We start from the raw sequence: 115,343 nt of genomic DNA, 5'->3' as shown, positions 1-115,343 counted from the left end.
CTACGAGCTGACGACGATCATGTCCCGGCAGATCGCGGCCGGCCGGGAGTCCGCGTAGCGGTAGGCCCGCACGACTGTCTCCGCGTTCACCGGCCGTCCGCGCGGTGACCACGGGGGCCGCCGAGGCAGGCTTCGCAGGGCTCGGCGGGCGGCTGCGGCATCAGTGCGCGGGAGAGGACGACGCCGGTGACGGCGACACCGGCGGTGAAGGCCAGCAGGCCGAGGAACACGGTGCCCATCACGTCGTCCGGCCGGTGCGTGTGCCGCGCAGTTCGAACCACACGCTCTTGCCGGAGGGTTGCAGCCCGCCGTGCCACACCGTGCCCCAGGCGGCGGCGAGTTCCCGGACCAGGAGGAGGCCGCGGCCGTGCTCGGCCTCGGGCGGTACGCCGGCTCCGGGGGACGAGGGAGCGCCCGTGGTGTCGTCGTCCTGGACGGACACCCTGATCCGGTCTCTTCCGACCGTCGCCTCCAGGGTGAGCAGCGGCACCTTCGTGTGGAGGTGGACGTTCGAGACGACTTCGGAGACCAGTAGCCGGGCCGTCTCCGCCAGTGCCGAGTGGCCGGTGGCGTCGAGCAGTCCGGCCACCATGTCACGCGCGACCTTCACGGTCTCCGGGATGTTCGGGGCACGCAGCTCGTAAGTGCGGGCCCGCTGAAGTGCGTTGACGAGCACGGTGGCGGGTGTCGGGTCGGTCATGTTGCCCCCTGTGAACGGATACGGTCGCCGCTCGCGCTCGCCACCGTGGCTCTGTCGTCCCCCGAGCACGCCCGTGGACAGGCGCGTACGGACGACCGCACTGCGGATTTACCGGCATGCGTAGCGGTACGGGTACGGACAGTAGGGGGAATGTATTCTCCGGGGCAAGTATGTCGCTTAAGGCTCACTCTTGTGAGTGGAGCGTGCTATACGTACGCGACGGGTCCACGGACACCTGGAGAGAGGATCTGCTGACTCATGCCACCGAGGGAGAACCCCACGGCTCGACAGGTGCGCCTGGGCGCCGAGTTGAGGAAGCTCCGGGAGCGAGCAGGGAAGCCGGCTCGTGAGGCGGGCGGGCTCCTGGGTGTCGACCAGGCCAAGATCAGCAACATCGAGTCAGGTCGCATCGGCGTCAGCGAAGAACGGATTCGCAGACTCGCGGTGTTCTACTCCTGTGCCGACGCTGCGCTGATCGATGCGCTGTGCGCGATGGCTCGTGAGCGCCGCGGTCAGTTCTGGTGGGACGAGTACCGAGGCGTCCTCCCTCCGCCGTTCCTGGACATCGCCGAGTTGGAGCACCACTCCGTCGCCATGCGCTCCATGCAGACGCTCTCCGTCCCGGGCCTTCTCCAGACCGAGGACTATGCGCGCACGCTGTTCAACGGCGCGGTCCCGAGGCTTCCGGACGAAGAGGTCGAGGCGCGAGTCGAGCACCGGATGAGGCGGCGCGCTGTCCTCGAGCGCGAGGACTCCCCGGTGTACGAAGCGATCATCCATGAGGCGGTGCTTCACATGCGCTTCGGCGGCCGGAAGGTGGTCCGGGCGCAACTGGAGCACTTGGCGGAGGTGTCCGCCTGGCCTGGAGTGACAGTCCGCATCGTCCCCTTCACCTGCGAGGACTTCATCGAGATCACCCAACCGCTGCTCTACGCGGCCGGGGTCGTGCCGCAGTTGGACACCGTGCAGATGGACAGCCCGCTCGGTAGCAAGTACCTGGACGCGGAGGCCGAACTCCAGAAATACCAGGCGCTGTTGGGCATCGCAGAAAGGGCTTCGCTCGATGAAGATGAGTCGAGGCGACTCATCCGCCGCATCGCGCGAGAACTGTGAGGAGCACAGCATGGAACCCCCTGTTCACGTTCACTGGCAGAAGTCGTCCTTCTCGGGAGCTGAGGGCCCCAACTGCGTGGAGGTCGCGCGGCGGGGCGACGACGTGCTCATACGGGAGAGTGACGAGCCGGGGCTCGTCCTCGCCGCGAGTCGGGCGGGCCTGGCCGCGTTCATCGCGGGGATCAAGGCCGGGGAGTTCGACCACTTCGCGCGCTGATCCCCTCGCGTCGAGGGGTGCCGCCCGCCGGTGCCCCTCGGTGCGGCGGTTCCGCGGCGGCCGAGGCCCGTACCGGGCGTGCCCGCCGCCGGGCGGGCGGGTCAGCGGGGCCTGAGGCCGTGCAGCAGGTGGTGGATCAGGTCGTCGGTCATGCCGAGGGCCTCGGCCGGCTCCAGCATGCCGCCCGCCGTGAAGCCGGCGATGCCGTGGAGGGCGGCGCCGGTGAAGAGGGTGAGGCGTTCCGGGTCGGCCTCGACGATCTCGCCGCGCCGCTGGGCGTCCGCGATCACCCGCTCGAAGAAGCCCACCGTCCGGTCGACCCCGGCGGCCATCTGCTCGGCGGCCCCGGGCTCGTGCTTGCGGGCGTACATGAGGGCCAGGAGTTCGGCGTTCTCGGCAGCGAAGGCCAGGTAGGCGCGGGCGAGGGCGGTCAGGCGGGGCTGGAGGGGGAGCGCGGGGTCGTCGGTGCTCTCGAGGGCCCGGGCCAGTCGTTCGTAGCCGGTCAGGGCCAGGGCGTCGAGCAGGGCCTGCTTGTCCTTGAAGTGGCGGCCGGGCGCGGCGTGGCTGACGCCGGTCTCGCGGGCGAGTTCGCGCAGGGACAGGGATGCGGCCCCCTTATCCCGCAGGGTGCGCTCGGCGCTCTCCAGCAGGGCGGCGCGCAGGTCGCCGTGGTGATAGGGGCGGCTCCGGGACATGTGGGTCATCGTATCCCAATGTTGACGCCGACACCTTTGTAGTCATTGCCATCATTGTTGTCATCGTCTACTTTGAGGTCATGGCAACCGACCAGAGCAAGCGATGGAACATCGGCCTCCTTCCCGACCTCGCCGGCCGCACGGCCGTCGTCACGGGCGCCAACAGCGGCATCGGGCTCACCGCGGCCGACGCGCTGGCCCGCGCGGGCGCGCATGTGGTGTTCGCCGTGCGGGACGTGGAGCGGGGCCGCGCGGCGGCGGCGGGGGTGGACGGCAGCACGGAGGTGCGCCGTCTGGACCTGGCGGACCTGGCCTCCGTGCGTGATTTCGCACAGGGGTGGCAGGGCCGCCCCCTGGACCTGCTGATCAACAACGCCGGCGTGATGATGATCCCGCAGCGGCGCACGCGGGACGGCTTCGAGATGCAGTTCGGCACCAACCACCTCGGCCACTTCGCGCTGACGAACCTGCTCCTGCCCCACGTCACCGACCGCGTCGTCACGCTCGCCTCCGCCGCACACCGATGGGGCGGCGCGAGGATCCGCTTCGACGATCCGAACCTGGAGACGGGCTACTCCCCGCGCGGCGCCTACGCCCAGTCCAAGCTGGCGAACCTCCTGTTCACCCTGGAGCTCCAGCGCCGCCTGGCGGAGTCGGGCTCCCCGGTCCGCGCCCTGGCCGCGCACCCCGGATACGCGGCCACCAATCTCCAGAGCCATGCGGGCAGCCCCGTCGCCCGTGCCGTCATGCGGTTCGGCAACAGGTTCCTCGCCCAGGACGACCGGGCCGGCGCCCTGCCGACCCTGTACGCGGCGACGGCGGACCTGCCCGGCGCGAGCTACGTCGGCCCGGACGGGGTGGCGGAGATGCGGGGCGGGCCGACGCTGGTGGGGCGCAGCGCGGCGGCGAGCGATCCGGCGGCGGCGCGGCGGCTGTGGGAGATGTCGGAGGAGATGACGGGGGTCGGCTTCCCGGTGGTGTCGGCGGGGCGCTGAGGGGCGTGCCCGGCCGGGCGGGTGCGGTCGCGGTGGTTATTGCGGCTGCAATTGCTTCCGGAGGTGGGGTCGCGGTGCGCCGCCGCGCGCTTTCCACCGACCCGAACCCTCTGCTTTTCGGTCACGTTTGGAACGTTGCGTATCCGGACGTATGCACAGCGTTTCGAGCCCCGCGAAGGCGATCGATCACAACGTCGCTGGTGATCGGCGCACCACCCCTGTACCCCCGGGGGTTACTACAGGCTACTCATTTAATACGCAACGTTACTCGAAATGATCGTCGAAGGTGCATCCGGCGCCACTTCCCGACAGACTCACGTTCGCTATCCGTTACACCCCGACGGAAGGACGCGTCATGCGGAACGCGGTGAAGTGCGCCCTGGTGAGCGGCCTGCTGGCCGCGGGCACGCTCGCCCCGCTGTGCGGCGCGGCGCTCGCGGCGCCGGCGCCCCACGCGCCCTCGGCGCTGGTGCTCGCCGCCGCGCCGGAGCGCACGGGGGAGGCGGGCGGCGCGGAAGCGCCGGTCTGCGTCCCCGAGGGGTCCGGAAGCTCCGGAAGCCCGGGGAACTCCGGGACCCGTTCCGCACCGGAGATCCTCTGCGCGTGGCCGGACGGCGCGGAGGGAGACGGCGCGGAGGTGTTCGCCATCTGACGGAACCTTCCGGCGGAAACCGGGGTCCGCACCACCTGGGACCCCACTGAAACGGCCGGTCGCCGTGCACGCCCCGGACAGGCGGCGCGAGCGGGCCGGCGGGCCTCGCGGTCACCTCCTCACCGCGGGGCGGGCCGATCGAGCGGACGGGCGGAGAGCCGGTCCTGTGGGGGGTGCTGGCACGCACCGCCCGTCCACGCCGCGGCCCACCGAGGGCGCGGTCCGGAGAGAATGCCTGGCTCCCCGGGCCGCGCCCCCTTTTCGTTCACCGCTCCTCGCCGACGGGGGGCCGACGCGGCCCTCACCACCGGGGAACCGGTCCGTCTTCCCTCCAGCGGGATGAAATACGGTCGCACGCGCGTTGGTCCACTGGTGCAGTGGACACACAGGGCGACACACGGTCGCACACGGCGACGCAGGGCCAGCGGGAGGTAACCGGAAGTGGCGGGTACGCAGGCGGGGGAGACCGGGAAAGCCGGAGACGCGGGGGAGGCCGACGACGCGCGGCGGCCGGGCTGGGCACGGCGGCTGACCGCGTACTGCTGGCGCTACCGCCGCAACGTGCTGCTGTCGCTGGGCGCCTCGCTCGCCGGTATGGCCGTGATGGCGCTCGTCCCCCTGGTCACCAAGGTGGTCATCGACGACATCGTCATCGGCGGCGGGGGCGGGCTCGGCCTGTGGATCGGGCTGCTGGTCGCCGCCGCGGTCGCGGTGTACGGGCTGACGTACGTGCGCCGCTACTACGGCGGCAGACTCGCGCTCGACGTCCAGCACGACCTGCGCACCGAGATGTACGACTCCATCGCCCGCCTCGACGGGCGGCGGCAGGACGAGCTGTCCACCGGTCAGGTGGTCGGGCGCGGCACCAGCGACCTCCAGCTCATCCAGGGCCTGCTGTTCATGACGCCGATGATGATCGGCAACATCCTGCTCTTCGTCATCTCGCTGGTCGTGATGGTGGCCCTCTCCCCGCTGCTGACGCTGGTGGCGCTGGCCGTCGCGCCCGCCCTGACGTTCATCGCCCGGCGCAGCCGCGACCGGCTCTTCCCCGCCAGCTGGTACGCCCAGGCCCAGGCCGGCGCCGTGGCGGGCGTGGTGGACGGGGCCGTCGGCGGTGTGCGCGTGGTCAAGGGCTTCGGCCAGGAGGAGCAGGAGACCGGCAAGCTGCGCTCTGCCGGGCGCGAGCTGTTCGCCGCCCGGCTGCGCACGGTGAAGCTGAACGCGCGCTACACCCCCGCGCTGCAGGCCGTGCCCGCCCTCGGCCAGGTCGCGATGCTCGCCTTCGGCGGCTGGATGGCCACCCGCGGCCAGATCACCCTGGGCACCTTCGTCGCCTTCTCCACCTACCTCGCCCAGCTCGTCGGGCCGGTGCGGATGCTGACCATGATGCTGACGGTCGGCCAGCAGGCGCGGGCGGGCGTCGAGCGCGTCCTGGAGCTGATCGACACCGAGCCGGCCATCCGCGAGAGCGAGGACGCCCGCGAGCTGCCCGCCGACGCCCCGGCCACCGTCGAGTTCGACCGCGTCGGCTTCTCCTACGACACCGGCCCCGACGCGCGGCCGGTGCTGGAGGACTTCTCGCTGAGCATCTCGCCCGGCGAGACCGTCGCCGTCGTCGGCACCTCCGGCAGCGGCAAGTCCACCGTCTCGCTGCTGCTGCCGCGCTTCTACGACGTGACCTCCGGCGCGGTGCGGGTGGGCGGCCACGACGTGCGCGAGCTGACCTCCGCCTCGCTGCGCGCGGCCATCGGCCTGGTGCCCGAGCACAGCTTCCTGTTCTCCGACACCGTCCGCGCCAACATCGCCTACGGCCACCCCGACGCCACCGACGAGCAGGTACGGGCCGCCGCGCGCGCCGCCCAGGCCGACGGCTTCATCTCCGACCTGCCCGAGGGCTACGACACCGCCGTCGGCGAGCAGGGCCTGACCCTCTCCGGCGGCCAGCGCCAGCGCATCGCCCTGGCCCGCGCCATCCTGTCCGACCCCAGGCTGCTGGTACTGGACGACGCGACCTCCGCCGTGGACGCCCGGGTGGAGCACGAGATCCACGAGGCGCTGCGCGGGGTGATGGCCGGCCGTACCACCCTGCTGATCGCCCACCGCCGCTCCACCCTCTCCCTGGCCGACCGCATCGCCGTGCTCGACGGCGGGCGGCTGGTGGACACCGGCACCGACGCCGAGCTCCAGGAGCGCTGCGAGCTGTACCGCAGGCTGCTCAGCGACCCCGACGAGCTGGGCGGCGTCGAGCGCGACCCGGCCGGGCAGGTTGCCGCGGCCCGGGACGTCTCCGGGGCGGACTCCGGGGGCGCGGCGCAGGACGGCGGGTCCGACGGCCGGGTCGACGGCGTCACCCCCGATCTGTGGATCCGGGAGGGGGATCCGGAGGACACCGCCGGCACCACCCCCGGCGCGCCCACCCCGGCCACCGGCGGAGGGCCGGGCTTCGCGGGAGCCCTGGCCGGGGTCCCGGCCACCCCCGAGATGCTCGACAAGGTCGCCGCCCTGCCCCCGGCCGACGACACCCCCGGCATCGACGAGGAGCGCGCCACCGCCGCCGAGTCCGCCTACGGACTGCGGCACCTGCTGCGCGGCTTCCGCGGACCGCTGCTGCTGAGCCTGCTGCTGGTCGTGATCGACGCGGTCGCCGGACTGCTGCTGCCGGTCCTGGTGCGGCACGGCATCGACGAGGGCGTCCAGCAGGCGGCGCTCGGGGCGGTCTGGGCCGCCTCCGCGCTGGCGCTGGTCGTCGTCCTGGTCCAGTGGGCCGCGCAGACCGGTGAGACCCGGGCCATCGGCCGCACCGGCGAGCGGATCCTCTACACCCTCCGCGTCAAGATCTTCGCCCAGCTCCAGCGCCTCGGACTCGACTACTACGAGCGCGAGCTGACCGGCAGGATCATGACCCGGATGACCACCGACGTGGACGCCCTGACGACCTTCCTCCAGACCGGGCTGGTCCAGGCGATCGTCGCGGTGCTGACCTTCTTCGGCATCATGGTCGCCCTCGTCGTCATCGACGCGGGACTGGCGCTGGTGGTCCTGGCGACCCTGCCGCCGCTGGTGATCGGCACGGTCTTCTTCCGCCGCCAGAGCATCAAGGCCTACGAGCTGGCGCGCGAGCGCGTCAGCGGCGTCAACGCCGCTCTGCAGGAGGGCGTGGCCGGTCTGCGGATCGTGCAGGCGTTCCGCCGCGAGGAGCGCGACGCGCGCCGCTTCGCCGAGCTCAGCGACGGCTACCGCCAGGCGCGTGTGCGCGGCCAGTGGCTGATCTCGGTGTACTTCCCCTTCATCCAGTTCCTCGCCTCCCTGGCGACCGCCGCCGTGCTGATCGTCGGGGCGAACCGGGTGGGCGGCGGCACGCTGACGGCGGGCGCGCTGGTGGCCTACCTGCTCTACATCGAGCTGTTCTTCGCCCCCGTGCAGCAGCTCTCGCAGGTCTTCGACGGCTACCAGCAGGCGGTCGTCTCCCTGGGCCGCGTCCAGGAGCTGCTGCGCGAGCGGACGACGACGCCGCTGCCGAAGGAGCCGCGTGAGGTGGGCCGGCTGCGCGGCGAGATCGTCTTCGAGGACGTCGCCTTCCGGTACAACGCCGACGCCGACGGGGACAGTGGCGGGGATGGGACCGGGACCGGGGAGGGCGGCGAGAACGCGCTGTCCGGCATCGACCTGAAGATCCCCGCCGGGCAGACGGTCGCCTTCGTCGGCGAGACGGGCGCCGGCAAGTCCACGCTGGTCAAGCTGGTCGCCCGGTTCTACGACCCGACCTCGGGCACCGTCCGGGTGGACGGAGTCGACCTGCGCGAGCTGGACCTGGCCGGCTACCGCCACCGGCTCGGGGTGGTGCCGCAGGAGTCGTACCTCTTCCCCGGCACGGTGCGCGACGCCATCGCCTACGGCCGTCCCGACGCCACCGACGCCGAGGTGGAGGCCGCCGCGCGGGCGGTCGGCGCGCACGACATGATCGCCACGCTCTCCGGCGGCTATCTGCACCCGGTCGCCGAGAAGGGGCGCAACCTCTCCGCCGGGCAGCGGCAGCTGATCGCCCTGGCCCGCGCGGAGCTGGTGGGCCCCGACATCCTGCTGCTGGACGAGGCCACCGCGGCCCTGGACCTGGCCACCGAGGCGCTGGTCAACCAGGCCACCGACCGCCTGGCGGGCCGCCGCACCACCCTGGTCGTCGCCCACCGCCTCACCACGGCCGCCCGCGCGGACCGGGTGGTGGTCCTGGACCACGGCCGGGTGGTGGAGGACGGCACCCACGCGCAGCTGCTGGAACGCGGCGGGCGGTACGCGCAGCTGTGGCGCACCTACGCGGGCGTGCCCGCGGGCGCGGGGGTGTGAGCGCGGGGGTGTGAGGACGCCGCCGGGTGCTTTACCGCCGCTGAGCGCGCCCCTGCCGGAGTCTTCGGCGAGGGCGCGCTCAGCGGCGGTTGCGCGGGTGGTCGCGGGCCGTGCGCTCGTTGCCGCGCCGGTAGTTCCCCGTCCAGCGGGCCATCACCAGCTGCGGATCGTCCGATTCCGCCTCCGCCAGGAAGCGCCGGGCGCGCTCACCGCGCAGGGTGGTGACCGGGCGGCCGTGGTGGGCGACGGTCACCGTGCCGTCGCCGTACACGTCGTAGGAGAAACCTCTGGGTGCGGGCATGGGGCCGACCGTACGGGTCAGGGGCGGCAGAGCGCAGCCAGATATTCGTGCGCCGTCCGCACCACCCCGCCCTCCAGCGGCTCGCAGCCCTCCCTCCAGTGGACGGCGGCGATCTCCTCGCAGGGGGTGAACGGCGCAGGCGCGTCCACCTCGGCGGTGAACAGGGCGCCGTACATCATCCGGCGCTCGGGGCCGACCACGGTGCGGGCGAAGCCGGCGAACCGCAGCCGCTCCGGGGCCACCTCCTGGCCGCTCTCCTCGCGCAGTTCGCGCACCGCCGCCCGCCGGGGCGTCTCGCCGGGATCGATCTTGCCGCCCGGCAGCTCCCAGCAGTCGCGCCCGCGCACCCGCACCATCAGCAGCCGCCCCCGATGCCACAGTGCCACCAGGACGTAGCCCACGCGCGCGTCGTCGAAGACCGCGTCCTCCGGCTCCCGGTGGAAGCCCAGCAGCTCCATCCCCGTCGACCCGCGGACCGGCGGGGCTTGCCCGTCCGCCGTGGAGTCCGTCGCGGTGCTCGCCCCGGCGTCCGTCGCGGTGTTCGCCCCGGCGTCCGTCGCGGTGTTCGGCGTGGCGTTCGTCATGGCGGCGAGCGTACGTTCGCGGGCGGCGGCCGCGGTACCGCGCGAAGGGCGGGAGCGGAAACGGCCGACGGCCCGCCGGATCCCCTCCGGCGGGCCGTCGGCGCAGGTGGCGCGGACGATGTGGGTGGCGTCAGCCGGCCGGAACCGGACCGAGCCTGGTCCACGGGTTGTTCGGGTCGCTCGCGTCGGGCGTGTCGCCCATGGTCCAGTACTTGGCCTTCCAGTAGTAGCCGCCGTGGGAGACGACGGTGCGGGTGATGCCGCCGGGATCACCGGCGACGGCGTGGGTCCCTGCGGTGTTGCCGCTGTTGAGCGGCTCGGCGACGAAGTCGGACGACGAGCCGGTGGTGTCGTTGTGGGTGATCAGCGTGTAGGAGGTGCCGTGCCGCGGGGTGTCGGCGGGGTCGCCGTCGGCGTCCAGCAGCCGCCACCGCTGGCCGCCGGAGCTGCCGCAGTCGCGGACGGTCAGCGACGCCAGCTTCCTTGGGGCCCCCAGACACTGCTCCTCGCCGCTGCTGTCGTTGGTGATGCGGAACACCCCGTCACCGCCGTCCGGTTCGATGTTCCACAGCTGGTGGACGTTGTCCCGGGAGGGGTAGAGGTGGGCCCGGTCCCAGCCGGCCGGGTGGTCCAGGAGGTTGCCGCTGTTGACGTCCTCGATCTTCCACTGGTCGCCGGTCTGCCACAGGGTGAACGGCGCCCAGGCCGGGTTGTAGGTGCGCGAGGCGTCCCACGCCTCGGCCCTGCACGCGGCGCCGCCGCCGGAGGCGTCGGGTTCCACGGTGGTGGTGCCCTTGCGGTGGTCCTGGACCAGTCCGTACTCCTCTCCGCCGATCCCGATCTTGAAGTTGGCGGGCCCGGTGATCGGCAGGTAGTACTTCAGCGCGATGTCGCGTGAGGCACCCGGGGCGATGTCCTCGCAGTAGCCGAGTTCGATCGTCACCCGGTGGAAGTCCCCGTCGAGGCCGCCGGCGCTGGGCCCGGTGTGGCCCGGTTCGACGGCGTCCTCCATCTCCTGCCACGCCTCGTCCTTCAGCAGGGGCGGGGCGGAGGTGGGGATGTCGAAGGAGAGTTCGGTGCCCTCCGGCAGGGTGGTGTCGGTGTTGTTGGTGATGCGCAGCTTGGGCTGCTGGGGCCACATCTGCGCGGTGTCGGTCGGGTAGTCGGTCAGCTCGGCGGTCACGTCGACCACCTCGGTGGGCAGTTCGGTCCCGCCGTTGCGGGTCGCGTCGTAGTCCCCGGCATCGCGCAGGGCGCTGTCCAGGGCCTTGGTCAGGGTGTAGCCGGGCACGCACTCCCGGTCCCGGGGGCAGTTGTAGTCGCCGGCCAGCTCCCACACCATCGCGCCGCCCGCGCCCTTGGCCGCGATGTACTCGGCCTTGGCCGCGACGTCCTGCTCGTCCTGGGTGGACAGGAACACCTTCTTGTCCTCGTTCCACAGCCAGGACGCCTTGAGGGTGTCGTCCCAGTGGCGGGTGTAGCCGTCGGTCCGGTTGGCCGGGTCGGCCGGGTTCAGGCCGAACTGCTCGCGGTAGGAGGGCGGGATGCCCTTCTGAAGGTTCTTGGCGTGCCACATCGGGTTCGATCCGGCCGCGACCTCCCTGCCCCGGTCGGTGTCGTGCCAGAGGTTGTCGATTCCGGTGGCTCCGGCGCCGCAGGGCGTGGTGCCGCCGTTGGGCCCGGTGCCGTTGGAGCACTGGCTCTGGTCGGGCAGTTCCGCCCGGCCCCACAGCCCGTCCTCGCCGCCGGTGACCCCCTTCCAGCCGCGTGTGTAGTACGGGACGCCGATGTTGATGCGCCCGGACTGCAGCGCGCCGCGCAGGTAGTGGTAGGACCAGTCGGTGTTGAAGTAACCCAGCTTCCCGTACTCGGGGTTGGCCTCCTCGTCGTAGATGCCGGCCGCGGCCAGCTCGGCGTCCTTCCCGTCGTCGTACAGCGGGGACTGCGGGCCGACGTAGGGGTTCCACGAGCCGTGGAAGTCGTAGGTCATGGTGTTGACGAAGTCCAGGTACTGCAGCGCGCGGAAGTCCTCCTGGCCGCGCAGCAGGTATCCGGACGCCGAGGCGGCGGCGGTGAGCTGGTAGTAGTGGCCGTCGGCGGCCGAGGCCCGGTCCAGCTTCTGGCGCAGCGTCCTCATCAGCGCCGTGTAGCCGGCGTTGAGGCCCTTGCGGCGCGGGTTGGCGACGTGCCAGTCCTCCGGGTTGCCGGCGTCCATCAGGGCGGTTGGGTACTCGTAGTCGATGTCCACCCCGTCGAAGCCGTACTCCCTGATGAACTCCACGGCGGAGTCGGCGAACGTGTCGATGGCCGGCTGGTTGACGCTGCCGTCGGCGTTGGTGGCCAGGGTGTAGAAACCGCCGTCGGCGATGCGCTCGCCGCTCGCGTCGAAGTGGCCGCCGGTCTCGGCCCAGCCGCCGACCGAGATCAGCGTCCTCACCCGCGGATGCTGCTTCTTGTACTTGTTCAGCAGGTTGAAGTTGCCCTTGTACGGCAGGTCGGGGTCCATCTCCGCGCCGGGAACGCCCGGCCAGGTCATACCGGTGGCCGGGTTGGCCGGGTCGGAGGTGTCGCCGACCGAGAGCCGGTTGTCCTCGATGTGGGCGAAGGCGTAGTTGACGTGGGTGACCTGGCCCCAGGGGATGCTTCCGGGCAGGTACATCGGCTCGCCGTTCCTCCCGGTGCGCCAGCCGGTGAAGTACCCGACCAGGCGACGCGGATGCCGCTCGCCCATCCGCTCCCGGCCCTTGTCGTCGTAGAGCAGGCAGTACGGGGCGTTGACCCCCTTGGTGGGCGTCATGCCGTCGGGGCGGCACTTGGGCTGGTCGGCGGCCGCGGTGGACCACGGCCCCGGTCCCTCGGGCTCGGGGTCCTCCGGCGGCTCGGGGCCGGCCAGCAGGGCCTGCTGGATGCCGCCGAGCCCCGGGGCTTCCTCGGAGAAGTCCGAGCCCCGCAGACCGGGCCACATGTCGCCCAGGGCCATGGGGCCCTTCACGATGGTGCTGGCGGCCAGGTCGAACTTGTCCAGCGACACCATCACCGCCCGGTCGCCCGAGACGAGGACGATCAGGTCCATCCGGCCCAGCGGGTGGAGTTGCAAGGCCGCGTCGACCCGGTCGTCGAAGCCGGTGTCCGCCAGGACCGGCATCGCGGTGGCGATGCGGGCGGGGGGAGCGAGCCACTCGTCGCCGTTGGCGTCGATGGTGACCTTCAGCAGCCCCACCTGGTCGCCTCGGAAGAGCAGCGCGCTGTTCTCGTTGTCGCCGACGGCGGCGTCGACGCCGTACTGGAAGGGGGTGTTCCGCAGGACGTGGAAGAAGTCCCCGATCGCGCCGGGGCCCTTGGTCCGTACGTCGTCCGGACTGTCGATCGGTATCTCGACCCGGCTGTACTGACCGCCGCGGAACAGCATCAACTGCCGCTTGTCGTTCTTCTCCAGCTCGAACGCGGCGTCGACGCCGCTCTCGAACGCGGTGCCGCGCAGGCTGGACAGCTCCTCGGCGATGCTCCCCGAACCACCGAGCCGGCCCTCGGAGCCGCTGAAACCGCCGCGGCTTCCGTCCTTGTTCGCGGTGGGGTCGAAACGGGTGTAGGACGGCCCGTGGAACAGGTACTGGTCGCCGTACCGGTAGCCCTGCTGGTATCCGTAGTCACCGGTCCACACCGCGGCGTCGACGGGGGAGTTGGAGATCTCCACGTCGCCCGGGGGCCGCGAGGGCGAGCCGGAGCACTTGAAGGTCCGGGTGGAGGAGCCCGCGAGCATGCCGGCCATCCGGGCCAGGCACGCGCCCACGGCCCGCTGGCCGTGCGCGTTGGGGTGGACCGCCTCCTGCTGGTCGCCCTGCGCCTCCCAGGGGACGTCCTTCATGTCGTCCTTGAGGTACGGGACCCAGCGGACCCACTCGGCGTCGGCGGCGGACAGGGGCTTGCCGGGGGAGTTGGCGGCGGTCGCCTGCCGGGCGCTGCCGGCGCACAGCTCGTGTCCGGCGAAGGCCTCCTGGAGGTCCAGGAACGCCACTCCGCTGGACTCGGCGGCGCGGGCGATCGCCGCGCTGATCCGGGGGACCACCGAGTCGTGCGCCCAGTCCGCGTCGACGTCCCGGAAGGGGCAGCCCCCCTCGCGGTAGCGGCTGTAGTCGACCAGGTCCTGCGGGAAGGCGAAGTCCTCACCGCGCGGGATCGGATTGGGGTAGGACTGCAGCACGATGTCGTAGCTGCCGTCGGCCTGGCCCGCGTCCCGCATCGTCTCGCGGATCTCCCGGACGGTGTCGGAGATCCTCCCGTCCAGCTCGGCGACGGCGGCGGAGAACGCCGCCTCCTCGGTGTCCCTGCACGGGGCGCGCAGGGGGATCAGGTACGACTCCGCGCACTTGGCGATCAGTTCGGAGAACCTCAGGTCGTTGCCGCCGATGGACAGGGCGATCAGGGTGACGTGGTGCTCGCCGGCGATGTCCGCGAGCTGGTCGATCTGCGGCGCCTCGCCCTTGAACTCGTCGTCGGTGATGTGCCGGGTCTCCGCGCCCGAGCAGGCGATGTTGAACCTGCGCTCCTCGGGGACGCCGAGTTCGGCCGACATGATCGGCGCGGTGTCCGAGCGGTCGCACCGGTTGCCGCCCTCCGCGTAGGAGGTGTCGCCGTAGACCCGGGTGAGGTCGTGGTCGCAGTCGTCGGCCGAGGAGCAGTCCACGGCGGCCCGGTCCGTACCCCACACATGGCCGCTCGCCCAGGTGTTGGCGTTGCCCGCCCAGCGGCCTCCCTCACCGGAGATGAAGCTGTCTCCCATGGAGACGACGGCGGACGGCAGGACGGGGCCGCCCTCGCACGCCGCGCCGTCCTCGGCGGCCACGCCGTCCCCGGCGGCCGGTGACAGGGGAGCCCGCGGCACGGGGACGCGCTGCACGTCCCGCAGGGTGAGGTTCGACGGGAAGTGGACCGTCACGAAGTTCCAGATCCCGCAGATCACCGCGCCCGGGTCGGCGAACAGCACGGGATAGTGGTCCGAGCCGCCGTTCGAGCCCAGCCGCACGGTGTGGTCGGCGAGCCGTTCGTCGGCCACCATGAAGTCCAGCGCGTAGCCCGACTGCTGGGTGGGGGCGGGCTCCCCGTTGCTCTTCCTCGCGTAGTAGACGTGGCCGCCCGCCGTGTCGGCGAACGTGTCGGGCTTGCTGTTGAAGTCGCCCAGGACGCGCCAGTGCTCGCCCGCGGGCACGCTGTCGGCCACGGCGCTCACCAGATCCCTGGCGTGCCCGTTCTGCGCGTCACCGGACCGCCTGGACTCCGTGTGGATGCCGAAGAACCAGGTGTCGCCGAACTTCAGCCCGAGTGCCGGACGCGAGCGCAGGTAGTGCGTGGAGGCGCTGGGGGAGTCGGCCGCCCGGACGATCATCGCGTCGTCCGGGCGGACGGCGCTCCAGATCGCCAGGGACTTGCCGGAGTTGCCGTTCGGATCCACCGGCTCCCCGGCGTCCTGGAGGTTGTAGATCTTCAGGTAGTACAGGTAGCCGGTCGCCGGGTTCGCCCGGGGCTTGCCCCATCTCAGCTCGTGCAGGCTGTACTTGAGGCTGGGCAGACCGGTCGGGGTGGTGTCCAGGTCGCCGAGGTTGTCGTGGATCCGGTTGGCCGCGGTGAGCGCCGTACCGCTGGGCGGCGTCTGCGCCTCCTGGAGCGCCACCAGATCGGCCGCGCCGATCAGGTTCTGCACCGGGGAGGACCATTTGAGGCCGCCGCCCTGCATGTTGAAGGTGATGGCCCTCATGGGCACGGGTGCCACGGCGGCGGCCGGTCTCGCGGGCGACAGGGCCGCCAGCAGTCCGGCCAGCAGGGTCAGGATCAGCAGGGCGGGGAGGGGTAAGGGCCGGGACCGGGCCCGGCGCCGGACGGTGGGGGGTCTGCCCATGGAAGGCGCTCTCTTCTCTTGTCGGGGCCGCGCGGGCGGCGCGGAACGGCACCGGGACGGGCGTCGGGTGCTGTGGAATTTTTGCAAACGCCGGTAACAAACCGGTGAACTCCCCCGGTCGCCGGCCGGAGCGGCCCGCGGAGCGGTGCGCGGCGGGCGCGGTCCCCGCATTCGGGCGCCAACCCGCTCTGGCGGGCCCGGTGTTGCGCCGGATAGGTTCGCCGCGTTCACGGACAAGCCCATGGGAGGGCACACATGCGCAAGGCGCTCAGAGCGCTGCTGACCCTGCTGGTGCTCATCGGCACCGTCAGCGTCGGCAGCGCGTCGGCGGGGGCCGCCACCGCGGCCGGGACCGACATCGAGGACCGCATCCTCGCGATACCGGGGATGCGCCTGATCGAGGAGAAGCCGGTCGACGGCTACCGCTTCTTCGTGCTGGGCTACCGCCAGCCCGTCGACCACCGCAGGCCCTCGAAGGGCAGCTTCGAGCAGCGCCTGACGGTGCTGCACAGGGGCGAGGACCGGCCCACCGTCTTCTACACCTCCGGCTACGGGCTGCGCACCACGCCCTCGCGCAGCGAACCGACGCGGATGACCGACGGCAACCAGGTCTCCATGGAGTACCGCTTCTTCACCCCGTCGCGGCCCCAGCCCGCCGACTGGTCCAAGCTCGACATCTGGCAGGCGGCCAGCGACCAGCACCGCGTCTTCCGCGCGCTGCACCGGATCTACGACGAGGAGTGGATCTCCACCGGCGGCAGCAAGGGCGGCATGACGGCCACCTACTACCGCCGCTTCTACCCGCACGACATGGACGGCACGGTCGCCTACGTCGCGCCCAACGACGTCAACGACAAGGAGGACTCGGCCTACGACGAGTTCTTCGCCACCGTCTCCACCGCCGAGTGCCGCGAGCGGCTGAACACCGTGCAGCGCGAGGTCTTCGTGCGCCGCGACGAGATCGTGGCCCGCTACGAGGCGTGGGCGAAGGAGGAGGGCTACACCTTCGAGGTCGTCGGCAGCGCCGACAAGGCCTTCGAGAACGTCGGCCTGGACCTGGTGTGGGCCTGGTGGCAGTACGGATCGGAGTCCGACTGCGGCCAGGTGCCCGGGGCGGACGCGACCACCGGCGAGCTGTACGACTTCGTCGACCAGGTGGCGGGCTTCTCCTTCTACACCGACCAGGGCCTGGAGTACTACACGCCGTACTACTACCAGGCCGGCACCCAGCTCGGCGCGCCGAGCTTCGCCACCCCGCACCTGGACGGGCTGCTGCGCTACCCCGGCATCTACGACCCGCGCTCCTACGTCCCGCGCGACATCCCGATGAGCTTCGACAAGAAGGCGATGCGCGACATCGACAAGTGGGTGCGCAAGGACGCCGAGCGGATGCTGTTCGTCTACGGCGAGAACGACCCGTGGGGAGCGGAGCCCTTCCGGCCGGGCCGCGGCAGTGAGGACTCCCACGTCCTGACCGCGCCCGGCGCCAACCACGGGGCGAACATCGCCGCTCTGGAGGAGGACGACAGGGCACTGGCCACCGACGCCCTGATGCGGTGGGCCGGTCTGGACGCCGACGCCCCGGCGAAGCGGAAGGCGGCGCCGCTCGCGCCGTACGACGCGAAGCTGGACCGGGCCGACAAGGCCGACCGGCGGATGCTGCGCCCGTGAGGCGCACCCCGCACGCGTAAGCGGTGGGCGCGGCCGGAACCCCGGTCGCGCCCACCGCCGCGTCCGGGCCGGTGCGGGCGGCCCGGACCGTTCTTCCGACGGGGTGTCAGCCGCGCGGGTGGAACACGAACAGCAGCCCGCCGCCGTCCGCCATCGGCGAGAAGGCACCGGCCTTCGGCAGCGACAGGAACGGGATCTCGGTGTCCTGGGGCAGGGCCTCGGGCTCGCCCGTGGCGAGGGAGACGGCGACGGGCGCGCTCCCGGTCGCCTCGTCGCCCCCGGCGAAGCCGTAGGCGGTGCCGTCGTCGCCGACGGACAGCAGCCGTACGCCCTTGCGCTCGTCGGTCTCCTCCAGGCAGTGGGCCCTGCCGCGTTCCAGGTCGAAGGCGAGGCTGCCCGCGACGGCGTAACGGCCGTTCGGGGAGAGGGAGACGGAGCGGTTCTCCTCCCTCCGGCAGGACACGGACGCCTTGAGCGCGCCGGTCTTCAGATCGTGCGCGGCCCACACGGTCGGCCGGGGGTCGTCCCAGTCCTGGGGAGGGTCCCAGGAGGAGAGGACGTGGTCGCCCAAGAACCCTTCCACGGTGCCGTGCCTGGCCGTGTTGGTTCCTCCGGGGTCCGCTCCCGGCGGGACGGCGTCGCGCGAGAGCCAGGCGCCGGAGACTCCGAAACCGCCGTGCCGCACCGACACCACCGGGCCGTCCGGGGCCATCCCCTCGACCTCGCCCCCGTCGCACTCGGTCACGCCCGCGCAGCTGACCGGAAGCTTCTGGTCCGGCCCGTGGATCCCGAACCGGCCGGCGGCGACGTCGATCAGGGCGACCGAGTCCCCGGCCGCCCGGAGCAGAACCCCCTCCCCGGCGTCGTACGCCTTGGCGCCACGGTTCAGGTAACCCAGCGGGACATCGACGACATGGGCCGGAGCGACCGACTTCCCGGAGGAGCCGGCGGGCCAGACGGCGAAGGAGAACACCTCCTTGCCCTTGGAGAGCGCGTCCTCGCCCTTGGTGCCGTGCGCCCACACGACGACGTACTCGCGGCCGCCCTGGGTGGCGGTGAGGATCCGGGGGACGGCCAGGACGCTCGTCCCGCCGGTGTCGTCGCGTTCGGGCGGCCGCCATTCCTCGCCGCGCCACCGCAGGGCCCCGGTGACCGCGTCGCGGGCCTCGACGGCGTAACCCGCGCCCCTGCGCTGGAGGAAGGCGACGAGGCCCGCGCCGGGCACCGCGCTCACCGGAGGATCGACGGCGACGCCCTCGTCGTTCTTCGGCAGCCAGGTGACGGTCTCCTGCCAGCCCTTGGAGGTGTCGAAGCCCTCCGGAGCCTTCACCGGGGTCTCCAGGGGCTTCTCGGCTCCGGTGGGCGGCTTGTCGGACCCGCCCGCGGCGGCCCCGGTCCCGGACCCGCCCGTGCCGCCCGCGCCGCCGCCTGTGCCGCATGCGGCCAGCAGCCCCGCGGCCACCACGGCCGCGAGTGCCTTCCTCACGGTTGTCACCGCGCGCCTCCTCGGGCAGGGGCGGTCTTCCCCGCCGACTCCCCCGTAGCATCGATCAGGTCGCCCGAAGAGTACCGAGCGTCCGCGGCGGCCGGTGCGGGCGGCCCGGGCGGGAGGGCGTCAACCGGCCTGCGTGGAAGGTCAGTTGGAGCGCGGGGCCGCGGTCGAGGCGCGGACCATCAGCTCGGTGCGGACGGTCGCCACGCCCCCGGGGGGAGCCGACTCCCGGCCCAGCGCCAGCCGTCCGGCGCGGGCGCCCGCGTCGTGGAGCGGGATGCGGACGGTGGTCAGGGCGGGGGAGGCGTCCGCGCTGAAGGGCAGGTCGTCGAAGCCGGCCACGGACACGTCCCCGGGGATGCTCAGACCCGCCTCGCGCAGTGCGGCGCACACGCCGAGGGCGACGGTGTCGTTGGCGGCCAGCACGGCCGTCAGGCCCGGCTCGCGGCGCAGCAGCTCCAGGGTGCCGTCGTAGCCGGAGGAGCGGTCGTACGCGCCGTGCACGGTGAGGCGTTCGGCCTCCGCCAGGAGGTCGTGGCCGTGATCGCGGTCGTGGTCGGCCAGCGCCGCCCGGTGGCCCTCCAGCCGGTGCCGGGTGGTGGTGCGCTCGGCGGGGCCCGCGACGTAGCCGATGCGGCGGTGGCCGAGGGCGAGGAGGTGCCCGGTCAGGCGGCGGGCGCCGCCGCGGTTGTCGAAGGCCACGGTGAGCGGCGCCCCGCCGTCCACGGCGCCCTTCTCGCCGTCCCGGCCGCTGTCGCCGTCCGCCTCCGGCAGCGGCGGCCTGCCGCACAGCACCACGCGGGTGCCGGCGGCGGCCAGCCGGCGCAGCCGGGTGGACAGCGCCTCGGCGTGCGCGGGGTCCTCCACCGCGCTGCCGGTGAGGACGACGGCGGCGGCGCGCTGGCGCTGCAGGAGCGTGAGATAGGTCAGTTCGCGCTCGGGGGAGCCGCCGGTGTTGCACACCACCGCCAGTTTCCCGCCGGCCTTCTCCGGCTCCATCTCCGACTGGACGGCGCTTGCCATGATCCCGAAGAACGGGTCAGCGATGTCGTTGACGAGGACGCCGACGAGATCGGAGGTGGCGGCGGCCAGGGAGCTGGCCGGCCCGTTCACGACGTACTCCAGCTCCTCCACCGCGCGCAGCACCCGGCTGCGGGTGGCCCCGGCCACCGGGTAGTTGCCGCTCAGTACGCGCGAGACGGTGGCCGCCGAGACCCCGGCCCGGGCCGCCACGTCCGCCAGCGTCACTGCCATCGATTCCTCCGGTGCGGTTCTTCCGCGGGTGTCGTCTGCGGGTCTTGTCGTGAGTGCTGTGGGCAGGCTAGCTTGCCCTGGGATAGAAAGCGCTTTCTAAAGCGAGAGGGAAGCTCATGACACGCAGGGTCGTACGGATCGCCATGAACGGCGTCACCGGCCGGATGGGGTACCGCCAGCATCTGGTCCGCTCCATCCTCGCCATCCGCGAGCAGGGCGGACTGGAGCTGGGCGACGGCGATGTGCTGTGGCCCGAGCCGGTCCTCGTCGGACGCCGCGAGCACGCCCTGAGGGCGCTCGCCGAGCGCCACGGCCTCGACCCCGGCGCCGTGAGCTGCGACCTGGACGCCGTACTGGCCGACGAGAGCGTCGAGATCTACTTCGACGCCCAGGTCACCTCCGCCCGCGAGGCCGCCATCCGCAAGGCGATCGCCGCCGGCAAGCACGTCTACACCGAGAAGCCCACCGCCACCGGCCTCGACGGCGCGCTGGAACTGGCCCGGCTCGCCCGCACCGCCGGCGTCAAGCACGGCGTGGTGCAGGACAAGCTCTTTCTGCCGGGACTGCTCAAGCTCAAGCGGCTGATCGAGGGCGGCTTCTTCGGCCGCATCCTGTCGGTGCGCGGCGAGTTCGGCTACTGGGTCTTCGAGGGCGACTGGCAGCCCGCCCAGCGCCCCTCGTGGAACTACCGGGCCGAGGACGGCGGCGGCATCGTCGTCGACATGTTCCCGCACTGGGAGTACGTCCTGCACGAGCTGTTCGGCCCGGTGCGCACCGTCCAGGCCGTCACCGCCACCCACGTCCCGCAGCGCTGGGACGAGCTGGGCAAGCCCTACCAGGCCACCGCCGACGACGCCGCCTACGGCATCTTCCAGCTCGACGGCGGGATCGTCGCCCAGATCAACTCCTCCTGGACCGTGCGGGTGAACCGCGACGAACTGGTGGAGTTCCAGGTCGACGGAACCGAGGGGTCGGCCGTCGCCGGACTGCGCACCTGCCGCGTCCAGCACCGCTCCACCACCCCGAAGCCGGTGTGGAACCCGGACCTGCCGGTGACCGAGTCCTTCCGCGACCAGTGGCAGGAGGTGCCGGACAACCACCCCGAGGGCGGGGAGTTCGACAACGGCTTCAAGGCGCAGTGGGAGCTGTTCCTGCGCCATGTGGCGCTGGACGAGCCCTACACCTGGGACCTGCTGGCCGGCGCCCGCGGCGTCCAGCTCGCCGAACTCGGCCTGGCCTCGGCCGCCGAGGGCCGCCGCCTCGACGTACCGGAGCTGAGCCTGTGATCCGCCTGCCCGACGCCTGCGGCGTCCTGCGCGAGTACGCCCCCCGCACCGGGCCCGCGGTGCCCGCCGCCCCCGCCGCCGGGCGCCCGCCGCTGGTCTCCCGCACGGTCTTCTCCGCCGCCCACGTCGTCGCCGACCCCTTCGCGGACGTGGCACCCGACGGCCCGGCCGCCGTGGACTGGGACGCCACGCTCGCCTTCCGCCGCCACCTGTGGTCCCACGGGCTCGGGGTCGCCGAGGCCATGGACACCGCCCAGCGCGGCATGGGCCTGGACTGGGCCGCCGCCGCCGAGCTGATCCGCCGCTCCGCCGCCGAGGCCGCCGCCTGCGGGGGCCGTATCGCCTGCGGGGTGGGCACCGACCAGCTCACCGGCCCCGCCGCCTCCCTGGACGAGGTCCGCGCCGCCTACGAGGAGCAGCTCGCCGTGGTGGAGGGGGCCGGCGCCCAGGCGATCGTGATGGCCTCCCGCGCCATGGCCGCCCTCGCCCGGGGCCCCGAGGACTACCTGGAGCTCTACGGGCATCTGCTGCGCCAGGCGTCCGAGCCGGTGATCCTGCACTGGCTCGGCCCGATGTTCGACCCGGCGCTCACCGGCTACTGGGGCAGTGAGGACCTGGACGCCGCCACCGAGACCTTCCTCGCCGTCATCGCCGAGCACCCCGACAAGGTCGACGGCGTCAAGATCTCCCTGCTGGACGCGGGCCGCGAGGTCGCGCTGCGCCGCAGACTGCCGGGCGGGGTGCGCTGCTACACCGGCGACGACTTCAACTACCCCGAGCTGATCGCGGGTGAGGACCCCGCGGCCGGCGGGCGCTTCAGCCACGCACTGCTGGGCATCTTCGACCCGCTGGCACCGCTGGCGGCCGAGGCCGTGCGGGTGCTGGACACCGGGGACCCGGCGGGCTTCCGCAAGCTGCTGGACCCCACCGTCGAGCTCTCCCGCCACCTGTTCCAGGCCCCGACCCGCTACTACAAGACCGGCGTGGTCCTCCTCGCCTGGCTGGCCGGACACCAGGAGCACTTCGCCATGGTCGGCGGGATGCAGTCCGCGCGCTCGCTGCCGCACCTGGCGCGGGCGTACGAACTGGCCGACTCCCTGGGGCTGTTCCCCGACCCGGCGCTGGCCGAGGCGCGGATGCGGCAGCTGCTGGCGGTGTACGGGGTGGCGGCATGAGCGCGTCCCCCGAAGCCCCCGAAGGCACGGGGACCGGCGGGCCCGCCGGCGCCGACCGCTTCTCCATCAACCAGGAGACCGTCCGGCAGCTCTCCCTGCCCGAGTTGGTCAAGGCGTGCGCCGAGCTGGACGTCGGCGGCGTCGGCCTGTGGCGGGCACCCGTCCAGAAGTACGGGGTGGAGGCCACCGCCCGCCTGGTGCGGGACGCCGGCCTGACCGTCACCAGCCTGTGCCGCGGCGGCTTCCTCACCGCCGCCGATCCCGCCGCGCGCCGTACGGCGCTGGAGGACAACCGGGCGGCGGTCGACGAGGCGGCCGGGATCGGCACCGACACCCTGGTCCTGGTCTGCGGCGGGCTGCCCGGGGGCGACCGCGACCTGCACGGCGCCCGCGAGCGGATCGCCGACGCGCTGGCCGAACTGGCCCCCTACGCGGCCGGGCGCGGGGTACGGCTGGCCATCGAGCCGCTGCACCCGATGTTCGCCTCGGACCGCTGCGTGGTCTCCACCCTCGGACAGGCCCTGGACCTGGCCGAGCGCTTCCCGGCCGAGCAGGTCGGCGTGGTCGTGGACACCTACCACGTCTGGTGGGACGACCAGGCGCCCGCACAGATCGACCGGGCGGGGGAGAGCGGCCGCATCGCCGCCTTCCAGCTCGCCGACTGGTGCACTCCCCTGCCGGCGGGCGTGCTGCTGGGCCGCGGGCAGCTCGGGGACGGCTCGGTCGACTTCCGCTTCTGGCGCGACCGGGTGGTGGCGGCCGGCTACACCGGCTGGACGGAGGTGGAGATCTTCAACGAGGCCCTGTGGGACCGCGACGGCCGCGAGGCGCTCGCGGAGACGGCGGAGCGCTTCCGCGCCCACGTCCTGTAGGGGCGCGGATCCCGCCAGGGCTGTGAAGACGGACGCGGTCCGCCACCGTCGCGCCGCGGACCGCGCCGGGCCGCCGTCGCCTCCCGCACCCGCGGGAGGCGACGGCGGCGTCACCGCGCGCCGCCGCGGTCCTGCTCGGCGCCCTCCGCGCCCTTGCCGCCCTCGGTCTGCGAAGGGGTGGCGGCCGGGCCCTTCCCGCCGGCCCCGGCGGCCTTCCTCGCGGCGGCCTCGGTCTCGTGCCGCTCGTGCAGCCCGCGTGACTGGTCGATGCCCTCCTCGTCGTCCCGCTCGCCCTCGGCCTGTGATGGCGTCCACCCGCTCATACGCCCTCTCCTCACTGTTCGGATGCCGTCACGGTCGCCTCCCGCCGTCCCCGACCGCCGGCCGGACCGGCCCGGCGGGGTCCCCGGGGGGCCAGGACCGAGTACCCGGACCCGCGCCGATTCCACTTCCGGCGCCCGCCGCGGGGAGGTCGCGGGGAACCGGAGGAAAAAATCTTGTTCCGCCGTGCAACCCTTCCGGCCCCCCGCGGGTCATAGCGGTTGTCGGTCGAACCGGGGAGGGATCTCGGGGGAGGGCGAGACCGACGGGGGACACGAGGGGCCCCGGCCGTTCAGGCCGGGCCCCTCGTAACGTTTCCGCGGCTCTCCGCGATGCACCGCCTCCGGCGGGCCCCCGCGCCAGCCCCGTCCCCACGGCCGGGATTCCGGTTGTCGGTCCCCGGCGTTACGGTCTGTGACATGTCGTTCCAACCCGCCGTCCTCGAGGCCGTCCTCGAGCGCATCACCTACGCCAACGAGGAAAACGGCTACACGGTCGCCCGCGTCGACACCGGGCGCGGCGGCGAGCTGCTCACGGTCGTCGGCTCGCTGCTCGGCGCGCAGGTGGGGGAGTCGCTGAGGATGGAGGGCCGCTGGGGCTCGCACCCGCAGTACGGCCGCCAGTTCACCGTGGAGAACTACACGACGGTCCTGCCGGCCACCGTCCAGGGCATCCGGCGCTATCTGGGCTCCGGCCTGATCAAGGGCATCGGCCCGAGGATCGCCGAGCGGATCGTGGACCACTTCGGGCTGGAGACCCTGGAGGTCATCGAGAACGAGCCGGAGCGGCTGATCGAGGTGCCCGGCCTCGGCCCGAAGCGGACGAAGCTGATCGGCGCGGCGTGGGAGGAGCAGAAGGCGATCAAGGAGGTGATGGTCTTCCTCCAGGGCGTGGGGGTGTCCACCTCGATCGCGGTGCGCATCTACAAGAAGTACGGCGACGCCTCGATCTCGGTGGTGCGCAACCAGCCCTACCGGCTGGCCGCCGACGTGTGGGGCATCGGCTTCCTGACCGCCGACCGCATCGCGCAGGCCGTGGGCATCCCGCACGACAGCCCCGACCGGGTGAAGGCCGGGCTGCAGTACGCGCTGTCGCAGTCGGCCGACCAGGGGCACTGCTACCTGCCGGAGGAGCGGCTGATCGCCGACACCGTCAAGCTCCTCCAGGTGGACACCGGCCTGGTCATCGACTGCCTGGGCGAGCTGGCGGGTGAGGAGGAGGGGGTGGTGCGCGAGCAGGTCCCCGACCCGGAACACCCCGGGCAGCGGGTCTCGGCGGTCTATCTGGTGCCCTTCCACCGCGCCGAGCTGTCCCTGTCGGCCCAGCTGCTGCGCCTGCTGCGCACCGAGGAGGACCGCATCCCGGCCTTCCGGGACGTCGACTGGGAGGCGGCCCTGTCCTGGCTGGCGAAGCGCACCGGGGCCGAGCTGGCCCCCGAGCAGCGGGACGCGGTGAGGCTGGCGCTGACACAGAAGGTGGCGGTGCTCACCGGCGGACCCGGCTGCGGCAAGTCCTTCACCGTGCGGTCGGTGGTGGAGCTGGCGCGGGCCAAGCGGGCCAAGGTGGTGCTGGCCGCGCCCACCGGCCGGGCGGCCAAGCGGCTGTCGGAGCTGACGGGGGCGGAGGCGTCCACCGTCCACCGGCTGCTGGAGCTCAAGCCCGGCGGGGACGCCGCCTACGACCGGGAGCGGCCGCTGGACGCCGATCTGGTGGTCGTCGACGAGGCGTCCATGCTGGATCTGCTGCTGGCCAACAAGCTGATCAAGGCGGTGGCGCCGGGAGCCCATCTGCTGCTGGTGGGGGACGTGGACCAGCTGCCGTCGGTGGGGGCGGGCGAGGTGCTGCGCGATCTGCTCGCCGAGGGCAGCCCGATTCCGGCGGTGCGGCTGACGCGGATCTTCCGGCAGGCCCAGCAGTCCGGCGTGGTCACCAACGCCCACCGCATCAACTCCGGGGTCCCGCCCATCACCCAGGGCCTGCCGGACTTCTTCCTCTTCGCGGAGGACGACACCGAGGAGGCGGGCCGGCTCACCGTCGACGTGGCGGCCCGGCGCATCCCGGCGAAGTTCGGCCTCGACCCGCGCCGCGACGTGCAGGTGCTGGCGCCGATGCACCGGGGTCCGGCCGGCGCGGGCACGCTCAACGGACTGCTCCAGCAGGCCATCACCCCCGGCCGGCCCGATCTGCCCGAAAAGCGATTCGGCGGACGGGTTTTCAGGGTGGGCGACAAGGTCACTCAGATTCGCAACAACTACGACAAGGGAGCCAACGGGATCTTCAACGGCACGGTGGGCGTGGTCACCGCCCTGAGCACGGAGGAACAGCGCCTGACGGTGCGCACCGACGAGGACGAGGAGGTGGGCTACGACTTCGACGAGCTGGACGAACTCGCGCACGCCTACGCGGTGACCATCCACCGCTCCCAGGGCAGCGAGTACCCGGCGGTGGTCGTGCCGGTCACCACCGGAGCCTGGATGATGCTCCAGCGCAACCTGCTCTACACGGCCGTGACGAGGGCCAAACGCCTGGTGGTGCTGGTGGGGTCGCGCAGGGCCCTGGGCCAGGCCGTGCGGACGGTCTCCGCGGGACGGCGCTGCACCGCACTGGACCACCGATTGCGCGGCACGGCACACCCCGCGTAACTTTCCGGAGGCACTCCGTGCCACCCGCGGGCCTGCTGACCGACCCCGAGTGCACCGCACAGCACCGAATGGGAGACAGTGGGACGAGGACAGGGCACTCGAAGATGAGGCACTACGTCGGTGAGGGATGACGTGAGCGAACACCGTGAAAGCGATGGCGCAGTAGTACTGCGGTACGGGGACGGCGAGTACAGCTTCCCGCTGGTCGGCAGCACTGTCGGTGACAGTGGTTTCGACATCTCCAAGCTGCGGGCCCAGACCGGTCTGGTGACCCTGGACTCCGGTTACGGCAACACCGCCGCGTACAAGTCGGCGGTCACCTTTCTCGACGGCGAGAAGGGCATCCTCCGATACCGCGGGTATCCGATCGAGCAGCTCGCCGAGCACGGCACGTTCCTCGAGACGGCGTACCTGCTGATCAACGGAGAGCTGCCCACGGTCGACCAGCTGGCCGGCTTCCGCAACGAGATCACCCAGCACACCCTGCTCCACGAGGACGTCAAACGGTTCTACGACGGCTTCCCGCGGGACGCCCACCCGATGGCGATGCTCTCCTCGGTGGTGAGCGCGCTGTCCACCTTCTACCAGGACAGCCACAACCCCTTCGACGAGCAGCAGCGGCACCTGTCCACCATCCGGCTGCTCGCCAAGCTGCCCACCATCGCGGCGTACGCGTACAAGAAGTCGGTGGGCCACCCGGTGGTCTACCCGCGCAACGACCTGGGCTACGTCGAGAACTTCCTGCGCATGACCTTCTCGGTCCCGGCCGAGGAGTACGAGCTCGACCCGGTTGTCAGCAGCGCCCTGGACAAGCTGCTCATCCTGCACGCGGACCACGAGCAGAACTGCTCGACCTCCACCGTGCGCCTGGTCGGCTCCTCCCAGGCGAACATGTTCGCCTCCATCTCCGCCGGGATCAGCGCCCTGTGGGGCCCCCTGCACGGCGGCGCCAACCAGTCGGTGCTGGAGATGCTGGAGCGCATCAAGGCCGAGGGCGGTGACGTCGACTCCTTCATCCGCCGGGTGAAGAACAAGGAGGAGGGCGTCCGGCTGATGGGCTTCGGCCACCGCGTCTACAAGAGCTTCGACCCCCGGGCGAAGATCATCAAGGCGGCGGCGCACGACGTCCTCTCCGCGCTCGGCAAGTCCGACGAACTGCTGGACATCGCGCTGAAGCTGGAGGAGCACGCGCTGGCCGACGACTACTTCGTCGAGCGCAACCTCTACCCGAACGTCGACTTCTACACCGGTCTGATCTACCGGGCCATGGGCTTCCCGACCACCATGTTCACCGTGCTGTTCGCGCTCGGCCGCCTTCCCGGCTGGATCGCCCAGTGGCACGAGATGATCAAGGAGCCGGGTTCCCGCATCGGCCGCCCGCGCCAGATCTACACCGGCGTCGTCGAGCGCGACTACGTCCCGGTGGAGCAGCGCTGAGCGGGCGCACGGCCGCCTAGGACCGCCTGCCGCGGCCCGCGGTGTGTTCCCGGCGTGGCGGGGCGGTGGAGGATCCGTGAAGAAGAGTGACGCAGGTCACATATGAAGGGGGGTAACCATTCGGCGGGCTCGTGTGTCTTATGGGGTGGCGTCGGTACTCCGGCGGAGCCGCCGCCGCCCGCCGTGTTCGTCTGTGGGGGACGAGGACGGTGGTCCGCGCAGGCGGTGTGCCTCGGGGGAGCTTGAGCGGCCCTCTCGCCCGTACACCGCCCGGCAGACACCCGGCCAGGATCCCGTGGGGGGAGTCCATGACCGGGAAAAGGAGGCGCCCCGTCGACGGGCCCGTGGGGGGACTCGTCGCTCGGGGCGCTTCTGCGTGCGGAAGGCCCTTGCCGCGTGTGCCGCGTGTGCCGTGAGGAGCCCGGCCGTCCGTAGGCGCCGCGGCGCCTACGGACGGCCGGGGAAGCCCTCCGGAGCCGGGGCCGGGGAGCGGCCCGCCACGAGCTGTGTGGCGGCGAGCCCGGCGTACAGCGAGTCCGAGCGCAGCAGATCGGCGTGGCTGCCCACCGCGCGCACCCGGCCCTCCTCCATGACCACGATGCGGTCGGCCCGTACCACCGTGGAGAGCCGGTGCGCGATGGCCAGGACGGTGGTCTCGGCGGCGAGCTCCATGACGACCTCGCGCAGCGCCTCCTCGTTGACCGCGTCCAGTTGCGAGGTCACCTCGTCGAGCAGCAGCAGCCGGGGCCTGCGCAGCAGCGCCCGGGCGATGGCGATGCGCTGGCGCTCGCCGCCCGACAGAGTCACCCCCCGGTGGCCGACCTGCGCGTCCAGACCGCCGGGCAGCCGCTGGAGGAGGCCGTCGAGCCGGGTGCGCGACACCGCGCGCCGCACCTCCTCCCCGGCGGCGTCCGGAGCGGCCAGCAGCAGGTTCTCCCGCAGGGTCCCGGCCAGTACGGGCGCGTCCTGCTCGACGTAGGCGATCGCCGACCGCAGCTCGGCCAGCGGCCAGCGGCGGATGTCGCGCCCGCCGACGGAGACGGTGCCCGCGTCGTGCTCGTAGAAGCGCTCCAGCAGCGCGAACACCGTCGACTTCCCGGCGCCGGAGGGGCCCACGAGCGCCGTCAGACCGCCGGCGGGCACCTCGAAGGTCACCCCCCGGTGCACCGGGGCCCGCCCGTCGCCGTAGCCGAAGACCACGTTCTCGAACGCCACGCCGAGCGGCGCCCCCCTCGAAGGCGCCCCCTTCGCGGGCGTCCCTTTCGCGGACGACCCGGCGCACGGGGGCTCACCGTCCGAGGGCTCACCGTCCGGGAACTCACTCGGCAGTTCCTCGATCTCCCGGATGCGCCGCACCGCGGCCAGCCCGCTGTTCAGACCGCTCCAGCCGTCGGTGAGCCGGCCCAGGGGGCCCATCAGGGTGAAGAGGTAGAGCAGGAAGGCGATCAGCGAGGAGATCTCCATCGCTCCGGAGACCGCCCGGGCGCCGCCGACCCCCAGCACGGCGAGGAAGGCGAACTGCATCGCCACGGAGGTCGTGACGTCGGACGCCGAGTTCCACCAGGCCACCGCCACACCGCGGTCGTGGGCCCGCCGTGCCGCCTCGGCGACGGCTGCGGTCTCGCAGTCCTCGGCCCCGCCGGCCTTGACGGTGCGGAACGCCTGCAGCGCGCGGTCCAGCGCCGAGCCCATCGCGCCGACGGCCTCCTGCGCCTGGTGCTGCGCCCGCTGGATCCTCGGCATGAGCAGGGCGAGCAGGCCCAGGCAGACGAGCACGGCGAGGAGGGTGACCCCGAGGAGGACGAGGTCCACGACCGCCATCAGAACGACGGTGCCCAGCAGGACCAGCGCCCCGGTGACCGCGTCGGCGACGTTGCGGGAGAGCACGGTGCGCAGCAGCGAGGTGTCGCCGGTGGCGCGGGAGAGCAGGTCGCCGGGGGTGAGCCGGTCGACGGCCGCGACCCGCAGCCGCAGCATCCGGCCGACGAGCCGCCGCCGGGCCCGCAGGACGGCGGCCTCGCCGGCGCGCGCCATCAGATACCCGCCGGCCGCCGCGAGGAGCGCCCCGAGGAGCACGACGAGGGTGAGGACGAGCAGGGGCCGCAGGGGTGAGCGCCCGTCCGCGAGGGCGTCCACGGCGTGCTTGGCCATCAGCGGCATGGCCAGGTCCGCGCCGGAGCCGAGCAGGGACAGCAGCCCCCCGCCGACCAGTGCCCGCCGGTGCGGCCGGACCTGCTCCAGGAGCAGCCGCAGTGGGGAGGGGCCACCGGCCGGACCCCCTTCCTCAGCCTCCCTCGGAGTCTCCTCCGGCTCCGCCGGGGCCACCGCCGCCGGCCGGTCCGCCACCGGAGGTTCCACGCCCCGGTCCGTCGGCTCCACCGCCGGATCCGCCGGGGCCTTCGCCTGAGTCACCGCCGTCCTCCCCGCCCACCGTCACCGTCATCAGGGGCCGCAGGCCGTCCGGATCCTGCTCCCCGACCGCCCTGCCCCCGGCCCGCACCCAGGCGTGCGCGGAGAAGGGCGGCGCGCTGCGCACCCCCGCGCACCAGTCGGGCCACACCCCCGACATCCGGCAGACCAGGGCGATGGCGATGGAGCGCGGCAGGCAGCCGTACCAGCCGGCGCATCTGCGGCTGGAGGCGACCACCGCCTCGTACACGCGCAGGGTCTCCTCGTACCCGGCGGGGCGGGCGCCGCGGCTGACCCGGGCCAGCACCCGGCGCAGCCGCCCCGGACGCAGCCGGCTCAGCACCAGGGCCGCGCCGACGGCCGTGCGCACCCGGACGCCGCCGGAGCCGGAGCCGCGGCGGGGCATGGTCATCTCGGTCGTCACGGCGCGAGGAGCTCCGCCTCGACCAGCCGGCCGGTCAGCTCCGCGACGTCCGCCTCGGCCTCGGCACGGCCGACGTCGTACTCCTCCAGCAGCCGCTCGACGGCGGCCTCCCGGCCCCGCCCCTGGGCGAGCGCGTCCACCACGATGGCGCCGCACTCGTTCAACTGCCAGTAGGCGCCGCTGCGTTCGTCGAGCAGCACGGCGCCGTACTCGGTGGTGGTCATGGCCACACCCTGTCTGAGCTTCACGAGATCGCCTCGCTCCTGTCGGGATCGCGGTGTTCCTCCCCGGCCGGCCAGGCGTCCTCGGCCGTCCGCAGCCAGGTCTCGCAGGAGACCGTGGCGTCGACCGGGTACCGCTGGAGGACGGGGGAGTACGGGTCGTCGGCCAGCCGCTCCAGCCGGGCGGCGTCCACGAGCCCGCGCCGGGCCAGCAGGGAGCCGTCCCACAGCGCGCGGAACCCGGCGGAGTGCTCGCGCAGCCCGCGCACATGGTCGGCCGACATGTGGTCCTTGGTGGTCCGGGCCAGCAGGCGGGCGGGCACCACCTCGCGCACCGCCTCCACCAGCAGCGGCTTGTACCGCCAGGGGACGACACGGTCCTCGACGCGGACGGCGAGGACGGCCTCGATCACCCGGTCGTCGTAGAACGGCGCCGCCACCGGCAGGCCGGCGGTGACGCCCACGTCCTCCAGCGCCTGGAAGCCGCGGGCACCGACCCGGATGGTGTCGAGGTCCGCGTGCAGTCCGGGGCGGGGGCTCAGCGGTTCGGCGTGCCCGGCCGCCGAGCGGAACTCGTCGAGGATCAGTGCCCCGGCCTCGCCGGTGAGCCAGGGCGGCAGCGACTGCCGGGGCCCCCAGTCCAGCAGCGGGCCGCGGTCGTCGGGCGGCTCGCGGGTGACGGCGCCGGCCAGCCAGGAGGCGTACGAGGGGCGTGCCAGCAGGCCGCGCAGAGTGGGCCACAGGGGCCGGCCGTACTGGTGCCGCAGCGCGCCGATGCGGTTCCACGCCTTCAGCGGGCTGCCCGGGAGCAGGTCCAGGCAGGCCGTGGGCAGGCCGTTGAAGAGTTCGTCGCCGCCGTAGCCGGTGAGGTGGTAGCGGGAGCCGGTGGCGGCGGCCCGGCTGAGCAGCAGGTAGGCCCTCGCCCGGGCGGAGGCGACGGGGAGGGGTTCGTCCAGCAGCTCCCCGGCGTTGCCCCGCAGGTCCGCGTAGAACAGCGGGGCCTCGTCGGCCGGGACGACATGGTGCTCGACCGTCCTCCCGGCGCCGCGGCGGGCGTCCTCGGCTCCCCGGCGGGCCCACGTCTCGTCCTCCGAGTGGCCGTCCCGCGCGGCGACGGTCAGCAGCGCCGTCTCCCGCTCGCCCGGCGCCTGCCGGGCGAGGAAGACGACGGAGGTGGAGTCCAGCCCGCCGGAGAGTTCGCAGCTGATCCGGGTGTGCCCGGCCAGATGGGCGCGGACGGAACCGGCGAGCGCGGCGGCCAGGAGGGGGGCGCCCCGCTCCGCGCGGAGCTCCGGCTCGGGGGGCTGCCACCAGCGCCACACGGTGTGACGGGGGCCGCCGGGGCCGTCGAGCAGGCTGAGCGCGTACGCCGGGTCGACCTCCTCCAGACCGTGCCACAGGGGGCGGTGCCGCAGCGGGTGCGGTACGAAGTCCAGCAGGCGCAGGGCGAGCGCGCCGTCGTCGATCCCCGCCCCGGTGAGGTGGGCCAGGAGGGCGGGCCGGTCGGAGGCTACGCGTCCGCCGCCGCACCGGGCGTGGTGGACGCGCCGGTGCCCGGACGCCGTGCCCCGCACACAGACCTCGTCCCCCATCCGGGAGACGACGTGGTGGATGCCGGGCAGCCGGGCCAGCCGGCGGTGGAGGTCGGCGGTGTCGCGGGCCGGGCCGAGAACGCCGTGGAGATCGGCCTCGGGGACGCGGTTCGGCCCGATCAGCACAAGGGAGTCGTCGCCGCGCGTGACCTGGCTGACCTGCCGGAAGGGGAGGCGGAAGACGATCCAGGGGCGCCCCGAGGGGTGGCGGACGGTCCCCGTGCCCGCCGCCCCCGCCGGGAGGACCGGGCGAAGACGCCCGGCCACGGCCTGTCCTTCGGCCGTGTCCGGGAGGACCGCGAAGAAGTCACGCAGGTGACCGGGCATCTTCTTCACCACGGGACGGTCAGACGAACCGGCGGGAGAAGTACTCCCAGTACTTCCCGACGAAGTAGCCGGCGGTCCTCTCGCGGAAGCCTCCCTGCTCGAAGAGGGCGGGCTTCACATAGGTCTTCCTCTGCTTCATGTCGTGCGCACTCTCCTCTGTCGACAGAACAGCCGTGTACTGGTGCGAACGCTCGCGCACAGTGTGCGGTCTGTTGCTGGAGTGACGGACGGGATCACATTCACAGCGATTCCAGCGGGTCCGCAACGCACTTTTGCGCCATCCTCGGTGTTCGACGGACTCCCGTATTTGCCAAAGAAACTACTTGACGCTCATATGATCAGCCGTCCGCCCATGCCGTCGGCCGCGCTCGGAACCGAGCGCGGCCGACGGCATGGGCGGGGAGGGAGGAGCGACCGGGGCCGGTCAGTGGAAGGCGCGCAGCCGCAGGCTGTTGGTGACGACGAAGACCGAGGAGAAGGCCATCGCCGCTCCCGCGATCATCGGGTTGAGCAGTCCGGCCGCGGCCAGCGGCAGGGCGGCGACGTTGTAGCCGAAGGCCCAGAACAGATTGCCCTTGATGGTGGCCAGGGTCTTGCGGGCCAGGCGGATGGCGTCGGCGGCGGCGCGCAGGTCGCCGCGGACGAGGGTGAGGTCGCCGGCCTCGATGGCGGCGTCGGTGCCGGTGCCCATGGCCAGGCCGAGGTCGGCCTGGGCCAGGGCGGCCGCGTCGTTGACGCCGTCGCCGACCATGGCCACGGAGCGGCCCTGGTCCTGGAGGCGCTTGACGGTGTCGACCTTGTCCTGGGGCATGACCTCGGCGATCACCTCGTCGATGCCGACCTCGCGGGCGACGGCGTCGGCCACCGCCCGGTTGTCGCCGGTGAGCAGGACGGGGGTGAGGCCGAGGGCGCGCAGCCGGGCGACGGCCTCGGCGCTGGTGGGCTTGACGGCGTCGGCCACGGCCAGCAGCCCTCGCACCTTCCCGCCCCAGGCGACGGCGACCGCGGTGCGGCCCTCCGCCTCCGCGGCGGCCCGTGCCACGGCCAGCTCCGCGGGGAGCTCCAGGGCGCTCTCCACCAGCAGCCGCTCCCGGCCCACAGTCACCTCGCGGCCCTCGACGGTGCCCCGGACGCCGAGCCCGGCGGCGTTCTCGAAGCGCTCCACCGGGGGCAGGGTGCCGACGCGCTCGGCGGCGCCGGCCGCGATCGCCCGGGCGATGGGGTGTTCGGAGGAGTGCTCCAGGGCGCCGGCCAGGCGCAGCACCTCGTCCTCGTCCTCGCCCCCGGCGGCGACGACGTCCCGCAGCTCCATCTTCCCGGTGGTGACGGTGCCGGTCTTGTCCAGGACGACGGTGTCCACGCGCCGGGTGGTCTCCAGGACCTCGGGGCCCTTGATGAGGATGCCGAGCTGGGCGCCGCGTCCGGTGCCGACCATCAGGGCGGTGGGGGTGGCCAGGCCCAGGGCGCAGGGGCAGGCGATGATCAGGACGGCGACGGCCGCGGTGAAGGCCGCGGCCGGCCCTCCGCCGGTGCCGAGCCAGAAGCCCAGGGTGCCCAGCGAGATCAGCAGCACCACCGGCACGAAGACGGCCGAGACCCGGTCGGCCAGCCGCTGCACCTCGGCCTTGCCGTTCTGTGCGTCCTCGACCAGCTTGGCCATCCGGGCGAGCTGGGTGTCGGAGCCGACGCGGGTGGCCTCGACGACCAGCCGGCCGCCGGCGTTGAGGGTGGCGCCGGTGACCGTGTCACCGGCCGAGACGTCCACCGGCACCGACTCGCCGGTCAGCATCGAGGCGTCCACGGCCGAGGAGCCCTCGACCACGGTGCCGTCGGTGGCGATCTTCTCGCCGGGACGGACCAGGAACCGGTCCCCGACGGCCAGTTCGGCGACGGGGACGAGCACCTCGCGGCCGCCGCGCAGGACGGTGACCTCCTTGGCGCCCAGCTCCAGCAGGGCGCGCAGCGCCGCGCCCGCACTCCGCTTGGAGCGCGCCTCCAGATAACGGCCGAGCAGGATGAACGTCGTCACCCCGGCCGCGACCTCCAGGTACAGGGCGGAGGAGGCGTCGGAGCGGGAGACGGTCAGCTCGAAGCCGTGCCGCATCCCCGGCATGCCGGCGTCGCCGAGGAACAGCGCCCACAGCGACCAGCCCAGGGCGGCGGTCGTGCCCACCGAGACCAGGGTGTCCATGGTGGCCGCGCCGTGCCGGGCGTTCGTCCACGCCGCGCGGTGGAAGGGCAGCGCGCCCCACACCACGACCGGCGCGGCCAGGGTCAGCGACAGCCACTGCCAGTTGTCGAACTGGAGGGCCGGGACCATCGACAGCAGCACGACCGGCACCGACAGGGCCAGTGAGACCAGGAAGCGCTGCCGCAGCGAGGCCAGTTCGCGCCCGCTCTCGCTCTCCCTCCCGTCGGCCCCTGCCCGTGTCCCGCCCTCCGGCCGTGCGGGGGCGGGCGGCGGGGGCGGCTGGGCGGTGTAGCCGGTCTTCTCGACGGTGGCGATCAGGTCGTCGACGCTCACGCCGGGGGCGTAGCTGACGCGCGCCTTCTCGGTGGCGAAGTTGACCGTGGCGCTCACGCCGTCCATCCGGTTGAGCTTCTTCTCGACACGGGCGGCGCAGGAGGCGCAGGTCATCCCGCCGATGGCGAGTTCCACCTCGTCGGCGGGCGCCTGCGTACCGGATGTCGTGGTGGTGGTCACACTGTCTCCCTGGCGGGGGCCGGACCGTGCGGGCGGCGCGGGTGCGCGGCCCGCACGGTCCGCGGGGGCGGGGTGGCTGCGGGCGGTCAGGCCCGGCCGGCGAGCTCGTAGCCCGCCTCGTCGACGGCGGCGCGTACGGCCTCGTCGTCCAGCTCACGGGTGGAGGTGACGGTCACCAGGCCGGTCGAGGCCACGGCCTTCACCTCGGTGACGCCGTCGATCCCGGAGACCTCGCTGTTGACGGCGCCCTCGCAGTGGCCGCAGGTCATGCCGGTGACCTTGTAGGTGGTGGTGACGGTGCTCATGGGTTTCTGCTCCCTCGGATCGGTGCGCGGAGGAGCCCGGACGGCCGGGCCGATGTTCCGACACTCTCGACTTTATACCCCTAGGGGGTATTAGCCAAATGGACCCGGCGCGGTTCCGCCGGGTTGCCGCGGAAAACCGCGGGGCGGCCGCCCCGCAGGGCCGGTAGGGTGCGGCGGACGATCATCGAGGGGCAGGGGGCGAAGGCATGGCGTGCGCGGAGTGCGAAGGCGGGGGAGACGGCGGAGCGGACGGGGAAGGACGTGGCGAGGCGGCCGGGAACCGGTGCCCGGCGTGCGGTGACACGGCACCTCCCTCCGTCGCGCATGCCGAGAGTGCCGCACCTGCCGCGCCTGCCGCACCTGCCGCGCCTGCCGAGAGTGCCGCACCCGCCGGGAAGGGCGCTCCCGCGGGACAGCCCTGGTGGGTGCTGTCCGACGAGGAACTGCGGACGGTGGAACGCGTCCGCCGTGAGCAGGGGGAGTCGCCGTACCTGCGCTGGCAGTCCACCCGGACCCTGGCGACCGTCACGGTCGCGCTGCTGGCGGTGGTCGTGGCCTCGGACCTGTTCGCGATCCTCGCCGGGTCCCGGTTCGCCGGGCTCCTGAAGGAGGAGGCGCGGTTGTCGTGGTACGGCTCCGGCGGGGCCCTGGAGAGCGCGGAGTCGCTGTACTCCGCCGCCGGTGTGGTCCAGGTCGCCGCGCTGGTGGCGGCGGGGATCCCGTTCCTGATGTGGTTCCACCGCTCCCGGCTCAACGCGCAGACGTTCGACGCCGCGAGCCAGCGGATGGGCGCGGGCTGGGCGGTCGGAGGATGGTTCGTGCCCGTCGTCAACCTCTGGTTCCCCAAGAAGATCGCCAACGACATCTGGGACGCCAGCACCCCGCCGGGTCCGGACGGCACGGTCCGCGAGCGCCTTCCCGGCGGACTGCTCAACTGCTGGTGGCTGCTGTGGCTGCTCACCTGGGCGTCCGGCCGGTTCGCCTCCCACAGGTACCAGGACGCGCAGACTCCCGGGGAACTCGGCAGCGCCGTCTCCTCCTACCTCTTCGCCGACGGGGTCGACATCCTCGCCGCCGTGCTGGCGATCCTCGTCGTCCGCCGGATCACCGCCATGCAGCACACCCTCCAGGAGCACCGCGCGGCCCTCGCCGCGGCTCCGGTCTGATCCGCCTGCCGAGCCCACCCCGCCGACGCCGTCGGCGGACGTCCCGGGCGGCGGGGGGAACGGGACGGCGGGGGACGGCGGAAAAGGAGCCGCGCCCGCCGGTGGGCGGGCGCGGCCGGTGCGGTGCGGAAGCAGGCGGTTCGCAGGCGCCGGAAGCCGGAAGGGGCCGGTGACGGGCGCCGTCAGCCCTCGCGGTTGACCTCGCGGTCGATCCGGCCGCCGGCCTCCTCGGTGACCTTGCCCTGCGGCCACTCGTAGACGTCCGGGATGCCGTCGTGGTCCTCGTCCCGGTTCTCCTCCTCCCACAGCCGCTTGTAGCGGGCGTCGCGGAACTTGAGGAAGACGGCGGCGGCCAGCGCGGCGGCCAGCGAGCTGATCAGAACGGCCGCCTTGACGTACTCGCCGGTCTCGCCGCTGTCGGCGAAGGCCAGCTCGCCCACCAGCAGCGAGACGGTGAAGCCGATGCCGGAGAGCAGCGCGACGCCCACCACGTCCGCCCACTCCAGCTCCTTGCTGAGCTGGGCGCGGGTGAAGCGGGCGGCCAGATAGGTGCCGCCGAAGACGCCGAGGAGCTTGCCCGCGAACAGGCCGAGCATCACGCCCAGTGCCTCGGGCCGGCTGAACGTCTCGCCCAGCGCGTCGCCGGAGACGCTGACGCCCGCCGCGAAGAGGGCGAACACCGGCACCGCGAAGCCCGCGGACAGCGGCCGCACCAGGTGCTCGATGTGCTCGGCCGGGGACTCCTTCTCGGTGGGCCAGCCCTCGCTGCCCTTGGCCGGGACCACCCGCAGCAGCATGCCCATCGCCACACCGGCGATGGTGGCGTGCACCCCGCTGGCGTGCATCAGCGCCCAGATGACTAGGCCCAGCGGCACGTACACGTACCAGCCGCGCACCCGCAGCTTCTGGTGGAGGAACCAGAACACCGCCAGCCCGGCCAGCGCCCCGCCCAGGGCGGGCAGGTTCAGCGTGGAGGTGTAGAAGACGGCGATGACGAGGATCGCGCCGAGGTCGTCGACGATGGCGAGGGTGAGGAGGAAGGCCCGGATGCCCGACGGCAGGTTGGTGCCGATCACGGCGAGCACACCGAGGGCGAAGGCGATGTCGGTGGCCATGGGGATGGCCCAGCCGTCCATCTGGCCGCCGCCCGCCGCGTTGACCGCGACGTAGAAGAGGGCCGGCACCACCATGCCGCACACGGCGGCGACCACCGGGAGGGCCGCGGCGGCCGGGCGCCGCAGCTCACCCAGGAGCAGTTCGCGCTTCAGCTCGATGCCGGCGACGAAGAAGAAGATCGTCAGCAGACCGTCCGACGCCCAGTGCCCCACCGACAGGTCGAGGTGGAGGGAGGGGATTCCGAAATGGAAGTCGCGGACCGACTCGTACAGGCTCCCCCAGGGAGAGTTCGCCCACACCAGCGCCACCACCGCGGCGGCCAGCAGCAGCATCCCGCCGACGGTCTCGGTGCGCAGCGCCTCGAGCAGGAACCGGCGCTCCTGGAACGACGGCAGCCCGAAGAGGGAGGTGCGCTCTTTGGGGGCATTGGACATGGAGTGACCTCCCGGGGTCGGTTTCGGGGTACGTGGACAACCTCGCCGACCAGACTTCCCGGCACACCTTTGTGATCTTGATTGTCATACCACCGTACCCACAACCTGCTGTTTCCGCGCAAGAGCGGATCCGTGCACGACTGCGCGGGTACCGTCGGGTAATGCCCGGCAACTCCCGGTCCGTGTCGGCTAATGCCCCCGGCCGCCCCGGTTTCGCCGGTGACGGTGATCACACCGCCCTCCGCCGCGGCGACCGGACGTGATCCTTCCCCGCGGCGCACGCCGCCACCCCTGCCGCAGCGGCCCCGTCCCTCCCTTAGTCTGTGCCGGTGGTCCGGCCGGCCGTACGGCCGGGGACGAGCGGAAGCGCGGAACGGCGAAGGGGGCGGGGCACCGGTGAGACGCAGCAGGCTCCCCGACTCCTTCCTCGGCGGCTACGCGGAACTGCTCGCCGAGATATCCCGGACCGGGCGGCTGCCGCGCCGCGCCGAGCTGGACGTCTTCCGCGAGACGGGCGAGCGGGTCGCCGAGCGGGGGTACGGCCTGCGCGATCTGGTCGGTCTCTATCTCGCCGAGACCCGCCGGCTGTGGGGCACGCTGCCGGGCATCGCCCGGTCGGCCACGGCCGCGGAGCGGGCCCGCACCGGCGACGCCCTGCTGGCCGCGGTGGAGGCCGCGGTGGCCGCGCTGGGCGAGGGGCACGAGCGGGCCCAGCGGCTGGCGGTGCGGCAGGAGGAGGCCGAGCGCCGCGAGTTCGTGGACGACCTGCTCTACGGGCGCAGCGACCTGGGCCGGCTGGCCGAGCGCGCCGAGCGCTTCGGTCTGCGGCTGGCCCGTGCGCACGCGGTCGCGGTGGCCCTGGGCACCGAGAAGTACGACGACGTGCACCCCACCGTGCGCCGCATCGAGCGCGAGCTGGTGGGCCGCTTCGGCGAGCGCGACGTGCTGCTCGCCACCAAGGACGGGCGGCTGGTGTGCATCGCCGCCAGCGCGGACAAGTCCGTGCTGCGGGCCTTCGCCCGGCTCGCCGAGGACCCCGGCCCGGGGTACCCCGCCGCCGAGCGGGTGGCGCTCGGCCGCTCCCACAGCGGCCCCAGCGGAGTGGTGCGCTCCTACGAGGAGGCGCTCGGGGCCCTGGACCTCGCCGACCGGCTCGGCCTGGAGGGGGTCCGGTTCAACGCGGCGGAGATGCTGGTCTTCCCCGTGCTGCTGCGCGACCGCGCGGCGATGGCCGATCTGGTGCGCACCGTGCTGGGGCCGCTCACCCAGGCCCGCGGCGGGGCCGCGCCGCTGCTGGAGACCCTGTCGGTGTGCTCGGCGGCGGGCTATGTGAACGCGGAGGCCGCCCGCCGGCTGGGCGTGAGCGTGCGGACCCTGTCGTACCGGCTGGCGCGCATCCGGGAGCTGACCGGCTACGACCCCGGCGACGGCCTCCAGCGCTACACCCTGGAGACCGCCGCGATGGGCGCCCGGCTGCTGGGCTGGCCGGAGAAGCCGCTGTAATTGCCCGCCGCCCCCTGCGGGCCCGCGCGGTCCGGCCGGACCCGCCCTCGGCGGCGCGTGTGTTCCGCGGCCACCGCGCCGCCCGGCCGGGCGGCGCGCCCCACCCCGGCACGGAGGCGCCGACGACGGCCACCGCGCCGATGGTTCCCTCCGGTTGCCGGACGTAAGTACGGCATAAAGATTGCCGGATCCTGGCAATGTGCGTCCCGGTTCCGGAGTGTCAGCATGAGGTCACGCCGCGACCGGTACGGGGGTGGAACGATGAGCGAGTTCATGCATACGGCCATGAGCTTCCCCGCCAATCTGTTCGGGTTCGGACTTGTGGTGGTGCTCGTCTACTGGTTGACGGTGCTGGTCGGAGCGGTCGGCGTCGATGCCCTCGACGGGGGTGAGAGCATCGACGCCGGCCACTGCGACCAGTCCGGGGCCGGCCCCGGCACCGGCCCCGCGGCGGTTCTCGCGGCGGCCGGACTCGGCGGGGCACCGGTTTCCGTCTCCCTGTCGCTCCTCATCTCGATTGCCTGGTTCGCATCACTGAGTGGTGCGGCGCTGGTCGACCGGGCCGGCGGGGGCACCCCGGCGCGCCTGCTGGTCCTGCCGGCCGCGCTGCTCGCCGCATGGGGGCTGACACGGCTGCTGGTCCGCCCGCTGGCCCGGCTGGCGCCGCGCGAGACGGGCACCAGTCACCGCGACCTCGTCGGCCGGGTGTGCACCATCCGCACCGGGCACGTCAGCCACCGCTTCGGGCAGGCCGAGATCACCGCCGAGGACGGTTCGGTCCATCTGGTCCAGGTCCGAGCCCGGGGCGAGGACGCCGCGGGCCTGGCCGCCGGAAGCACCGCGCTGGTCTTCGACTACGACCCCGAGGGCGGCTTCTTCCACGTCATGCCCTGCGATCCCGTACTGGATCCCGGCCCGGAAGCCGGCCGGCTGCCGCGCTGAACCTCCGCGCCGCGCCTCCACGGGCCCGCCGCGGGCCCGTCCACCAGACCTCAAGCACACATACCTCACAAGGGACCCACCGCCATGGACGTCATCTCCACGGGCCTCGGCGTGCTCATCGCCGTGCTCATGCTCATGGGCATCGCCCTGCTGATCGTGGTCAGCCGCCTGTTCCGCAAGGTCGAACAGGGCAAGGCGCTGATCGTCTCCAAGATGCGCAAGGTCGACGTGACCTTCACCGGCACCGTGGTGCTGCCCGTGCTGCACCGGGCCGAGGTGATGGACATCTCGGTGAAGACCATCGAGATCGCCCGCACCGGCGGCGAGGGGCTGATCTGCCGGGACAACATCCGCGCCGACATCCGCATCTCGTTCTTCGTCCGCGTCAACAAGACCGTCGAGGACGTCATCAAGGTCGCCCAGGCCATCGGCACCGAGCGGGCCAGCGACCGGACCACCCTCCAGGAGCTGTTCAACGCCAAGTTCTCCGAGGCGCTCAAGACCGTCGGCAAGCAGCTCGACTTCGCCGACCTCTACACCAAGCGCGACGAGTTCCGCGACCGGATCATCGCCGTCATCGGCACCGACCTCAACGGCTACAGCCTGGAGGACGCGGCGATCGACTACCTGGAGCAGACCCCGCTCAGGCAGCTCGACGGGAACAACATCCTCGACGCCCAGGGCATCCGCAAGATCACCGAGCTGACCGCCGTCGAGCACGTGCGCACCAACGAGTTCCAGCGCAACGAGGAGAAGGAGATCACCCGGCAGAACGTCGAGGCCCGCGAGGCCGTCCTCGAACTCGAGCGCCGCCAGGCCGACGCCGAGATCCGCCAGCAGCGCGAGATAGAGACCGTGCGCGCCCGCGAGGAGGCCGAGACCGCCCGCGTCCAGGCCGAGGAGAGGCTGCGCTCCCACGCCGCGCACATCAAGACCGAGGAGGCCCTCGGCATCCAGAACGAGAACCGCGAGCGCGAGATCGCCGTCGCCAAGCTCAACCGCGACCGGGTCGTGGCCATCGAGAACGAGCGCATCGAGAAGGACCGCCTGCTGGAGGTCATCGCCCGCGAACGCGAGACCCAGCTGCGCCGGATCGCCGCCGACAAGGAGGTCGAGGCCGAGAAGCGGGACATCGCCGACGTGATCCGCGAGCGGATCGCGGTGGAGAAGACCGTCGCGCAGCAGGAGGAGGAGATCAAGAAGCTGCGCACGGTGGAGGAGGCCGAGCGCGAGCGCCAGGCGCTGATCATCGCCGCCGAGGCCCAGGCCCAGGAGCGGCTGGTCAAGGACATCAAGGCGGCCGAGGCCGCAGAGCAGGCCGCCGGGCACCGGGCGGCCGAGGAGCTGACGATGGCCGAGGCGCGCCGCAAGGCCGCCGAGATGGACGCGGCCGCCGCCGTACGCCTGGCCGAGGGCCGCAAGGCCGAGGCCGCCGCGGCCGGACTCGCCGAGGCCGACGTCCAGGAGCGGATGGCCGACGCCATCGCCAAGACCCGCCGTGCCGAGGCCGAGGCCGAGCGCGAGCTCGCCCTGGCCCAGGCCGACGGGCTGCGCGAGAAGCTGAAGGCCGAGGCCGAGGGGCTGACCGAGAAGGCCGGCGCCATGGCCCGGATGGACGAGGCGGGCCGGGAGCACGAGGAGTACCGCCTGCGGCTGGAGGCGGAGAAGGAGATCCGCATCGCGGGCATCGACGTCCAGCGGCAGATCGCCGAGTCCCAGGCGACCCTGATCGCCACCGGTCTGGAGAACGCCAACATCGACATCGTCGGCGGGGACTCGGTCTTCTTCGACAAGCTGGTGGGCTCCATCGCCGCCGGCCGCAGCATCGACGGCTTCGTCAACCGCAGCGAGACCGTCCAGGCCATGGCGGGTCCCTGGCTGGACAAGGAGAACTCGACGTTCACCCACGACCTGACCGCCGCGACCGCCGGGCTCGGCGCCGCGGGGCTGCGCGATCTGACCCTGGCCGGCCTGCTGGCGAGGCTGGCCGCGGGCGGCGGCCCCGAGGCCCCGAAGCTGGCCTCCCTGCTGGAGGCGGTGCGCGGCTCGGGCGTCGCCGACCTGCCGCTGTCGGCCCTGGCGGCCGGCGCGGCCGGCACGGCGGACGCGGTGGCCCGCACCCACGCCGCCGCGAACGGCGCACCCGCGGGCCGCTGACCCGCACACCCCACGAAGGATGCCGATCGAGCGAGGAGTTGAGGGCACGTGGCAACCGAGGCACGCCGTACGCCGGAGGCGCGGCCTGACACGGGACCGGGTACGGGGCCGGACGCGGGCGCCCACGAGGTGCTGCGGGACCGGATGGCGGCCGCGGCGGCGGATCTCGCGGCCCGGGCACGGGCCCTCAACGACCGCCGTGTCGAGGCCTTCGGCGGCGCCGGACTGGAACTGGCGGGCGCCGCCCGGCTGGAGACCGGGCGGCCCCGGGTGCCGTGCGACGCGGCGGCCGTGGGCGGGGCGCTGCTGCTGGGCGCCAACCCGCCGGCCGGGCACGGGCGGCCGGAGTCGGTCGCCGACGTGCTCACCCTCCACCGCCTGCGCGCGGAGGGCGGCGGCCCGCCCGCCTTCGAGCCCGCGGAGGCGGACGCCGTGCCCGGACTGCTCGACGACCCGCGCCTCCACCGCGACGTCGAGGAACTGTTCCGCTACTACCGGCACGCCCGGCTGCTGCGGCTGCGCCGCACCGGACCGCTGCTGCTGGCCGTCTTCTCCATCGGCGAGCGGGCCACCGACATCCGCGTCCTGCGCTGGCGTGTCGAGGACGGCGGCGAGGTCGCCTACCTCGACGACAAGGGCGAGCGCGACCACCTCGACCGCGCACCCCGCTCCGCCCGGGACGTCGTCTGGACGCCGGCCGCCCGCGAGGACCACGTCACCGGACGCCACCCGCATGTGGCGGTCGACGGCGGGACGCTCCACGTCTCCACCGTCGGCGGCTTCCTCACCGTCAAGACGGACAACGACACCGAGACCGCCGAGGGCGTCCACAGCGAGCCCGTCGAGGACCCCCTGCAGGCCCTGGCCGACGCCGAGATCGCCCACGCCCGCGTCGGCCCGCTCGTCCTGCTGCGCGTGCTGCCGTACAACGAGGCGGCCCACCGCCATCTGGTCTTCAACACCCGTACCGGCGAGGTGCTGCGGCTGGACGGCATCGGGCAGGCGTGCCGCCGCCTCCCGGACGACCAGGGCGTCGTCTTCCCCGGCGGCTGCTACCTCGCCGACGCCCCCGCCGGCTCGGCCGCCCGCACCTTCGAGGCGGACACCGAGGGGATGGAGTTCGAGGCGGAGGTGCGCTCGCCCAACGGCGAGGACGTGCTGTACGTCTTCCACGCCCCCGCCCGGGGCCGCTCCCTGCTGCTGTCCTACAACCTCATCCGCAAGGAGGCCGCCGCCCCGATCCCCGCCCTGGGCCACGCCCTCTTCGCCGACGGCACCCTGGCCGTGCTCGGCCAGGCGCCCGGCGGGGAGGAGACGTCCGCGCACCCGGTACGGCTGTGGAACACCCCCTACGCCCTCGACCCCCGCGCCGCCGGCCCCGCAGGGGACGGGCCGCTGGCCCGCGTGGGCAACGCCGAGCTGGTGCGCGGCATCTCCGACTGCCTGTCCGTCGTACGGCTGGCCGAGGGGGTGACCGGCTGGACGGCGCGGGGCACGGGCGGCGGCCTGCCCACGGCGGCCGCCCTGGAGGCGGTCACCGCCGCCTGCGCCCGCGCCGCCGACCGCCACCACTGGCTGGACGCGCCCGGCCTGGCCGATGAGCTGGAAGGACTCGGCGCCCCGCTGCGGACACTGCGCGAGGCCGCGCAGCAGGCCGTCGCCGAGTACGCGCGGGTGGCGGAGCTGCGCGAGAGGGCGGCCGCGGCCGTGGAGGAGACGGCCGCGCGCACCACCGCGCTGGTGCGCCGCGCCCGGGGCGAGACCCCCGGCGAGGCGACCGGCTGGGTGGACCTCCTGGCCGAACTGCGCCGTGCCCGGGGCGCGGTGGAGACCCTGCGCGAACTGCGCCACGCCGACCCCGGCCGGATCGACGCGCTCGGCGCGGAGCTGGACGAGGCGCTGGCCGCCACCGGCCGCCGGGCGGCGGCCGACCTCTCCCGCGCGGAGGCCTTCGAGGGCGTGGGCGCGGCCGTGGCCGAACTGGCCGACCGTGCCACCTCCGCCGCCACGGCAGCCGAGGCCGACGAACTGGGCGAGCGGATCGCCGGCCACGCCGACGGACTCGGCGCCGTCACCGAGGTGATCGGCTCCCTGGAGGTCGGCGACGCCACCGTGCGCACGGCCGTGCTGGAGCGGATCGGCGAGGCCACGGCCGCCGTCAACCGGGCCCGCGCCGTACTGGAGGGGAGGCGCCGGGAGCTGCTGGAGGCCGAGGGGCGGGCGGAGTTCGCCGCCGAGACGGCCCTGCTGGGCCAGGCGGTCACCGGCGCTCTGGCCGCCGCGACCACACCGGACGAGTGCGACGAGCAGCTCGGGCGGCTGCTGGTGCGCCTGGAGGACCTGGAATCCCGCTTCGGCGCCCACGAGGACTTCCTCGCCCGTCTGGCCGAGCGGCGCGAGGAGATCCGCGAGACCTTCGCCGCCCGCCGCCAGGCCCAGGCCGACGAGCGCGCGCGGCGCGCCGAGCGCCTGGCGGTGTCCGCCGCGCGCGTGCTGGAGACCGTCGCGCGCCGCTGCGCCTCCCTCGCCTCCGCCGAGGAGGTGGCCGCCCACTTCGCCGCCGACCCGCTGGTCGCCCGGGTCCGGGCCGCCGCCGATGAGCTGCGCTCCCTGGGCGACACCGCGCGCGCCGAGGAGCTGACCGCCTCCCTGGCGGCGGCCCGGCAGGAGGCGGACCGCGCCCTGCGCGACCGCGTCGAACTGGGCGCCGACGCGGACGGAGGCGGAGGCGGGGGCGGGGGCGCCGGCACCGTGCGGCTGGGCCGCCACCGCTTCGCGGTGAGCACCCGGCCGCTGGAGGTGACGCTGGTCCCGCACGGCGACGGGCTGGCCTTCGCGGTCTCCGGCACCGGCTACCGGGCCGCCGTACGCGACCCGCGGTTCGCGGCCACCCGCGAGTTCTGGGACCAGCCGCTGGTCTCGGAGTCGCCGCACGTCTACCGCGCCGAGCACCTGGCGGCCGGCGTGCTGGCGGATCTGCCGCCCGACGCGGCCGCACCCGGCGCGGATGCGGGGGAAGCGGACGCCGAGAGCCTGCTGCCGCTGGTGCGCCGGGCGGCCGGGAGCGCCTACGACGAGGGGTACGACAGGGGCGTCCACGACCACGACGCCGCCGCGATCCTCGCCGCGGCGCTGCGGCTGCGGGCCGGTGCCGGACTGCTGCGCTTCACCCCTGAGGTGCGGGCCGCGGCGCAGCTTTTCTGGGCGTACGGCGCGGACGGCGCGGCACGCGCCGCCTGGACGGTGCGCGCCCAGTCGCTGGCCCGGGCCCGCGCCGCCTTCGGCGCGCGTGGCGCGCTGGAGCCGCTCGCCGCCGAACTGGGCGGCACGGCGCGGGAGTTCCTGGAGCGTGCCGGGCTGCCGGTACCGCCGCGCCCGGCCGCGGTGGGGGCGTACCTGGCCGAGGAACTGGCCTTCAGCGGCGGCCGGTTCGCAGTCGGCCCCGCCGCCCGCGCCCTGCTGGACGGTTTCCACGCCTCGCTGGGCGGCGCCCAGTCGCCCCCGGCCAAGGAGTTCGCCGAGGACCTGCGGGCGCTCGGCGGCTCGTCGCCGGACGACCCGGGGTCGCCGGCGGCCCGCCACCAGCTCGCGGCGGCCTGGCTGGGCGCGTACGCCGAGTCCGCCGCCCGGGAGGGGAGCGAGGAGGGACCGGGCGCCCGGGGCGGCGCCGCGCCGTCTCCCGACCTGCCCGAGGCCGTCGCCGTCGCACTGTGCGGCGAGGAGCTGGAGCACCGGGACGTGGACGCGCCGCTGACCACCGTCGTCACCGGGCTGCTGGGCACCCACCCGCGGATCGCCGGCGGCGCCCTGCCGCTGCGCCTGGACGAGTTCCTCGACCGCACCGAGGAGTTCCGCGCCGTCCGAGTACCGGCCCACCGCGCCTACACCCGCCGCCGCGCCGAACTGCTGGACGCCGAGCGCGAGCGGCTGCGTCTGGAGGCGTACGTGCCGCGCGTGCTGCCCGCGTTCGTCCGCAACCGCCTCATCGACGAGGTCTACCTGCCGCTGATCGGCGACAACCTCGCCAAACAGCTCGGCACGGCGGGGGAGGACCGCCGTACCGACAGCCAGGGCCTGCTCCTGCTGCTCTCCCCGCCCGGCTACGGCAAGACGACGCTGATGGAGTACGTCGCCGCCCGCCTGGGCCTGGCCTTCGTCCGCGTCGACGGCCCGGCGCTGGGCCACCGCACCACCTCCCTGGACCCGGCCGCCGCACCGGACGCCACCGCGCGGCGCGAGGTCGAGAAGATCAACTTCGCCCTGGAGGCGGGCAGCGACGTCCTGCTCCACCTCGACGACGTCCAGCACACCTCGCCGGAGCTGCTCCAGCGATTCATCCCGCTGTGCGACGCCCAGCGCCGCCTGGACGGAGTGCGGTTCTCCGACGGCCGGCCGGCCACCTACGACCTGCGCGGCAAGCGGTTCGCGGTGTGCATGACGGGCAACCCCTTCACCGAGTCCGGCGCCCGCTTCCGCGTCCCGGACATGCTCGCCAACCGTGCGGACGTGTGGAACCTGGGCGACGTCCTGTCCGGCCGGGAGGAGCTGTTCGCCTTCAGCCACATCGAGAACTCCCTCACCGCCAACCCGGTGCTGGCGCCCCTGGCCTCGCGCGAGCGCGCCGACACCGAGCTGCTGGTGCGGCTGGCCGACGGCGACCCGTCGGCCCGCTCCGACCGCCTGGCCCACCCGTACGCGCCCGCCGAGCTGGAGCAGGTGCTGGGCGTGCTGCGCGGGCTGCTGCGGGTGCGGCGCACGGTGCTGGCGGTCAACGCCGCCTACATCGCCTCCGCCTCCGGCGACGAGGCGGCCCGCACCGAACCGCCGTTCCGCCTCCAGGGCTCCTACCGCGACACGGGGAAGCTGGCCGGCCGCCTGGCGCCGGTGATGACGGACGAGGAGGTCGAGGCGCTGATCGACGACCACTACACGGCCGAGGCCCGCACACTGTCGGCGGACGCCGAGGCGAACCTGCTCAAACTCGCCGAGCTGCGCGGCCGTATGACGCGGGAGCAGGAGCGGCGGTGGCGCGAGGTCAAGGAGGCCTTCCGGGCCCGCAACGCCTCCGGCGCGGCCTCCGGCGCGGCCTCCGGCGCGGGGACGGCCCCGGAGACGGCGGGGGGTGCGGTGCTGTGAGGGGCGGCGCGGCCGGGGGCCGGCTCCGGCGCGGGGCCGCCCGCGCCCGGTGGGCCGGCGCGGAGTACGTCCACGACGAGGCGGACCGGGCCCGGGAGAGGGAGAGGGTCTCCGAGGACCTGGGCCGGGCCGTGTACGGACGCCGCCGGGCGCTGGCCATCTCCCAGTCGGAGCTGGCCCGCCGGGCGGGCATGAGCCAGCCGCAGGTCTCCAGGCTGGAGCTGGGCGGGGGCATGCCGACCCTGGTGGTGCTCGCCCGGCTGGCCAGGGCCCTGGACGCCTCCTTCGCGCTCACCTTCGACGGCGGCGAGCCGCGCCTGGTGTTCGAGCCGCTAGCCGAACCCGTCCTCGCCGACCCCGTTCTCAGGGAACAGGCCCCGCTCACCGCCGGGTTCGGCACGCAGCGGCATATGACGATCGCGGAGAGTGGCACGAAGGCCGGGACAGACGCGGGCAGGCGCTTCTAGAGTGCCGGTATGACCCACAGCCGGGAGGCGCCGGAGGCCGCGTACGGACGGGAGCCGGAGCAGCGGACCCAGCACACCGGGCACGCTTCGTACGGCCCGTACGGCCCGCTTCCCGGAGGGCTCGCGGCCCCGGGAGCCGGCAACGCGCCGTGCCGTCGCACGCACCCGACGCCGCTCCGCGCGCCCCGCGGGCGCACGGGGCCGCTCTCACAACACGCCCTACGCGCAGGAGGCCCGCGCGGTGCCGCCGGCCGCTTCGGCCGCCTCCAGTGCCGCGTGCAGCGCGCGGATGCTGGTCAGCCGGCGGTCGGCGGCCGGCGGCACCATCCAGTGCAGACCCGGCGGGCGGACGCTGGCGGCGTCGGGCACGACGACGTAGGAGCCGCGGCCCAGTACACGGGCGCCGGGCAGCTCCCAGCGGTCGGCGGCCCTGGGCGGGATGAGGAAGTACGTCCGCGACCGCTCCCAGCCCCCCTCCGGCGCTTCGCCCGGCCCGCCGGTCTCTCCGGGCAGGTCGGCGATGACCGGGCCGGGCGGCCGGTCGCCGTGGCGCAGCAGCGCGTCGAGCACCAGCAGCCCCTTCCGCCCCGGCACCCGTACCGCGTCCCACCAGGTGCCCGCGGGCACGGCGCGGTGCGTCCCGCCGTACGGCAGCCAGCTCGGCCGGGCGGCGGGCGGTATCGCCCGGAAGGGGAGGGGCTTGAGGGGCGCCGGACGCGGGTCGGGGGCGCCGGGGGCGCCGGCCAGCCGGATGCGGCCGCCTCCCGCGCGCTTGACCTCCCGCAGCGCCACGTCGGAGTCCAGCAGCAGGTCCGAGAGCCCGCCCGGGGCGGGGTCGGCCGGGTCCCAGACGGCGACGCCGAGCGAGACGGTCTGCCCGGTGATGGTCACGGTGGTGCCGCGGCTGACCGGGGCGGGAACCGACATCTCCCGCACGCCCTGCTGGACGAGCCGGGCCGCGGCCATCGCCTCCTCGGCGCCGGCGCCGGGCAGCAGGGCCAGGAACTCGTCACCCGCGTGGCCCCCGTAGCGCCCGCAGACCGCGCCCTCGGCGGAGTTTCGGGCAGCGCTCCCGACGCGGCGCAGCACGTCCGCGGCGGCGCGCAGCACGGCGTCCCCGGCGAGGTGGCCGTAGGTGTCGTTGACGGCCTTGAAGCGGTCGAGGTCGCCCAGCAGCAGCGCCAGCGGCCTGTGCTGCCGGCGGGCGGAGGCGAGGGCCTGGGAGGCCCTGATCTCCCAGGCCCTCCTCACCAGCAGCCCGGTGAGGTCATCGGTCAGGGGATGATGGCCGCCTCCCGGACAGCACGAGGGAGACGGCGCGTACTCCTCGGTCATCCTCGGCGCAGTACTCATCGATCCCCTTCTCCCCCGGTCGTGCGGTCCGGCGCATGGGCGGTGGTGAACCTGCGGTTGAACCGTTCACTCTTCAACTCAACTGGTAGTTGAGCGAACGCGATGAGTGAGTTTAGGCTTCCGAATGACCGACCTGTCAACTCCCGTCCGCTCGACAAGAGTTATGATGCGGTGGCGACTCCTGGTCGGTTCCGGTGCGGTGGAGGTGGATGCGGTGTCCGACACCCGCGGGGATCGGATGCTCGCGGAGAGACTCGACCAACTCTTCGACACCGTCCGTCCGGAGGGCCCCAAGGGCCGCCGGTACACCAACGAGGAGGTCGCCACCGCCGTCAAACGCGCGGACCCCGGTGTCCGGGTGGGCGGCGCCTATCTGTCGGCGCTGCGCAAGGGCACCAAGAAGAACCCCTCCACCGAGCTCCTGACGGCCCTGGCCCGCTTCTTCGGCGTCCCCGCCTCCTACTTCCTGGACGAGCGCGCCGCGGCCCGCACCGACGCGGAGATCGAACTCGCCAAGGTGGCCCACAACATGGGCGTCAGGAAGCTCGCCCTGCGCGCCCTGGAGCTGTCCCCCGAGGGGCTCGCCGCCGTGACGAGGATCGTCGAGCACGTCCTGGAGAGCGAGCCCGGTACCCGCACCCGGCAGGAGGAGCGTCCGTCCGACGGCGCGCCCGACCCGCAGGACCGCCCCGAGCGGCCCTGACCGCGCCCGTCCGCCGCTTCCGCGCCCGGCGGCGTCCGACGGATCCTCACGCGTACGCGCCCGGGGCGTGGTTGTCCGGATCGTCCCGTACTCCTAGGCTTCGCGGAGATCGCCGCCATGTGAGGAGAGCGACTCTTGACGCTGCTGATGGGCGCCGTGGCCTACGACCCGAAGACCGTCACCATCTGGACCGGCTTCCGAGCGTGGCTGCGCGCCCGGGACCTGCCCTTCGACTTCATCCTCTACTCGCACTACGAGCGCCAGGTCGAGGACCTGCTCGCCGGAGGACTGCACGCCGCCTGGAACTCGCCGCTGGCCTGGGTGCGCGCCGACCGCATGGCGCGGGCGGCGGGCCGGGAGGTTCGCGCACTGGTGATGCGCGACACCGATCAGGACCTCACCTCCGTCGTCGTCACCCGCCACGACTCGCCCGTCGCCGCCCTCGCCGATCTCAAGGGGCGCACGGTGGCCGTCGGGGCGGTCGACTCGCCCCAGGCGACCCTGCTGCCGCTGGAGGCGCTGCGCCGGGCGGGGCTGCGCCCGGACGAGGACTTCGGCGTCCGCCGGTTCGACATCGGCACCGGTCTCCACGGCGACCACGTCGGCGGCGAGCGCGAGGCGGCGCGCGCCCTGCTGGCGGGCGAGGCGGACGCCGCCTGCCTCCTGGACGCCAGCCACCTGCTGTTCGGACGGGAGGGGACGCTGCCGCCGGGGAGCACACGGGTGCTGGCCCAGACTGAGCCGTACGACCACTGCAACATGACGGTCGCGGACGGCGCCCCCGCCGAACTGACCGGGCGGTTCGGCGAGTTGTTGCTGTCCATGTCGTTCGCCGACCCCGAGGCGCGTCCCCTGCTGGAACTGGAGGGGCTCACCGCCTGGCGCCCCGGCCGCACCACCGGCTACGCGCTGCTGGAGGCCGCGGTGGACGAGGCGGGCTTCTACGGCCCGTCCGGGCGGGTCACCGCGGCGGGGTACGCGCCGTGACCACGACCGGCCCCGGTTCCGATTCCGGGCCCGGTCCGCGGGCACTCCGCCTCGGGGCGCTGGGCTTCGAGCGTGGCGCGCACCTGCTGGTGCGGCGTGCGCTGCTCGGCCTGCACCCGGGCCGGGAGCTGGCGGTGACCGGAGAGGACCCCGCGCTGCTCGTCCACCTGCGAGCCTGGTGCCGCGCGCACGGCCACGGACTGCGCGCACCGGATCCGGGCGGGGCCCCGGGCGGGCAGGGGGCCGGCGGCGTCCGCGCCCGGATCGTCCGCGGCCGGGCGGACCTCGACCGCTGGTCGGGCGCCGAGCGGGCCGGCGGCCCCGGCCCCGACGGCATCGTCGCCCGCCCCTCGCCCGCCTGGGGCCTGGCGGCGCGCGGCGCGCTGGTCGAGCGGGGCGGCCCGGCCGGCCCCTTCGATCTGGTGGACCGCGACCACGTCTGGGCCGACGTCGCCCCCCACCTCTACGCCCGCGCGGCGGCCGAGCAGTGGGACCCGGGCCGGGCCGTCGACTGGGAGGCGCCCTTCTCCCTCCCCGGCGAGGTCGAGCGCGCCGTCGTCCAGGTGATGACCTATCTGGTGGAGAACGAGCAGGCCGCCCTCGTCGTCCCCGCCCGGCTGCTGGCGCGCATCCACCCGCACTTCCGCGAGGTCCTCCAGCTGCTGGCCGTGCAGGCGGCCGACGAGGCCCGCCACATGGAGGTCTTCACCCGCCGCGCGCTGCTGCGGGGCGGGGAGATGGGCACGTCCTCGGCCGGCGGACGGGAGTCGCTCGACACCCTGCTGACCGAACCGGACTTCTCCCTGGCCTCCTTCCTCCTCTCCGTGCTGGGCGAGGGCAGCTTCCTGAGCCTGCTGGCCTTCCTGGAACGCCACGCCCCCGATCCGGTCACCCGCCGCATCACGGCCCTGGCCCGCCGCGACGAGGCCCGGCACGTCGCCTTCGGCGTCGCCCACCTCCACCACCGCGGCACCGTCGACCCGGCCCTGCGCGGCAGGCTCCGCGCGGCCGTGGAGCGCCGCCACGACGCCCTCACCGACACCGCGGGCCTCAACGCGGACGTCTTCGACTCCCTGGTGGTCCTCGCCGCGGGCGAGTGGACCCCCGAGGCGATCGGCCGGGGGTACGACGCGGTCCTGGCCCTCCAGGCCGAGATGGACGAGGGCAGACAGCGCCGCCTGGTCCACCTCGGCTTCCCCGCCGACGAGGCGGCCGAACTCTCCGCGCTCCACACCCGCAACTTCATGTGACCAGGAAAGTCGGCCCAACAAAGTAAGATTGAATCTAACTGAGAATTGATCTTACTTTGTCGGGAGGCGGTCGTGGAGTTCCGGGGAAGAAACGCGGATCTGAGACTGCTGGGCCGCCTGCTGGGCGATGTCGAGGAGGGACGCGGGGCCACCCGAGGCCGCGCCCTGATCATGATGGGGCGACGACGGGTGGGGAAGTCGCGCCTGGCGCAGGAGTTCTGCGACCGGTCCGGGGCACCGTATGTGGTGTTCCAGGCGACGAGGGGCCGCAACCCCGACTCCGAACGCGCGGACTTCACCGCAGCCTTGGCCCAGTCGCCTCTGCCGGGAGCGGAACTGGTCGCGGGGCTGCGCGCGGACGACTGGAACCAGGCGCTCCGCTCGCTCGCCCTCGCGGTTCCGGACGACAGGCCGAGCATCGCCGTGATCGACGAGGTTCCCTGGCTGGTCGAGCAGGACGGGGAGTTCGAAGGGGCTCTGCAGACCGTCTGGGACCGGCATCTGTCGTCCAAGCCCGTACTGCTGGTGCTGGTCGGCAGCGACATGTCCGTGATGGAGTCCCTGCAGTCGTACGAGCGCCCGTTCTTCGGGCGGGCGACGAAGACGGTCGTCCAGCCGCTGAACCTGGCCGACGTACGGGAGATGACCGGTCTGAACGCGGCGGACGCCGTGGACGCCATGCTCATCACCGGTGGCTTTCCGGAGATCGTGCGGGCCTGGCGGCCGGGTGCGAGCAGACTCGAATTCCTGCGGGAGTCCGTGACGAACCCGCTCTCCCCCCTGCTGGTGGCCGGGGAGCTGTCACTGCTGGGCGAGTTCCCCGAGGCCTCGCACTCACGCGCGGTCCTGGAGTCGGTGGGCAGCGGCGAGCGGACGTTCAGCGCCATCGCGGCCCAGGCCGGCGGCTCCGGCGCGCTGCCCGCCGGCACGCTCTCACCTCTGCTGAAGACGCTCCTGGACAAGCGGGTCCTGGCCGTCGACCTGCCGCTGTCGGACAAGCCCGACACCAAGAACAAGCGCTACCGCGTCGCCGACCACTACCTGCGCTTCTGGCTGGCGTTCCTGCACCGGGCCATCCCCCTGGCCGAGCGCGGGCGGGGCGACGTGGCGCTGGCGCGCATCGAACGCTCCTGGCCCACCTGGCGCGGCCGGGCGGTCGAGCCGCTGGTCCGCGAGTCGCTGGCACGGCTGCTGCCCGACGCCCACTGGCCGGAGACGGAGGCCGTGGGCGGCTGGTGGAACCGCCGGAACAACCCCGAGATCGATCTGATCGGCGCCGACCGCGAGCCGGTGGCCGGGAGGGTGCACTTCGCCGGGTCGGTGAAGTGGCTGGACAACCAGTCCTTCGGACGCCGCGAGTACGACGCCCTGGCGCGCGATGTGCTCTCCGTGCCCGGCACCGGCCCGGACACCCCGCTGGTCGCGGTCTCCCGCCGCGGAGTCGCCGACGGACTGCCCCTGGCAGCGCACTGGGGCCCGGAGGATCTGGTGCGGGCCTGGGAGGCGGGGTAGCGGGCGTGCCCGGTCCCGTCCGCCCGGCCGGAGCCGGGCGGACGGGGCGGAGCGGACGGGGACGGGGACGGGGCTCAGCCCTCGCCGTCGGCCGATCCGGCGGACCGCGGCGCCGGCTGCGCGGACGGCAGGGCGGTCAGCCGCGGCAGCAGCTGGGCCGTCAGCAGCGTCGACAGCGCCGAGGTGTCGCCGCCGCCGGTGCCGTCGGTGCGCACCACGACCGGCCGCGGCGCGCTGCCGGCCAGGGTCGCGCCGACCTCCAGGCGGCGGCGGGCCAGCTCGTACTGGAGCACCGCCCGGTTGTCCCGGTACGCCTGGGCCAGCCGGCGCTGGGCGCGGGCCTCGTTCTCGGCGGCGATCAGACCGCTGCGACCGCGGGTCTCGATCTCGAACCGCACCCGCTGCGCGTTGGTCTCCTGCTCCTCCAGGAGCTGGGCCACCTCCTCGCGCGCCCGGTTCAGCGAGGCCTTCACCTCGACGATGCGCGCGTCGCGCACCTTCTTCGCCCGCTCGATGTCCATCTGGAGGCTGTCGATGCGGCGCTTGCGGGTCAGGCCCCACTCCTGGTCGTACGCGGCGCGCTCCTTGGCGACCCGCTCGCGGGTGGCCAGGTGCTGCTGGTACTGGGCCGGGAGCTGCACATCGGGGATGTTGCAGCCGGTGATGCGCACCCCGTAGCGGGAGAGCTGGCGGTTGAGCAGCTCCTGCATGTCGGCCACGTCCGAGCCCCGCAGGTCGTAGGCCCGCTCGGTGCGCATCCTGCGCGCCCGCTGCCGGATGGCGTCCTGCACCGCGCTGGAGAGCACCAGGTCGAAGTTGCCCGCGCCGATGGTCCGCACGAACAGCACCGCGTCGGTGATGCGGAACTTCAGGAAGAACTCGATCGACCGCAGCGGCACGTTCTCCTGGGTCGGGCAGGCCATCACCGGGGCCGAATAGGGGATCTCGGTGGCGGTGTCCACCACGAACTCCACCCGCGACCACGGGTGCCACAGGTAGTGGCGGCCGGGGTCCAGGGTGCGGGTGACCGCGCCGTAGCGGGTCAGGACCCCGTTGGTGCCCTGCTCGATCTCCACGATCGAGGAGCGCCACCACCACAGCCCCCCGACCAGCAGCGCGAGCACGCCCACGACGTAGGAGAGCACGGCCAGCCAGTCGCGGGCGGCGCCGACCAGCCCGTCGGATCCGCCGGCGCTGAGCAGTACGCCGGTCAGCAGCGCGAACACCCCCAGCCACAGCGGCAGCAGCCACCACAGCCGGCGGCGGTGGCGGGGGATGATGACCGGAACCAGGGTGCCCGCCTCGCCGCCGCGCAGCAGCTGGGCGATCTCGCTCCAGGGGGCGACGGCCTCGGAGATGACCGACCTGCGGGCGGTGGACACGGCGCTCACTGCGCGGCCTCCTCGGTGTCGTCGTCGGACGCCGCGGGCGCCCCGGATGCTTCAGGGGTTCCGGACGCCTCGGGTGCTCCGGGCGGCCCGGACTCCCCGCCGGACGCCTCCGGGCTCGCGGCCTCCACACCGGAGGAGGCCGCGGGGCTCCCGGCCGGCACGGTCGGACGCTCCTCCGCCAGCAGGGCGCGGATCTCCTCCTGGCGCCGCTCGATGCGCTCGGAGACCTCCCGCAGCCGGGTGCGGACGGCGGCCATGTCGGCGTCCGTGAACAGCTCCGTGCCGTGCTCGCCGATCATCTCCCGGGCCAGCCGCAGGAAGTCGACCCCGGCCGTGCCGTCGGAATCCTCCGCGCCGCCGATCCGCACCAGCTGCGGCAGGTGGTCGGCCACCTGCTCCAGGGTGTCGAGCATCTGCTGCCGGTAGCGGTACTCCAGGATCTCCGGGGCCTCGGCGGCGGTCACCGCCCGGATGTCCAGGGCCTGCGCCTCCAGCAGCGCGGCGTTGGCCTTCGCCTCCGACTCGGCCTGCACATAGCGCTGCCGGGCCAGCGCCTGGGCCCGGTTGGTCTCCCGCTCCACGGCGGTGTCCATCTGGGCCTGGTACTGGGCGATCTCCGCCTGGATCGCGGAGAACGTCTCCTGGAGACCGGCCAGCTCCTTGGTGAGGTCGCCCTCGTCCTGCTCCTTGCGGAGCTGGAGCGCGTACTCGTGGGTGTACGCCTCCTTGGCGACCCGCACCATCTCCGGGGCCGCCAGGTCCATGCGGTAGTTGCGGTCGGAGGGCTCGGCGTGCGTGATGTTGGCGTTGGTCAGCTCCACCGCCGGCTGGAACTGCTGGTTGAGCTGCTCCAGGAGCCGGCCGGTGTCCTCGCCGACCATGTCGTAGATGCCGGCGGCCTCCTGCTCGTAGATCAGGCTGCGGATGGTCTCGCTGACCGCGTTGCTCAGCTTCTCCTCGAAGCCGCGTACCGCGCCGAGGGTGTAGACGAACTCCACCGGGTCGGCGATCCGGAACTGGATGAACAGGTCGATCGAGGCCTTCACCCCGCTGCGGGTGGGGGCCTCGCGCACCGGCGCGTTGAACGGGTACTCACGGGTGGTGTTGAGGATGTACGACACCCTCTTCCACGGGTTCAGCAGGATCACCCGGCCGGGGCCGACGACCTGCTCCAGCTTCCCGAAGCGGGTGATCAGCGCCTGGCAGCCGTCCGGCACCATCACCATGCCCTGCCGCCACCACACGAAGGCCACGGCCGCCACCGCCAGCACCCAGTAGTGGAGGCCGAACAGGGGGTTGGTCAGCGCGCTGCCGCCGGCGGCGGACACCGTCAAGGAGCCCACCAAACCCACCACCAGCAGCATGAGCACCGGGAGCATGCTCAACAGGGAGCGTCCGCGCGGGAGCACCATCGGGCAGATGGCGTGCACCGGCACACCCTCCTCGCGCCGCTGCTCGCTGCGGTTGAGCGCCTCCCCGGCCTCCGCCAGCGGGACGGTCCGCTGCGTCATGACGGTGGCGATGGAACCGCCGCCCTGATCGCGCGCGGCGGGGAAGTCGGCCGGGTCGATGCCGTCCTGCTGGGAGGGTTCCCGGGAGGCGCCGCCCTCGGCGGTCCCGCCGCCCTGGCCGCCCTCACCGCCTCCGTCCCCGCCTCGCCGTCGCCGGCGCAGCTCCTCCTCGGCCACGGCCCGCGGATCGGCCCCCTGGGCCACCGACTGTGCGATTCTGCGCATGTCCTGGGTTCGTGCCACGTCTGCCCTTCGCCGTCTCCGGTCTCGTTCGTTCCGTACGGGTGTTCCACACCCATCTCACATCACACGGCCCGCCTCGGGCGGGTACGGGCGCGGATCGTGACCCGGACGGGACCTTCCGGCCGTGCGGTCCTGACCCGTACGGGGTGTCCGCCGGGACGAGCGCTCCGCCGAACGGGGGCAGGCGGCCCCGGGAGACCCGGGGCCGCCTGCACGTCCTCAGCGGCGTCGTCTCAGCCGAGACGGTCGAAGGAGGGACCGCGCGGGTTCACCTTGACGGCCATGTCGACGGTGTACTCACCCGATCCGTCGCTCTTCTTGTTGACGATCTGGCACTTGTAGCCGGTGTCCGCGTCGAGGTCGACGACCTCGGCCTCGGGCAGCTCCTCGCAGCGCATCTCCTCGCTGTACTGGTTGTTGTCCTGCCAGAGCTTCGCCCGCACGCCCTCGCCGGCCAGCAGGCCCTTGCCCGGCTCCGCGTCGTACCGGATGAAGAAGGACCCCTCCTTGTAGGAGTCGGAGATCGTCACCGTCCAGGGGATCTCCACGTCCGCGTAGGCGACCGTGCACTCGGTGGCGGCCTTCGCCTTCAGGGTGATCTCGCCGCCCTCGCAGGAACCGCTGGTGCTGCCCATCGCGCCGGCCATCCGCACGGTCCGCTTGCGGAGCTCGTGGATCACCTTCTCGGTGAAGTCGGCGTCCCGTGCCGGGCTCGGGCTGATGGTGGGGCTGGTGCCCACAGGCTCCCCGGCGGGGGACTCCACCACGACGGGGAGCCGCTCCCCCTCCTCGGTCCGGTCACTCCTGTCGCTCTTGTTGTTTCCGGCCTCCGCACTGCTCTGCGTACCGGAACCCCCGTTGCCGTCCTCGCTTCCCCCGCAGCCGGCGGTGAGCAGGCCGACGGCCAGGATCGCTGTGACGGTTCGTATGTGTCGCATGCTCCGTCACCCTAGTGGGGGCGAGGGCGAGGAGCTGAATCCGGCCACCCGGCGGGCGGCGCGAGTGCCGACTCCCCTCCAGGACGGCAACACGGCACCAAGCCCGTACGGCCCGCACGGTCGGTTCCTGCCGCGCCGGCACCTGTGCGGCGCAGTGGGACGGACGGGGGCGCCCGGGGCCCGCTCGCCGGATTCAGGGTGTGAGGACGGTCAGTCGCGGCAGCGCGACCAGGCCCAGGAACACGGGGAGCGCGTACCACCACCGGCGCAGGCGCCCGGCCCTCACGAACCTCCGGGTCAGCAGCGCGCAGACGCCGGTGACCAGCAGCGCCGACCTCGCGGAGATGCCGGAGTGGGCAGCGGCGTCCGGTTCCCACGGGTTGGCGGTCCCGGACATGTACGCCAGGAAGAGGAGGTAGCCCCCACCGCGTGAGCCGGCACCACCAGCAGGAGGACGGCGCCCTGCGTGCGAGCCGGGCCGTGCGTTCTCACCGTGATGCGACCGCCCGTGGGGGACGGGGAGGGAAGTCGGTCTTCTCCTTGCACTCGGCCACCTCGTAGGCGCGTTCGGCCACCTGGAAGCCGATGTCCACGATCGCCTGCCGGAGTTCGTCTCCCGAGGCCCGGCTCTCGCTGAACATCCCCGCCGTCACGGTCAGCGCGTACGGCTGCGAACCCGCACCTTCCTCAGGGTATGGAGGCGTGCAGGGGATGTAGATAGTCGCGTCTCTGGGCCAGGAAGTGGCCTCTACCTCACCGGCCAGGTCAATGGGCTTCCCGTCTTTGTTGTCCGCATGGTAGTTGCGCCAGGATTCCCGGCTGTTTTTTATCATCTCCGCTCTGGCGGACAGGATGCTCTCCTCTTCTGTTGCCAGAGAGCAACTGAATATGATGTCATCCCCCGGCCTGCCTTGGGCGGTGTGCACGGTCACTTTCCTTGTGTCCGGCAGCACCCTGTCGGCGATCGAAGTATCGACTGCGGCGTTGCACACACTGTCCGGTAGATCTTCTACGCCGTCCAGAAATATTTCCCGATGCCCCAGGAAGCCGGCAACGGAAACGCCCGCGATCAAGGCAGTGGCCAGAAGTGCATTCTTGCTTTCCTTCTTCATTCGCGGTTCCTCTGCAAGTCTCACGGGCTGGAACGCTTGGTTGAGCTTTCCAGGAGGATGTCACTGTTGACCCAGCCATCCTTGAATTCTTTCCGGATGAAGTTCTTCATGTCGTTCGGAGGAAGGTCTGAATCATGTTTTTCCAGGGCGTGGCCGGCGGCATCCTGTATGGATTTCGTGCCGGATTCCTCCGCGTTGAAAAAGCCTTGGCTTCTCCGGTAGATCGCCTCGTCGGTTCCGTCCATCTGGCGGCCTTCGCAGATGTGGTCGATCCTGATGGCGGCAGTTCCGGCGAAGAACGAACTTGCCGCTGCGCCCGCGACCTGGCCTGCGAGGGTTTGTGGAACGAGCGCTGCCGCGCCAACGGCTGTGGCGGTGGACACCGCGGTCTTGAAAAATTCTCCTTGCTGCTCGAACGCCTTGTTTGTCTTCTCGTCGCGCTCGACAGAATTCCCTATCTCTATGTCTTGGCGAGAGTTGGCCATCACCCCTTCAATGATCCCGGAGTTTTTGGCGATAGTGCCTATTGCGTCCTTGGTGGTGCCGTCATAGAAGTCCGGATTGGCGATATGTGCCTCGATCGAGCTGCTGGTGTAGATGTTCTGCCCGTAGATCATGGAGGCGTATGCATTGTCATCTTTCGCCAAGTTGTAGAGGAACCTGTACGCGTCGGACTGACTTAGCTCATTTGGGGCCTCGCTGTCCGTCATGAAGATCGTCTCTGCGCCTCTTCCCGCAATCGCACGGTTGATCTCCGGCATGTATGCGGCAGCGATGTGCCCCAGGCTCTCCCCTGTGGTTTCGTCGACCAGCTCCTCCCCGCCCGGCTTCGCGACCAGGTGCATCACGTCCTTGACGATCCCTACCTGACTCCTGCTGTGAGGGATGGGTTCGGCAGAGACCTCACCGCCGTGCGGAACCCCTGTCACGGCTGCCTCCAGAGCCCGTGTCACAGGTGTCCCGCGGTCGGTGTTCTTCGTGCTTTCGAGCATGTGCTCGGTGCGGGTTTTGTCCTTGAAGAAGGATTCTGCGGCATCAGGGTTGTGGGACAAGGCGTTCATGAACCCGTTGACCGGGTCCTGCCCGTCCCCCTTCCCGAAGACAAGGTCGAAGTAGCCGTGGTTTTCCCAGACCTCTTTGGTGTGTCCCGGCCCCAGTGCAGTACTCCGGTCCTTCTCCCAGACCAGTTTTCCGTACTCGTCGAGGAACCTGCTGTCGAAGCTTCCGTGGCTCATGAGGCTGCTCATGACCTGGAGCCCCAGAGGGCCGGTCAGACCCTTCGTCGGATCACCGCGGAACGCCGTGTTGCCCTCCCTCATCACCTCTTTCTCCCAGCGCTGCATACCGAGGCTGTCGGATTGTGTGGCGGTGGTCAGTGTGACGCTCATGTTCTCCTGAAGACTTTTGAGCATCTCGAGGTCGTCGCCCCGGGCGCCGGCATGGGTGGACGTGACGTTGCTCCAGAACTGGAGTGTTTCCTTGCCGCCGGACCGGGATGCGAACCTGTCGGCGAAGAGGGGGTCGTTGGCGTACTTCTCAAGGTTCTGGTCGAGGCTCGCCAGTTCCTCCAGTGAGGGATCGCCCTTCCGGGCGATCTTCGCCATCTTCTCGGCTGTTCTGATGGCCTCGGCGGCGGAGTCGCGGTCTTTGTAGTATCCGTCGGAGAAGCCGTAGTCCGACTGATCCACGAGAGCCCGCAGGACCTTGGCTGCGGTGGTGTCGCTGTTGCGGGCTTTCTTGAGGATGCTCTGGATCTCGTCACGCGGATCGGTGGCGTCCTGAGAGCTGCGCTCGGGGACCCCGGTGTCCTCGGCCGCACGGTCGGGGTGGACGTTCACGGTGACGGTGAAGCCACTGTCACCGGTGCCCCGCACCGTCAGGTTCTTCGCCGTGCCGCGCTCGATGGCTTCCTTGAGCTGCCTGCGGTACTCCACCAGCTCGTCACGGATGTCCTTGAGGATGTTGCGGATGGAGGTGGCCTGGGTGTGGGCGTCGGCGAACTCACCGGCGGTCTTCTCGATGAACTCGCGGGTCACATCGGCGTTGCTGCCACTCCAGTCGGCCTTCATCGCCTTCGCCTTGAGATCGGACTTGGCCTCCTCCTCCAGGTCCTTGAGGCGGCCGACCATGTCCGACCAGTCACCGACTGCCGTGTTCAGCTTGGAGAATTCGGCGTAGAGCAGGGCGTCGAAGTCCATCAGCGCTGGGTCCTCTCGCCAAACCCTTCGTTCAGGTGGGTGAGGCTGTTGAAGAGGCCGCTGATGTGCTGCTCGTTATCGGCATGGCCTTGTCGCTGTATTCCAGGTGGTTGGATATGTGGCCGCAGGCGTCGGTGAGGGTCCGAAGCTGGTCTCGCCACCGGGTCGTGACGTAGTCCAGAGCACTGCCGATCTCGAAGTCCCGGCTCAGGGCGGCGGCCGCCGCGTAGCCGCTGGCCCGGGCGCGGTCACCGTCCTTGATCAGCCGCTCGCGCAGTCTGAACGCCGCGTCCCCGATGGCCGCCAGGTCTTTCTGCTCCACGGTCAGCTCACCGTGCGAGGAGTCGGCGCTCTTGCCCCAGCCACCCCCGCCGTCGAGCTGGTTCGGCCGCATCTGCGCGGCCTTGCGCTCCTCCGCGGCCGTCACCAACCGGTTCCACTCGTCGTCGAACGACATCCGTGTTGTCCTCCCCCTACGGCTTCCTGCGGTCAAGCCGAGAACACAAGGTAAGCACGCGGTGACAGCGGGTGCCAACGGGGGCATCGGTGAGTCGCCGTACGGGCAGAGTGTTCCTGGTCGGCGCGCTTCCGGCTCCGGCTGTCCATAGGGCTTCTCCGAACATGCCCGGGTCGGGGCGGGGGAGGATGCGGCGTCCCTCGCTTCAGTGCCCCTTCACCCGGTCAGGTCCGGCCTTGTTCCCGCACAGCATTAAGCATCCGGTAGCGGGCCGTGGAGCAGACTTCGCGCCGCTCACGGACCGGTGCCGTGCGGCCCTGGGTCCTCACCGGAGGCGGGCCGCCATCTCGTCGGTGGTGCGGCCCGGCGCGGTGTGGACGCGGTGGCGTACTCCTGGCGGCCGGAGGAGCGAACCGCATTGACGACGAGATCAGGCGGGGGAACGGGAAGGGCTTCGGAGCGCGAGACGCAGCTCAAGGCGCCGACGAGGTCCATCGGGGACGACACGATGAGGTGCCTGCCGTCAGGCGGCGGGGGAGGGGGCGTTGTACGGCGCCCCTTCGCCTTACGCGGGGCTTCGGCGAGGGGCGGCGCGTAGGCGCCGCCCCGCCAACCGTTCGCGGTTTCAGGGACGCGAGCCCGCCGCGTGGGTTGTGAAGGCCGACCATGCGAAAGGGGACACGGACAGTGGTTGCCGCTGCGCGTCCTTGGAGTCCCGGATGAGAACAGTCTCGGGGCGCATGGCCACCTCGACGCAGTTGCCGCCCCCGCCGCCGCTGTAGCCGCTCTTGAACCAGTGCGGTTCAGTGGTGCTCATAGCGCTCCTCGCATCTGCTCCAGCAGGCTCGCGGTAGCCCGGTGGCTCAGAGCCTGTGAGCGCATCTTGCCATAGCGCTGGAGCATGGCACTGACTGCTTTCGGGTCGGTGATCAGCGCGCTGCTGTCGTGCGCTTCGACGTATCCGATCCATCGGTTGTCCGCTGTCTCGGCCAGTCGCATCGGGCCCTCGAACCCTGAGTGGTCCTCCTGCCGCAACGGCATGACCTGGATCTCCACGTTGCGGCGGCGTCCCTGTTCCAAGAGGTGGTCGAGAAGGACCCGTGTGGTGTCGAGACCTCCGAAGCGGCGTTCCAGCAGTGCCTGTTCGATCACGAAGGAGAACATCGTGTCCGGGCGTTCCACGATGAGCTGCTGCCTGGCCAGACGAGCCGCCACCTGGCGCTCGAAGACCTCCTCGGTCAAAGGCGGAAGACGAGTCTCGAAGATCGCCCGGATGTAGGGCTCCGGCTGCAACAGCCCAGGGATGAAGCTCGACTTCGTACGTGTACAGCGACAGCACCTCCTCCTCGATGCCGGCCCACTGGTGGAACCACGAGGCCAGGCCCGCACGGCGGGTCAGGCTGCGGGCGGCCGCCGCGAGGACGCGGGCGGCGACGGGGCCGAAGGGGTTCCTCCGAGCGCGCGACGAGGTCCCTGGGCGGGAACCGCTTGCCCTGCTCGATCTCGGCGACGTAGTGCGGGGAGTACCGGACGCGCGGGGCGAACTCCTCCTGCGTCAGCCGGGCCTCTTCCCGCAGGACCTTCAGGACGGCCCCGAAGGTCTTGAGGCTGTCGGACAGCTCCGGTTCGCCGTCCCCGTCGCCGTTCCCGGCCCCGCCGTCGTTGTCCGCCGCCATGGAAAACCGCCTCCCCGTACCCGCATCGGCAACAAGGCGTGTCCGCTCCGTTGCCCAACGTCACAGACTCGTCATCGTCACACCCCGTGACCGACCCAGTCCACAGGTTCCGCTGGTACAGCGGGATCTGTACTGGCTCCGGCCCTGACGAGCAGGCGGTTCGCGGCGGAACGCTGGCCGTCATGACCGTCCAGCACTCCCAACCGCCCATCACCGTAAGTACGTTCGCCCAGCGGTTCTCCGCGACCCGGCGCGGCCGGCGCCCCTGCCGGCTGCCGCAGCCTGGGCGGAGCCGGAGTGCGGGGAGGAGGAGCGGGGCAGGGGACTGCTGCTGGTCGAGGCGGTCGCGGACCGCTGGGGGGTGCGCGAGCGCCGCGGGCCGGGCAAGACGGTGTGGGCGGAGTTCGTCCTGAAAGCGGTGCCCGGCGGCTTCCCCGGCCCGTTCGACCCCGTCGAGCTATGAGGCGCGAGGGCTCTCCGGCTCGACGGCGGTGTCGTCCGGGCCGCGCCGCTCGGTGCGGTCTGCGGCGGAGGGCTCGTGAACTTCCACGACCTCCGCGTCCACGACGTCCGCGTCCACGATCTGGTCCGCTGGTTTCGTCAGTTCCAGGCCGGCGAGGTGCTTCTTCAGCCTTTTGGCCATGGGGCGGTAGGTCGCAAGAGTGAGCCCGCCGGAAACGACGGCCCCGACGAGGGGAATGGCCTTCGAGACACTGTTCGCGAAGGTCTTCTTCGTCATCTCGACGCCGAGATGCTTCGCGACCTTCTTCACCATCGGGTACACGACGCCCTGGGTGAGTGCCTTCTGGGGCAGCTTCTTGGCGACCTGCTCCGACATCATTCCCGCGACCTTCCCCACGGCGCTGTTCGCCGACTGGGTGCCGAACATCACGCCGAAGAAGAGCGTGAGAACTCCCTTGGTCGCGTCGTCGATCTCATCGCTGTCACCGGAGAACAGATCGGGCCAGCTGTAGAGGTAGGCGAGCTTCTGCGCGATTCGCAGCATGTGGCCGAAGTACTGGGCCAGATCGGCGGACACCGTGGCGGGGAGGAAGATCAGGCCGGGGATCCCGGCAGCCGCGGAGAGGGTGCTGACCTTGGCGCTCTCGTAATTGATGGAGTCATTGGCCGCTTTGTCCAGAACCTCGAGAGGGATACCCGCCACCGCAGGGGTCTCTTCGATGGCTCTGCGAACCTGCTCCTCGGAGCAGTGGCGGGCCAGCGCACTTCGGAGGTACGCCTCCCTGTCGATGCGCACGCCCGGAAGACCTGCCGCGCTCACCAGTGCCGTGGAGAAGCGCGACTCCGGGTTCTCGCTCGCTTTGCTCGTGGACATGGCGAGAACCTACAGGACCCGGGAAGACGCCGAGCGCCTTTCAATCCGTTTGCCGTGCAAGGCCGTTGGGAGCGTGGACGATGCGCTTTCCCGCCTCGGCTGTCGGTGCGCCCCGCCCCACAGGTCGCACCGACACGGGCCTCACCGCGCCCCTGCGGTTCAACCGTCCCGGACTGATGCAGGGGGCCGTGCCGATACCGCTCTGTTCGCCGAACGCACCGACGGGCCGCGCCGCCTGCTGCCGGCCGGGCGGAGCCGGCAGGTCACGCGCATCGACTGGCGGCGCGGACGCTGCTTCGCCGAGCCGGTGTTCCGGCGGCGCGGCCCGCCGTTCACTCCTGTGCGACGTCCACCCCGTAGCCGCGGGCGAGTTCGGCGAGGCCGTGGTCGTAGCCCTGGCCGACGGCGCGCAGGCGCCAGAGGGGGCCGCGGCGGTAGATCTCCGCCAGGATCATGGTGTGCTCGGTGGTGGCGGCGTCGAGGACGGCCTGGGCCAGCGGCGCCGTGCCGCCGTCCGGGCCCACGGTGATCTGGACGGCGCCGACGTCGCCGAAGGCCGGTTCGCCGTCGACGGCCGCCGCGACCACCACCTTGCGGACCGCGGGCGGCAGCGCGCCGGTGTCGACGGTGACGGTCTGCTCGGTGGGGCCGTCGCAGAGGAGCCGTACGGTGCCGCCGGGGTTCTCGGGCGCGCCGTAGAAGACGAAGTCCTCGTCACGGGAGACCTGTTCGTCCTCGTCGACGCCGAAGGCCACGAGGTCGATCTCGCAGGCCGTCTGCTGGGCCCAGGACGCGGTGACGCTCCACAGGGCGCCCATGTCCTGCCCGGGCAGGTCGACGACCCCTCCCCTCGGCAGCACCCGCGGGGCCTGCCGGCTGCCGGCCCGCTCCGTGCCCGGCGCGGCGGCGGTGGGGGCGTCGAGCCAGTCGGCGCCGTGTACGGGGATCTCCAGCGCGGTGATCCGGCGCATGCGCCGGTCGCCGTCGCCACCCGGCAGGAGGACGACATCGGTGACGCCGGCCGACAGGTTGATCGCCGCGGCTCCGCCCAGTTCGACGATCCGGGTGCGGGCGGCGACGGCCTGGGGGTGGGTGCCGCCCAGGGCCAGCACGCGCCTTCCCGCCAGCGGCCCGCCCGCCCGCTTCGGCTTCGGCCGCGGGGGTGCCGCGGGTGCGGCGGGCGCGGTACCGGCGGCCCGCTCGGCCGCTGTGTCCGCCGGGGACGCCGTGTCCGGTGCGTCGGCTGTGGCCGGCGCAGGTTCCGGCGGCGTGGCGGCCGGGGAGGCAACGGAGGCGGCCGACTGCCCGTGCGGCGTCCCCGGGCGTACGTCGTCCAGCATCCGCAGGAAGGTGTGTTCGTCGACGACGGGTACGCCCTCGGCGACGGCCCGCCGCGCCTTCGCCGAGCCCGAGGCCGGGTCGTTGGTGACCAGGACGCCGGTGTGCCGGCTGACGGAGGTCACCACGTTCAGTCCGGCGGCCACGGCGCGCTCGGTCAGCTCCGCGCGGGAGACGGCCGTCTCCCCGGTGAGTGCGACCTTCATGCCCTGCACCAGCTTCCCGCCCGGCGACAGCCGCCCGGGGTTGCGGAAGGCGCACGGTGTCTTGGGGGGCTTCGGCGCGAACCGCGGGTCCTGCCGGGGCGGGCAGGGCACGAGCGGCAGGGGCAGGCCGAGCCGGGCCGCCTCCCGCAGGGAGCCGCGCAGTACGCCGGCCAGTACGCGGGTGTCGTCCAGCGCGTCATGGGCGCGCAGCCGCGGAACTCCGTAGTGCGCGGCCAGCGTGCCCAGCCGCAGGTCCTCGGTCGGCGGATCCACGCGCCGGTTCAGCGCCAGGGTGCACAGCCGCCGTGAGACCGGCAGGGACCTGCGCACCCGGGCGAACTCGTGGGCCAGGAAGTCGTAGTCGAACTGCGCGTTGTGGGCGACCAGGACGCGGCCCTCCAGCATGGCGGCGATCCGCCCGGCGACCTGCTCGAAGACCGGGGCGCCGCGTAGCCGCCCGGCCGTCAGCCCGTGTACGTGGACCGGCCCGGGATCGCATCCGGGGTCGAGCAGGGTGGAGAACTCCCCCGTCTGCTCGCCGTCCGGACCGAGGGTCACCACCGCGACGGACAGTACCCGGTCCCGGCGGGCCACCAGACCGGAGGTCTCCACGTCGACCAGAGCCCAGTCGAGGGCGTAGTCGCGCATGCCGGATACATCGGGAAAGGCGGTGGCAAGGCTCATGGGAACAAGGATGGTGCGATATTCAACCAGCCCTCAACCCATACGGCTCTTTGTCCCGCTATGCGGCCTCGTCGGGCGGGTGCGGCACGGCGTGCGGCACGAGGGGGTGGGGGCGCGCGCCGCCCGGCGGACCGGACGGCGGCGGAAGGCTGTGAGCGCCCCCGGCAGGACTCGAACCTGCGGCCAAGCGCTTAGAAGGCGCCTGCTCTATCCACTGAGCTACGGGGGCTCAAGCGGTCGCGGACGGACGACGGAGCGCCCCCGGGTGACCTTGCCGCGACAAGGATAGGGGCCCGGGCGCTTCCTCCCGGTTGCTTCACGTCCGCGACACCCTGTGGAGGTTCAGTGAAGCGGTCCCGATAATCGCAGGCGAGTACGAATCATGCATCGGTTTGAACGCCCGGCGGGGCGGGTGTTGTGCAGTCGTTATGCCCTCCGCTTCCCGGTGCGGCGCGGGCCACAGGGGTCAAAACACCCTGTTCTAGCCCTAATGCACTTCAAAAACCATTCGAAATTGGGCATTCTGCGCATGTGGCGATCTTGGAAGCTAGGACCGAACTGCTCGACGCGCTCACCACGCTGCGTGACCGCGTCGCCGCAGCCCGCTTTCCGCTGCCGCTGCCCGGGGCCGAGCGTGCCCGCCGCTCCCGCAGCGAGCTGCTCGCCCAGCTCGACGACTACCTGGTGCCCCGGCTGCGCGCCCCCGAGGCGCCGCTGCTCGCCGTCGTCGGCGGCTCCACCGGAGCCGGGAAGTCCACCCTGGTCAACTCGCTCGTCGGGCGCCGGGTCAGCGACGCGGGAGTGCTGCGGCCCACCACGCGCACCCCCGTGCTGGTCTGCCACCCCGCCGACCAGCACTGGTTCGCCGGGCCCCGCGTACTGCCCCGGCTGAGACGGGTCTGGACACCACGCCGGGACGACTGCCGGGCCACGCAGGACACCCCGCCCGCCCTCCCCGACGACGACCACACGGCGGACGGCGGCGACGCGGACGCGCCGCCCGCGCTCGCCGTCGAGACCGCCGAGGCCGTGCCCGTCGGGCTCGCCCTGCTGGACTCGCCCGACATCGACTCCCTGGTGACCGCCAACCGCGAACTGGCCGCCGAGCTGTTCTGCGCCGCCGACGTGTGGATCCTGGTCACCACCGCCTCCCGCTACGCCGACGCGATCCCCTGGCACCTGCTGCGCAGCGCCCGCGAGTACGACGTGACCCTGGCCACCGTGCTGGACCGGGTGCCCCACCAGGTCGCCGACGAGCTCTCCCGCCGGTACACCGCCCTGCTGGCGCGGGCCGGCCTGGGCGACGTGCCCTGCTTCACCGTTCCCGAGCTGCCCGAGTCCGCGCGCGGCGGCTCCGGGCTGCTGCCCGCCACGGCCGTGGCCGGGCTGCGCGAGTGGCTGCTCCACCACGCCGGGGACCCCGCCGCACGCGTGGTCGCCGCCGACCGGACGGCCACCGGAGCCCTGGCCTCGCTGCGCTCGCGAGTCTCCGGGCTGGCGGGCGCGGCGGCGGCCCAGCACGCGGCCGTACTGCGGCTGATGCGCCACATCGACGGCGCGTACGAGCGGGCCGGGGCGCGGGTGCGGCGGCAGATCGCCGACGGCGAGCTGCTGGCGGGCGAGGCCCTCGCCCGCTGGCGCGGCTTCCCCCGGGACAGCGGCGGCGACGAACTCCTGGATGCCTTCGCCGACGGACTGTCCGCCCTGCTGCGCGGCGCGGTCGGCGACGCCGACGAGCAGGCCGCCGACGCCTGGCGCCTGGAGCCCGGCGCCCCCGAGTGCGGCCGCGCCGACGAACTGGTCGCCGAGCGGATCGACCTCCTGGCGCGGCGCTGGCGGCGCTGCCTGGAGGAGGTGGCCGACGAGGAACTGCGCGCGGCCGAGAGCGGCTGCCCGCTGTCGGCGGAGGAGACCGCGGCGCTGCTCGCCACCGCACTGCTGGGCGGACGGCGCGCGCGGGGCGCGGACGAGGCGCTCGCCTGCGCCCTGGGCGCGGCCTCCGCGGCGCGGCTGCGCGAGCGCGGCGAGCGGCTGCTGGAGGACTGCCTGGACCGCGTACTGCGGGGAGAGCGCGGCTACCGGCTCGCGCCCCTGCGGGATCTCGACGCCACCCCCGACCAGCAGGTGGCCCTGATCGCCGCACTGTCCGTACTGCAGAGGGAGAGGTGATCGCGGTGGGCGCCGATGTCCGCACCGACGGCGGCCGGATCTGGGACGACGGGCTGATCGCCCGCAGAGCCCGCACGGACGGGGGAGGGGGTGTGCGGGAGGAGGCCGAGGGCGCGCCGTTCCCCGCGGGGCCCTTCGACACCGGGCCGTTCGACACCGGGCCGTTCGAGGGCGCTCCCTTCGACGCCGGGCTGTTCGACGGGGCCCGGGGCGGCCGCACCGGCGGCCGGGAGGAGTGGTGGGACGGCGCCGGCGGCACGCGGGCGTACGCCGCGCCGGGCGCCGCGCCCGAGGAGGAGACGCTGCGCCAACGGCTGCGCGCGCTGCGGGAGTTGGTCGGCCTCTCCCGCACCCGGCTGGACGGTGAGGTGCTCGCCGAGGCGGGCCGGATCCTGGACGAGGTCACCGCGCGCGGCAGGCTGTCGCGGGCGTACACCGCCGTCGCCGTCGCCGGGGCCACCGGCAGCGGCAAGTCGATGCTGTTCAACACGCTCGCCGGAGTCCAGCTCTCCGAGACCGGACTGCGCCGCCCCACCACCTCGCTGCCCGTCGCCTGCGTCTGGGAGACCGAGTGGGACAGCGGCGCCGACGGCCTGCTGGAGCGGATGGGGGTGCCGCCCCGGGCCCGGCGCCGGGTGCAGCCGCGCGACCCGGCGCTGCGGGGCCTGGTCCTCATCGACCTGCCCGACCACGACTCCGCCGCCCCCGGCCACCGCGAGCAGGTCGACCGGATGCTGCGGCTGGTGGACGCGGTGGTCTGGGTGACAGATCCGGAGAAGTACGCGGACGCGGTGCTGCACGAGCGCTATCTGCGGCCCCTGGCCGGCCACGCCGAGGTGACGTTCGTGGTGCTCAACCAGGTCGACCGGCTGCCGGGCGACGCCGTCGACACCGTCATGGACGATCTGCGGCGGCTGCTGGACGAGGACGGCATGGCCCTCGGCGAGCACGGCGAGCCCGGCGCGACCGTACTGGCCCTGTCCGCGCTCACGGGCCAGGGCGTCGGCGAACTGAGGGACTGCCTGAGCGAGCTGGCCTCGTCGCGGCGGGCGGCCGCGCTGCGGCTGTCGGCCGACGTGGACGGCGTGGTCGCCCGGCTCCGCCCGGTCTACATGGCCGACACCCCGCAGGGCCCGGCCGGGCTGACCGAGCGGGCGCGTGAGGAGTTCGAGGACCGGCTGGCCTGCGCGGTGGGCGCGTGGGCGGCGGGGCAGACGGCCGAGCGCCTCTGGCTGCGCCACGCCGAGCAGGCCTGTGGCACCCCCTGGGCGCGGCTGCTGCGCCGGTACGAGACGCGGCGCGGGCGCGGGGAGACGGCCGCCGCCCCGGCCGTACCCGGTGGCCGTGCCGCTGCCGTTCCCGGTTGCGGGTCGGCCTCCGGGGGCACGGACGGGCGGGGGAGCGGGGAGGGCGGGCACGGGTCCGCGGCGCCGGAGAGGGCCGCGGTGGCCCGGCCCGTACTGGCGCAGGCGGTCCGGGAACTGGCCGAGGAGGCGTCCGCCGGGCTGCCGCAGCCGTGGGCCCGCTCGGTGCGGGACGCGGCCTGGCGCGGCGCGCTGGGGCTGCCGGAGGCGCTGGAGGACGCGATCGCGTCGGCTGAGGAGGACGACGCCGAGGCCCGGCCGCCGAGGCCGCGCTGGTGGACGGTGGTCGCCTGCGCGCAGTGGCTGATGCTGGCCGTCCAGCTGATCGGCCTCTACCTGCTGGTGGACCTGATCGCCGGAGGGCCCGGATGGGGCGGCGTCTGGCTGCCGGTGGCGCTGTTGACGGGCGGCGCGCTGGGCGGCCCGCTGCTGGCCGGGTGCTGCCGGATCGCGGCACGGGGGCCGGCGCGGGCGTACGGGCTGGAGGAGGAGCGCGGACTGCGGCGGCTGGCGACCGGCTGGGGCCAGGCCTGGGTGCTGGAGCCGGTGGCCGCCGAACTGCTGCGGTACCGGGAGGTACGCGAGCAGTACGTCATCGCGGCGGGCGGCACGGACCGCGCCTGAGACCGGGCCGGGAGACCTTCTGCCCGGCTACCCGGCTACCCGGTCACCCGTCCGGGTGGCCGGGTCGTCCACAACCCGGCGGTACTCCACAGGCCGCGGCGGACTTCGCCCCGTGCGGGCAGCATCGCTCCCGTACGGCTCGTACGAGCCGTACGGGAGCGAACGGGAAGAGGACGGGGGCGGTCCCGGTGAACGAGACGACGGTGACGGTGGTCGGCAACGCCGCGTCGGCGGTGGAGGCAGGGAAGACGGCGTCCGGCCATCCGGTGGCCCGGCTGCGGCTGGCCACCACGGTGCGGCGCTACGACGAGCAGCAGGGCGGCTGGACGGACGCCTACACCAGCTTCTACACGGTGTGGGCGTTCCGGGGGCTCGCGGAGAACCTGGCGGCCTCCGTGACCGTCGGCGAACCCCTGGTCGTCCAGGGGCGGTTGCGAGTGCAGCAGGGCGAACGCGACGGAAAGCGCTGGACGTCGGCGGAGATCGAGGCCACGGCGGTGGGGCACGACCTGGCCCGGGGCACCTCGTCGTTCCGCCGCGTGGTGCGGGCCGTTCCCACCGGTGAACCGGCCGCAGGTCCATGAGACTTACACACAACCAGCCGGTAACTGCCCTTATGTCGCGGTGAGTACGGCTCTGCGGCATTCCCCGATAACGATTGGGACTCGGAGTGTGTAACGTCTGATATTCCTGGGGACCGCGTTCCGATTGCTCCCTACGATCACCCCCTGAGACACGGGGGTTGACGAGGGGACGACCAGACCATGATTTCTGTACGCGGACGGGGTCCCGCCCGTTTCGCCGCCGCCGCGATAGCCACGGGCATGCTGGCGGTAGGAGCGATCGCCGGCGCGGGGACCGCCGTCGCAGACGAGAACAACCAGCAGGGCGGCGTGCTCGCCACCCTGCCCAAGGCCGGTGTGACGATCGGTTCCGGCGTCAAGATCCTCAACGGTCCCAATCCGGGTAACACCGCTGCGGGCCTGTTCGAGCTGAAGGTCGAGGGTGGCGGCACCCTGAAGACCTACTGCATCGACGTCGGCCGCGGGACGGTCGCGGGCGCCAAGTACCGCGAGGCCTCCTGGGACGAGTCCACGCTGCACAAAAACGAGAACGCGGGCAAGATCCTCTGGATCCTGAAGAACTCCTACCCGCAGGTGAACGACCTCGCGGCGCTCGCCACCAAGGCCGGTGCCGAGAACCTCACCGAGAAGACCGCCGCCGCCGGCACCCAGATCGCGATCTGGCACTTCTCCGACAACGTGAAGGTCGACGCGGACGACGACAACGCCGACAAGCTCGCCGAGTACCTGGTCCGGGAGGCTCAGAACCTCGCCGAGCCGAAGGCCTCGCTCACGCTCGAGCCGCCCGCCGTCTCCGGCAAGGCCGGCGAGAAGCTCGGCCCGGTCACCGTCCGCACCAACGCGCAGACCGTGAACGTCGCGCCCGGCGCGGAGGCCGCGAACGCGGGTGTGACGGTCGTCGACAAGGACGGCAACGCGGTGACCACCGCCAAGGAGGGCGACCAGCTCTTCTTCGACGTGCCCAAGGGCACCGAGCCCGGCACCGCCTCGCTGACCGCGCAGGCCAACACCGAGGTCGCCGTGGGCCGCGCCTTCACCAGCGTCGACCCGAAGAACCCGAGCCAGACCCAGATCCTGGCCGGCTCCAGCAGCTCCAGCGTCACCGCCAATGCGACCGCGAACTGGGCCAACGAGGGCCCGATCCCGGCCGTGACCGCCGAGAAGAACTGCGTCAAGGGCGGCGTGGACGTCACCGCCACCAACAAGGGTGACGAGCCGTTCTCCTTCTCCCTCGCGGGCAAGGAGTACGAGATCCCGGCCGGCGGCTCCGAGACCGTGACCGTCCCGGTCCAGGAGGACCAGGAGTACAACATCACGATCACCGGTCCGAACGGTTTCAAGGAGACCTTCACCGGCACCCTCGACTGCGAGACCGAGACCACCACCGGCGGCAACGGCGGCGGCGAGGAGGAGAGCCCCAAGCCCTCCACCGAGCCCAGCCCGGCCACCGTCGGCGGTGACACCGGCGACGCCACCACCGGTGACACCGACGGCAACCTCGCCGAGACCGGCAGCAGCAGCACCACCCCGATCATCGCGGGCGTCGCCCTCGCCCTGGTGGTCCTCGGCGGCGCCGCCGTCTTCTTCCTCCGGAAGAAGAAGCCCGCCACCGCCGGCTCCGACGGCTGAGCCGTCGCCACACCCGGCTCCACCGGTCCGGGCGTGATCGCCTGATCCGCCCGGACCACCCGGAACCACCCGGCCGCGTGCCGCCGCACCTCCTGCGGCGGCACGCGGTCTTTTCACGGCCCCGGGCCGTGACACAGGTCGCCGCGGTACTCGTTTTCGTCCCAGCGCGGGGGTGCGGCAAGATGGGGTGTATCTGCCCACTCCCTGATTGCCGGACGGTTTCTCTTGGCTGAGTACATCTACACCATGCGCAAGGCGCGTAAGGCGCACGGCGACAAGGTGATTCTCGACGACGTCACGCTGAGCTTCCTGCCCGGAGCGAAGATCGGTGTCGTGGGCCCCAACGGCGCCGGAAAGTCCACGGTGCTGAAGATCATGGCCGGGCTGGAGCAGCCGTCCAACGGCGACGCCTTCCTCGCCCCCGGCTACAGCGTCGGCATCCTCCTGCAGGAGCCCCCGCTGGACGAGTCCAAGACGGTGCTGGAGAACGTCCAGGACGGCGTCGCGGAGATCAAGGGCAAGCTCGACCGGTTCAACGAGATCGCCGAGCAGATGGCGACCGAGTACACCGACGAGCTGATGGAGGAGATGGGCAAGCTCCAGGAGCAGCTCGACCACGCGAACGCCTGGGACCTGGACGCCCAGCTGGAGCAGGCCATGGACGCCCTGGGCTGCCCGCCCGGCGACTGGCCCGTCACCAACCTCTCCGGCGGTGAGAAGCGCCGCGTCGCGCTGTGCAAGCTCTTGCTGGAGGCCCCCGACCTGCTGCTGCTGGACGAGCCCACCAACCACCTGGACGCCGAGTCCGTGCTGTGGCTTGAGCAGCACCTGGCCAAGTACGAGGGCACCGTCGTGGCCATCACCCACGACCGGTACTTCCTGGACAACGTCGCCGAGTGGATCCTCGAGCTCGACCGCGGCCGCGCCCACCCCTACGAGGGCAACTACTCCACCTACCTGGAGAAGAAGGCCGCCCGCCTCAAGGTCGAGGGGCAGAAGGACGCCAAGCGGCAGAAGCGCCTCAAGGAGGAGCTGGAGTGGGTCCGCTCCAACGCCAAGGGCCGCCAGGCGAAGTCCAAGGCGCGTCTGACCCGCTACGAGGAGATGGCCGCCGAGGCGGAGAAGACCCGCAAGCTGGACTTCGAGGAGATCCAGATCCCGCCGGGCCCGCGTCTGGGCAACGTCGTGGTGGAGGTCGAGCACCTGCACAAGGCGTTCGGTGACAAGGTCCTCATCGACGACCTCTCCTTCACCCTGCCGCGCAACGGCATCGTCGGCGTCATCGGACCCAACGGCGCGGGCAAGACCACGCTGTTCAAGATGATCCAGGGCCTGGAGGAGCCGGACTCCGGCACCATCAAGATCGGTGACACGGTCAAGATCTCCTACGTCGACCAGGCCCGCGCCAACATCGACCCCAAGAAGACGCTGTGGGCCGTCGTCTCCGACGAGCTGGACTACATCAACGTCGGCCAGGTCGAGATGCCCTCGCGCGCCTACGTCTCCGCGTTCGGCTTCAAGGGCCCGGACCAGCAGAAGCCGGCCGGGGTCCTCTCCGGCGGTGAGCGCAACCGCCTGAACCTGGCGCTCACCCTCAAGCAGGGCGGCAACCTGCTCCTGCTCGACGAGCCGACCAACGACCTCGACGTCGAGACCCTGTCCTCGCTGGAGAACGCGCTGCTGGAGTTCCCCGGCTGCGCCGTGGTGGTCTCCCACGACCGCTGGTTCCTGGACCGCGTGGCCACCCACATCCTCGCCTACGAGGGCGAGAGCAGGTGGTTCTGGTTCGAGGGCAACTTCGAGTCGTACGAGAAGAACAAGGTCGAGCGGCTCGGCCCGGACGCCGCCCGTCCGCACCGCACCACCTACAAGAAGCTGACGCGGGGCTGAGAAAGCGTGCGCCACACATTCCCCTGCCCCCTGCGCTGGTCCGACATGGACTCCTTCGGGCACGTCAACAACGTCGTGTTCCTGAGGTACCTGGAGGAGGCGCGGATCGACTTCATGTTCCGGCTCGCCCGCCAGGCGGCGTCGGGGGCCTTCACCGGCGGCTCGGTGGTGGCCAGGCACGAGATCTCCTATCTGCGTCCGCTGGTGCACCGGCACGAGCCGGTCGTGGTCGAGCTGTGGGTGACGAAGATCGGCGCGGCCTCGCTGACGGTCGCCTACGAGGTCAAGGACGGCCCCGGCGAGGGGGACACCGTCTACGTCCGGGCCTCGACGGTCGTGGTCCCCTACGACCTGGAGCGCGAGCGTCCGCGCCGGCTCTGTGACGAGGAGAAGGCGTTCCTCAAGGAGTATCTGGACGACAGCGCGACGGGGGCCGCCGCCGCATGAGCGGACAGCCCCCACGCCTGGTGTTCGCCGACCCCGGGGAGGCGGCCGAGCTGGCCGCCCTCCTGGGTCGGCTGCTGCGCTGGGAGAAGGCCGCGGCGGTACGGCTGCGGGCGGCCGGCGACGGCGTCCTGGGCGTCTTCGCGCGCCCGGCCCGCTTCGAGGTGCTGGCCGTGCGCACCGCCCGGCTGACCGAGGAGGCGGATCTGGACGCGACGGTCTCCGCCGGGGAACTGCTGGAGGGCCTCGACGAGGCCTCCGAGTCCTTCTCCGTGCCCGCGGCCGTGACCGGCCCGCCCTGGGCCGGGCTGCTGCCGCCGCGCGGCGGCTGGCGCCCGGTGGGCGAGCTGCCGTACGAGCCGGTGCGGGCCGCGGCCGCCTCGGTGGTCGCCGAGTTCCGGCGGCGCAGCGAGGCGCTGGCGCCCGGCGAGCGCACCCGGGAGGCGCTGGACGCGCTGGCGGAGGAGATCTGGTCCCGCCCCCTGGGCGGCGGTACGGGGCTGCCGCTGCGTGCCGTGCACGCCGCGCAGGCGCTGGGCATGCTGCGCTCGCGCGGCCCGGCCCCGGCGGCCGGCCCGCAGGGGCCGCCGTCCGTCGCCGGCGGGCAGGACGGCGCGGTGGCGGTGTTGGCCGCCGGCACCTGGCTGCGGCTGCGCACCCCGTACGGCTCGGTCGCCGTGCGCGACGCCGGGCGGGGCGTGCCGGGGCTGAGCGTCACCCCGCTGTGAGAGCGTCTCCGTTCTCCGCGGACGCCTCTGCGAACGCCTCCGTGAACGGCACCTCGAACGACACCGTGGACGACACCGGGGAAGCCCCGGCCCGCAGGAGCGTGAAGGGCCGGGGCTTCGCCGTGCGCGCCGTGTGCGTGCGCGGTGCGGGGCGGAGCGGGTGTCAGTCGGGGGTGTTGACCATCGAGGCGGCCGCGTAGACCAGATAGTCCCACAGCTGCCGCTCGTGCTCGGGGGGCAGTCCGAGCTCGTCCACGGCGTCGCGCATGTGCCGCAGCCAGGCGTCGTGGGCCGCTCGGTCGACCCTGAAGGGCACGTGCCGCATGCGCAGCCGGGGGTGCCCGCGCTGCTCGCTGTACGTCCGGGGCCCGCCCCAGTACTGCATCAGGAACAGCGCCAGCCGCTCCTCGGCCGGCCCGAGGTCCTCCTCCGGGTACATCGGCCGCAGCAGCGGGTCCCCGGCGACACCCTCGTAGAACCGGCGCACCAGCCGCCGGAAGGTCTCCTCGCCCCCGACCTGCTCGAAGAAGGTCTGCGTCTGCACGTCGCCACGCGGAATCTCCATCACGCCCCCCATGGTCGCAGATGCCCGTCCCGTGCCCCGTGCCCCGAGCCCTTGGGGCACGGGACGGGCGGGCGCGGGTGGGGGCTCAGGCGTCGTCCCACCGGAAGAGCCGGGCGGCCACGGCCGTCAGGACGGCCGCGAACAGCAGCAGCCCGCCCATGACGGGCAGCACCGCGCCCCAGGACTGGCCGCGGGAGAGGACGTCCTGCATCGCCTCGTTCAGATACGTCAGCGGGAAGAGGCCGGAGACGGTCCGGATCCAGGCCGGCGCCACGTCCAGCGGGAAGAAGGCGCCGGAGAGGAAGGCCATCGGCAGGATGACCACCTGGGCCACCCCGTTCGCCGCCTCCTCGGTCTTCGCCCAGGCGCCGACGACCAGCCCGATGGACATGAAGGCCAGCGTGCCGCACACCACCAGCGGCACGGCCAGCCACCAGTGGCCGCTCAGCTCCAGGCCGTAGTAGGGGATGGAGGCCACACCGAGGAAGACCGCGGTCTGGACGAGGGCCAGCCCCACGCTCACCCCGATGCGGGCCGCGATGACCGTGCCCGCGCTCACCGGGGCCAGCCACAGCCGCCGCAGGATGCGCTTCTTGCGCCAGTTGACCAGGGTGAAGGCCGATCCGAAGACCGCGCCCATGGCCACCGCCCAGCCGAGCAGGCCCGGGGTGAGGAACTGGATCGCCTTCAGCGACTCGTCCTCCACCTGGCGGGCGGTCAGCCCGTAGGCGGGCGGCTGACCGGTCGCGGCGATGTTGGCCTGCTGGACGACCGAGTCGACCAGCGCCCGCGCGTTCCCCGCCCGGACCTGGTCGGCGGCCGAGTAGCGCAGCCGCACCTCGTCGCCCTCCTGCCACACGGCGGCGTCCACGTCGCCCGCGCGGACCTCCTCCAGGGCCGCCTCCCGGTCGTCGGACCGCCTGATCTCCAGGACCTCCTCCAGCCCCTCGCGCGCCTCGCGCGGCAGGGAGTCGAAGATCTCGACCCGGCCGACCTGGACGATCTCCGCCCGTGCGGTCGAGTCGTTCTGGAACAGCGCGCCGAACAGCACCAGGAACATCAGCGGGAAGACCAGCATGAAGAACGCGGCGGTGCGGTCCCGCAGCAGGCCCAGGGCCATCGCCCTGGAGAGGCTGGCGAACGTCCCGGCGCTCACTGGCGGTACTCCCGTCCGGTCAGCTGGAGGAAGACGTCCTCCAGGGAGTCCACGCCCAGCTCCGCCACCAGATCGGCCGGGGCGCCCACGCGCAGCACGCGGCCGTGGTCCATCACCGCCACCCGGTCGCACAGCGTCTCGGCCTCGTCCATGTAGTGCGTGGTGAGCACCACGGTGCGGCCCTCCTCGTTGATGGCGCGCAGCAGGTCCCACAGGTTGCGGCGGGCCTGCGGGTCGAGGCCGGTGGTCGGCTCGTCCAGGAACACCAGCTCGGGGTCGTGGACCAGCGCGCAGGCTATGGACAGCCGCTGGGCCTGGCCCCCGGAGAGCCTGTTCTCGCGGGTGCCCGCCTTCTCGGTCAGGCCGACGGTCTCCAGCATCGCGTCGGCGCGCTCGGCACAGACGCCGTAGAGGGAGGCGAAGGTGCGGATCTGCTCGCGGGCGGTCAGCTTCTCGAAGAACGCCGACGCCTGGAGCTGGACGCCCATGCGGCGCAGCAGTGCCGGGTCGCGGGGGAAGGGGGACCGGCCGAGCAGCCGGACCGTCCCCTCGTCCGGTTTGCGCAGGCCCTCGGTGATCTCCAGGGTGGTCGTCTTGCCCGCGCCGTTCGGTCCGAGGATGCCGTAGAACTCGCCGCGTTCGACGGTGAGGGACACCCCGTCGACGGCCTGTACGTCCCCGTACCGCTTGCGCAGTCCCTCGACTGTGATCGCGGCGTCTGTCATGGGACGGAGGCTAGTGCCGGAACATCACCTTCCGGTACTGGCCGGGATCCGGGGCGGTATCACCGGGCGGGCCGGGCCTGTCCGGGGGCTTGGGCGGTGGCGCCCCGGCACAGGCCGGGGCGCCGGCCGGGCACAGGCCCGGGGCCGGTCCGAGTGTCAGCCCCGGCGCAGGGTGATCGTGGTCCACGCGCCGACGTGCACCCGGTCGCCCTCCTGGAGCGGGACGGGGATGAACGGCTGGATCGGGTCCTCCGCGCCGTTGATGGTGGTGCCGTTGGTGGAGTCCTGGTCGACCACGGACCAGCTCCCGTCGGGCTGCTGCACCAGCACCGCGTGCTGGTGCGAGACCCCCGGGTCCTCCGGCGAGCGGCCCAGGTCGATGTCGGGCGACTCGCCGGTGGAGTGGCGGCGGCGGCCGATGGTGACCTGGGGACCGCTGAGCTGGACGCGCTGCTCGGCGGTGTAGGTGGGCATGTTGAGCCCGGCCGCCTCGGGGCCGCTGCGCCGCATCATCGCGGTGAAGTACTCCTGGTCGGGCCCGACGGTCACCGCCCAGTTCGCGGGCTGCTGCGGGGGCTGCGGCGACTGGTGGTGCTGCTGCGGGGGCTGCGGCCCCTGCTGGTGCTGCGGCTGCTGGTAGGACTGCTGCTGTGGCGGCTGGGGGGCCGGGGGCTGCTGGGGGTAGCCGTAGCCGGGCTGCTGTCCGTAGTCGGAGCGGCCGTAGTCGGGCTGTCCGTGCGGCGGTTGGGTGTGCTGCGGCTGCCCGTGGTGCTGTGGCTGCTGCGGCGGGGCGGGCGGAGGCTGGGTGTGCTGACCGGTCTGCTGTCCGCCGTGCGAGGGCGGCGGGAGCGGCCAGTCGTCACCGCCGCCTCCCTGCTGCTGCGGCTGCTGGTAGGACTGCTGCTGTGGCGGCTGGGGGGCCGGGGGCTGCTGGGGGTAGCCGTAGCCGGGCTGCTGTCCGTAGTCGGAGCGGCCGTAGTCGGGCTGTCCGTGCGGCGGTTGGGTGTGCTGCGGCGGAGCGGGCGGAGGCGGCGGGCCCTGCGCCTGGAAGCCGGGCGGCAGGTCCAGCCCGCTCATGCTGCCGCCGGGCATCTGCGACGGCGGGGCGGGCGGAGGCGGCGGGCTGTAGGCGGCGGGGGAGTGCGAGAGGAAGCTGTACCGGCACTCCCCGCAGACCGGGGACTGGCCCTCGCGGGGAGTGCGGCACTGCGGGCACAGCTCGCCCTGCGCCGTGGAGTCGCCCCCGGGGCCGGGGTAGCCGTAGCCGCCGCGGCCGGGCATCGGGGGCGGCGGGACGGCACCGGCGGGCACACCCGGAGCGGAGGCCATGCGGTGGCCGCACACCTCGCACCAGTCGTCGGCCGCCGACTGATGGCCGTTCGGGCAAGTCGGCATGTCGGTCCTTCCCCCTCCGCGCGGCTCCGTGTCGCGTCGCTCGGTCGTTCGCTTCTTCGCGCGCCCCGGCCTTCGGACCGCGCGTCCGGTGGTCCCGTCGGCCTCGAAGGACCACCGCCGTCAGCGGAACAGTACCGGGCTCGGGGGCGGTTACGCCCACCGCCTTCCCCACCGCTTCCGGGACGCGGCCGCCCGCCGGCGCACCGGTCGACCGCCCGGAGCCGCCCGGGGAGGCGGGTGCCGAAAGGGCGGGGACGGGGAGCTCCGTCCACGTCCCACCCGGCGCCCGCGGGACCGTTCCCGCCCGGCCGGAACTCCTGCGACCTGCGACCGGGCCGCCGGGCGGCGGAAGCGGAACCGGACGGGTGCGGCCGGCGCACCGCGTCCCGCGCCGCCGCCGCAGGGCGCCGCGTCAGCGGCGCGCCGGCCGCGGTGGAAGCGCCGGGCGTGATCTGCGCCACCTCCGGCCGGTGCCGTCCGGCGGCACCGGCCGTCCGCCGGCGGCACTCGTTCCGGTTGCCGCCCGTCGCGGGGCGCGGTACGCCCGATCCGGCGAGAGGCACCCCGGCGGACGGACGGCCCCGGCGGCGGCGCGTCAGCCGGTCACGGCCCGCCCGGAGCCGGGCGGCGCGGGGAACGGGAGCACCGCCACCGTCACGTTGTCGTGGCCGCCGCCGTCCAGCGCGTGCCCCACCAGATGCCGCGCGGACCGCATCGGGTGGGCACGGGCATCGGCCGGGACGGTCTCGGCCATCTCCTCGGCGGACTCGGCGTAGTTCCACAGCCCGTCCGTGCACACCACCACCACACCGGGCCGGTCCGGGGTGAACGAGGCGGTGTGCGGGTCAAGTTCGTAGGCGTCCGCGCCCAGCCACCCGGTGATGGCGTGCGCCCGGGCGTCCGCGTACGCCTCGGCCTCCTCCATCAGGCCCGCCGCCACCATCTGGGCGGCCCAGGAGTCGTCCTCGGTGAGCCGGGCGGGCGCGGTGGAGCGGTCCTCGGGGATCCAGTAGGCGCGGCTGTCGCCGATCCAGCCGATGGTGAGGAGGTCTCCCGCGACCACCGCGCCGACGATGGTGCAGGCCGGGGCGTTCTCCACCGGGTCGCGCGGTTCCGGCGCCAGGGCGTTGACGGCCTCGGAGGCGGCCACCAGGGCTTCGTGCATCGCCTGCCGGGGGTCGGCGCCGCTCGGCAGGGACCGTCTCATCGACGCGCACGCGGACTCGGCGGCGGCGGCCGAGGCCTCGTCCGGCCGGGTCGCCGACGACACCCCGTCGCAGACGACGGCGATCACGGCCGGGGAGCCGTCCGGCAGGGAGACGGCCGACACGGCGAAGGAGTCCTCGTTGCGGTGGTGGCGCAGTCCGCGGTCGCTGACCGCCGCGACCCCCTCCGACTCCTCCTCCATGTGGTCGCGCTCGCGCGGCTGGGCGTGGCCGCAGTGCTCGCAGCGGCCCTCGGCGTCGACGGCGCCGGTGCCGCAGGCGACACACCGCTCCCGTCCGCCGCCGACCGGAGTGCCGTCGGCCGGGGCGCCGCCGTGGGCGCCGGCCGGGAGCGGGCTCTCACGCGGGTCCGGCGCCGCCGGACCGGCCTGCCCTGCTTCTCCGGACCGTCCCGATTCCCCGGACCGTCCGGCGTCTTCGGCCTGTGCGTCGTCTCCGGCCCGAGCGGCGGGGGCCGCAGGGGGTGCGGGCGGCACCGCCGGAGGCGGCGGCACCTGAGGGACGGGGGGCGCGGAGGCGGGGGGCGGCAGGAGGTAGTCCGATCCGCCCCGTACGGCGTCCGGTACGGCGGGCGGGACCGCGGGAGGCGGCGGGACGGGAGGCACGGGCGGTGCCGCCGGAGGTGGCGGGATCAAGGGCCGCGAGCCGCCCGTTCCGGCCGTCGGACCGGCGCCGCACGAGCCGCGGTGGAGATCACCGTCCTCCAGCGGCTCATGGCACCGGGGGCAGACGGAAGGGCGGTCGGGCTGCGGCATGGTCAACGGGTTCCTTCGATGATGTCCCGGCCTCCGGGCCGGGGTGAGGATGCCTCCCGCTCGCGGGAGGGAGTCGGACTTCTGCGGTGCGGGGCGGGCAGGGGCGAACCGCCCTCAGCGTGGTGCGCCGCCGGCCCCGGCGGCGCGCTCGACCTCCATACGGTGGGCGGCCCCGGAGCCGGGGGACCTGCGGGCGGACCCGGCCCGGCCGGGCCGGGCGCGGAGGCCGGCGGGAAGGCGGAGCGTGATGCGCGTCGTCTCGTCCATGACTTCGGAATATGGTCTTCGTGGTGTTCTGACGGCGAGTCGGGGATGCCATGGTGACACCGTGGACGCCGGAGGGCGCCGGGCACGCCCCCTCGGCCGTTCCCGCCGGGTGCCCCGGTGATCAAGCGTTCCCGCAGCGGCGCGTCCAAACCCGCCCTCCGCGGTCGCGCCGGGCGGTGCCCGGCGGGCCGGAGACCCTCCGGCTCATCGGAACTCCTCCCGTCTGCCGGCCGGTCCGCCGCCCGTCGGTCCGCCGCCCGCCGGTCCTCCGGGCGGCGCCAGCACCTCCAGCGCCGCCTCCCGGTAACGCAGCACCGCCTGCTCGGCCGCCCGCAGATCGCACGGAGCGCTCCACAGCAGCCGCCGGGCGGTGTCGTACCGCTCCGCGAGCAGGGGGTCGTCGGCCGCCCCGTGCCGGGCCAGCCGCGTGCGGTACGCGTCCAGCCGGCCGCGCAGCTCCGCCCGCACCGCCAGCGGCGCGGTCACCGCGGTCAGCGAGGCGCGGGCCCGCTCCAACTCCTCGTCCGCGCGCTCCTCCAGGCTCTCCAGCAGCGGCGACAGCCGGTGCCAGCGGGCGTGCCGCCGGTGCTCGGCGGCCAGCGCGAGCTGCTCGTACAGGGCGGTCGGCGGTCCGCTCACCGCGGGCACCTCGACCGCCGCGATCTTCGCCAGCACCTCACCGCGCGCCGTCCTCGCCTCGGCCAGGGTGCGGTCGGCGCGCGAGAGTACGTCGCGCAGCCGCATCAGCCGCTGCTCGGCGTCCTGCCGCACCTGGAGCACGGCGTCGATCTCGCGCCGGACGTCCTCCAGCGCACGGGCCGCCCGGTCGTACCGGACGGTGTCGGGGCGCCCGCCGCCGGGGGCCGAACTCCCGCCCGCCGGCACCCAGAAGGCCAGCGGATCGGCGACGACCTCGGCCCGCAGCGCGGTCAGCTCCGCGGTGACCTGCTCCAGTTCGTCGCCCGCCGGATGCTCCCCGGGACGCACGCCCACGGAGTGCGCCAGGGAGCGGATGCGCTGGAGTTCGGCGGAGAGCATGTCTATCCGGGCGGGCAGCGCGGACCACACCGAGTCGGCGGCGGCGACCGTGTCGAGGGCCCGGGCGTACCAGGCGTTCATCCGGGCCACCAGCTCGGCCAGGGTGATCCTCTCGACGGACCCGGACCCGGACCCGGACCCGGACCCGGACCCGGACCCGGACCCGGACCCGTCGGCGGCGGGGACGGCGACCACCGGGCCGCGCAGCCGCGCGGTCAGCCCGGCGAGGTCCTCCGGCGCCGGCCAGCGGCTCTCGCCGCGCAGCCGGCGCGCGGAGTCCAGGGCCGCGGTGAAGGCGTCGAAGTACGTCCACAGCAGTGAGACGTCCTCCTCCGTCCGCGCCCACCGCTCCTTGGTCACCCCGGTCAGCTCGGCGCCCTCCAGCAGCCTGCGCCCCGCGTGGTCCTGGAGCGCGTACAGGGAGGTCTCCACCGCCTCGTGCTCCGCGCCGAGCCGTGCCAGGGCGCGGTCCACCTCCTCCCGGTCCATCACCGGTCCGCCCGGATCGGCAGCCCCGTCGTCCCCCATCGGTCACCTCGCCGCTCGTGTCGTCTTCGCGTCCGTGTTCGCGCCCCGTGCCCGCACCCGGCGTCCGCCCGGCCCCGGTGGGCCGGGGCCGGGCGGACGCCGGATCCGCTGCTCCCATCTTGTCGGCCGGAGACCGCTCGTGTACGGCCATCGGCGGACTGCCCAGCCCACTTCGGCGATACTCCTCCGGCGCCTTGTTGACGCCGGCCGCCGGATCCCCGCTTCCGTCCCGCGCGGTGGAAGGCCGGAAGCCCGGCCGGCGGTGTGGCGGGGGTCATGACGGCACCGCCGCGGGGAGGGCGCCGTCCGGAACGCGGTCCCGGGGAGCGTGCGATACCCCGGCGCGCGTGCGCCCGGGCGCGCCTCAGCCGTGTGCGGCGCGCCCGGCGTAGTGGGCGCGCAGCCGGGCGTACGGGGCGGGCCCGGCCTCCAGCCGGTCCAGGGCCAGCAGCCCGGCCCCCAGGACCGGGGGAGCGGTGACCACGCGGACGGCGGCCAGCGGGGCGCGTTCGGCCAGCAGGGTGAGCAGGCGGTCGTGCAGCAGCGGATGGCGGGCGGCCGCGACGCCGCCGCCCAGCACCACCGGCACCGGGGTTTCCAGCAGGTCCAGCCGTTCCAGCGCCACCGAGGCCATCACCGCGATCTCCTCGGCCTGCCGGTGCACCAGGGAGCGGGCCACGGCGTCGCCCTGCGCGGCCACCGTGAAGAGGACGGGCACCAGCTCGTGCCTGCGCCCGCCCGGCAGACCGCCCAGATGGAAGGCCTCGATCAGCGCGTACATGCTGGGCAGCCCGAAGTGCGCGGGCAGCGCCCTGGCCAGCTCGGTGTCCTCGCCCCGGCCGTCCTCGGCGCGGGCGGCGTGCCACAGGGCCTCCTCCGCCAGCCCTCCGCCGCCGCCCCAGTCCCCGGAGAGGCGGCCGACGGCGGGGAAGCGGTGCACACGGCCGTCGGCGGCCACGCCGGCGCAGTTGATCCCCGCGCCGCACACGACGGCGACCCCGTGCCGGGGGGATCCGCCGTCGGGCAGGCCCGCGCGCAGGATCGCGAACGTGTCGTTGGCCACACGGAGGGTGCGGCCCCAGCCCAGGGCACCGATACGGTCCGCCAACTCCCGCTCCTCGCACGGCAGGTCGGCATTGGCCAGACAGGCCGACACATGCCCGGCCAGGGGCTCGCCCGGCCGCGCGTCCAGGCCCGCGGCCCGCGCCGCCCGGGCCACCGTCCGTGCCAGCGACGCGACGGCCCTGCCCGCCCCGACGGCCGGCGGCCGGAAGCCGCCGCCGCGCGCCGAGCCCAGCACCGTCCCGTCCGCCGAGACCAGCGCCACGTCGGTCTTGCTGTTGCCCGCGTCGACTGCCAGCGCGGCGGCGGGCGGCCCGGCAGCGGGGGTCAGGCCCATGCCAGGTACTCCCGGTTGTGCGCGAGCAGACGGTCGGTCAGCTCCTCGGCGAGGGAGTACCGGCCGACCAGGGGGTGGGCCAGCAGCGCGGCGAACACCCGGTCCCGGCCGCCGCGCAGGGCGGCGTCCAGCGCCAGGTGCTCGTACGCCGTCACGGCCGAGATCAGGCCCGTGTGGAGCGGGTCCAGCGGCGGTACGGGCAGCGGCTCGGCGCCCGCCGGGGAGACGGCGGCCGGGACCTCGACCACCGCGTCGTCGGGGAGGAAGGGCAGGGTGCCGTCGTTGCGGACGTTCACCACCTGCGCGCCACCGCCCGTACCGCCCGTACCGCCCGCGCCGCTCCGGCCGCCGCCCAGCAGGGCCGCGGCCAGGGCGACGGCGGCCTCGGAGTAGTAGGCGCCGCCGCGCTTGGCCAGCAGCTCCGGCTTGGTGTCCAGCGCCGGATCGGCGTACATCTCCAGCAGCCCGCGCTCCATCGCGGCGACCTCCGCCGCCCGCGGGGGCCGCTCCCGCATCTCGGCCACGACCTCGTCGTGCGTGTAGAAGTAGCGCAGGTAGTACGAGGGCACGGCGCCCTGCCGGTGCAGCAGGGGCTCGGGCAGCCGCAGGTCGGCTGCGATCGCCGCGCCGTGCCGGGCCAGCAGACCGGGCAGCACGTCCTGACCGTCCGGCCCGTCCAGACGCACCCCGAACTCCCAGGTGAGGTGGTTGAGCCCGACGTGGTCGAGGTGGACCCGGCCGGGCTCCACCTCCAGCAGGGCGGCGAACTTCCGCTGGAGCCCGATCGCCACGTTGCACAGGCCCACCGCCCGGTGACCCTCGTTCAGCAGCGCGCGGGTGACGATGCCCACCGGGTTGGTGAAGTCGATGATCCACGCGTCGGGGTTGGCGCGGCGCACCCGTTCGGCGATGTCCAGGACGACGGGTACGGTGCGCAGCGCCTTGGCCAGTCCGCCCGCGCCCGTGGTCTCCTGCCCGACGCAGCCGCACTCCAGCGGCCATGTCTCGTCCCGCTCGCGGGCCGCCTGGCCGCCCACGCGGAGCTGGAGCAGCACGGCGTCGGCGTCCGCGACGGCCGCGTCCAGGTCGCCGGTGGTGGTGACGGTGGCCGGGTGGCCGGCGCGGGCGAGCATACGGCGGGCCAGCCCGCCCACCAGCTCCAGCCGGTCCCCGGCCGGGTCGGCCAGGACCAGCTCGGTGACCGGGAGGGTGCCTTGCAACCGGGCGAACCCGTCGATGAGTTCGGGGGTGTAGGTGGATCCGCCGCCCACCACTGCGAGCTTCACGGGACTGCCTCCTCGGGCCTGGGGAGCGGGACTTGGGGATGCGGGTGTCGGGGCAGGGAGCACGGGGCGCCGGGATGCCGGGGCGCGGGGTGTCAGCGGGAGGTGTCGAACACCTCGTCGCGGGTGGTGGCCAGAGCGCTCTCCAGCGCGCCGCTGAGCACGGGGTGACCGGTGACGGTTCCGAGGACCAGCCGCGGCCGGGGGGCCGCCAGTTCGTCCAGCTCCCGCCGCACCAGCTCGCGCAGCGCCTCACCGCCCGCGGCGAGTACGCCGCCGGACAGCACGATCAGTTCCGGGTCCAGGACGGCGACCAGCGCGGCCAGCCCGGTCGCCAGCCCGGTGGCGGCACGCCGCAGCAGCTCGCCGTACGGGCCGCCGTCCTGTCCGCCGCCGTCCCGCCCGGCCTTCGGGCCGGCCCGTTCCGCCGCGCGGGCGAGCAGCTTCGCCGCCGCCTCGCCGTCCCGGCCGGCAGGGGGCTCGATGCCCAGTTCGCGCGCCGTCCGCAGCAGCGCCCGCGCGCCCGCCAGTTCCTGGAACCCGCCCCTGTTGGCGCGGGCCACCCGCCGCAGGAGCGGGGCGCCGGGGACGGGCAGGAAGCCGACCTCGCCCGCGCCGCCGGTCCAGCCGCGGTGCAGCCGCCCGCCCAGCACCAGCGCGGCGCCCAGGCCCTGCTCGTTCCAGAGCAGGACGAAGTCCTCGTGGCCCCGGGCGGCGCCCAGGCGGTGCTCGGCGACGGCGGCGAGGTTGACGTCGTTGTCGTAATCCACCGGGGCCGGCAGCGCGGCGGCCAGCTCCTCCAGCAGACCGGGGGAGTGCCAGCCGGGCAGGTGGGAGGCGTAGCGCAGCCGCCCGGTGCGGGGGTCGAAGGCGCCGGGGGTGCCGATGACGACGCGGTGCAGCGCGGACCGGGTGAGCCCGGCGGCCTCGGCGGCCCCGTCCACGGCGGCCACGACCCGCCGTACGACCGGTTCGGCGGACCGACCTTCCGAAGCCCCGGGCGGCCCGGGTGCTTCGCAGGCCCCGCACGGCCCGGAGCGCCCCGGCGCGGGCACCTCGAAGGAGCCGACGGTACGGCCGGTGATGTCGGCGACGGCGGCGCGGATCCGGGTGGCGGTGACGTCCAGCCCGGCCACGTGCGCCGCGGCCGGGTCGAGCGAGTAGAGCCGGGCGTTCGGTCCCGGGCGGCCCTCGCTGGCGCCGGTGACCCGGACCAGGCCCGCGGCCTCCAGGCGGGCCAGGAGCTGGGAGGCGGTCGGCTTGGACAGCCCGGTCAGCCTGCCGATGCGGCCGCGCGAGAGCGAGCCGTGCGCGAGCAGCAGCTCCAGGGCCGCGCGGTCGTTCATCGCACGCAGCACCCGGGGCGTCCCCGGAGTGGTCCCGGTCATGGGCCTCTCCTCCGCCCAGAACTGTAAGGAAGGTTTCCTGTCGTCCGACCGGGACACTAGGGCCCGCCTCCGGGCGGCGTCAACGGACGTGCCGGAGGCGGGCCTTCCCACCGTTCCACGCCTGCTCCTCCGCGCGGCTCCCCGCGCCTCTCCGCGGCTCCCCGCGCCTCCCGCGTCCTACCGGCGCGGCCCGCCGGGGCCCCGCCCGAGATCCCCCGGCTCCTTCACCAGGGCCCTGGCCGCCGCCCTGCCCGGTTCCCCGGTCAGGGCGTCCTTCACCGGGTCCACCGCCTCCTTCGCGGCGTCCGGCCCCTTCACCGCACCCTTCGCGGGCCCCTTCTCCAGCAGGACCCGGCCGGAGCCCCGCCCGCGGGCCGGCGCCCCCAGCTCCTCGTCCAGCCTGCGCAGGGCCGCCAGCGACTTCTCGTCCACCATCCGGATGCCCCGTGCGTCCAGCGCCCGCTTGACGCGCCAGCGCAGCTCGCGCTCCACCGGCAGCGCCTTGCCCGGCATCGTCTTGGCCGAGACGCGGACGACCATGGTGTCCAGCGTCACCGAGTTCAGGCCCAGCACCTCCACCGGCGCCCACAGGACCTCGTCCCACGGCGCGGAGGTCGACATCTCCTCGCCGGCCGAGGCGATCGCCGAGCGGACCTCCTCCACGTCCTCGTCGGAGCGGACCTCCACGTCCAGGGCGGCCGTCGCCCAGCCCTGGCTGAGGTTGCCGACCCGCTTGATCTCGCCGTTGCGCACATACCAGATCTCGCCGTCGTCGCCGCGCAGCTTGGTCACCCGCAGCCCGATCTCCAGGACGGTGCCGGTGGCCTCGCCCGCGTCGATGCGGTCGCCGACCCCGTACTGGTCCTCCAGCAGCACGAACATCCCGGTCAGCACGTCGGTGACCAGATTGCGCGCGCCGAAGCCGATCGCCACGCCCGCCACACCGGCACTGGCCAGCAGCGGGGCCAGGTCGATGCCGAGGGTGGACAGCACGATCAGCAGCGCCGTCCCCATGATCACGAAGGTGGTGACGCTGCGCAGCACCGAGCCGATGGCCTCCGTGCGCTGGCGCCGCCGCTCGGCGTTGACCAGCAGACCGCGCAGCGCGTTGCCGCTCGCCTCGGCCTCGGCGTTGCGGTTCATCCGGGCGATCAGCCGGGTGATGGCCCGTCTGACCACCGAGCGCAGCACGACGGCGATCGCCAGGATCAGCGCGATGCGCAGGCCGATGGCGAGCCAGGTCCCCCAGTTCTCCTCTATCCAGCCGGCGGTGTCGGTGGCGGTCCTGTGCGCCTCGCTCATGGAATCCACCCACAACACACTAACGGGGGACACCCCGCCGAACAGGCCGCGTCACCCGGGGTAGCGGCGGTACCAGGAGGGGGAGGAACAGCGTGTGGTCGAAAACACGCTCAGCGCGTTACGCGATCGTGGTGGCGCCGCCACCGGGGCGCGGGACACACTGGGGGAGATCGTCCCGGCGCGAGCCACGCGCCGCCGACGTACAAGGAGGCACCGTGCCGCACGTCCTGGTCCTCAACGCGTCGTACGAGCCGCTCGGCGTCGTACCGCTCCGCCGCGCGCTCATACTCGTCCTCAACGGCAAGGCGATCAGCCTGGAGGACTCCGGCGCCCTCATGCACAGCGCGACCCAGGCGATACCCGCCCCCAGCGTCGTCCGTCTCAAACGCTTCGTGCGCGTGCCCTTCCGGGGCACGGTGCCGCTCACCCGCCGCGCCCTGTTCGCCCGGGACGGCGGCAGGTGCGCGTACTGCGGTGGCGTCGCTACCAGCGTCGACCACGTCGTGCCGCGCAGCCGCGGCGGGCAGCACTCCTGGGAGAACGTCGTGGCGGCCTGCCGCCGCTGCAACCACGTCAAGGCCGACCGCCACGTGGCGGAGCTGGGCTGGCGCCTGCGCCACCAGCCCGCCCCGCCCAGCGGCCTGGCCTGGCGGATCATCGGCACGGGGCACCGCGACCCGCGCTGGCTGCCGTATCTGCGGCCCTACGGCGCGGACGACGCCCTCGCCCGGATCGAGGGCAGAACGACGACACCGGCCTGAGATCCGGGCGTTCTCCGTACGGGGCCGGGGACGGCCCCGTACCCGGTGTGCCCCTACTCCCGCTCCTGCTGCTCCCGCTCCGCCTCCCGCACGGCGTACGCCTCCACGGACCACAGCGAGACACCGAACCGGGTCGCCCGCTCGTCGGCCACGATCCGCACGTAGCGGGTGCCGGCGGGCGCGTCCATCCGCACCGTCTCCCGGCCGCCGCGACCGTCGCGGACGGTCGCGGCCGTGCTCCAGGCCCTGCCGTCGGCGGACACCTGGACGCGGTAGCGGGAGGCGTACGCGTCCTGCCAGCGCAGCCGCACCTCGCCGATCCGGGCCGGGCGGTCCAGCTCCACCCGCAGCCACTGGCCGTCCTCGGCCGGGGAGGACCAGCGGGTGTCCGGATCGCCGTCGGTGGCCGCCGAGGCGGGGAAGTCCTCGGTCTCGTCGGCCGAGGAGCCGGTCCTCGCGCCCCGGGCCAGGTCCGGCCCGCCGGTGGGCGGGTAGGCGCGCACCGTCAGCGTCCGCCGCAGGCTCTCGCCCTCGGCGGTGAGGGTGACCGGGATCCGGTACGTGCCCGGCCGCACGTCCTTCCCGGCGCTGACCTCGATCCGCGGGGCCGCCGGCACGCCGCGCCGGAGCGTGACCCGGCGCGGTGCCCGCACCGTGAAGCCCTCCGGCGCCCGTACGGTCAGCCTGCCGCGCACGTCGGTGTGCCGGTGACCGGTCAGCCGGGCCCCGACGGCGGCGGGCTCGCCGCCGATGACGGCGTTGGCCTCCTCGCGGGAGAGCTCCAGCCCGGCGCCCGGGGAGTCCGAGTACCAGGGCGTCAGCTCGTGGATCACCGGCGCCTTCGAACCGTCCTGCCAGGCCAGCCGTACGGCGTCCGCCCGCAGACCGCCGGTGTCCACCTCCGTCCAGCCCTTCTCGGAGAGCGCGCCCAGCCGCCTCCAGCCCTCGCCCGGCACATGCGCCTCGACGGCGGCGCGGGTGCCCTCGCCCGGCTCGGACTGGACGGTGACGGCCGCCAGGGAGCGTTCCCGGGGCAGCCGCAGCACCAGCTCGTCACCGCTGCCATCGTCTCCTCCACCGCCTTCGGGGGCGGGCACCTCGGCGGCGCGGAAGGCGGTGGCGGGGTCGCCGTCGGCGGCGTGCTCCGGCGGGGAGCCGGGCAGCGGCGCGGGGCCGCCCCGCACCCGCTCCCCGGAGCGCTCGGCCTTCTTCTTCGCCCCGCCGCTCGCGCCGGACCAGTCGTCGGCGGCCTTCAGCGCCCGGTCCACGAAGGCGGGCAGCACGTCCTCGCCGACCGTCACCCCGCTCTCGCGGGCTTCGGAGCGCAGCCGCTGGAGTTCCAGCCGCGCCTTCCACGCCCCGGCGCCGTCCCCGCGCCGCTGGGCGGCCAGCATGTCCAGCGCGTACCGGCCGGCCCGCCCGTAGCGGGCGAGCTGCCGCACCCAGGGGCGCATCTCCTCGCTCAGGGCGCCGCCGGCGACACCGGCCAGGTTCTCCGGGGACTCGCGCAGCACGGCGAAGGCGTCGCGCAGCCGGTCGGACGCGGCGGCGAACTCCTCGTCGTCCTCGCCCTCGCGGGCCTTCCAGAAGGCGTCGAGCAGCGGGGCGAGGTAGGCGGACTCCTCCTCGTCGAGCACCGAGGAGGAGTTGTTGGCGGCCAGGGCGTGCAGTGCCTCGCGGGCCCGCTCCCCGGAGCGCCCGGCCTCCTTCTCCCCGCCGCCCGTCGCGGCCAGGTCCTCGACGGCCGCCTCCCAGGACTCCCGCGGCCGGTAGCCGCGCGGGTTCCAGGCATAGTCGGCGACGGTGAACAGCGGCAGACGGGAGGCCGTCGCCTGCTCCATGGCGTTGGCCAGCAGTGCCGCCGAGCGGTTGGCGACGGCCGGTTCCCGGCCGGTGTAGGGGCCCAGGAAGACGCGGTCGCCGGCGTAGTCGTTGACCGGGTAGTTGTCCATGGTGACCAGCGGGTGGCGGAAGACGGTGCGGGCCTGGGCCAGCTCGCCGCCGGTGATGGCGGCGGGCACGACCCCCACTCCCGTCCAGGCCACCTCCACGTCCGGGTCCAGCTTCTCCGCCAGCGCGCCGCGGTACTCGGTGGGGCCGTCCTGGTAGAACTCCGTCGGCAGCACCGACAGCGGCACCGCGTCGCGGCCGAAGCCGTACCGCTTCGCCAGATGCGCCGCCACCTCGTTGGCCAGCTCCGCGTGGGCGGTGGCCGCGGCCTTCGGCCCCGTGCCGTAGCGCTCGGCGTCGGCGTCGCAGTGCCACTCGGTGTAGCTGGCGTCCTCGAAGCGGAGCTGGAACGCCCGCACCCCCAGGGCCGCCATGGCGTCGATCTTGCGCAGCAGGGCCCTGCGGTCGCCCTCGGAGGCCAGGCACATCGACTGCCCCGGTGAGACGGCCCAGCCGAGCACCACGTGGTTGCGCCGGGCGCGCTCGGCGAGCTCGCGGAACTGCGCGCGCCGCTCGGCGGGGTAGGGCTCGCGCCAGCGCGACTGGCGGAAGGCGTCGTCGCCGGGGGCGTACAGATAGCGGTTCTGCTTGGTGCGGCCCATGAAGTCCAGGTGGGCCAGCCGCTCGCGGTGCGGCCAGGCCTCGCCGTAGAAGCCCTCCGTGGTGCCGCGCACCGGCGAGGCGGGCCAGTCGCGTACGACGGCCCCGGTGATCCGCGCCCCGTCCTCGCCGCTGCTCACCAGCTGCCGCAGCGTCTGCGCGGCGTGGAACAGCCCGTCCGGGCCGACGCCCGACAGCGCCACCGTGCCGTCCGGCCCGTCCACGCCGTCCGCCCGGCCGGCCGCCAGCCGGTAGCCGCCCGCGGGCAGGTCGCCGCGCTCGGGCGCGCCCAGGGCGCGCAGCGCCCGCTCGGCGGCCCGGTCGCCGGCGCGCACCACCAGCCCCCGGGCGCGCGCCTCCTCACCCGGGCGCACGGTGCGCACCTCGCGTGCCCCGGCCGCGCGCAGGATGTCGCGGACGGTGTCGAGGGCGTACGGGTCGGCGTCCTCGTCGGCGACGAGCAGCACCTCCCGGCCGACGGGCACGGCCGGGCCGCGCGTGCGCAGGGACTGGGGGCGCGGCCACACACCGGGGGCGCCGTCCAGGCGGACACGGTCGTCCGGCCCCGCGGCGTCCCGCGCCGGCTCCCCGGCCGCCCTGTCCCGCGGTGGCTCCGAGTGTGCGGCCGGTGCGCCGCCGAGCAGTCCGCCGAGGACGGCCGCGACCAGTGCCGTCGCACCGGTCCGGCGCACGGCGCGGCCATGCGTCGCGTGGTTCACGTGTTCCTCAGGCCCCTCTCGACCCGTTCCCCGACCCGTCTCCCGGCTCGTTCCTCCGCCCGGCCCCGCCCCGACCGGGAGCGGCTCTCATGCCGGGCAGCGGACCCACCGGTAGGTAACGAGCCCATCACCGACGTGGTGAAGGTGTCAACGACAGGGGCCGAAGCGCCCGGTTTGTCGACCGGTGCGGACGATGCCGGCCATCGCCGGACGCGGCCGGCCACCGTCCGGACACGGCGGGCCCGAAGCCCTGCCGGGCGGGCGGGCATCCCGCGAGGGGCGGTAAATCTTGGCCGAGATGCCCGCTTTGCTCGAATGCCCTACGCTGACAGGCGCATCGCACCGCGAAATCATCGGTGATGGGACTGTGAGCCATCTCACGTTTGTTCCGCCGAAAGTGTCTGGGCTCCGCCTCAGTGGGTAGGGCCCTGATGTCCGACCGACAGCAACGAACGGAGGCCCCCCGTGGCCGCGTCCGCTGAACTCCTCACCCCCCTCCCCCTGTTTCCCAAACAGGGGCAGGAGCCGATCGACCTGTCCGGAGTCTCCGACCCCGACTCCGGCCTGGACGGCTCCTGCTCCTGGGACTACGCCGAGACACCGCTGACCAGCGAACCACCCCTCGCCGACGCCGCCCCGCTCACCAGTGAGCCGCCGCTGGCCGCCGAGCTCCCGCTGACCAGCGAACCGGCCGGGGTGGGATACGGAACGGATTCCGCGGAGATCTAGACCCGGGAGAGCCCAGGGGGAGAGCGGAGGAAGTTCCCATGAGCCGACTGGCGCGACTGGCCGCGGCGCACGGAGTCTGCACCTCCTACGACCCGGCCCCGGGCCGTACGGTCCGGGTGCCCGACGAAACGATCGTCGAAGTGCTCGCCGCACTGGGCGTCGACGCCTCCACCCCGGACGCCGTACACGACGCCCTGGCGCGCCACGCGCGCCAGGAGGCGGCCCGGCTGCTGCCCCCCACCGTCGTCGTACGTGCCGCCCACCGCGGCGGCTCCTCCCCGCCCGCCGCCTCCGCGCCCGTCGTCCGCGGCGGCGCCCCCCCGCTCCCCGACGGCACCGCCCTGAGGGTCGAGACGGAGGACGGCCGCACCCTGGACTGGGGAGCGGACCCGGACGCCGACGGCGAGCGGCTCCCCCTGGGCTGCCACACCCTCCACGCCGAGGCCCCCGACGGCCGCACCGCGAGCGCCGTCCTGATCGTCGCCCCGGACCGCTTCCCGGCCGTGCGGGGCCGCTCCTTCGGCCTGCTCGTCCAGCTCTACTCGCTGCTGTCCTCGCGCTCGTGGGGCATGGGCGACCTGGCCGACCTGGCCGACCTCGCCGCCTGGTCCGGGCGCGCGACCGGAGCCGACTTCATCCAGCTCAACCCCCTGCACTCGGCCGTGCCCGCCGCCGAGGGCGAGAGGGTGGACCCCTCCCCCTACCGCCCCTCGTCGCGGCGCTTCGCCGACCCGGTCCACCTGCGGATCGAGGAGATCCCCGAGTACGCCTACCTGCGCGGCGAGGCCCGCGCGAAGGCGAACGAGCTGCTGGCCCAGGCCGCCGAACTGCGTGAGGCCACCCTCGCCAAGGACGGGATGATCGACCGCGACGCGGTGTGGTCGCTCAAGCGCCGCGCCCTGGAGCTGGTGCGCACCGTCCCCCTCGGCCCCGGCCGCCACGTCGCCTACTGCGACTTCCTCGCCGAGCAGGGCCAGGCCCTGGAGGACCACGCCGTCTGGTGCGCCCTGGCCGAGGTCCACGGGCCCGACTGGCGCTCCTGGCCCGCCGGCCTGGACGATCCCCGCTCGGCCGCCACCGCCCGCGCCCGCGGCGAACTGCTGGACCGGGTGGACTTCCACACCTGGCTGGCCTGGCTCACCGACGCCCAGCTCGCCCGCGCCCAGCGCACTGCCCGCGACGCGGGCATGTCCATCGGCCTGGTGCACGACATGGCCCTGGGCGTCCACCCCTCCGGAGCCGAGGCCTGGGCGCTGAAGGACTTCCTGGCCACCGGCATGTCCATCGGCGCCCCGCCCGACGCCTTCAGCCCGCACGGCCAGGACTGGGGCCTGCCGCCCTGGAACCCGGGCGCGCTGGCCGCCTCCGGCTACGCCCCCTACCGTGCGCTGCTGCGCGGACTGCTGCGGCACACCGGCGGCCTGCGCATCGACCATGTGATGGGCCTGTTCCGGCTGTGGTGGATCCCCGAGGGCCGCCCGCCCACGGAGGGCGCGTACGTGCGCTACGACGCCGAGGCCATGCTCGGAGTGCTCGCCCTGGAGGCGTACCGCGCCGGGGCGGTCGTCGTCGGCGAGGACCTGGGCACCGTCGAGCCGGGCGTGCGCGGTGAACTGGCCGGGCGCGGAGTGCTGGGCACCTCCGTGCTGTGGTTCGAGCGCGACTACGACCACATCCGCACCCCCAACCACGAGGTCCCCCAGCCGCTCGAGCCGCAGGACTGGCGCGCCGACTGCCTGGCCACCGCCACCACCCACGATCTGCCCAGCACCGCCGCCCGCCTCAGCGGCGACCACGTCGCGCTGCGCGGCGGCCTCGGCCTGCTGTCCGGCCCGCTCGCCGAGGAGCAGGCCCGGGACGCCATGGAGACCGCCGAGTGGATCTCCCATCTGACCCGCCTGGACCTGCTGCCGGAAGGACCGGGCGAGGAGGAGAGCGAGATCCGGGGCCTGTACCGGTTCCTGGCCCGCACCCCCGCGAAGATGCTCGGCGTCTGGCTGCCCGACGGCGTCGGCGACCGGCGCCCGCAGAACGTGCCGGGCACCTGGGACCAGTACCCCAACTGGCGGCTGCCCGTCGCCGACGGCGACGGCAGGCCCGTCACCCTGGAGGAGCTGGTCACCTCGCCCCGGCTGCGCGACCTGCTGGAGACGGTGTACGAGGAGTTGCACGGGCCGCGCGAGCGCCGCATCCCGGCTCCCGGGCAGCACGGGGGGCAGCACGAGGAGAGCCACGCCGAGCCCGAAGACCACCCTGGACGCGTGACGACCGGAGACGTTCGCTAGCGTTGACCTCGTGGACAACAAGGTCAACGAGAACGTCAGGAGCGCCGGCACCGCCGTGCGCGCCGGATTCGTCACCGCCCTCACCGCGCTGACGCTGCTGGTCGCCTCCCCCTCCGCGCTCGCCCTCTACCGCGACGACGGCGACGACCCGGGCACCGGCCTGAGCGTGGTGGAGACCCTCGGCCTGTACGTCGTGGCGCCCGTCGCCCTGTTCGCGATCATCGCCGCGCTGGTGATGGTCGGCGACAAGTCCTCCCGCAAGAGCGGTCAGGTCGCCGGCCGCCAGGAGCCCAACCGCGGCTGACCCGCGGCCGGCCCTCCCCCGGCACATCGCGGCGCGTCGTGGCGGGGCTCCCGGACACCGGGCCGGCCCTCACCGGCCCACCCGGTGGCCGGCCGGTCCGACTGGCCCGGCGAGCCGACCGCCGATTGGCGCTGCCGGCAGGGCCGGGCGGCTGGCACTGGCCCAACTGATCAACTCCGTCGGCGACGGCGCGTACTACGTCTGCTCCGCGCTGTACTTCACCCGTGTCGTCGGCCTGTCCGCGACCGAGGTCGGTCTCGGCCTCACCGTCGGCTGGGCGGCCGGCGCGGTGGCGGGCGTACCCCTGGGCCATCTGGCCGACCGGCGCGCGGCACGGCCGCCGCCCGCATGCTCGGCCCGCTGCCGCTGCCGCTGCCGCTGCCGCTGACCTGGCTGGTCCTGGGCGGCGGCCCGCTCGGCTGGCTCGCCCTGGGCGCGGCCTTCCTCGCCGCCTCCTGGGCCATGGGCCCGGCGGTCCGCCTGGCGGCGGCCTCCCGGCCCGCCACCGGTGCCGCCGTCGGCCCGTAACCGGCCGCGACCGCGCCGTAAGGCGCGGGGCCGGCGCGGGCTGTCAGATCATGCCGCCCTTGACCGCCGTCACGAGGGCGGACCGGCCGACGTCCGGGAGGACCGGCGCGGGCCCCTCGGGGGTCTTGCTGTCGCGGACGGGTATGACGCCGGGGAAGCCGTCGGCGAACTCGACGCGGTGTTCTTGTCCGCCCGTGTTCCCCGGCCCGGCCGCAGCAACGCGGTTGAGCCGGTCCCCGCCGGACGGTCGCCCTGTGGCACCGTGACCGGTGATCCACCACGCCGACGCCCGTATCGCGGCCTTCGCCGGGGCCGCCCGTCACCGCGAGGATCTTCCGACCCGATGAACGCCTCCGTCGACACCGCCCTTCTGGACGACCTCCTGCGTACCGCCGCCGCCGATGGCGTCGCCAGACACGTGGTGGGCGCAGTCGTCGCCGACGCGGACGGCAGGGTCCTGCTGCTGCACCGCCCTGCGGACGACTACCTCGGCGGTCTGTGGGAGCTGCCAAGCGGCGGTGTCGAGGACGGCGAGAGCCTCGCCGAGGCGCTGTGCCGCGAGGTCGGGGAGGAGACCGGACTGGAGGTCACCGCCGTCGGCGCCTACCTCGGCCACTTCGACTACCTGTCGAAAAGCGGCAGGCCGACCCGGCAGTTCAACTTCACCGCCACCGTTGCCGACGGGGCGGCAGTCACGCTGACCGAGCACGACGAGTATCTGTGGACCGACCGCGAGCAGCAGGAGAGGACCAGCGGCGCCGTCCGGGGAGTCCTGGCCGCCTGGCGGGGACAGGGCGCCGTCTGAGCCTTGGCCCGCCCGTGCGGACGTGTACCCGCCTGGCGTTCCCATGGTGGACGAGACACGGGTTGTTCCGCCGGGTCCTCGCGACGCCGATGCAGTGGGTGCAGGATGCGCCACATGGTTGCTCTGCGGATTCGCGATGCACCGGAGGAAGTCAGGGACGCCCTGATCGCCCGCGCACGGGAGAGGGGGCAGTCCCTCCAGGCGTTTCTGTTGTCCCTGATGGTGGGAGAAGCGTCGTTCAGCAGGAACCTCGATCTTCTCAGGGAGATCGAGAGCTGACCGGAAGGCGATGATGCGACCGCCGAGGATGCGATGGCGGCGCATGATGCGGCCCGTTGCGCCCCGTCAGCGGCTGGGCAGGCCGACCGTTCTCGGACGCATCGTGAAGGTGGTACCGCGTGATCGTGGCGGACGGGCCGCTTGCGGACCGGTGACCGCCGATGCGCTTCCGGGTCGCTCGAACGGGAAGGCGCGAGCCACGCGGGATGTGTACGCGGAGGGTGAGGGGCCTGCGTTTGCCGGCCGATCGGTTTGGGGCCTCGTGGAGTCGGCGGGGCCGCGGTGGGGTTCGAAGTCGGCCTTGTCGGCCGGAAGTTCGCTCTGTTCAAACCCTTGACCGAGGACAGTCCGCCGCTAAGGTCTAGACCTGAGCACCTCAGGTCTAGACCTCAGGTCAGCCTCTGTCCTCGTCCCACGGCGTTGTCCGTGTGAGGGCACGGTGCGTGGACGGTGATGCCCATCGCGGCATCCGGTGCGTCCGCGCACCCGCGCCACCCGGCGGGGCGGCGCGACCGGAACGGCGTACGCGCCGTACCCCACCCGGTCGCGCCGGGCTTCCGGGCGGCGGCCTCGACGACACCGAAGAAAGTGGAATGGCATGAACACGAAGAAGCGAGTGGCTCTTGCGCTCGGCGCGATGGTCGCCCCCCTGCTCGCCGTCAGCCTCCCGGCCGGTACGGCCAACGCCCACGGCTGGGTGACCGACCCCGGCAGCCGCCAGGACCAGTGCGCCGAGGGCGTCGTCAGCTGCGGCCAGATCTCGTACGAGCCGCAGAGCGTCGAGGGACCGAAGGGGCTCAAGAGCTGCAGCGGCGGCAACGAGCAGTTCGCCGAGCTCGACGACGACAGCAAGGCCTGGCGGGTCACGCCGGTCGGCTCCTCGCACACCTTCACCTGGAGCCTGACGGCACGCCACGCCACCGACACCTGGCAGTACTTCATCGGCGACCGGAAGATCGCCGAGTTCGACGGCAACCGCGCGCAGCCGCCCTCGCAGGTCAGCCACCAGCTCAACTTCGGCGGCCTCACCGGCCGCCAGAAGGTCCTCGCGGTGTGGAACGTGGCGGACACCGCCAACGCCTTCTACGCCTGCATCGACGTCAACATCGGCGGCGCGGGCGGCGGTGACGGCGGCGGCGACGGCGGCGGTGACGGCGGCGGCGACGGCGGCGGTGACGGTGGTGGCGACGGCGAGCCGGGCGCCTGCGCCTCGCCGGCCTGGGGCTCCAGGGACGTGTACACCGGCGGTGACACCGTCACCCACGACGGGCACACCTGGCGCGCCAAGTGGTGGACGCAGGGCGAGGAGCCCGGCGCCACCGGCGAGTGGGGCGTCTGGGAGGACCTCGGAGCCTGCGCGGCCGGGTGATCCGGTGATCCGTGCGATCCGGTGACCGCATGACGCGAAAGGGCCGGCGCACCCCGCTGGGGCGTGCGCCGGCCCTTTCGCTTTCCCGCCGCGTCGTCAGCCGATGACGTGCGCCGGGTCGCGCGGCCGGACTTCCTGGCGGCCGCCGCCGCCCGCGGAAGGGGCGGCGACGGGCCCGGGGGGAACCCTCGGCTCATCCGTCGCGGACGGCCGGCGGTGAGTGGACGCGGCAGGCGCGGCGGGCGCGCTCAGCGGCGCTTCTTGTGGTCCTCCTTCCACTGCTCCCACTTGGCGTCCTTCAGGGACGAGCGCAGGGCGTAGAAGGCGGGCTTGCGCTTGAAGTCCTCGGTCATGACCGTCGCCGAGCCCTCGCCCTCGAAGAACACCGGCACCCAGGAGTACTTGTCGGTGAAGCCCCAGATGGTGAAGGAGTTGCACTCCTCGACCGCCAGGCACGCCTCCAGCACCCGCTGGTACCAGTCGGCCTGCTGCTTCTGCTGCGCGGCGGTGGGCTTGCCGCTCTCGGGCAGGTCCATGCGGATGTCCAGCTCGGTGACGGCCGTCTCCAGGCCGAGGTCGTCGAACCGCTGGAGGTTCTGCTGGAGGTCGCCCGGGAAGCCGTAGCGCATGCTCAGGTGCGCCTGCACGGAGAAGCCGTGCACGGGCACGCCCTGCGCGAGCAGCTCCTGGCTGAGCTCGTAGTAGGCGTCGCTCTTGGCGTTGTCGCTCTCCACGTTGTAGTCGTTGAAGAACAGCCTCGCCTCCGGGTCGGCCTCGTGGGCCCAGTGGAAGGCGTCGGCGATGATCTCCGGCCCGAGCTCGCGGATCCAGATGTTGTCCTGGGTGCGCAGGTTGCCCTGGTCGTCGAAGATCTCGTTGGCCACGTCCCACTGCTGGATCTTGCCCTTGTAGCGGCCGACCACGGTGGTGATGTGCTCGCGCAGGATCTCGCGCAGCTCCTCCTTGGAGAAGTCGCCCTGCTCCAGCCACTCGGGGTTCTGGCTGTGCCACAGCAGCGTGTGGCCGCGCACGACCTGCCGGTTGCGCTCGGCGAACTCGACGATGGCGTCGGCCGCCTCGAAGTCGTAGGTGTTCCGCTCGGGGTGGATGAACTCCCACTTCATCTGGTTCTCGGGGGAGACCGAGTTGAACTGCTGCCCGAGGATCTTCCGGTACTTCCGGTCGTGGGTGAACGGGTCCGGGTAGTCCTGCTCGAGGTGGTGGCCGCCGCCCGCCACGGCGGTGCCCACGTAGAACCCCTTGGGAGCGGCCTCGCGAAGCCGGTCGAACTTGGCGTTGGAGTGCGGTGCGGCCTCCCGGTCGGCGGGCGGGGCGGCCGTGGCCGAGGTCACCACCAGGGGCAGGGACAGTGCGGCCGCGGTGAGTGCGGCGGTGGCGATGCGAACGGGTCTCATCGGAGGGCTCCCATTTTCGGTCGACCTTTTCAAAGTTTCCGGAAAGTTTCCGGACGCTTGGTTCAGGGACGCTAAGTGCCGTTCGGCCGGGGCGTCAATACCCGTGCACCACCGCGTTCGCCGACGCGTTCGCCGACACCGTTCCGCGCACCCGTGAGCCGGGTGGGGCGGACGAGGCGTGGAGGTGCGGAGAAGCACGGGAACGCGCGCGGCACCGGAGGCTCGGTGCATGGTCGCCGAACGCGCGTACGCACACGTGGAGTCGTACGACGGCGGGGAACGGCCCCGGTCCCTCCTCCGCGTGCAGGCGCTCCCGAGGGACGGGCCGGGCCTCACCGCGCCGGTGACGTTCCCGGTGGGCGGGAACGGCCCGGGGAGGTTCACGCCGGTCGAGGCCCTGGCCGGAGGGCTTCGGCCCGGATCCCGGGGGCTGGCGCCACTGGCGCTGCGCGAGCGCGCGTGCCGGGTCGGAGCCGGGGGAGCGGATACGGTTCGGCGCGGCGAGGCCGTTCGCGTCCTGCCTGGAAGCAGCCGGCCACATCGGCCGGTCGGCCGGGAGCGGAGGCCGGGGCGTCCGCGCCACCGCTCCTCGCTGCTGACCGCGCCGCCGGGCGCGGAGGTCGTCGGGGCCGGCGAGCACGGCCCGCGCCGGACGGCCCGGGACGGACTCGCCCCGGTCGGCCACCGGCGCCGCCACCTGGCAGACCCCGGGGCCTGTCCGCGGTACGTCCTGGGCCGAGGGCCGCCCCCGGGGCGCTCCCCAGGCGCTCTCCGCCGGGGGCCGGCACGCCCGGTGGGCGGCCGTGCCTAGTGGGCGACCATCCCGTGCTCGGGCCAGGTGCCGGAGGTGTGATGGGTGCGGGCGATCCTGCGGACCGTGGCGAGGAAACCGAAGGTCTCCCCGCCCTCGTCCGGTTCGGCCCCGTAGGTCGCCTTGTCCAGGGTCATGGCCCGGTCCATCTCCTCGGGACGCCCGCCGAACGCGTAGCGCACGGTGGAGGCGTCCTCGGAGAGCTTGCGGTAGTAGACGAGTATCGCCATCGGCGCCGTTCCTCCCGAGTTTCCCCCGGCATCCTGGCCCACCGCCACGTCGGGCGCAACGCCCTTTCCACCCGCCCCGGGCGGCGCCGGTGTCGGCGTGACATGCGAACATGCCTCGCCATGGACCTGTCCTCGCTCATCGCACGGCTTGAGCTCCCGCCGCCGTCGACGGACTTCGGCCGACCCGACGCGCCCGAGCCCGTCCCCGTCGACTGGGACGCGGTCGAGAGCCGACTGGGGCTGAGGCTGCCCGCCGACTACAGGGAGCTGGTCTCCGCCCTCGGGCCGCTGGAGATCGGCGGGCGACTGTGGCTGCGCACGCCGTGCGAGCGGGAGGGCGGTTACGAGTACGGGGACTGGCTGTGGGAGACCCACCGGGAGTGCCGCATCTCCTCCCGCCGGGCCCTGCGGCGGGAGCCGCCGCCCTTCCACCCCGAGCCCGGCGGACTGCTGGCCTGGGGCGATACGCGAGAGGGCGTCAGACTGCTCTGGGACACAGGGGCGTTCGGCGACCCCGACCGGTGGCCGGTCGTCGTGTTCGACGCCGAGACCGCCCGGCGCGGTGACGATCCGTGGCACGGCTGCGGGACGACGCTGGCGCAGACCCTGGCGGCGCTGCTGACCACCGGGATCCGGCTGCCCGGCGGCAGGACGCTGGGGCCGCTGCCGCCCACCGCGCACCGTCCCGCCTTCCTGGTCGGCGCCCGCCCCTGGAGGCCGCCCGAGCCCGAGCCCGGACCGGGGGGCCGGATGCGCTGATCCGGCCCGTACCGCCGCCGTGGGCCGGGCCCCGGCGACGGTGCCCGGCCGCCCTGCGGGCGCGCGACCCGGCGGCAGGGCCTCCTCCGGACACCGAACGGCACCGCCCGTTGCTCGAGGTCACTGTCATGGCCTGCGGTTTCACGGGTATCCGGGCTGCGGTGCCGTCCGGTACGGCGACGCGGCGGAAAGGACTGTGCGGTGACGATCGGCGACGGTGTGTTCGCCTGGCTGGGAGTGGCGGCGCTGGGCGCCGCCGTGCTGCCGCGCGTGGTGGCCGGGCGGCGGCCGCTGTCGTTGCCCCTGGTCTTCATGCTCTGCGGCATCGGCGTGTACCTGCTGCCGCTGCCGCTGCCCGCCGTCGACCCGGTGGACGACCGGCTGCTGGTGGAGCACGCCACCGAGATCTGTGTGATCGTCTCGCTGATGGGCGCCGGGCTGGCCCTCGACCGGCCCGTCGGCCTGCGGCGCTGGGCCGCGACCTGGCGGCTGCTGGGCATCACGATGCCGCTGACCGTGGTGTGCACCGCCGGCGTGGCGTGGTGGCTGCTGGACTGGCCGCCGGCCGCCGCGCTGCTGCTGGCCGCCGTCCTGGCGCCGACCGATCCGGTGCTGGCCTCGGAAGTACAGGTGGGCGAGCCCACCGGGGAGGAGCACGGTGAGGACGAGGTGCGGTTCGCCCTCACCAGCGAGGCCGGTCTGAACGACTGAACGACGGGCTCGCCTTCCCCCTGACGTACGCGGCCGTGGCGCTGGCCGCCGCCGCGGGCGCCGGATGGTCGGCCGACTGGGTCGGCTCGTGGGCGCTGAACGAGTTGGCGTACAAGTGCGTGGTCGGCGTGCTGGGCGGACTGCTGGTCGGACGCCTGCTGGGCAGGCTGTTCTTCCGCGCCCGCTCGAAGGTGCTGCGCCTGTCCCATCACCGGGAGGGTTTCGTCGCCCTGGGCGCCACCTTCCTCTCCTACGGGGTGACCGAGCTCGTCGGCGGCTACGGCTTCCTCGCCGTGTTCACCACCGCCTGCGCGATCCGGGCGGCCGAGCGCGCCCACGGCTACCACAACGTCCTGCACGACTTCGTGGAGCAGGTCGAGCGCCTGCTCACCGTGGGGCTGCTCTTCCTGCTGGGCGCCTTCGTCGCCCTGGGCGGTCTCGCCCCGCTGACCTGGCGGGGCGCCCTCGCCGCGCTGGCGGTGCTGCTGGTGGTACGGCCGCTGGCCGGGTGGGCGGGCCTGTTGGGCGGCCGGATGGAGCGCCGGGAGCGTCTGGTGGTCGCGGGCTTCGGCATCCGGGGCATCGGCTCGCTGTACTACCTGGCCTACGCCCTGGGGCAGACGGAGTTCCCGGTGCCGCAGGAGGAGTTGTGGGCGGTGGTGACGTTCACCGTGCTGGCCTCGGTGGTGCTGCACGGCGTCACGGCGGGACCGGTGATCGCCGGGCTCGACCGGCTGCGGGGCTCCGCGGAAGCCGCGTCCGGGGCCGCGTCCGGGTCCGAGTCCGGGGAGGAGCGACGGCGCGAGGACGGGCCCTCCCCCGACCGGTCCGCCGTGTGACGGGCCGGAGGGCGGTCCGGCCGGCGCGGAACAGGGGTCCTCCTCCGCGACGGCCGCCGCGCTCCCCGCCCCCGGCGGAGCCCCGCCGCCCCCTCAGCGCCGCCGCAGCAGCAGTTCGGTGTTGCGGTCGCCCGCCCTGCCCGCCCGAGCCGTGCTGCGGCCCGGGGCGTTGAAGGCCAGCTCGCGGTAGAGCGAGGCCAGGCCGGCGGGGGAGAGGTCGCCGGGGTCGGCGGCGTAAGGGGCCGCGGACTCGACGCAGGTGGTGAACAGGGACAGGGTGCCGTCGCCGTTGTCCGTCAGCTCGACGACGCGGGCCAGCTGCGGATGGTCCACGTGCGAGGCGGTGGTGATCTCCCAGTAGTGGCCCTGCGGCTCGATCCGGTTGCGGTGGCTGTGCCCGTTGATCCAGGCGGTCACGTTGGCGTGCCGCCCCAGCAGCGCGGTCAGCTCCGCGCCGCCGACGGTCATGGAGCCGCTGGGGTGGTGGCTGAAGACCAGCACCAGGTCGTCGCTGTGACGGGTCAGCTCGCGTTCCAGCCAGCGCAGTTGGGCCGCGCCCAGGTGCCCGTGCCAGTCGCCGTCCGGGTTGGTGGTGTCCAGGCTGACGCCGAGCACGCCGTCGGCGACGCGGAAGGAGTAGTACAGCCGCCCCTCCTCCAGGGCGGCCCGGGTGTAGCCGTGGCCGGCCGGGCCGGGGCCTGTGTACGCCGGGTCCAGATGCGCCGCGGCGTACTCCCGGGTGGTCAGGGGCGCGCGGGAGGGGTCGGGGGTGACGGTGCGCATCCGCCGGGCGTGGGCGCGCAGCAGCTCCTTGAGCGCGGTGCCCCGGGTGTCGCGGCCCTTGCGCACGGATCTGTACAGTGCGGCGGCCTCGGCCTCGGGCAGCTCGTACAGCTTCCGCTCCCCGACGGACAGGTCGGCGAGGTGCGCGCCGCCCGCGAAGTGGCCGCCGTGGAGGTCGTCGTGGTTGCCGACGGTGGAGTACCAGGGGATGGCCAGGCCGGGGCTGGTGAGCCGCCGGATCGCGGCGCCGAGGAAGCCGTCGAGGCGGGGGAAGCCGTACCGCGCCCGGTCGGTGTCCTCCGCCCCGCCCTCCGGGTGCCAGTACAGGGGCAGTCCGGAGTTCTGCACGCCCTCGTAGCGCAGCGGGTCGCCGGTGTTGGGTGTGATGCGGCCGCCGCTCATCGCGGTGAGGAACCACTCGGTCTCGGCGCGGCAGTTGTTGTCGGTGTTGTCCCCGGTGGTGATCGCGAAGCCGAGCGGCGCGCCGGTGGCCGGGCCGCCGCGCAGCGAGTTGATCCGCTCGACCATCGAGACCAGCCCGTGCACCGACAGCGCCTCCTGCGGGCGCCAGGCGCCCGGCTTCCCGGAGCGGAGGTACTCGAAGCGCAACGGGTGCTGCACGTCCGTGACATGGGTGTCGGTGAGCTGGACGAAACAGGCCAGGGTGGTGCGCCGGTCCTCGCGCGCCCCGCCCGCGGCGGCCAGGTCCTCCCGTACGACCCGCTCCCAGCCGCGCCCCTCGCCCAGCCGCCGGTAACCGCCCGGGCCGCGCGGCGCGGCGGTGCTCTCCAGCGTGGTCCCGGCGGGGGAGGGGGCGGCCGGGGCGGTGGACGAGGGGGAGGCGGACGGTGCGGGCGGTGCCGCGGTGGGCGCGGCGGCGTCGGCCGGCTCCCCGCCTCCGCCGAGGGCCACCCCCGTCCCGGTGGCGATCGCGGCGGCTCCGGCGGCGGTGAGCAGGGTGCGGCGGTCGAGGGCACGGTGGGACGTGGGGCGGCGGGCGGGCTGGCTGCTGCGGGACATGGGCGTCTCTCCCCGGATGCGAACGCGGCGCCTTGGGGCGGGGCGTTCCCCCACCCACCGGGATCGTCGGCAGCCGCGGTGACCCGCGTTCCAACGGCGTGCGAACGTACGGCGCCGAACAGGGCTCATCGATCACCCGGAGCCCTGTCCGCCATGTCCCGCAGGCCGCGCGTTAACCGGGGAGGCCGGGAGTTCACCTCCCGGCCTCCCCACCGCAGGCCCTCCGGTCACCCCTCCGGGGCCGCCTCCGTCCGCGAGCCGCCCCGCGCGGCGGCGAACGCGGCCAGCGCCTCGGCGGCGTACGCCTCGGTGGCCGCCTTGGTGACGCCCAGGCCGCTCAGCGGGCCGTCGCCGTCCTCCAGCTCCAGCAGCGCCAGCAGGACGTGCTCGGTGCCGACGTGGTTGTGGCCCAGCCGCAGCGCCTCGCGGAAGGTGAGCTCCAGCGCCTTCTTCGCCCCCGCGTCGAACGGGATCAGCTCGGGCGCCTCGCCGGCCGCGGGCGGGAGCGCCGCGGTGAGGGCCTCCCGGACCGCCTCCGCCGTCACGCCCTGTGCGGTGACGGCCTTCGCGGCGAGCCCGTCCGGCTCGCCGAGCAGGCCCAGGCCCAGGTGCCCGGGCCGGATCTCGGCGTGGCCAGCCGCCCGGGCCTCGTTCTGGGCCGCCACCACGGCGTTCCGGGCGCGTGGGGTGAAGCGGCCGAACCCCTGGGAGGGGTCGAGGTCCGGTGCGGAGCCCTTGGGGACGAAGCGCTTCTGGGCGGCCTGCTTGGTGATGCCCATGCTCCGGCCGATGTCGGTCCAGGAGGCGCCCGAGCGCCGGGCCTGGTCCACGAAGTGGCCGATCAGGTGGTCGGCCACCTCGCCGAGGTGCTCCGCGGTGAGGACCGCGGTGGAGAGCTGCCGCAGGACGTCGGACTCGGTCTGCTTGATGCCCTCGATCAGGTCGTCGAGGCGGACGGTGCCCGTGAGGGGTGTCGGATTCTCCATGCGTCAACCGTAAGTTGACGACATCGGAACGTCAACCAGAGGTTGACGATTCTCGGCCAAGTCCCTCCGCGGGCCCGCGCACCTCGAACTGGAAGCAGCCGTACTCCACCGCCCGGACATGGACCAGCGCCGTCTCCGGATCGGCGAACGCCTCGTCCAGCGCGGCGTCGAGGACGGCGGTGACGTCCGTCCCCGGATCCCCGGGCACCTCGGCCAGCAGCCCTCCGGCGATGCGCCCGCGGGCGTCGTAGCGGCGCAGCACCCGCCGTACCCCCGGCCGCGCGAACGGGTAGCCGCACGCTTCCCGGGGGCCGGGTCCGCCGCACTCGGAGGCGTGGACGAACACCGGGCCCTGCTCGTCGTACGCGCCCGGGTCCGCCCCCGTGCGGGCCGCCCACCGCCGCAGCGGCGCGTACGTCACCAGGGCGATCCGCTCGCCGGGCCGGGACAGCCGCAGGCAGCAGCGCAGCGGGGAGCCTCCCTCGCCGTCGGCGAACGGCAGCGCCGGGCGTCCGGCGTCGTCTTCCGTGCGCAGTCGCTCCAGGACGGGCGGGGGTATGGGGAGAGGGGTGTGGCGGGGCGGCCGGGCAGGGGCGCCGAGGGAGGTGTCGTGGGTCGTCATGCCCCCACTGTCGCTCCGTATCGCCGCAGGTACCGGCGGGAAAAGGACATCACGTTCCCCGGAGCGGGCGTGCGAGGATGGCCGGAAACCCGAAATCCGGACGCACGAAGGAGATGACGCAGGTGCCTGGTACGAACCTCACGCGCGAAGAGGCGCGGGAGCGGGCCCGTCTGCTCGAGGTGGACTCGTACGAGATCGAGCTCGACCTCTCCGGCGCGCAGGAGGGGGGAACCTTCCGCTCGGCCACCACGGTGAGGTTCGACGCGCGCGAGGCCCGGGAGAGCTTCATCGACCTGGTGGCCCCGGCCGTGCACGAGATCGTCCTCAACGGCGAGTCCCTCGACCCCGCCGAGTCCTTCGCCGACTCGCGCATCGCCCTGCCCGGCCTGGTCGCCGGACGCAACGAACTGCGCGTCGTCGCCGACTGCGCATACACCAACACCGGCGAGGGCCTGCACCGCTTCGTCGACCCCGTCGACGACCAGGCGTACCTCTACACGCAGTTCGAGGTGCCCGACGCCCGCCGGGTCTTCGCCTGCTTCGAACAGCCCGACCTGAAGGCGTCCTTCGCCTTCACCGTCACCGCCCCCGAGGGCTGGACGGTGATCTCCAACTCGCCCACCCCGAAGGACGGGGGGCAGGCCGGGAACGTCTGGCGCTTCGAGCCGACCCCGCGCATCTCCTCCTACATCACCGCGCTGATCGCCGGCCCGTACCACTCGGTGCACAGCAGCTGGGAGGACGGGAAGGGCCGCAGCGTCCCGCTGGGTGTCTACTGCCGCCCCTCGCTGGCCGAGCACCTGGACGCGGACGCGATCTTCGAGGTCACCCGCCAGGGCTTCGACTGGTTCGAGGAGAAGTTCGACCACCCCTACCCCTTCGCCAAGTACGACCAGCTCTTCGTCCCCGAGTTCAACGCGGGCGCGATGGAGAACGCGGGCGCCGTCACCATCCGCGACCAGTACGTCTTCCGCTCCAAGGTGACTGACGCCGCCTACGAGGTGCGTGCCGAGACGATCCTGCACGAGCTGGCCCACATGTGGTTCGGCGACCTGGTCACCATGGAGTGGTGGAACGACCTGTGGCTGAACGAGTCGTTCGCCACCTACACCTCCATCGCCTGCCAGGCCGCCGCCCCCGGCAGCCGCTGGCCGCACGCGTGGACGACCTTCGCCAACTCCATGAAGACCTGGGCCTACCGCCAGGACCAGCTCCCCTCCACGCACCCGATCATGGCCGAGATCCGCGACCTGGACGACGTCCTGGTCAACTTCGACGGCATCACCTACGCCAAGGGCGCCTCCGTCCTCAAGCAGCTGGTGGCCTACGTCGGCCAGGACGCCTTCTTCCGCGGCGTGCAGACGTACTTCAAGCGGCACGCCTGGGGCAACACCCGCCTGACCGACCTGCTCACCGCCCTGGAGGAGACCTCCGGCCGGGATCTGAAGACCTGGTCGAAGGCGTGGCTGGAGACGGCCGGCATCAACGTCCTGCGCCCGGAGATCGAGGTGGACGAAGACGGCGTCATCACCTCCTTCGCCGTGCGCCAGGAGGCCCCGGCCCTGCCGGCGGGCGCCAAGGGCGAGCCGCTGCTGCGCCCGCACCGCATCGCCGTCGGCTCCTACGAGCTGGAGGACGGGAAGCTGGTGCGCACCGGCCGGATCGAGCTGGACGTGGACGGCGAGCGCACCGAGGTGCCCGAGCTGGCCGGCACCCGCCGCCCCGCGGTGGTCCTGCTCAACGACGATGACCTGTCCTACGCCAAGGTCCGGCTCGACGAGGCGTCCCTGGCCACCGTCACCGGCCACCTGGGCGACTTCACCGAGTCGCTGCCGCGCGCCCTGTGCTGGGCCTCGGCCTGGGACATGACCCGCGACGGCGAGATGGCCGCCCGCGACTACCTGGAGCTGGTGCTCTCCGGCATCGGCAAGGAGTCCGACATCGGCGTCGTCCAGTCCCTCCAGCGGCAGGTCAAGCTGGCCCTGGACCTGTACGCCGCCCCGAGCTGGCGCGAGACCGGGCTGCTGCGCTGGTCCGAGGCGGCGCTGGAGCGGCTGCGCACGGCCGGGCCCGGCAGCGACCACCAGCTCGCCTGGGCGCGGGCGCTGGCCGCCACCGCCCGTACCGACGAGCAGCTCGGCCTGGTCGCCGGACTGCTGGACGGCAGCGAGGAGATCGAGGGCCTGACGGTGGACACCGAGCTGCGCTGGGCCCTGCTCCACCGCCTCGCGGCCACCGGGCGCGCGGACGAGGCCGCGATCGAGGCCGAGCTGGAGCGCGACCGTACCTCGGCCGGCGAGCGGCACGCGGCGGCGGCGCGGGCGGCCCGGCCGACGCGGGAGGCCAAGGCCGAGGCGTGGGCCTCGGTCGTGGAGTCCGACAAGCTGCCCAACGCCATGCAGGAGTCGGTCATCGGCGGCTTCGTCCAGACCGACCAGCGCGAGCTGCTCGCCCCGTACACCGCGAAGTACTTCGAGGTGCTCAAGGACGTGTGGGAGTCGCGCAGCCACGAGATGGCCCAGCAGATCGCGGTCGGCCTCTACCCGGCCCTCCAGGTCTCCGAGGAGACGCTGCGGGCCACGGACGCCTGGCTGGAGTCGGCCGGGCCCGGCGCGGCCCTGCGCCGCCTGGTGACGGAGTCGCGCGCGGGGATCGAGCGGGCGCTGAAGGCGCAGGCGGCGGACGCGGCGGCGGCCGTCTGACACCACCGCCCCGCGGTTCGCGGGCCGCACCCCCGCTGGGGTGCGGCCCGCAGGCGTTTCCCCGAGCCCGAGCCCGAGCCCGGAGCCCGAGCCCGGGGTTCAGCGCGGCAGGACCTCCACGTACGGGAGCGGCCCGCGTTCCGGCGCGGTCATCAGGGCGGTGCGGACCACGGCGGCCTGCCGCGCGGGGCGGTCGCGGAGCGCGGCCGCGGTGACGTGGACGACCGTGACGCCCTGCCCCCGCAGCCGCTCGCGTTTGCGGGCGTACGCCGGAGGACGGGCGCCGCCCCGCGCGTCCGTGGCGGCCCGCGCGTCCGTGGCGTCGCGGAGGTCGATCTCGACGGCCACGGCCTGCCCCGGCCAGTAGGCGTCCACCCCGCCGAGGTGGGGGCCGCCGGGCAGCCGGAGGTCGACGTTCCAGCAGGGTTCGGGCAGGCCGTGGGCGCGTACCAGGCCGTACAGCAGGCTCTCGGCCACCGACCGGCTCTCGGCCATCAGCGCGTCCACGGCGTCCGCCAGCTGCGGGCGCCCCAGCAGCCGGGCCCGGTCCAGCTCGCGGAGCACGGCCCGCGCCTCGCAGTGGCCGCCGCGCACCGCCTCGGTCAGCATCCGGCGCACCATCACCGCGTCACCGGTCCGGGCGGCGGTGTCGGCCAGCGCCCGGGGCACCGGGGCCACGGGCAGGCCGGTGATCTCCTCCGGCACGGGAAGGTGGCGGGTGCGCACCACGCGGGCGCACCCGGCCGGACGCAGCCGCCGGGTGTGCGGCACCAGCACGTCGATGTGCTCCAGGGCGGACAGCGGGGGCGTGGAGGAGAAGCCGTGCAGGGCGAGCGCGGCCGGCCCGGTGATCACAGCCCGTGCCCCGCGGAAGGCGGTACGGACGGCCCCGCGGCCTCCGGCGTGGTCTCCGGCGCGGTCACCGGGTCCGGCCGGGACCCGCCCCGGCACGCGGTCCGGCCCCGCCGCGTACAGCAGCACCGCGTGCAGCCGCTCCTCGCCGGTCGGCGGCCCGGGGTGCAGCAGGTACACGCCGGGCAGCGGCATCCGCCAGGGGCCGCCCGGCCGGCAGCGCTCGCCGGCGGCGGCGGCCGACACACCGCTCTCGCGCAGTGTGCGGGCCGTCACCACCCGGCGGTGTACGTGCGACAGACGGCGGGCGGGGCGGGGGGACACGGGGGTCTCATGGCTCATGTCCCCGCGATTCCCACCCGCGTTCCGCCCCCCAACCTCTGTTACGCACCCGTCGACGAACGCGGACAATCCCGTCCTAAAGTACGGGCGTTCGAGCGCCGATCAGCTCCCCGCCGCGTGAGCGGCCGCGTCGCGGCGCTGCGCCCGCAGCGCCCGCGCGGTGTCGTCGCGGGCCTCCAGCACCAGGCGCCGCAGCGCGGGAGCGGCCCCCTCGTGCGCGGCCAGCCAGGCGTCCGTCCGCTCCAGCACGGCCGGGCCGTCCTGGAGCGCGGGGAACAGGCCGCGCACGACCGACATGCCGATCTCGATGGAGCGCTCGGCCCACACCCGCTCGATCACCTCGAAGTACCGCGACGCGTACGGCGCCAGCAACTCCCGCTGCCCCGGCTGGTCGAAGCCCGAGATGGTCGCCTCCACCAGCGCGTTGGACAGGCGGTCGGAGTCCACCACGTCCGTCCACGCCCGCGCCTTGACCTCGGCCGACGGCCGCGCGGCCAGGCAGCGCACCTGGTGCCGCTTGCCGGAGGCGGTGTCGTCGCGGACCAGCTCGGCCGCCAGCCGCCCCTCGTCGGCCAGGCCCTGGGAGGCCAGCGTCTCCAGGAAGGTCCAGCGCAGTTCCTGGTCGACCTCCAGCCCGTCGATCCGGCCCGTGCCCTCCAGCAGCCCGTCCAGCACCCGCAGGTCGTGCTCGTCGTGCGCGACGGCGGCGAAGAACCGCGCCCACGCGAGCTGGTGGTCACCGCCCGGCTCGGCCTGCCGCAGATGCCGCAGCGCGCCCTGGGCGAGCAGCCGGGCGCCCTCCCCGCGCCACTCGGGCGCGACGTAGTGCACCAGGGCGGTGCGCGCCCAGGCGTGCAGCATCTGCACCACGCCGATGTCGGTCTCCCGGCCGCCGAAGCGCAGCACCAGATCGAGGAAGTCGCGGGCGGGCATCAGCGCGTCGCGCGTGAGGTTCCACAGGGCCGACCAGCACAGCGCGCGGGCCAGGTTGTCGGTGACCGAGCCCAGATGGGAGCGGAGGGTGTCCAGGGACGCCTCGTCGAAGCGGACCTTGCAGTACGTCAGATCGTCGTCGTTGACGAGGATCAGCTCGGGGCGCTCGGCACCCGCCAGCTCCTCCACGACCGTCCGCACGCCGGTGACGTCCACCTCCGCGCGGGCGTAGCGCTCCAGCGCGCCCCCCGCCGTCTGCCGCCGGTACAGGCCGACCGCGACCCGGTGCGGGCGCAGCACCGGGTGGTCGTCGGCCGCCTCCTGGACGACCGCCAGCTCGGTGATCCGGCCCGCGGAGTCGTAAGTGGCCTGCGGAGTCAGGGAGTTGACCCCGGCGGTCTGCAGCCAGGCCCGCGCCCACCCGCCCATGTCGCGCCCGGAGGTCTCCTCCAGCACCGACAGCAGGTGCTCCAGCCGCGTGTTGCCCCACTCGTGGCGCTTGAAGTACCGCCGCGCGCCCTCCAGGAAGGCGTCGCGCCCCACGTACGCCACCAGCTGCTTGAGGACGGAGGCGCCCTTGGCGTAGGTGATGCCGTCGAAGTTGAGCTTGGCGTCCTCCAGATCACGGATGTCGGCGGTGATCGGGTGGGTGGAGGGCAGCTGGTCGGCGCGGTACGCCCAGGACTTGCGGCGGTTGGCGAAGGTGATCCAGCCGTCGGTGAAGCGGGTGGCCTCCACCATCGAGAAGGAGCCCATGAAGTCGGCGAAGGACTCCTTGAGCCACAGGTCGTCCCACCACTCCATGGTGACCAGGTCGCCGAACCACATGTGCGCCATCTCGTGCAGGATGACGTTGGCCCGTCCCTCGTAGGAGGCGTCGGTCACCTTGCCGCGGAAGACGAACTCCTCGCGGAAGGTCACACAGCCGGGGTTCTCCATCGCGCCGAGGTTGTACTCGGGCACGAACGCCTGGTCGTACTTGCCGAACGGGTACGGGTAGTCGAAGTGGTCGTGGAAGAAGTCCAGGCCCTGCTTGGTGACGGTGAAGATCTCGTCGGCGTCGAAGTGGCGGGCCAGCCCCCTGCGGCACAGCGCGCCCAGCGGGATCACCAGCTCGCCGCCGCCGGGCAGCTCGCGCCGGTAGACATCGGTGACGTGGTGGTAGGGGCCGGCCACGACGGTGGTGATGTACGTCGAGATGGGCCTGGTCGGCTCGAAGCGCCAGAGGGCCGCGTCGTCCCCGACGGGCTCCGGCTCGCCGGTGCGCGCGCCGTTGCTCAGCACCGTCCACCGCGCGGGGGCGGTGACGGTGAAGGCGAAGGGCGCCTTGAGGTCGGGCTGCTCGAAGTTCGCGAACACCCGGCGGGCGTCGGCCGGTTCGTACTGGGTGTAGAGGTAGGTCTCCCCGTCCTCGGGGTCGAGGAAGTGGTGCATCCCCTCGCCGGTGCGGCTGTACGCGCACCAGGCGTCCACGGTCAGGGTGTTCTCGGCCTCCAGGGAGTCCAGCGCGACGCGCGTGCCGTCGAAGACCTCGTCCACGTTCAGCTCGCGGCCGTTGAGCGTCACCGAGGCGACCGCCGGGGCCAGCAGGTCGGCGAAGGTCGAAGCCCCCGGCTCGGCGCAGCGGAAGCGGATGGTGGTGGTGGAGCGGAAGGTGCGCGGGCCGTCCCCGGGATGGGGCCCGACCGCCGAGCGCAGGTCGAGCGCGACGTCGTACCCGTCCACGGTCAGCAGCCGGGCGCGCTCCCGGGCCTCGTCACGGGTCAGATTCTCACCGGGCACGGCGTGACTCCCTCGTCTCGCGTCTCGACAACGAAGGGCCAGGATTTCATGCGGCCCCCGGCCTGCGCGCAGCCGGTCGACCGGTCGGTCGGACGGCCGCGCGGGAATCAACGCGCGGCCTCGGGGCGTTCCCGTCAGGGCACCCCGGCGGCCGTCCGCGCGACGGCCGCCGTCCGTGCGCGCCGGCGGGGAGAGGACCCGCACGATCCGTACGACGAGGAGATCCGCATGCCCAAGACGTCCGAGACCGCGAGCAGGACCCCGGCCGACTTCTGGTTCGACCCCATCTGCCCGTGGGCCTGGATGACCTCCCGCTGGATGCTGGAGGT

At 73.5% G+C, this 115,343-nt stretch carries 87 protein-coding genes, 1 tRNA gene and 3 pseudogenes (2 of these 91 only partly in view); 42 read left to right on the top strand and 49 right to left on the bottom strand.

Annotated features, from left to right (window positions below; all coding sequences use genetic code 11):
- Positions 1-58: the end of an agmatinase gene (gene speB, locus ACW69E_RS01200; RefSeq protein WP_457496287.1), read on the top strand. The gene continues 917 nt to the left of window position 1, outside the view; the window shows 58 of its 975 coding nt (coding positions 918-975); the start codon falls outside the window, past its left edge; the stop codon is at positions 56-58.
- A gap of 28 nt (positions 59-86) precedes the next feature.
- On the opposite strand, the gene ACW69E_RS01195 is transcribed toward speB, so the two are convergent.
- Both ACW69E_RS01195 and ACW69E_RS01190 read right to left on the bottom strand, forming a co-directional pair.
- A complete protein-coding gene (locus tag ACW69E_RS01195; RefSeq protein WP_457496286.1) occupies positions 87-239 on the bottom strand; it encodes a hypothetical protein in 153 nt (50 codons plus the stop codon).
- Positions 239-700, bottom strand: a complete 462-nt coding sequence (locus ACW69E_RS01190) for an ATP-binding protein (RefSeq protein WP_457496285.1) — start codon at positions 698-700, stop codon at positions 239-241. Before ACW69E_RS01190 ends, ACW69E_RS01195 begins: the two co-directional genes overlap by 1 nt.
- Positions 701-958: 258 nt before the next feature.
- Here ACW69E_RS01190 and ACW69E_RS01185 point away from each other — a divergent pair, with 258 nt between their 5' ends.
- Positions 959-1,813, top strand: a complete 855-nt coding sequence (locus ACW69E_RS01185) for a helix-turn-helix domain-containing protein (protein WP_457496284.1) — start codon at positions 959-961, stop codon at positions 1,811-1,813.
- Positions 1,814-1,823: 10 nt separating this feature from the next.
- Positions 1,824-2,030: a DUF397 domain-containing protein gene (locus ACW69E_RS01180; RefSeq protein WP_457496283.1), complete on the top strand. Its 207-nt coding sequence runs from the start codon at positions 1,824-1,826 to the stop codon at positions 2,028-2,030.
- A gap of 101 nt (positions 2,031-2,131) precedes the next feature.
- On the opposite strand, the gene ACW69E_RS01175 is transcribed toward ACW69E_RS01180, so the two are convergent.
- Positions 2,132-2,734, bottom strand: coding sequence for a TetR/AcrR family transcriptional regulator (locus tag ACW69E_RS01175; protein ID WP_457496282.1), 603 nt, complete (start codon positions 2,732-2,734; stop codon positions 2,132-2,134).
- Positions 2,735-2,805: 71 nt separating this feature from the next.
- Here ACW69E_RS01175 and ACW69E_RS01170 point away from each other — a divergent pair, with 71 nt between their 5' ends.
- The 3 genes from ACW69E_RS01170 to ACW69E_RS01160 all read left to right on the top strand — a co-directional run bounded on the left by ACW69E_RS01170 (position 2,806) and on the right by ACW69E_RS01160 (position 8,713).
- Positions 2,806-3,720, top strand: coding sequence for an oxidoreductase (locus ACW69E_RS01170; RefSeq protein ID WP_457496281.1), 915 nt, complete (start codon positions 2,806-2,808; stop codon positions 3,718-3,720).
- A gap of 355 nt (positions 3,721-4,075) precedes the next feature.
- Positions 4,076-4,372: a hypothetical protein gene (locus ACW69E_RS01165; RefSeq protein ID WP_457496280.1), complete on the top strand. Its 297-nt coding sequence runs from the start codon at positions 4,076-4,078 to the stop codon at positions 4,370-4,372.
- 441 nt (positions 4,373-4,813) lie between these two features.
- Entirely contained in the window at positions 4,814-8,713 is a 3,900-nt protein-coding gene (locus ACW69E_RS01160) for an ABC transporter ATP-binding protein (RefSeq protein WP_457496279.1), read from the top strand.
- Positions 8,714-8,792: 79 nt separating this feature from the next.
- On the opposite strand, the gene ACW69E_RS01155 is transcribed toward ACW69E_RS01160, so the two are convergent.
- From ACW69E_RS01155 to ACW69E_RS01145, 3 genes are all read right to left on the bottom strand, one after another.
- The gene (locus ACW69E_RS01155; RefSeq protein WP_457496278.1) at positions 8,793-9,014 is read right to left on the bottom strand and encodes a hypothetical protein; all 222 of its coding nucleotides are present in this window, start codon (positions 9,012-9,014) and stop codon (positions 8,793-8,795) included.
- 17 nt (positions 9,015-9,031) lie between these two features.
- Positions 9,032-9,598, bottom strand: a complete 567-nt coding sequence (locus tag ACW69E_RS01150; RefSeq protein WP_457496277.1) for an NUDIX domain-containing protein — start codon at positions 9,596-9,598, stop codon at positions 9,032-9,034.
- A gap of 130 nt (positions 9,599-9,728) precedes the next feature.
- On the bottom strand, positions 9,729-15,491 hold the full coding sequence (locus ACW69E_RS01145; RefSeq protein ID WP_457496276.1) for a glycosyl hydrolase family 18 protein: 5,763 nt from the start codon (positions 15,489-15,491) through the stop codon (positions 9,729-9,731).
- 255 nt (positions 15,492-15,746) lie between these two features.
- Here ACW69E_RS01145 and ACW69E_RS01140 point away from each other — a divergent pair, with 255 nt between their 5' ends.
- Complete coding sequence (locus tag ACW69E_RS01140) at positions 15,747-17,162, top strand: S28 family serine protease (RefSeq protein ID WP_457496275.1); 1,416 nt, start codon at positions 15,747-15,749, stop codon at positions 17,160-17,162.
- A 106-nt stretch (positions 17,163-17,268) separates the two neighbouring features.
- Here ACW69E_RS01140 and ACW69E_RS01135 read toward each other — a convergent pair whose 3' ends face one another.
- Positions 17,269-18,657 (bottom strand): hypothetical protein, encoded by a 1,389-nt coding sequence (locus ACW69E_RS01135; RefSeq protein ID WP_457496274.1) that lies wholly within the window; start codon positions 18,655-18,657, stop codon positions 17,269-17,271.
- Between the two features lie 141 nt (positions 18,658-18,798).
- A complete protein-coding gene (locus ACW69E_RS01130; RefSeq protein WP_457496273.1) occupies positions 18,799-19,908 on the bottom strand; it encodes a LacI family DNA-binding transcriptional regulator in 1,110 nt (369 codons plus the stop codon).
- A gap of 116 nt (positions 19,909-20,024) precedes the next feature.
- On the opposite strand from ACW69E_RS01130, the gene ACW69E_RS01125 reads away from it, so the two are divergent.
- Genes ACW69E_RS01125 through ACW69E_RS01115 form a run of 3 tightly spaced genes read left to right on the top strand, consistent with a single transcriptional unit; the run spans position 20,025 to position 23,241 of the window.
- Complete coding sequence (locus ACW69E_RS01125) at positions 20,025-21,194, top strand: Gfo/Idh/MocA family protein (RefSeq protein WP_457496272.1); 1,170 nt, start codon at positions 20,025-20,027, stop codon at positions 21,192-21,194.
- The gene (locus tag ACW69E_RS01120) at positions 21,191-22,369 is read left to right on the top strand and encodes a dihydrodipicolinate synthase family protein (RefSeq protein ID WP_457496271.1); all 1,179 of its coding nucleotides are present in this window, start codon (positions 21,191-21,193) and stop codon (positions 22,367-22,369) included. Before ACW69E_RS01125 ends, ACW69E_RS01120 begins: the two co-directional genes overlap by 4 nt.
- Positions 22,366-23,241 (top strand): sugar phosphate isomerase/epimerase family protein, encoded by an 876-nt coding sequence (locus ACW69E_RS01115; RefSeq protein WP_457496270.1) that lies wholly within the window; start codon positions 22,366-22,368, stop codon positions 23,239-23,241. The genes ACW69E_RS01120 and ACW69E_RS01115 overlap by 4 nt, the downstream gene beginning before the upstream one ends.
- 110 nt (positions 23,242-23,351) lie before the next feature.
- On the opposite strand, the gene ACW69E_RS01110 is transcribed toward ACW69E_RS01115, so the two are convergent.
- The gene (locus ACW69E_RS01110; protein WP_457496269.1) at positions 23,352-23,564 is read right to left on the bottom strand and encodes a hypothetical protein; all 213 of its coding nucleotides are present in this window, start codon (positions 23,562-23,564) and stop codon (positions 23,352-23,354) included.
- Positions 23,565-23,981: 417 nt separating this feature from the next.
- Between ACW69E_RS01110 and recD2 the strand changes: the two genes are divergently transcribed.
- Both recD2 and ACW69E_RS01100 read left to right on the top strand, forming a co-directional pair.
- A complete protein-coding gene (recD2, locus tag ACW69E_RS01105; protein ID WP_457496268.1) occupies positions 23,982-26,204 on the top strand; it encodes an SF1B family DNA helicase RecD2 in 2,223 nt (740 codons plus the stop codon).
- Between the two features lie 132 nt (positions 26,205-26,336).
- The gene (locus ACW69E_RS01100) at positions 26,337-27,641 is read left to right on the top strand and encodes a citrate synthase (RefSeq protein WP_457496267.1); all 1,305 of its coding nucleotides are present in this window, start codon (positions 26,337-26,339) and stop codon (positions 27,639-27,641) included.
- Positions 27,642-28,088: 447 nt separating this feature from the next.
- Here ACW69E_RS01100 and ACW69E_RS01095 read toward each other — a convergent pair whose 3' ends face one another.
- The 7 genes from ACW69E_RS01095 to ACW69E_RS01065 all read right to left on the bottom strand — a co-directional run bounded on the left by ACW69E_RS01095 (position 28,089) and on the right by ACW69E_RS01065 (position 35,623).
- The gene (locus tag ACW69E_RS01095) at positions 28,089-29,987 is read right to left on the bottom strand and encodes an ABC transporter ATP-binding protein (protein WP_457496266.1); all 1,899 of its coding nucleotides are present in this window, start codon (positions 29,985-29,987) and stop codon (positions 28,089-28,091) included.
- Positions 29,926-30,474 carry a lasso peptide biosynthesis B2 protein gene (locus ACW69E_RS01090; protein WP_457496265.1) on the bottom strand — a complete coding sequence of 183 codons (549 nt, stop codon included), beginning with the start codon at positions 30,472-30,474 and terminating at the stop codon, positions 29,926-29,928. Before ACW69E_RS01090 ends, ACW69E_RS01095 begins: the two co-directional genes overlap by 62 nt.
- A complete protein-coding gene (locus tag ACW69E_RS01085; protein WP_237878313.1) occupies positions 30,471-30,722 on the bottom strand; it encodes a lasso peptide biosynthesis PqqD family chaperone in 252 nt (83 codons plus the stop codon). Before ACW69E_RS01085 ends, ACW69E_RS01090 begins: the two co-directional genes overlap by 4 nt.
- Positions 30,719-32,614 (bottom strand): asparagine synthase-related protein, encoded by a 1,896-nt coding sequence (locus ACW69E_RS01080; RefSeq protein WP_457496396.1) that lies wholly within the window; start codon positions 32,612-32,614, stop codon positions 30,719-30,721. Before ACW69E_RS01080 ends, ACW69E_RS01085 begins: the two co-directional genes overlap by 4 nt.
- Positions 32,615-32,633: 19 nt before the next feature.
- Positions 32,634-32,753: a keywimysin-related RiPP gene (locus ACW69E_RS01075; RefSeq protein WP_279948539.1), complete on the bottom strand. Its 120-nt coding sequence runs from the start codon at positions 32,751-32,753 to the stop codon at positions 32,634-32,636.
- 285 nt (positions 32,754-33,038) lie between these two features.
- Complete coding sequence (locus ACW69E_RS01070) at positions 33,039-35,252, bottom strand: heavy metal translocating P-type ATPase (RefSeq protein ID WP_457496395.1); 2,214 nt, start codon at positions 35,250-35,252, stop codon at positions 33,039-33,041.
- 152 nt (positions 35,253-35,404) lie between these two features.
- On the bottom strand, positions 35,405-35,623 hold the full coding sequence (locus ACW69E_RS01065) for a heavy-metal-associated domain-containing protein (protein WP_093849203.1): 219 nt from the start codon (positions 35,621-35,623) through the stop codon (positions 35,405-35,407).
- Between the two features lie 425 nt (positions 35,624-36,048).
- On the opposite strand from ACW69E_RS01065, the gene ACW69E_RS01060 reads away from it, so the two are divergent.
- Entirely contained in the window at positions 36,049-36,789 is a 741-nt protein-coding gene (locus tag ACW69E_RS01060) for a DUF4328 domain-containing protein (RefSeq protein WP_457496264.1), read from the top strand.
- Between the two features lie 182 nt (positions 36,790-36,971).
- On the opposite strand, the gene nhaA is transcribed toward ACW69E_RS01060, so the two are convergent.
- Positions 36,972-38,339, bottom strand: a complete 1,368-nt coding sequence (gene nhaA / locus ACW69E_RS01055) for a Na+/H+ antiporter NhaA (RefSeq protein ID WP_457496263.1) — start codon at positions 38,337-38,339, stop codon at positions 36,972-36,974.
- Between the two features lie 396 nt (positions 38,340-38,735).
- Here nhaA and ACW69E_RS01050 point away from each other — a divergent pair, with 396 nt between their 5' ends.
- The 5 genes from ACW69E_RS01050 (at position 38,736) to ACW69E_RS01030 (ending at position 48,544) form a co-directional block, all read left to right on the top strand.
- A complete protein-coding gene (locus tag ACW69E_RS01050) occupies positions 38,736-39,842 on the top strand; it encodes a PucR family transcriptional regulator (RefSeq protein ID WP_457496262.1) in 1,107 nt (368 codons plus the stop codon).
- 261 nt (positions 39,843-40,103) lie between these two features.
- Positions 40,104-40,784: a DUF1449 domain-containing protein gene (locus tag ACW69E_RS01045; protein ID WP_457496261.1), complete on the top strand. Its 681-nt coding sequence runs from the start codon at positions 40,104-40,106 to the stop codon at positions 40,782-40,784.
- Positions 40,785-40,868: 84 nt separating this feature from the next.
- On the top strand, positions 40,869-42,941 hold the full coding sequence (locus ACW69E_RS01040; protein ID WP_457496260.1) for a flotillin family protein: 2,073 nt from the start codon (positions 40,869-40,871) through the stop codon (positions 42,939-42,941).
- A gap of 48 nt (positions 42,942-42,989) precedes the next feature.
- A complete protein-coding gene (locus tag ACW69E_RS01035; RefSeq protein ID WP_457496259.1) occupies positions 42,990-48,077 on the top strand; it encodes a DNA repair ATPase in 5,088 nt (1,695 codons plus the stop codon).
- Positions 48,074-48,544, top strand: a complete 471-nt coding sequence (locus ACW69E_RS01030; RefSeq protein WP_457496258.1) for a helix-turn-helix domain-containing protein — start codon at positions 48,074-48,076, stop codon at positions 48,542-48,544. Before ACW69E_RS01035 ends, ACW69E_RS01030 begins: the two co-directional genes overlap by 4 nt.
- A 219-nt stretch (positions 48,545-48,763) precedes the next feature.
- Here ACW69E_RS01030 and ACW69E_RS01025 read toward each other — a convergent pair whose 3' ends face one another.
- A complete protein-coding gene (locus ACW69E_RS01025) occupies positions 48,764-49,897 on the bottom strand; it encodes a GGDEF domain-containing protein (protein ID WP_457496257.1) in 1,134 nt (377 codons plus the stop codon).
- Between the two features lie 214 nt (positions 49,898-50,111).
- Between ACW69E_RS01025 and ACW69E_RS01020 the strand changes: the two genes are divergently transcribed.
- The 4 genes from ACW69E_RS01020 (at position 50,112) to ACW69E_RS01005 (ending at position 54,349) form a co-directional block, all read left to right on the top strand.
- A complete protein-coding gene (locus ACW69E_RS01020; protein WP_457496256.1) occupies positions 50,112-50,600 on the top strand; it encodes an XRE family transcriptional regulator in 489 nt (162 codons plus the stop codon).
- Between the two features lie 135 nt (positions 50,601-50,735).
- Positions 50,736-51,587, top strand: coding sequence for a phosphate/phosphite/phosphonate ABC transporter substrate-binding protein (locus ACW69E_RS01015; protein ID WP_457496255.1), 852 nt, complete (start codon positions 50,736-50,738; stop codon positions 51,585-51,587).
- Complete coding sequence (locus tag ACW69E_RS01010) at positions 51,584-52,837, top strand: ferritin-like domain-containing protein (protein ID WP_457496254.1); 1,254 nt, start codon at positions 51,584-51,586, stop codon at positions 52,835-52,837. Before ACW69E_RS01015 ends, ACW69E_RS01010 begins: the two co-directional genes overlap by 4 nt.
- Before the next feature lie 72 nt (positions 52,838-52,909).
- The gene (locus ACW69E_RS01005; protein ID WP_457496253.1) at positions 52,910-54,349 is read left to right on the top strand and encodes an ATP-binding protein; all 1,440 of its coding nucleotides are present in this window, start codon (positions 52,910-52,912) and stop codon (positions 54,347-54,349) included.
- A gap of 74 nt (positions 54,350-54,423) precedes the next feature.
- Here ACW69E_RS01005 and ACW69E_RS01000 read toward each other — a convergent pair whose 3' ends face one another.
- The 12 genes and pseudogenes from ACW69E_RS01000 to ACW69E_RS00945 all read right to left on the bottom strand — a co-directional run bounded on the left by ACW69E_RS01000 (position 54,424) and on the right by ACW69E_RS00945 (position 67,668).
- On the bottom strand, positions 54,424-55,740 hold the full coding sequence (locus tag ACW69E_RS01000) for an SPFH domain-containing protein (RefSeq protein WP_457496252.1): 1,317 nt from the start codon (positions 55,738-55,740) through the stop codon (positions 54,424-54,426).
- Positions 55,737-57,476 carry an SPFH domain-containing protein gene (locus tag ACW69E_RS00995; RefSeq protein WP_457496251.1) on the bottom strand — a complete coding sequence of 580 codons (1,740 nt, stop codon included), beginning with the start codon at positions 57,474-57,476 and terminating at the stop codon, positions 55,737-55,739. The genes ACW69E_RS01000 and ACW69E_RS00995 overlap by 4 nt, the downstream gene beginning before the upstream one ends.
- 251 nt (positions 57,477-57,727) lie before the next feature.
- Positions 57,728-58,432, bottom strand: coding sequence for a hypothetical protein (locus ACW69E_RS00990; RefSeq protein WP_457496250.1), 705 nt, complete (start codon positions 58,430-58,432; stop codon positions 57,728-57,730).
- A 193-nt stretch (positions 58,433-58,625) separates the two neighbouring features.
- A complete protein-coding gene (locus ACW69E_RS00985; RefSeq protein ID WP_457496249.1) occupies positions 58,626-58,829 on the bottom strand; it encodes a hypothetical protein in 204 nt (67 codons plus the stop codon).
- A 91-nt stretch (positions 58,830-58,920) separates the two neighbouring features.
- Complete coding sequence (locus ACW69E_RS00980; RefSeq protein WP_457496248.1) at positions 58,921-59,544, bottom strand: hypothetical protein; 624 nt, start codon at positions 59,542-59,544, stop codon at positions 58,921-58,923.
- A 20-nt stretch (positions 59,545-59,564) separates the two neighbouring features.
- Positions 59,565-61,742, bottom strand: a complete 2,178-nt coding sequence (locus ACW69E_RS00975) for a hypothetical protein (protein ID WP_457496247.1) — start codon at positions 61,740-61,742, stop codon at positions 59,565-59,567.
- A gap of 31 nt (positions 61,743-61,773) precedes the next feature.
- Positions 61,774-62,199: a hypothetical protein gene (locus ACW69E_RS00970; RefSeq protein WP_457496246.1), complete on the bottom strand. Its 426-nt coding sequence runs from the start codon at positions 62,197-62,199 to the stop codon at positions 61,774-61,776.
- 625 nt (positions 62,200-62,824) lie between these two features.
- Positions 62,825-63,016, bottom strand: a complete 192-nt coding sequence (locus ACW69E_RS00965) for a DUF397 domain-containing protein (protein ID WP_457496245.1) — start codon at positions 63,014-63,016, stop codon at positions 62,825-62,827.
- A pseudogene (locus ACW69E_RS00960) lies at positions 63,013-63,875 on the bottom strand (helix-turn-helix domain-containing protein). The gene ACW69E_RS00965 and the pseudogene ACW69E_RS00960 overlap by 4 nt, the downstream one beginning before the upstream one ends.
- Positions 63,876-64,332: 457 nt before the next feature.
- A complete protein-coding gene (locus ACW69E_RS00955; protein WP_457496244.1) occupies positions 64,333-65,211 on the bottom strand; it encodes a hypothetical protein in 879 nt (292 codons plus the stop codon).
- Positions 65,212-65,543: 332 nt separating this feature from the next.
- A complete protein-coding gene (locus ACW69E_RS00950) occupies positions 65,544-67,439 on the bottom strand; it encodes a TerD family protein (RefSeq protein WP_457496243.1) in 1,896 nt (631 codons plus the stop codon).
- Positions 67,440-67,595: 156 nt separating this feature from the next.
- Positions 67,596-67,668 (bottom strand) — tRNA-Arg (locus ACW69E_RS00945).
- 302 nt (positions 67,669-67,970) lie between these two features.
- On the opposite strand from ACW69E_RS00945, the gene ACW69E_RS00940 reads away from it, so the two are divergent.
- The 7 genes from ACW69E_RS00940 to ACW69E_RS00910 all read left to right on the top strand — a co-directional run bounded on the left by ACW69E_RS00940 (position 67,971) and on the right by ACW69E_RS00910 (position 76,871).
- On the top strand, positions 67,971-69,608 hold the full coding sequence (locus ACW69E_RS00940) for a dynamin family protein (protein WP_457496242.1): 1,638 nt from the start codon (positions 67,971-67,973) through the stop codon (positions 69,606-69,608).
- A gap of 5 nt (positions 69,609-69,613) precedes the next feature.
- The gene (locus ACW69E_RS00935; RefSeq protein WP_457496241.1) at positions 69,614-71,596 is read left to right on the top strand and encodes a GTPase; all 1,983 of its coding nucleotides are present in this window, start codon (positions 69,614-69,616) and stop codon (positions 71,594-71,596) included.
- A 188-nt stretch (positions 71,597-71,784) separates the two neighbouring features.
- Positions 71,785-72,180: a single-stranded DNA-binding protein gene (locus ACW69E_RS00930; RefSeq protein WP_457496240.1), complete on the top strand. Its 396-nt coding sequence runs from the start codon at positions 71,785-71,787 to the stop codon at positions 72,178-72,180.
- 180 nt (positions 72,181-72,360) lie between these two features.
- Positions 72,361-73,809, top strand: coding sequence for a Cys-Gln thioester bond-forming surface protein (locus ACW69E_RS00925; RefSeq protein ID WP_457496239.1), 1,449 nt, complete (start codon positions 72,361-72,363; stop codon positions 73,807-73,809).
- A 225-nt stretch (positions 73,810-74,034) separates the two neighbouring features.
- Positions 74,035-75,699, top strand: a complete 1,665-nt coding sequence (ettA, locus tag ACW69E_RS00920) for an energy-dependent translational throttle protein EttA (protein ID WP_457496238.1) — start codon at positions 74,035-74,037, stop codon at positions 75,697-75,699.
- A 6-nt stretch (positions 75,700-75,705) separates the two neighbouring features.
- A complete protein-coding gene (locus ACW69E_RS00915) occupies positions 75,706-76,146 on the top strand; it encodes an acyl-CoA thioesterase (RefSeq protein WP_457496237.1) in 441 nt (146 codons plus the stop codon).
- Positions 76,143-76,871, top strand: coding sequence for a hypothetical protein (locus tag ACW69E_RS00910; RefSeq protein ID WP_457496236.1), 729 nt, complete (start codon positions 76,143-76,145; stop codon positions 76,869-76,871). The genes ACW69E_RS00915 and ACW69E_RS00910 overlap by 4 nt, the downstream gene beginning before the upstream one ends.
- A gap of 163 nt (positions 76,872-77,034) precedes the next feature.
- Here the strand turns inward: ACW69E_RS00910 and ACW69E_RS00905 are convergent, their stop codons facing one another.
- The 10 genes from ACW69E_RS00905 to ACW69E_RS00860 form a co-directional block, all read right to left on the bottom strand.
- Entirely contained in the window at positions 77,035-77,439 is a 405-nt protein-coding gene (locus ACW69E_RS00905; protein ID WP_457496235.1) for a globin, read from the bottom strand.
- Positions 77,440-77,521: 82 nt separating this feature from the next.
- Complete coding sequence (locus ACW69E_RS00900) at positions 77,522-78,592, bottom strand: ABC transporter permease (protein ID WP_457496234.1); 1,071 nt, start codon at positions 78,590-78,592, stop codon at positions 77,522-77,524.
- Positions 78,589-79,317, bottom strand: a complete 729-nt coding sequence (locus tag ACW69E_RS00895; RefSeq protein WP_457496233.1) for an ABC transporter ATP-binding protein — start codon at positions 79,315-79,317, stop codon at positions 78,589-78,591. Before ACW69E_RS00895 ends, ACW69E_RS00900 begins: the two co-directional genes overlap by 4 nt.
- A 156-nt stretch (positions 79,318-79,473) precedes the next feature.
- On the bottom strand, positions 79,474-80,712 hold the full coding sequence (locus tag ACW69E_RS00890; RefSeq protein WP_457496232.1) for an FHA domain-containing protein: 1,239 nt from the start codon (positions 80,710-80,712) through the stop codon (positions 79,474-79,476).
- A gap of 595 nt (positions 80,713-81,307) precedes the next feature.
- Positions 81,308-82,693 carry a PP2C family protein-serine/threonine phosphatase gene (locus ACW69E_RS00885; RefSeq protein WP_457496231.1) on the bottom strand — a complete coding sequence of 462 codons (1,386 nt, stop codon included), beginning with the start codon at positions 82,691-82,693 and terminating at the stop codon, positions 81,308-81,310.
- Positions 82,694-83,164: 471 nt separating this feature from the next.
- Complete coding sequence (locus ACW69E_RS00880; protein WP_457496230.1) at positions 83,165-84,526, bottom strand: hypothetical protein; 1,362 nt, start codon at positions 84,524-84,526, stop codon at positions 83,165-83,167.
- Positions 84,527-84,890: 364 nt separating this feature from the next.
- Entirely contained in the window at positions 84,891-85,925 is a 1,035-nt protein-coding gene (locus ACW69E_RS00875) for an N-acetylglucosamine kinase (protein ID WP_457496229.1), read from the bottom strand.
- Complete coding sequence (locus ACW69E_RS00870; protein ID WP_457496228.1) at positions 85,916-87,211, bottom strand: family 4 glycosyl hydrolase; 1,296 nt, start codon at positions 87,209-87,211, stop codon at positions 85,916-85,918. Before ACW69E_RS00870 ends, ACW69E_RS00875 begins: the two co-directional genes overlap by 10 nt.
- A gap of 92 nt (positions 87,212-87,303) precedes the next feature.
- Entirely contained in the window at positions 87,304-88,596 is a 1,293-nt protein-coding gene (locus ACW69E_RS00865; RefSeq protein WP_457496227.1) for an ROK family transcriptional regulator, read from the bottom strand.
- A gap of 177 nt (positions 88,597-88,773) precedes the next feature.
- On the bottom strand, positions 88,774-89,898 hold the full coding sequence (locus tag ACW69E_RS00860) for a mechanosensitive ion channel family protein (protein WP_457496226.1): 1,125 nt from the start codon (positions 89,896-89,898) through the stop codon (positions 88,774-88,776).
- A gap of 215 nt (positions 89,899-90,113) precedes the next feature.
- Between ACW69E_RS00860 and ACW69E_RS00855 the strand changes: the two genes are divergently transcribed.
- On the top strand, positions 90,114-90,659 hold the full coding sequence (locus ACW69E_RS00855; protein ID WP_093849161.1) for an HNH endonuclease: 546 nt from the start codon (positions 90,114-90,116) through the stop codon (positions 90,657-90,659).
- Positions 90,660-90,712: 53 nt separating this feature from the next.
- Here ACW69E_RS00855 and ACW69E_RS00850 read toward each other — a convergent pair whose 3' ends face one another.
- The gene (locus tag ACW69E_RS00850; RefSeq protein ID WP_457496225.1) at positions 90,713-93,928 is read right to left on the bottom strand and encodes a beta-N-acetylglucosaminidase domain-containing protein; all 3,216 of its coding nucleotides are present in this window, start codon (positions 93,926-93,928) and stop codon (positions 90,713-90,715) included.
- 465 nt (positions 93,929-94,393) lie between these two features.
- On the opposite strand from ACW69E_RS00850, the gene ACW69E_RS00845 reads away from it, so the two are divergent.
- The 5 genes and pseudogenes from ACW69E_RS00845 to ACW69E_RS00825 all read left to right on the top strand — a co-directional run bounded on the left by ACW69E_RS00845 (position 94,394) and on the right by ACW69E_RS00825 (position 97,774).
- Positions 94,394-94,657: a hypothetical protein gene (locus ACW69E_RS00845; RefSeq protein ID WP_093849159.1), complete on the top strand. Its 264-nt coding sequence runs from the start codon at positions 94,394-94,396 to the stop codon at positions 94,655-94,657.
- 38 nt (positions 94,658-94,695) lie between these two features.
- Entirely contained in the window at positions 94,696-96,942 is a 2,247-nt protein-coding gene (gene malQ / locus ACW69E_RS00840) for a 4-alpha-glucanotransferase (RefSeq protein WP_457496224.1), read from the top strand.
- A 10-nt stretch (positions 96,943-96,952) separates the two neighbouring features.
- Positions 96,953-97,246 (top strand): hypothetical protein, encoded by a 294-nt coding sequence (locus ACW69E_RS00835; protein ID WP_457496223.1) that lies wholly within the window; start codon positions 96,953-96,955, stop codon positions 97,244-97,246.
- Positions 97,247-97,370: 124 nt separating this feature from the next.
- Positions 97,371-97,583: pseudogene (locus ACW69E_RS00830) on the top strand (MFS transporter); the annotation flags it as partial.
- 11 nt (positions 97,584-97,594) lie between these two features.
- Positions 97,595-97,774 carry a hypothetical protein gene (locus ACW69E_RS00825; protein ID WP_457496222.1) on the top strand — a complete coding sequence of 60 codons (180 nt, stop codon included), beginning with the start codon at positions 97,595-97,597 and terminating at the stop codon, positions 97,772-97,774.
- Positions 97,775-97,817: 43 nt separating this feature from the next.
- On the opposite strand, the gene ACW69E_RS00820 is transcribed toward ACW69E_RS00825, so the two are convergent.
- Positions 97,818-97,919 carry a DUF397 domain-containing protein gene (locus tag ACW69E_RS00820; RefSeq protein ID WP_457496394.1) on the bottom strand — a complete coding sequence of 34 codons (102 nt, stop codon included), beginning with the start codon at positions 97,917-97,919 and terminating at the stop codon, positions 97,818-97,820.
- 198 nt (positions 97,920-98,117) lie between these two features.
- Between ACW69E_RS00820 and ACW69E_RS00815 the strand changes: the two genes are divergently transcribed.
- The 3 genes from ACW69E_RS00815 to ACW69E_RS00805 all read left to right on the top strand — a co-directional run bounded on the left by ACW69E_RS00815 (position 98,118) and on the right by ACW69E_RS00805 (position 100,227).
- Positions 98,118-98,579: an NUDIX hydrolase gene (locus ACW69E_RS00815; protein ID WP_457496221.1), complete on the top strand. Its 462-nt coding sequence runs from the start codon at positions 98,118-98,120 to the stop codon at positions 98,577-98,579.
- 114 nt (positions 98,580-98,693) lie between these two features.
- Positions 98,694-98,858: a hypothetical protein gene (locus tag ACW69E_RS00810; protein ID WP_457496220.1), complete on the top strand. Its 165-nt coding sequence runs from the start codon at positions 98,694-98,696 to the stop codon at positions 98,856-98,858.
- Between the two features lie 598 nt (positions 98,859-99,456).
- Positions 99,457-100,227 (top strand): lytic polysaccharide monooxygenase, encoded by a 771-nt coding sequence (locus ACW69E_RS00805; RefSeq protein WP_457496219.1) that lies wholly within the window; start codon positions 99,457-99,459, stop codon positions 100,225-100,227.
- A 248-nt stretch (positions 100,228-100,475) separates the two neighbouring features.
- On the opposite strand, the gene ACW69E_RS00800 is transcribed toward ACW69E_RS00805, so the two are convergent.
- Both ACW69E_RS00800 and ACW69E_RS00795 read right to left on the bottom strand, forming a co-directional pair.
- The gene (locus ACW69E_RS00800) at positions 100,476-101,642 is read right to left on the bottom strand and encodes an endo-1,4-beta-xylanase (protein ID WP_457496218.1); all 1,167 of its coding nucleotides are present in this window, start codon (positions 101,640-101,642) and stop codon (positions 100,476-100,478) included.
- 807 nt (positions 101,643-102,449) lie between these two features.
- Entirely contained in the window at positions 102,450-102,683 is a 234-nt protein-coding gene (locus ACW69E_RS00795) for a hypothetical protein (protein ID WP_457496217.1), read from the bottom strand.
- A 120-nt stretch (positions 102,684-102,803) separates the two neighbouring features.
- Here ACW69E_RS00795 and ACW69E_RS00790 point away from each other — a divergent pair, with 120 nt between their 5' ends.
- Together ACW69E_RS00790 and ACW69E_RS00785 are read left to right on the top strand one after the other, a co-directional pair.
- Positions 102,804-103,442, top strand: a complete 639-nt coding sequence (locus ACW69E_RS00790) for a hypothetical protein (RefSeq protein ID WP_457496216.1) — start codon at positions 102,804-102,806, stop codon at positions 103,440-103,442.
- 201 nt (positions 103,443-103,643) lie between these two features.
- Positions 103,644-104,992, top strand: a pseudogene (locus ACW69E_RS00785) (cation:proton antiporter domain-containing protein).
- A gap of 93 nt (positions 104,993-105,085) precedes the next feature.
- Here the strand turns inward: ACW69E_RS00785 and ACW69E_RS00780 are convergent.
- The 3 genes from ACW69E_RS00780 to ACW69E_RS00770 form a co-directional block, all read right to left on the bottom strand.
- On the bottom strand, positions 105,086-106,795 hold the full coding sequence (locus ACW69E_RS00780) for a TIGR03767 family metallophosphoesterase (RefSeq protein WP_457496215.1): 1,710 nt from the start codon (positions 106,793-106,795) through the stop codon (positions 105,086-105,088).
- A gap of 227 nt (positions 106,796-107,022) precedes the next feature.
- A complete protein-coding gene (locus ACW69E_RS00775; RefSeq protein WP_457496214.1) occupies positions 107,023-107,781 on the bottom strand; it encodes a Clp protease N-terminal domain-containing protein in 759 nt (252 codons plus the stop codon).
- Between the two features lie 31 nt (positions 107,782-107,812).
- A complete protein-coding gene (locus ACW69E_RS00770; RefSeq protein ID WP_457496213.1) occupies positions 107,813-108,403 on the bottom strand; it encodes a DUF1203 domain-containing protein in 591 nt (196 codons plus the stop codon).
- A gap of 122 nt (positions 108,404-108,525) precedes the next feature.
- Between ACW69E_RS00770 and pepN (ACW69E_RS00765) the strand changes: the two genes are divergently transcribed.
- Entirely contained in the window at positions 108,526-111,105 is a 2,580-nt protein-coding gene (pepN, locus tag ACW69E_RS00765; protein WP_457496212.1) for an aminopeptidase N, read from the top strand.
- A 99-nt stretch (positions 111,106-111,204) separates the two neighbouring features.
- On the opposite strand, the gene ACW69E_RS00760 is transcribed toward pepN (ACW69E_RS00765), so the two are convergent.
- Both ACW69E_RS00760 and pepN (ACW69E_RS00755) read right to left on the bottom strand, forming a co-directional pair.
- A complete protein-coding gene (locus tag ACW69E_RS00760; RefSeq protein WP_457496211.1) occupies positions 111,205-112,299 on the bottom strand; it encodes a hypothetical protein in 1,095 nt (364 codons plus the stop codon).
- A 102-nt stretch (positions 112,300-112,401) separates the two neighbouring features.
- Positions 112,402-115,014, bottom strand: a complete 2,613-nt coding sequence (gene pepN / locus ACW69E_RS00755; protein WP_457496210.1) for an aminopeptidase N — start codon at positions 115,012-115,014, stop codon at positions 112,402-112,404.
- Between the two features lie 228 nt (positions 115,015-115,242).
- Here pepN (ACW69E_RS00755) and ACW69E_RS00750 point away from each other — a divergent pair, with 228 nt between their 5' ends.
- Positions 115,243-115,343, top strand: partial view of a mycothiol-dependent nitroreductase Rv2466c family protein gene (locus tag ACW69E_RS00750; protein WP_457496209.1) — the 5' portion only. It continues 547 nt past the right edge of the window; only the first 101 of its 648 coding nucleotides appear in the window; the start codon lies at positions 115,243-115,245; its stop codon lies beyond the right edge, outside the window.

Source organism: Streptomyces sp. SS8, assembly GCF_054072955.1.
Note: the sequence above shows the minus strand (reverse complement) of the source record. Positions and strands in the feature narration are given on the sequence as shown.

Excerpts from the sequence above, each read along its gene's own strand:
- ACW69E_RS01195 (WP_457496286.1), bottom strand. The coding sequence starts at position 239 with ATGGGCACCGTGTTCCTCGGCCTGCTGGCCTTCACCGCCGGTGTCGCC.
- ACW69E_RS01190 (WP_457496285.1), bottom strand. The coding sequence starts at position 700 with ATGACCGACCCGACACCCGCCACCGTGCTCGTCAACGCACTTCAGCGG.
- ACW69E_RS01185 (WP_457496284.1), top strand. The coding sequence starts at position 959 with ATGCCACCGAGGGAGAACCCCACGGCTCGACAGGTGCGCCTGGGCGCC.
- ACW69E_RS01180 (WP_457496283.1), top strand. The coding sequence starts at position 1,824 with ATGGAACCCCCTGTTCACGTTCACTGGCAGAAGTCGTCCTTCTCGGGA.
- ACW69E_RS01175 (WP_457496282.1), bottom strand. The coding sequence starts at position 2,734 with ATGACCCACATGTCCCGGAGCCGCCCCTATCACCACGGCGACCTGCGC.
- ACW69E_RS01170 (WP_457496281.1), top strand. The coding sequence starts at position 2,806 with ATGGCAACCGACCAGAGCAAGCGATGGAACATCGGCCTCCTTCCCGAC.
- ACW69E_RS01165 (WP_457496280.1), top strand. The coding sequence starts at position 4,076 with ATGCGGAACGCGGTGAAGTGCGCCCTGGTGAGCGGCCTGCTGGCCGCG.
- ACW69E_RS01155 (WP_457496278.1), bottom strand. The coding sequence starts at position 9,014 with ATGCCCGCACCCAGAGGTTTCTCCTACGACGTGTACGGCGACGGCACG.
- ACW69E_RS01150 (WP_457496277.1), bottom strand. The coding sequence starts at position 9,598 with ATGACGAACGCCACGCCGAACACCGCGACGGACGCCGGGGCGAACACC.
- ACW69E_RS01145 (WP_457496276.1), bottom strand. The coding sequence starts at position 15,491 with ATGGGCAGACCCCCCACCGTCCGGCGCCGGGCCCGGTCCCGGCCCTTA.
- ACW69E_RS01140 (WP_457496275.1), top strand. The coding sequence starts at position 15,747 with ATGCGCAAGGCGCTCAGAGCGCTGCTGACCCTGCTGGTGCTCATCGGC.
- ACW69E_RS01130 (WP_457496273.1), bottom strand. The coding sequence starts at position 19,908 with ATGGCAGTGACGCTGGCGGACGTGGCGGCCCGGGCCGGGGTCTCGGCG.
- ACW69E_RS01125 (WP_457496272.1), top strand. The coding sequence starts at position 20,025 with ATGACACGCAGGGTCGTACGGATCGCCATGAACGGCGTCACCGGCCGG.
- ACW69E_RS01115 (WP_457496270.1), top strand. The coding sequence starts at position 22,366 with ATGAGCGCGTCCCCCGAAGCCCCCGAAGGCACGGGGACCGGCGGGCCC.
- ACW69E_RS01110 (WP_457496269.1), bottom strand. The coding sequence starts at position 23,564 with ATGAGCGGGTGGACGCCATCACAGGCCGAGGGCGAGCGGGACGACGAG.
- recD2 (WP_457496268.1), top strand. The coding sequence starts at position 23,982 with ATGTCGTTCCAACCCGCCGTCCTCGAGGCCGTCCTCGAGCGCATCACC.
- ACW69E_RS01080 (WP_457496396.1), bottom strand. The coding sequence starts at position 32,614 with ATGCCCGGTCACCTGCGTGACTTCTTCGCGGTCCTCCCGGACACGGCC.
- ACW69E_RS01075 (WP_279948539.1), bottom strand. The coding sequence starts at position 32,753 with ATGAAGCAGAGGAAGACCTATGTGAAGCCCGCCCTCTTCGAGCAGGGA.
- ACW69E_RS01070 (WP_457496395.1), bottom strand. The coding sequence starts at position 35,252 with ATGACCTGCGCCTCCTGCGCCGCCCGTGTCGAGAAGAAGCTCAACCGG.
- ACW69E_RS01065 (WP_093849203.1), bottom strand. The coding sequence starts at position 35,623 with ATGAGCACCGTCACCACCACCTACAAGGTCACCGGCATGACCTGCGGC.
- nhaA (WP_457496263.1), bottom strand. The coding sequence starts at position 38,339 with ATGTCCAATGCCCCCAAAGAGCGCACCTCCCTCTTCGGGCTGCCGTCG.
- ACW69E_RS01045 (WP_457496261.1), top strand. The coding sequence starts at position 40,104 with ATGAGCGAGTTCATGCATACGGCCATGAGCTTCCCCGCCAATCTGTTC.
- ACW69E_RS01040 (WP_457496260.1), top strand. The coding sequence starts at position 40,869 with ATGGACGTCATCTCCACGGGCCTCGGCGTGCTCATCGCCGTGCTCATG.
- ACW69E_RS01025 (WP_457496257.1), bottom strand. The coding sequence starts at position 49,897 with ATGAGTACTGCGCCGAGGATGACCGAGGAGTACGCGCCGTCTCCCTCG.
- ACW69E_RS00995 (WP_457496251.1), bottom strand. The coding sequence starts at position 57,476 with ATGCGCAGAATCGCACAGTCGGTGGCCCAGGGGGCCGATCCGCGGGCC.
- ACW69E_RS00990 (WP_457496250.1), bottom strand. The coding sequence starts at position 58,432 with ATGCGACACATACGAACCGTCACAGCGATCCTGGCCGTCGGCCTGCTC.
- ACW69E_RS00985 (WP_457496249.1), bottom strand. The coding sequence starts at position 58,829 with ATGTCCGGGACCGCCAACCCGTGGGAACCGGACGCCGCTGCCCACTCC.
- ACW69E_RS00980 (WP_457496248.1), bottom strand. The coding sequence starts at position 59,544 with ATGAAGAAGGAAAGCAAGAATGCACTTCTGGCCACTGCCTTGATCGCG.
- ACW69E_RS00975 (WP_457496247.1), bottom strand. The coding sequence starts at position 61,742 with ATGGACTTCGACGCCCTGCTCTACGCCGAATTCTCCAAGCTGAACACG.
- ACW69E_RS00970 (WP_457496246.1), bottom strand. The coding sequence starts at position 62,199 with ATGTCGTTCGACGACGAGTGGAACCGGTTGGTGACGGCCGCGGAGGAG.
- ACW69E_RS00965 (WP_457496245.1), bottom strand. The coding sequence starts at position 63,016 with ATGAGCACCACTGAACCGCACTGGTTCAAGAGCGGCTACAGCGGCGGC.
- ACW69E_RS00955 (WP_457496244.1), bottom strand. The coding sequence starts at position 65,211 with ATGTCCACGAGCAAAGCGAGCGAGAACCCGGAGTCGCGCTTCTCCACG.
- ACW69E_RS00950 (WP_457496243.1), bottom strand. The coding sequence starts at position 67,439 with ATGAGCCTTGCCACCGCCTTTCCCGATGTATCCGGCATGCGCGACTAC.
- ACW69E_RS00925 (WP_457496239.1), top strand. The coding sequence starts at position 72,361 with ATGATTTCTGTACGCGGACGGGGTCCCGCCCGTTTCGCCGCCGCCGCG.
- ACW69E_RS00910 (WP_457496236.1), top strand. The coding sequence starts at position 76,143 with ATGAGCGGACAGCCCCCACGCCTGGTGTTCGCCGACCCCGGGGAGGCG.
- ACW69E_RS00895 (WP_457496233.1), bottom strand. The coding sequence starts at position 79,317 with ATGACAGACGCCGCGATCACAGTCGAGGGACTGCGCAAGCGGTACGGG.
- ACW69E_RS00890 (WP_457496232.1), bottom strand. The coding sequence starts at position 80,712 with ATGCCGACTTGCCCGAACGGCCATCAGTCGGCGGCCGACGACTGGTGC.
- ACW69E_RS00885 (WP_457496231.1), bottom strand. The coding sequence starts at position 82,693 with ATGCCGCAGCCCGACCGCCCTTCCGTCTGCCCCCGGTGCCATGAGCCG.
- ACW69E_RS00880 (WP_457496230.1), bottom strand. The coding sequence starts at position 84,526 with ATGGGGGACGACGGGGCTGCCGATCCGGGCGGACCGGTGATGGACCGG.
- ACW69E_RS00875 (WP_457496229.1), bottom strand. The coding sequence starts at position 85,925 with ATGGGCCTGACCCCCGCTGCCGGGCCGCCCGCCGCCGCGCTGGCAGTC.
- ACW69E_RS00865 (WP_457496227.1), bottom strand. The coding sequence starts at position 88,596 with ATGACCGGGACCACTCCGGGGACGCCCCGGGTGCTGCGTGCGATGAAC.
- ACW69E_RS00860 (WP_457496226.1), bottom strand. The coding sequence starts at position 89,898 with ATGAGCGAGGCGCACAGGACCGCCACCGACACCGCCGGCTGGATAGAG.
- malQ (WP_457496224.1), top strand. The coding sequence starts at position 94,696 with ATGAGCCGACTGGCGCGACTGGCCGCGGCGCACGGAGTCTGCACCTCC.
- ACW69E_RS00825 (WP_457496222.1), top strand. The coding sequence starts at position 97,595 with ATGCTCGGCCCGCTGCCGCTGCCGCTGCCGCTGCCGCTGACCTGGCTG.
- ACW69E_RS00815 (WP_457496221.1), top strand. The coding sequence starts at position 98,118 with ATGAACGCCTCCGTCGACACCGCCCTTCTGGACGACCTCCTGCGTACC.
- ACW69E_RS00810 (WP_457496220.1), top strand. The coding sequence starts at position 98,694 with ATGGTTGCTCTGCGGATTCGCGATGCACCGGAGGAAGTCAGGGACGCC.
- ACW69E_RS00805 (WP_457496219.1), top strand. The coding sequence starts at position 99,457 with ATGAACACGAAGAAGCGAGTGGCTCTTGCGCTCGGCGCGATGGTCGCC.
- ACW69E_RS00800 (WP_457496218.1), bottom strand. The coding sequence starts at position 101,642 with ATGAGACCCGTTCGCATCGCCACCGCCGCACTCACCGCGGCCGCACTG.
- ACW69E_RS00795 (WP_457496217.1), bottom strand. The coding sequence starts at position 102,683 with ATGGCGATACTCGTCTACTACCGCAAGCTCTCCGAGGACGCCTCCACC.
- ACW69E_RS00790 (WP_457496216.1), top strand. The coding sequence starts at position 102,804 with ATGGACCTGTCCTCGCTCATCGCACGGCTTGAGCTCCCGCCGCCGTCG.
- ACW69E_RS00780 (WP_457496215.1), bottom strand. The coding sequence starts at position 106,795 with ATGTCCCGCAGCAGCCAGCCCGCCCGCCGCCCCACGTCCCACCGTGCC.
- ACW69E_RS00775 (WP_457496214.1), bottom strand. The coding sequence starts at position 107,781 with ATGGAGAATCCGACACCCCTCACGGGCACCGTCCGCCTCGACGACCTG.
- ACW69E_RS00770 (WP_457496213.1), bottom strand. The coding sequence starts at position 108,403 with ATGACGACCCACGACACCTCCCTCGGCGCCCCTGCCCGGCCGCCCCGC.
- ACW69E_RS00760 (WP_457496211.1), bottom strand. The coding sequence starts at position 112,299 with ATGAGCCATGAGACCCCCGTGTCCCCCCGCCCCGCCCGCCGTCTGTCG.